This window comes from Streptomyces sp. NPDC059092 (assembly GCF_042756365.1).
Lineage (GTDB): Bacteria > Actinomycetota > Actinomycetes > Streptomycetales > Streptomycetaceae > Streptomyces.
This window is the reverse complement of record NZ_JBHZEJ010000002.1, coordinates 173,015-266,420: the sequence shown is the minus strand read 5'-3', so window position 1 is coordinate 266,420 and position 93,406 is coordinate 173,015. Positions and strand designations below refer to the sequence as shown.

80 protein-coding genes and 1 riboswitch (1 of these 81 only partly in view) are annotated in these 93,406 nt (G+C 71.6%); of the genes, 57 read left to right on the top strand and 23 right to left on the bottom strand.

The genetic code is table 11. The features are described 5' to 3' along the window. Positions 1-2,214: 2,214 nt before the first annotated feature. On the bottom strand, positions 2,215-2,841 hold the full coding sequence (locus tag ACFXPL_RS02615; protein ID WP_384911236.1) for a DUF4232 domain-containing protein: 627 nt from the start codon (positions 2,839-2,841) through the stop codon (positions 2,215-2,217). Between the two features lie 371 nt (positions 2,842-3,212). Between ACFXPL_RS02615 and ACFXPL_RS02610 the strand changes: the two genes are divergently transcribed. Further along, positions 3,213-4,712, top strand: a complete 1,500-nt coding sequence (locus ACFXPL_RS02610) for a S1 family peptidase (RefSeq protein WP_384911233.1) — start codon at positions 3,213-3,215, stop codon at positions 4,710-4,712. A 70-nt stretch (positions 4,713-4,782) separates the two neighbouring features. On the opposite strand, the gene ACFXPL_RS02605 is transcribed toward ACFXPL_RS02610, so the two are convergent. Then, a complete protein-coding gene (locus ACFXPL_RS02605; protein WP_384911231.1) occupies positions 4,783-6,483 on the bottom strand; it encodes an IclR family transcriptional regulator C-terminal domain-containing protein in 1,701 nt (566 codons plus the stop codon). A 153-nt stretch (positions 6,484-6,636) separates the two neighbouring features. Here ACFXPL_RS02605 and ACFXPL_RS02600 point away from each other — a divergent pair, with 153 nt between their 5' ends. The 3 genes from ACFXPL_RS02600 (at position 6,637) to ACFXPL_RS02590 (ending at position 10,686) form a co-directional block, all read left to right on the top strand. Next, complete coding sequence (locus tag ACFXPL_RS02600; RefSeq protein WP_384911228.1) at positions 6,637-7,923, top strand: 4-hydroxybenzoate 3-monooxygenase; 1,287 nt, start codon at positions 6,637-6,639, stop codon at positions 7,921-7,923. Positions 7,924-8,117: 194 nt separating this feature from the next. Then, on the top strand, positions 8,118-9,395 hold the full coding sequence (locus ACFXPL_RS02595; protein ID WP_384911225.1) for a sensor histidine kinase: 1,278 nt from the start codon (positions 8,118-8,120) through the stop codon (positions 9,393-9,395). Next, positions 9,388-10,686 (top strand): hypothetical protein, encoded by a 1,299-nt coding sequence (locus ACFXPL_RS02590; protein ID WP_384911222.1) that lies wholly within the window; start codon positions 9,388-9,390, stop codon positions 10,684-10,686. The genes ACFXPL_RS02595 and ACFXPL_RS02590 overlap by 8 nt, the downstream gene beginning before the upstream one ends. Here the strand turns inward: ACFXPL_RS02590 and ACFXPL_RS02585 are convergent. Further along, positions 10,653-11,345 carry a DNA-binding response regulator gene (locus ACFXPL_RS02585; protein WP_384911220.1) on the bottom strand — a complete coding sequence of 231 codons (693 nt, stop codon included), beginning with the start codon at positions 11,343-11,345 and terminating at the stop codon, positions 10,653-10,655. The genes ACFXPL_RS02590 and ACFXPL_RS02585 overlap by 34 nt on opposite strands. Before the next feature lie 78 nt (positions 11,346-11,423). Continuing rightward, positions 11,424-11,606, top strand: a riboswitch (cobalamin riboswitch). Between the two features lie 67 nt (positions 11,607-11,673). Between ACFXPL_RS02585 and ACFXPL_RS02580 the strand changes: the two genes are divergently transcribed. From ACFXPL_RS02580 to ACFXPL_RS02545, 8 genes are all read left to right on the top strand, one after another. Then, positions 11,674-12,741, top strand: a complete 1,068-nt coding sequence (locus ACFXPL_RS02580) for an ABC transporter substrate-binding protein (protein WP_384911217.1) — start codon at positions 11,674-11,676, stop codon at positions 12,739-12,741. A gap of 236 nt (positions 12,742-12,977) precedes the next feature. Further along, entirely contained in the window at positions 12,978-13,928 is a 951-nt protein-coding gene (locus ACFXPL_RS02575) for a FecCD family ABC transporter permease (protein ID WP_384911265.1), read from the top strand. Further along, the gene (locus tag ACFXPL_RS02570) at positions 13,925-14,779 is read left to right on the top strand and encodes an ABC transporter ATP-binding protein (RefSeq protein WP_384911214.1); all 855 of its coding nucleotides are present in this window, start codon (positions 13,925-13,927) and stop codon (positions 14,777-14,779) included. The genes ACFXPL_RS02575 and ACFXPL_RS02570 overlap by 4 nt, the downstream gene beginning before the upstream one ends. Before the next feature lie 34 nt (positions 14,780-14,813). Next, positions 14,814-15,398: a GNAT family N-acetyltransferase gene (locus ACFXPL_RS02565; RefSeq protein ID WP_384911211.1), complete on the top strand. Its 585-nt coding sequence runs from the start codon at positions 14,814-14,816 to the stop codon at positions 15,396-15,398. Between the two features lie 108 nt (positions 15,399-15,506). Then, positions 15,507-17,075: an ABC transporter substrate-binding protein gene (locus ACFXPL_RS02560; RefSeq protein WP_384911208.1), complete on the top strand. Its 1,569-nt coding sequence runs from the start codon at positions 15,507-15,509 to the stop codon at positions 17,073-17,075. Positions 17,076-17,088: 13 nt separating this feature from the next. Continuing rightward, positions 17,089-18,903 (top strand): ABC transporter permease subunit, encoded by a 1,815-nt coding sequence (locus ACFXPL_RS02555; protein ID WP_384911205.1) that lies wholly within the window; start codon positions 17,089-17,091, stop codon positions 18,901-18,903. Between the two features lie 101 nt (positions 18,904-19,004). Continuing rightward, a complete protein-coding gene (locus ACFXPL_RS02550; protein WP_384911202.1) occupies positions 19,005-20,327 on the top strand; it encodes an MDR family MFS transporter in 1,323 nt (440 codons plus the stop codon). 51 nt (positions 20,328-20,378) lie between these two features. Further along, entirely contained in the window at positions 20,379-21,185 is an 807-nt protein-coding gene (locus ACFXPL_RS02545) for a maleylpyruvate isomerase family mycothiol-dependent enzyme (RefSeq protein ID WP_384911200.1), read from the top strand. Positions 21,186-21,237: 52 nt separating this feature from the next. Here ACFXPL_RS02545 and ACFXPL_RS02540 read toward each other — a convergent pair whose 3' ends face one another. After that, positions 21,238-21,639, bottom strand: coding sequence for a hypothetical protein (locus ACFXPL_RS02540; RefSeq protein ID WP_384911197.1), 402 nt, complete (start codon positions 21,637-21,639; stop codon positions 21,238-21,240). Between the two features lie 178 nt (positions 21,640-21,817). On the opposite strand from ACFXPL_RS02540, the gene ACFXPL_RS02535 reads away from it, so the two are divergent. From ACFXPL_RS02535 to ACFXPL_RS02415, 25 genes are all read left to right on the top strand, one after another. After that, a complete protein-coding gene (locus ACFXPL_RS02535; protein ID WP_384911194.1) occupies positions 21,818-22,252 on the top strand; it encodes a response regulator in 435 nt (144 codons plus the stop codon). 56 nt (positions 22,253-22,308) lie between these two features. Continuing rightward, a complete protein-coding gene (gene nrtL, locus ACFXPL_RS02530; RefSeq protein ID WP_384911191.1) occupies positions 22,309-23,418 on the top strand; it encodes an ArgS-related anticodon-binding protein NrtL in 1,110 nt (369 codons plus the stop codon). A 58-nt stretch (positions 23,419-23,476) separates the two neighbouring features. After that, a complete protein-coding gene (lysA, locus tag ACFXPL_RS02525) occupies positions 23,477-24,871 on the top strand; it encodes a diaminopimelate decarboxylase (RefSeq protein ID WP_384911188.1) in 1,395 nt (464 codons plus the stop codon). A 135-nt stretch (positions 24,872-25,006) separates the two neighbouring features. Next, positions 25,007-26,305 carry a homoserine dehydrogenase gene (locus ACFXPL_RS02520; protein WP_384911262.1) on the top strand — a complete coding sequence of 433 codons (1,299 nt, stop codon included), beginning with the start codon at positions 25,007-25,009 and terminating at the stop codon, positions 26,303-26,305. A 7-nt stretch (positions 26,306-26,312) separates the two neighbouring features. Continuing rightward, positions 26,313-27,410, top strand: coding sequence for a threonine synthase (thrC, locus tag ACFXPL_RS02515; protein ID WP_384911185.1), 1,098 nt, complete (start codon positions 26,313-26,315; stop codon positions 27,408-27,410). Between the two features lie 409 nt (positions 27,411-27,819). After that, entirely contained in the window at positions 27,820-28,737 is a 918-nt protein-coding gene (thrB, locus tag ACFXPL_RS02510) for a homoserine kinase (RefSeq protein ID WP_384911183.1), read from the top strand. Positions 28,738-29,159: 422 nt separating this feature from the next. Further along, positions 29,160-31,223 (top strand): transcription termination factor Rho, encoded by a 2,064-nt coding sequence (gene rho, locus ACFXPL_RS02505; protein WP_384911180.1) that lies wholly within the window; start codon positions 29,160-29,162, stop codon positions 31,221-31,223. 415 nt (positions 31,224-31,638) lie between these two features. Continuing rightward, a complete protein-coding gene (locus ACFXPL_RS02500) occupies positions 31,639-32,739 on the top strand; it encodes an LCP family protein (protein ID WP_384911177.1) in 1,101 nt (366 codons plus the stop codon). A gap of 191 nt (positions 32,740-32,930) precedes the next feature. Then, entirely contained in the window at positions 32,931-33,155 is a 225-nt protein-coding gene (gene rpmE, locus ACFXPL_RS02495) for a 50S ribosomal protein L31 (protein WP_384911174.1), read from the top strand. Between the two features lie 186 nt (positions 33,156-33,341). Continuing rightward, positions 33,342-34,421, top strand: coding sequence for a peptide chain release factor 1 (prfA, locus tag ACFXPL_RS02490; protein WP_384911171.1), 1,080 nt, complete (start codon positions 33,342-33,344; stop codon positions 34,419-34,421). A 53-nt stretch (positions 34,422-34,474) separates the two neighbouring features. Then, positions 34,475-35,359: a peptide chain release factor N(5)-glutamine methyltransferase gene (prmC, locus tag ACFXPL_RS02485; RefSeq protein ID WP_384911168.1), complete on the top strand. Its 885-nt coding sequence runs from the start codon at positions 34,475-34,477 to the stop codon at positions 35,357-35,359. A 114-nt stretch (positions 35,360-35,473) separates the two neighbouring features. Next, on the top strand, positions 35,474-36,121 hold the full coding sequence (locus ACFXPL_RS02480; protein WP_384911165.1) for an L-threonylcarbamoyladenylate synthase: 648 nt from the start codon (positions 35,474-35,476) through the stop codon (positions 36,119-36,121). Then, positions 36,118-36,771, top strand: coding sequence for a protein-tyrosine-phosphatase (locus tag ACFXPL_RS02475; RefSeq protein ID WP_384911162.1), 654 nt, complete (start codon positions 36,118-36,120; stop codon positions 36,769-36,771). The genes ACFXPL_RS02480 and ACFXPL_RS02475 overlap by 4 nt, the downstream gene beginning before the upstream one ends. Positions 36,772-37,107: 336 nt before the next feature. Next, a complete protein-coding gene (glyA, locus tag ACFXPL_RS02470) occupies positions 37,108-38,313 on the top strand; it encodes a serine hydroxymethyltransferase (RefSeq protein ID WP_384911259.1) in 1,206 nt (401 codons plus the stop codon). A gap of 145 nt (positions 38,314-38,458) precedes the next feature. Further along, a complete protein-coding gene (locus ACFXPL_RS02465) occupies positions 38,459-39,838 on the top strand; it encodes an MraY family glycosyltransferase (RefSeq protein WP_384911159.1) in 1,380 nt (459 codons plus the stop codon). Between the two features lie 274 nt (positions 39,839-40,112). Continuing rightward, positions 40,113-40,550 carry a hypothetical protein gene (locus ACFXPL_RS02460; protein WP_384911156.1) on the top strand — a complete coding sequence of 146 codons (438 nt, stop codon included), beginning with the start codon at positions 40,113-40,115 and terminating at the stop codon, positions 40,548-40,550. Between the two features lie 225 nt (positions 40,551-40,775). After that, positions 40,776-41,597, top strand: coding sequence for a F0F1 ATP synthase subunit A (gene atpB, locus ACFXPL_RS02455; protein WP_384911153.1), 822 nt, complete (start codon positions 40,776-40,778; stop codon positions 41,595-41,597). Positions 41,598-41,674: 77 nt separating this feature from the next. Then, on the top strand, positions 41,675-41,908 hold the full coding sequence (gene atpE / locus ACFXPL_RS02450; RefSeq protein WP_329829493.1) for an ATP synthase F0 subunit C: 234 nt from the start codon (positions 41,675-41,677) through the stop codon (positions 41,906-41,908). Positions 41,909-41,951: 43 nt separating this feature from the next. Further along, positions 41,952-42,506 (top strand): F0F1 ATP synthase subunit B, encoded by a 555-nt coding sequence (locus ACFXPL_RS02445; RefSeq protein ID WP_384911150.1) that lies wholly within the window; start codon positions 41,952-41,954, stop codon positions 42,504-42,506. Positions 42,507-42,508: 2 nt separating this feature from the next. Continuing rightward, positions 42,509-43,324 carry a F0F1 ATP synthase subunit delta gene (locus ACFXPL_RS02440; protein ID WP_384911256.1) on the top strand — a complete coding sequence of 272 codons (816 nt, stop codon included), beginning with the start codon at positions 42,509-42,511 and terminating at the stop codon, positions 43,322-43,324. A 143-nt stretch (positions 43,325-43,467) separates the two neighbouring features. After that, positions 43,468-45,063 (top strand): F0F1 ATP synthase subunit alpha, encoded by a 1,596-nt coding sequence (gene atpA / locus ACFXPL_RS02435; protein WP_384911147.1) that lies wholly within the window; start codon positions 43,468-43,470, stop codon positions 45,061-45,063. A gap of 20 nt (positions 45,064-45,083) precedes the next feature. Then, a complete protein-coding gene (locus ACFXPL_RS02430) occupies positions 45,084-46,016 on the top strand; it encodes a F0F1 ATP synthase subunit gamma (protein WP_384911144.1) in 933 nt (310 codons plus the stop codon). Continuing rightward, the gene (gene atpD / locus ACFXPL_RS02425) at positions 46,016-47,470 is read left to right on the top strand and encodes a F0F1 ATP synthase subunit beta (protein WP_384911141.1); all 1,455 of its coding nucleotides are present in this window, start codon (positions 46,016-46,018) and stop codon (positions 47,468-47,470) included. Before ACFXPL_RS02430 ends, atpD begins: the two co-directional genes overlap by 1 nt. Positions 47,471-47,591: 121 nt before the next feature. After that, positions 47,592-47,966 (top strand): F0F1 ATP synthase subunit epsilon, encoded by a 375-nt coding sequence (locus ACFXPL_RS02420; RefSeq protein WP_329829498.1) that lies wholly within the window; start codon positions 47,592-47,594, stop codon positions 47,964-47,966. Between the two features lie 128 nt (positions 47,967-48,094). Continuing rightward, positions 48,095-48,541: a DUF2550 domain-containing protein gene (locus ACFXPL_RS02415; protein ID WP_384911137.1), complete on the top strand. Its 447-nt coding sequence runs from the start codon at positions 48,095-48,097 to the stop codon at positions 48,539-48,541. Positions 48,542-48,638: 97 nt separating this feature from the next. On the opposite strand, the gene ACFXPL_RS02410 is transcribed toward ACFXPL_RS02415, so the two are convergent. Further along, positions 48,639-50,498 carry a glycosyl hydrolase family 18 protein gene (locus tag ACFXPL_RS02410; protein ID WP_384911135.1) on the bottom strand — a complete coding sequence of 620 codons (1,860 nt, stop codon included), beginning with the start codon at positions 50,496-50,498 and terminating at the stop codon, positions 48,639-48,641. A 344-nt stretch (positions 50,499-50,842) separates the two neighbouring features. On the opposite strand from ACFXPL_RS02410, the gene ACFXPL_RS02405 reads away from it, so the two are divergent. Then, complete coding sequence (locus ACFXPL_RS02405; RefSeq protein WP_384911132.1) at positions 50,843-51,004, top strand: hypothetical protein; 162 nt, start codon at positions 50,843-50,845, stop codon at positions 51,002-51,004. A gap of 172 nt (positions 51,005-51,176) precedes the next feature. On the opposite strand, the gene ACFXPL_RS02400 is transcribed toward ACFXPL_RS02405, so the two are convergent. Beyond that, positions 51,177-51,749 (bottom strand): cob(I)yrinic acid a,c-diamide adenosyltransferase, encoded by a 573-nt coding sequence (locus tag ACFXPL_RS02400; RefSeq protein ID WP_384911129.1) that lies wholly within the window; start codon positions 51,747-51,749, stop codon positions 51,177-51,179. 250 nt (positions 51,750-51,999) lie between these two features. Between ACFXPL_RS02400 and ACFXPL_RS02395 the strand changes: the two genes are divergently transcribed. From ACFXPL_RS02395 to ACFXPL_RS02385, 3 genes are all read left to right on the top strand, one after another. Further along, complete coding sequence (locus ACFXPL_RS02395; RefSeq protein WP_384911126.1) at positions 52,000-52,848, top strand: 3-hydroxyacyl-CoA dehydrogenase family protein; 849 nt, start codon at positions 52,000-52,002, stop codon at positions 52,846-52,848. A gap of 178 nt (positions 52,849-53,026) precedes the next feature. Next, positions 53,027-53,350, top strand: coding sequence for an STAS domain-containing protein (locus ACFXPL_RS02390; protein WP_066956508.1), 324 nt, complete (start codon positions 53,027-53,029; stop codon positions 53,348-53,350). A 212-nt stretch (positions 53,351-53,562) separates the two neighbouring features. Next, positions 53,563-56,508: an ATP-binding protein gene (locus tag ACFXPL_RS02385; RefSeq protein ID WP_384911122.1), complete on the top strand. Its 2,946-nt coding sequence runs from the start codon at positions 53,563-53,565 to the stop codon at positions 56,506-56,508. 108 nt (positions 56,509-56,616) lie between these two features. On the opposite strand, the gene nucS is transcribed toward ACFXPL_RS02385, so the two are convergent. Further along, positions 56,617-57,288: an endonuclease NucS gene (nucS, locus tag ACFXPL_RS02380; RefSeq protein ID WP_384911120.1), complete on the bottom strand. Its 672-nt coding sequence runs from the start codon at positions 57,286-57,288 to the stop codon at positions 56,617-56,619. 214 nt (positions 57,289-57,502) lie between these two features. Between nucS and ACFXPL_RS02375 the strand changes: the two genes are divergently transcribed. Continuing rightward, a complete protein-coding gene (locus ACFXPL_RS02375) occupies positions 57,503-57,895 on the top strand; it encodes an SCO5389 family protein (protein ID WP_384911117.1) in 393 nt (130 codons plus the stop codon). Between the two features lie 148 nt (positions 57,896-58,043). Here ACFXPL_RS02375 and ACFXPL_RS02370 read toward each other — a convergent pair whose 3' ends face one another. Next, entirely contained in the window at positions 58,044-59,072 is a 1,029-nt protein-coding gene (locus ACFXPL_RS02370; protein ID WP_384911115.1) for an LLM class flavin-dependent oxidoreductase, read from the bottom strand. 210 nt (positions 59,073-59,282) lie between these two features. Between ACFXPL_RS02370 and ACFXPL_RS02365 the strand changes: the two genes are divergently transcribed. After that, positions 59,283-59,612 (top strand): ATP/GTP-binding protein, encoded by a 330-nt coding sequence (locus ACFXPL_RS02365; protein WP_384911112.1) that lies wholly within the window; start codon positions 59,283-59,285, stop codon positions 59,610-59,612. Between the two features lie 36 nt (positions 59,613-59,648). Here the strand turns inward: ACFXPL_RS02365 and ACFXPL_RS02360 are convergent, their stop codons facing one another. From ACFXPL_RS02360 to mce, 7 genes are all read right to left on the bottom strand, one after another. After that, a complete protein-coding gene (locus ACFXPL_RS02360) occupies positions 59,649-60,530 on the bottom strand; it encodes an ABC transporter permease subunit (RefSeq protein ID WP_384911110.1) in 882 nt (293 codons plus the stop codon). Then, positions 60,530-61,666 carry an ATP-binding cassette domain-containing protein gene (locus tag ACFXPL_RS02355; RefSeq protein WP_384911107.1) on the bottom strand — a complete coding sequence of 379 codons (1,137 nt, stop codon included), beginning with the start codon at positions 61,664-61,666 and terminating at the stop codon, positions 60,530-60,532. The genes ACFXPL_RS02360 and ACFXPL_RS02355 overlap by 1 nt, the downstream gene beginning before the upstream one ends. A gap of 326 nt (positions 61,667-61,992) precedes the next feature. Then, positions 61,993-62,772, bottom strand: a complete 780-nt coding sequence (locus ACFXPL_RS02350) for an ABC transporter permease subunit (protein ID WP_384911104.1) — start codon at positions 62,770-62,772, stop codon at positions 61,993-61,995. Positions 62,773-62,774: 2 nt separating this feature from the next. Next, entirely contained in the window at positions 62,775-63,695 is a 921-nt protein-coding gene (locus tag ACFXPL_RS02345; RefSeq protein WP_384911102.1) for an ABC transporter ATP-binding protein, read from the bottom strand. A 98-nt stretch (positions 63,696-63,793) separates the two neighbouring features. Beyond that, a complete protein-coding gene (locus ACFXPL_RS02340; protein WP_384911099.1) occupies positions 63,794-64,732 on the bottom strand; it encodes a cellulose-binding protein in 939 nt (312 codons plus the stop codon). Positions 64,733-64,866: 134 nt separating this feature from the next. Continuing rightward, entirely contained in the window at positions 64,867-68,589 is a 3,723-nt protein-coding gene (gene scy, locus ACFXPL_RS02335; RefSeq protein ID WP_384911096.1) for a polarized growth protein Scy, read from the bottom strand. 159 nt (positions 68,590-68,748) lie between these two features. Next, a complete protein-coding gene (gene mce, locus ACFXPL_RS02330; protein WP_384911093.1) occupies positions 68,749-69,177 on the bottom strand; it encodes a methylmalonyl-CoA epimerase in 429 nt (142 codons plus the stop codon). Positions 69,178-69,355: 178 nt separating this feature from the next. On the opposite strand from mce, the gene ACFXPL_RS02325 reads away from it, so the two are divergent. Beyond that, positions 69,356-70,576 (top strand): acetyl-CoA C-acetyltransferase, encoded by a 1,221-nt coding sequence (locus ACFXPL_RS02325; RefSeq protein WP_384911090.1) that lies wholly within the window; start codon positions 69,356-69,358, stop codon positions 70,574-70,576. Between the two features lie 60 nt (positions 70,577-70,636). Beyond that, positions 70,637-71,605 carry a methylmalonyl Co-A mutase-associated GTPase MeaB gene (meaB, locus tag ACFXPL_RS02320; RefSeq protein ID WP_384911087.1) on the top strand — a complete coding sequence of 323 codons (969 nt, stop codon included), beginning with the start codon at positions 70,637-70,639 and terminating at the stop codon, positions 71,603-71,605. Between the two features lie 117 nt (positions 71,606-71,722). Here the strand turns inward: meaB and ACFXPL_RS02315 are convergent, their stop codons facing one another. Then, the gene (locus ACFXPL_RS02315; RefSeq protein ID WP_384911084.1) at positions 71,723-72,448 is read right to left on the bottom strand and encodes a PepSY domain-containing protein; all 726 of its coding nucleotides are present in this window, start codon (positions 72,446-72,448) and stop codon (positions 71,723-71,725) included. 116 nt (positions 72,449-72,564) lie between these two features. Here ACFXPL_RS02315 and ACFXPL_RS02310 point away from each other — a divergent pair, with 116 nt between their 5' ends. Further along, positions 72,565-73,227: a response regulator transcription factor gene (locus tag ACFXPL_RS02310; protein ID WP_384911081.1), complete on the top strand. Its 663-nt coding sequence runs from the start codon at positions 72,565-72,567 to the stop codon at positions 73,225-73,227. Beyond that, complete coding sequence (locus ACFXPL_RS02305; protein WP_384911078.1) at positions 73,224-74,738, top strand: ATP-binding protein; 1,515 nt, start codon at positions 73,224-73,226, stop codon at positions 74,736-74,738. The genes ACFXPL_RS02310 and ACFXPL_RS02305 overlap by 4 nt, the downstream gene beginning before the upstream one ends. 42 nt (positions 74,739-74,780) lie before the next feature. Here the strand turns inward: ACFXPL_RS02305 and ACFXPL_RS02300 are convergent, their stop codons facing one another. The 4 genes from ACFXPL_RS02300 to ACFXPL_RS02285 all read right to left on the bottom strand — a co-directional run bounded on the left by ACFXPL_RS02300 (position 74,781) and on the right by ACFXPL_RS02285 (position 77,440). After that, a complete protein-coding gene (locus tag ACFXPL_RS02300; protein WP_384911076.1) occupies positions 74,781-75,257 on the bottom strand; it encodes a MarR family winged helix-turn-helix transcriptional regulator in 477 nt (158 codons plus the stop codon). A gap of 130 nt (positions 75,258-75,387) precedes the next feature. Further along, on the bottom strand, positions 75,388-76,140 hold the full coding sequence (locus tag ACFXPL_RS02295; protein WP_384911073.1) for an AIM24 family protein: 753 nt from the start codon (positions 76,138-76,140) through the stop codon (positions 75,388-75,390). 11 nt (positions 76,141-76,151) lie between these two features. Further along, complete coding sequence (locus tag ACFXPL_RS02290; RefSeq protein WP_384911070.1) at positions 76,152-76,802, bottom strand: AIM24 family protein; 651 nt, start codon at positions 76,800-76,802, stop codon at positions 76,152-76,154. After that, a complete protein-coding gene (locus ACFXPL_RS02285) occupies positions 76,802-77,440 on the bottom strand; it encodes an AIM24 family protein (RefSeq protein WP_384911067.1) in 639 nt (212 codons plus the stop codon). Before ACFXPL_RS02285 ends, ACFXPL_RS02290 begins: the two co-directional genes overlap by 1 nt. Positions 77,441-77,666: 226 nt before the next feature. Between ACFXPL_RS02285 and ACFXPL_RS02280 the strand changes: the two genes are divergently transcribed. From ACFXPL_RS02280 to ACFXPL_RS02265, 4 genes are all read left to right on the top strand, one after another. Next, the gene (locus ACFXPL_RS02280) at positions 77,667-78,011 is read left to right on the top strand and encodes a DUF3817 domain-containing protein (protein ID WP_384911064.1); all 345 of its coding nucleotides are present in this window, start codon (positions 77,667-77,669) and stop codon (positions 78,009-78,011) included. Next, positions 78,008-78,301: an MTH1187 family thiamine-binding protein gene (locus tag ACFXPL_RS02275; RefSeq protein ID WP_384911061.1), complete on the top strand. Its 294-nt coding sequence runs from the start codon at positions 78,008-78,010 to the stop codon at positions 78,299-78,301. Before ACFXPL_RS02280 ends, ACFXPL_RS02275 begins: the two co-directional genes overlap by 4 nt. Before the next feature lie 238 nt (positions 78,302-78,539). Beyond that, complete coding sequence (locus ACFXPL_RS02270) at positions 78,540-80,396, top strand: glycosyltransferase family 2 protein (RefSeq protein ID WP_384911058.1); 1,857 nt, start codon at positions 78,540-78,542, stop codon at positions 80,394-80,396. Positions 80,397-80,399: 3 nt separating this feature from the next. After that, positions 80,400-82,379, top strand: a complete 1,980-nt coding sequence (locus ACFXPL_RS02265) for a galactose oxidase-like domain-containing protein (RefSeq protein WP_384911055.1) — start codon at positions 80,400-80,402, stop codon at positions 82,377-82,379. Between the two features lie 154 nt (positions 82,380-82,533). Here ACFXPL_RS02265 and ACFXPL_RS02260 read toward each other — a convergent pair whose 3' ends face one another. The 3 genes from ACFXPL_RS02260 to ACFXPL_RS02250 all read right to left on the bottom strand — a co-directional run bounded on the left by ACFXPL_RS02260 (position 82,534) and on the right by ACFXPL_RS02250 (position 87,668). Next, positions 82,534-85,275, bottom strand: coding sequence for a hypothetical protein (locus ACFXPL_RS02260; protein ID WP_384911052.1), 2,742 nt, complete (start codon positions 85,273-85,275; stop codon positions 82,534-82,536). 204 nt (positions 85,276-85,479) lie between these two features. Next, positions 85,480-86,589, bottom strand: coding sequence for a glycoside hydrolase family 6 protein (locus ACFXPL_RS02255; protein WP_384911049.1), 1,110 nt, complete (start codon positions 86,587-86,589; stop codon positions 85,480-85,482). An 80-nt stretch (positions 86,590-86,669) separates the two neighbouring features. After that, positions 86,670-87,668 carry a DUF5937 family protein gene (locus ACFXPL_RS02250; protein WP_384911046.1) on the bottom strand — a complete coding sequence of 333 codons (999 nt, stop codon included), beginning with the start codon at positions 87,666-87,668 and terminating at the stop codon, positions 86,670-86,672. A 180-nt stretch (positions 87,669-87,848) separates the two neighbouring features. Here ACFXPL_RS02250 and ACFXPL_RS02245 point away from each other — a divergent pair, with 180 nt between their 5' ends. The 6 genes from ACFXPL_RS02245 to ACFXPL_RS02220 form a co-directional block, all read left to right on the top strand. After that, entirely contained in the window at positions 87,849-89,135 is a 1,287-nt protein-coding gene (locus ACFXPL_RS02245) for an MFS transporter (protein WP_384911043.1), read from the top strand. Between the two features lie 10 nt (positions 89,136-89,145). After that, positions 89,146-89,652, top strand: coding sequence for a MarR family winged helix-turn-helix transcriptional regulator (locus tag ACFXPL_RS02240; RefSeq protein WP_384911040.1), 507 nt, complete (start codon positions 89,146-89,148; stop codon positions 89,650-89,652). Between the two features lie 97 nt (positions 89,653-89,749). Next, a complete protein-coding gene (locus tag ACFXPL_RS02235) occupies positions 89,750-90,076 on the top strand; it encodes a DUF3817 domain-containing protein (protein ID WP_384911037.1) in 327 nt (108 codons plus the stop codon). A 182-nt stretch (positions 90,077-90,258) separates the two neighbouring features. Next, on the top strand, positions 90,259-91,959 hold the full coding sequence (locus ACFXPL_RS02230) for a methylmalonyl-CoA mutase (RefSeq protein WP_384911034.1): 1,701 nt from the start codon (positions 90,259-90,261) through the stop codon (positions 91,957-91,959). Positions 91,960-92,025: 66 nt separating this feature from the next. Beyond that, entirely contained in the window at positions 92,026-92,547 is a 522-nt protein-coding gene (locus ACFXPL_RS02225) for a MarR family winged helix-turn-helix transcriptional regulator (protein ID WP_384911032.1), read from the top strand. 16 nt (positions 92,548-92,563) lie between these two features. Continuing rightward, positions 92,564-93,406, top strand: partial view of an ABC transporter ATP-binding protein gene (locus ACFXPL_RS02220; protein ID WP_384911029.1) — the 5' portion only. It continues 81 nt past the right edge of the window; the window shows 843 of its 924 coding nt (coding positions 1-843); its start codon is at positions 92,564-92,566; its stop codon lies off the right edge, out of view.

The window sequence follows — 93,406 nt, the reverse complement described above, 5'->3', positions numbered from 1 at the left end:
TCTGGGGCGGGGTTGTGGGGGGGTTGCCGGTGGTGGGGCGGATAGCTCCCGCCACACCACGGGTGCGAGTTCAGGATCAAGAGCAGAAAGGACCGCCCGCCGGGCGGACGACATTGGCGCCCGCGCTGGGAGCTCCCGGCGGCCCGTAGGCGCCTGCGGGAACGAACACGGCTTTTACCTGGCGGGCGGCCGTCCCCCCTCTAAAAGCCTCCTGAGGCGGCACCGGGCCGCGCCTGTCCGAGGTGCGGATTTCTGCGTCATTGCGTCATCTGCGTCATTCGTGGCGCTGACCTGGTGTTTTGCATGACGCAGCGGTTGGGGTGTGCGTCATGGGTTCGTCATGGCATGACGCACATGACGCAGGGATGACGCAGGATCGGCCGTCTGCGTCATGGCCGTTCCCGCAGGTCTGGGGCCAGTTTGCCGTCCGTATGACGCACATGACGCAGCATCTCTTCTCTTAGGACAAGGAGGGGGTACTGAAGAAAGGTCCGCGTCGCAGGACAAGCAAGAGGAGCACCACGGGCGTGGCGTGCTCCTCTTGCTTGCCCTCGGGGCTGCCGGTTTGTCAGGGGCCGGGGGGGGCTCCACGCGGCCGGTCTGCGGCTGCTAGGCCTAGCAGCCGCCCCCGCTAGGCCTAGCACCTCTACTAGCGACACACGCGGGCTATGACCAGGGAACTAGCGGCTAGCGGAGGATCCCCGCCCCCACTCGAACACCCCAGCCGGCAAGAGACGGGGGCAGGTACTCGACGCTAGGCGCGCTCCCCTGAAGAGCCTCTTAGGGGGAGATCACCGGGCCGGTCTCTCTCCCCCCTAAGAGGCTCTTCAGGGGTCGGTCAACTCGTACCGGCGATACGGACCGCACCCGTCTGCGCCCACGCCCGAAACGGCCACACACGGCTAACCGGGTAGTGGGTACTGGGGCGCGCCCCACTAAGGCCGGAACACCCCAGTAGGCCCGCACAGGGCTCTACAGGCGATTTTCTACTGGGGACCCCACTACCCACTACCCAGTAGCTACGTCCCGCTGTGACCACGCACCGTAAGGAGAGGGAGGCGGCTGCCCCGGCGGGTAAAAGCCGTGTTCGCTTCCCGCAGGCGCCCGAGCCGGGAGCTCCCAGTGGCCGGTGGGCGCCAATGTCGTCCGCCCGGCGGGCGGTCCTTTCTGCTCTTGATCCTGAACTCGCACCCGTGGTGTGGCGGGAGCTATCCGCCACACCACGGGCATCCGCCACACATCCGAGCCCCTGACCTGCGACGTGGCGGCGTGGCGGACGTGGCGGATCCTCAGCGGGAGGGGAAGCGGGTAGCGTCAGCCATCCGCTACCGGGCCCCTGTCCGCTACCCCTGATCACGCCCCTGACCAGGGCGGTAGCGGCGGTAGCGGAAGTAGCGGACCTGGTAGGCGGAGGGACTGCCCGCCCTGGACCACGAACGGGCCCTGGAAGGGGATTCCGAAGAGAGTGCCACACCCCTTTACCCCCACTACCCTGCAGGTCAGGGGGCTTTACCTGCCCCTCTACCGGGGTAAAGGCCCCCCTCTACCCGGCGGCGGTCACGGGAGGCTGCGGACCGCCGGGCGCGATGGGCGTGCCGAGCGATCGAGTTGACCGGGACCCCTCTACCTCCGGTACGCGTCCCGAGCACAAGCGGAATCCGGAGTGGAGCACTTCAGGGAGGCAGAGACACCCCCTTCCCTCAGCGCTCAGGAGGGGTTTTCGCGGACTGGCCTGCCCGCCTCCCTGCCTCCCTGATCGTTGATCTACGCAGGTCAGGTACGGGGAGGCGCCCCAGGGAGGCACACAGGGAGAACTCCCCGCCTCCCTGACGACTCCCCGCCGCCTCCCCCGCGAAAACGGAACGCGCTTTGGGTCTCGCGCGGGGGGCGAACGCGCGCCGGCGCGGCGGCGGTCCGGTCGCTCGCGCCCGTGCGTGGTCAACGACCGGGCGAGGTCACTCGGGACCCCAGTTCGCACTATCTGCGATACAGCTGGGGGCCGAACACCGCCTGCGGTCAAGGAACTTGCTGGTCAGAGGCCATTCGCAAGCTCAATTCTGATTGTGCTCCGGAGCCGTGTGCGCAGGTTCGAATCCTGCCGGGGGCACTCGCCGGACCATGTACGGGAATCCGTAGGTGACCAGGGCGGATGCCGACAGGAGAGAGCGGGAGTCAGTCTCACTGACTCCCGCTCTTCTCGTTGTCCCGCAGCCGTCAGTCGGACTTCTGCCAGGGCGTCGTCCCGAGTTGACCCGTGTCCGTCAGGTCGAGGGGGCCGTCCGGCGTCTCCATGGTCTGGGGGCGTTCCCCGGCGGCCGGGGTGATCTCCAGATAGGTCCTCGACGTGTCGGGGGACATCATGCGCCAGCTCAGGCCCGACCGGGCCGACTCGCCGGGTTCCAGGGTCAGGGGAGCGGGGTCCGGGGCGGGTCCCGCCATGGGGATGGCGTCCGTGCCCCGGAAGACCTTGATGTCGTACGGATCGCGGTCCTCGTCCAGGACCCGGACGGAGGGGTAGCCGTTCAACTCGTACGGGCCCGTACCGCAGTTGGTCAGGGTTACGGTCATCGCGCGCAGCCCCATCGCGCCCTGGACCAGGCCGGGCGTGATCCGTACGCCCGACTCGGGGCAGGCCCCCGTGGGGCCGGTCGGCTCGGACGGTGCGGAGGTCGGCAGGGACCGGTCCGCGGGCGGTGCCGGCGCCGGCTCGGCGGGCTCCGGCGTCGCCGTCCTCGCGGGGTCGCGCTCGCGCTCCAGTTCCCGCTCCAGGCTGCTGCAACCGGTGGCCAGCACGACAGCCGCGGCGAGGGTCAGGACATGTCCGATGCGTATGACGGTCACGCGGTGATCATCCCATCTCTGCATGACGCGTAGTCCGTTCGCCGTATGTGCGACGGAGTCGAACGCTGCCTCTTTCGATTGCGGAATCGGGGCCCTCGAAAGTTTTCTCGACGATTGTTCCGTCGCTCAGGGGGCGATTGGTATAGCCGTATTTGAGGGGACGCGTCGGCTGATCGTAACCAGGCGAATTGGCGTCCTTCACAGGGTTATGCCCGGGAGATCCGGGTGGGGGCCCGTGCCGTAACGGAGGGGGTGAACTCGGTTGCGGGGAAGTTGTGTTGAACGCGGTTCGCGTCCCCTCCGTATACAGGGCCGAGCGTTCTTCGTCTGCTGCCGGCGAGCGGACTCCGTCCCCCACAGGAGGTCTTGAGTTGAGCCACAAACGCATACCCAAGCGGAAGATCGTATTCGCCGGGGGTGGCGCTGTAGCCATTGCGGCGGCCGCGATTCTGCTGCCGAACGCCAATGCCTCACAGGGCGGCGAGCCGGAGCCGACGCCCAAGAAGGTGACCGCGGCAGCCGCCGGGGACCTCGCCTCGCAGATCGCCGCCCAGTTGGGCGATGCTTTCGCCGGGTCGTACTACGACTCCGCGAAGCAGCAGATCGTCATCAACGTCGTCGGCGACAACAACAAGGTCGCGCTCCAGGCCAAGCGGGCCGGAGCCGTCGTCAGAAACGTCCAGAACAGTACGGCGCAGCTCAAGGCCGCCTCGCAGACGCTGAAGACGCAGGCCACGATCCCCGGCACGGCCTGGTCCGTCGACCCCAGGACGAACCAGATCCAGGTCACCGCGGACCGCACCGTGACCGGTGCCGAGTGGAACCGGATCGAGTCGACCGTGAAGTCGCTCGGCTCGGACGTGGCCCGGATCAAGCGGAGCGCCGGGGAGCTCAAGCCCCTGGCCGCGGGCGGCGACGCCATCTTCGGCGGGGGCGCGCGGTGCTCCCTGGGCTTCAACGTCGTGACGGCGGACGGCGCCCCCGGCTTCCTCACGGCCGGGCACTGCGGCGTCGCCGCGGCGGAGTGGGCGGATGCCCAGAACGGGCAGCCGATCGCCACCGTCCAGGACGCGACCTTCGCGGGCGGCGGCGACTTCGCCCTCGCCGCGTACGACGACCCCGCGACCGAGGCCCTCAGCACGGTCGACACGGGTGACGGCCAGATCGTGGAGATCGCCGCCGCCGCCGAGGCGGCCGTGGGCCAGGAAGTCATCCGGATGGGCAGCACCACCGGGCTGGCCGACGGTTCGGTCACCGGTCTCGACGCCACCGTCAACTACGGCAACGGTGACATCGTCAACGGTCTCATCCAGACCAATGTCTGCGCCGAGCCCGGCGACAGCGGCGGTCCGCTGTTCACCGCGGACGGCGGTGCCATCGGCCTGACCTCCGGCGGCAGCGGCGACTGCACCGTCGGCGGTGAGACCTTCTTCCAGCCTGTGACGACCGCGCTGGAGGCGGTCGGCGCCCAGATCGGTGCCGGGGACGGAGGCGCCGGCGACGGTGCCGCCGACGCCGGTGCGGGTGATGGTGCCGCCGACGCGGGCGCGGGCGATGGCGCCGGTGACGGCGCGGCTGACGCGGGTGCCGGTGACGGCGCGGCTGATGCCGGTGCGGGTGATGGTGCCGCTGACGCGGGTGCGGGTGACGGTGGACTCGATGCCGGCGCCGCCAATGCGGGTGCGGGTGATGGTGCCGCCGACGCGGGTGCCGGCGACGGTGCCGCTGATGCCGGTGCCGGCGACGGCGCGGCTGACGCCGGTGCGGGTGACGGTGCCGCTGATGCCGGTGCCGGTGATGCCGGCAACGGCAACCAGGGCAACGGAAACAACAACGGCAACAACAACAACGGGAACCGCAGCGGTCACTGACCCCGCGTCGCCCTCTCGGAAGGACCTCCCGGCCCGGCATTCCGCCGGTCGGCGGGGTCCTTCCGCCGTGTCACACCGTGGGTACGTGGGTGAAGCGGCCCGCCACGTCAAGGTCCGCCTCCACCCGCGCCGCCGTCGCGCGCAGCTCCGGCAGGACCTCCGTGAGGCACGCCTCGACATCGCGGCGGCTCGTGTGCATGGCGACGTTCACGGCCGCCACGACCGCGCCCGTACGGTCCACGACCGGTACCGCGATCGAGCGGAGCCCCTCCTCCAGCTCCTCGTCCACCAGGGCGTACCCCGTACGGCGTACGCCGCCCAGGAGCGCGGCCAGTTCGGTGGGGCGGGTGACCGTGTGCCGGGTGAGTGCCTTTGGTTCGGCACGCGCGAGCCGGGCGGTCAGTTCGTCGTACGAGAGCTCGTCCGTCAGCCCGGCCAGCAGGACCCGGCCCATGGACGTCGCGTACGCGGGAAAGCGGGTGCCGACGGTGATGTTGACGTTCATGATGCGCCGCGTGGCCACCCGCGCCGTGTACTGGACGTCATCGCCCACCAGTACCGCCAAGGACGCCGAGTCGTGCACCCGCCCCGCGAGCGCGGCGAGATGGGGTGCGGCGATCCGGGGGAGCGTCGTACGGGACAGGGCGGGGAAGCCGAGCGAGAGCACCCGCGGAGTGAGCCGGAACGTCCGGTCGGGCGCGGCGGTGACGTGGCCCAGGTGTTCCAGGGTGATCAGGGCGCGCCGGGCGGTGGCCCTGGCCAGGCCGGTGGCCTCGGCGACGGCGCTGAGCGTCAGCGCGTCCCTGTCCTCGCCGAACGCGGTCAGTACGGTCAGCCCACGGGCCAGGGACTCGATGAACTCCCGGCCCAGCTCCTGCTTGGACGCGCCGGTCCACGCGGCCAGCCCGGCGCGCGCCGACGCGGGACGCCGGCCGGTGGGGGGCTCCCCGGGCGGGCGGGCCAGTTCGCGCTCCATCTCGGCCACGGCCGCCCGCAGCCGGGGCAGCAGGGTCTCCCGGAGCGACGCGGCGCTGTGCCGGCTGGTGTGGCTGACGACGCTCGCGACACAGACCGGCTGCCCCGTCCGTCCCGCCCGACCCGGCGACGGGGTGTGGAGCGGTACGGAGAGGGCGATCAGCCCCGGTTCGACGCGCTGGTCGTCCAGCGCCCAGCCGTCGTCCCTGGCCCGCCGCGCCAGCTCCTCGAAGCCCCGGTCCTCGGGGTCGGTGGCCCGGCGCGCCCGCCACCGCTCCCACTCCTCCCCGGACCACCCGGCGGCGATCAGCGGCCCCGGCGCGGTGCGTTCGGCCGGCAGCAGGTCCCCGATGCGGAAGGCCAGCGACATGGCGCGCCGCCGCGTGCTCTGGTGGACGAAGCGGATGCCGTCGCCGTCCGGGACCGCCAGCGACACCGACTCGTCCAGCTCGTCCGCGAGCCGATCGGCGAGGGGGCCGAGCCGTCCCGGCAGCCGTGACGCGGACAGATAGGCGTTGCCCAGCTCCATGAGGCGCGGGGCGAGTACGGCGTCGTGGCCGGTCAGCCGTACGTACCCCATGCGGGCCAGCGTCGCGACGACCCGGTCGAGCGTGGCGCGGGCGAGGCCGGTGGTGCGGACCAGGGTGCCGATGCTCGCCCGGCCGTCGGCGTCGCTGAGCGCGCGCAGGACGCGGACGCCGCGCATCAGCGGTTTCACGGCCTCGGCGGGCGCCTCGCCGGGAGCAGGAGCAGGAGGGGGAGGGAGCGGGGACGGGGGAAGGGGGGTGGACGGCATCGGTTCGGGTCTCCGGTTCTTCCGAGCCCGGGCTTCGGGTTCGGTGGAACGGGGCGTTGACATGGGTCCCCGGCGAACGCAGACTCAGGCCCACGCGGACGATAGTTCACCAGGCGAACGCCGGTCAATGGCGACCATGGATCGGAGCGGCGGATGCACACCACGGTCGGCATCGTCGGAGGCGGCCCCGCCGGTCTCCTGCTGGCGCGTCTGCTGCACAACGCGCGCATCGACAGTGTGGTCCTGGAGAGCCGCGACCGTGCCTACGCCGAGCGGCGCCAGCGCGCCGGAATCCTGGAGCAGCCCACCGTGGACGCCCTGCGCGCTGCCGGGGCCGGGGCCCGGATGGACCGCGAGGGCCTGGTCCACGACGGCGTCGAGCTGCGCTTCGGCGGGCGGGCGCACCGTATCGACTTCCCGGCCCTCACCGGCGGCCGGAGGGTGATGGTGTACGCGCAGACCGAGGTGGTCAAGGACCTGATCGCCCTCCAGCTCGCCGGGGGCGGGCCCCTGCTGTTCGGCGCCGAGGCGCTCGCGGTGACGGGCGCCGACTCCGCCGCGCCCGCCGTCCGTTACCTGTACGAGGGCCGCGAGCAGACGCTGACCTGCGATTACGTCGTCGGCTGTGACGGCTTCCACGGCGTGACGCGCGCCGCAGTACCGGAGGGCGTGCGGACGACGTACGAGCGGACGTACCCGTACTCCTGGCTCGGCATCCTGGCCGACGCGCCGCCCGGGTACGACGAGCTGATCTACGCGCACTCCGAGCGCGGCTTCGCCCTGGCCAGCATGCGGTCCCCCACCGTCAGCCGGCTCTACCTCCAGGTGGAGAACGGCACCGACCCCGCCGACTGGCCCGACGCGCGGATCTGGGACGAGCTGGACGCCCGCCTCGCCCTCCGCCCGCAGCGCGGACAGCGCCCGCAGCGCGGGCGGCCGTTGGAGCGCGGCCCCGTCACCGCCAAGTCCGTTCTGCCCATGCGCAGTTCCGTCACCGAGCCGATGCGGTACGGCCGGGTGCTGCTGGCCGGGGACGCCGCGCACATCGTCCCGCCGACCGGCGCCAAGGGGCTCAACCTGGCGGCGGCCGACGTCATCGTCCTCGCGCGCGCCCTGGCCGAGGTGTACGGGACCGGCTCGACCGCCCTGCTCGACGCGTACTCCGACACCTGTCTGCGGCGGGTGTGGCGGGCTGAGCACTTCTCGTCCTTCATGACCACGACCCTGCACACCGATCCGGCGCAGTCCGCCTTCGAGACCCGCCTCCAGCTCGCGCAGCTCGACCGGATCGCGTCCTCGCCGCACGCCGCCGCCGAGCTGGCGGAGAACTACGCGGGGCTCCCCCTGACCGGCCCTCAGGCCGGCCCCGAGGACGATCCCTTGGCGGGCCTCGGGACGGATTCATCCGTACGCGTGAACCGACCTCGTACGGGCATCTGAGGGTAAACCCGCACGTACCCCTGCCCACCCCCATGAGGCAGGGGTGCGTGCGGCCACAACGACCGCTCCCCCCTGAGAACGGTCGAAACGTCAGGACCCTGACCGGAGAAACGGTATCGCCGGAGGCCTCCGGCGTGTGACGGTCAATCGACCGACAATCGGCACGGGAAATGTGACGGGTGAGACGCCGAGTGGTGCAAGAGGCGAATGAAACGCATGGGACGAACCCCCACCCCTTAGGGGGCCTTCCGGAGAAGAACCAGGACCCACCGCCCCCGCCGGACCCGCACGCCCCCGGTCCTGCCGAACGGGAATTCGTCGCCTTCGCGTTCCGGTACGCCCACCGGATCAGGGTCGTCGTGGTCTGCTCCGGCGCCCTGCTCGCCGTACCGGCCATGCCCGTCGGCTCCATGCCGGCCGCCGCGGCCGTCTCCGCCGGGGTCATCGTCTGGAGCGTGCTGCACTACCGGCTCGCACGGGCGGGCCGACACCCGCGCCGGACCCTCCTCGCCGACCTCGGGGTGCTGAGCGCGCTCTGCCTCACGCAGGCGCTGACCATTCCGGCCGCCCAGACCCGGTACGGCAGCACGTGGGTGCTGGTGGTCGTCAGCATCGTCGCCGTCGCCTACCAGCTCACCCACCCGGCACGGATCGCGCTGCCGCTGGCCGCGCTGCTCGCCGCCGTCGATCTGGCCGGCGCGGTGCTCGACCGTCCCGACGGCTGGACGTACGCGCTGCCCAACGTGGGCTGGCTCTTCGTCCAGACCCTGCTCTGCCAGGGGATGTACCGGCTCGTGCTGCGCGGCAGCAGGGCCGCCGACGCGGCGGGCGCGCGGGCCGCCGAGGCCCGGCGACGGCACGACGTCGCCCAGGCGCAGCGGTCGGCCGAGCGGGAACACCTCGCCACGCTGCACGACACCGCGTGCGCCACCCTGCTGATGGTCTCGGCGCACGGCGGCTCCCTCAGCCCGGACGTGGTCCGCACCCAGGCGGGCAAGGACCTGCGCAGGCTGGCGGCGGAGCGCGCGCCCGCCGGCGAGACGCATGAGACCGACGCGGCACACGAGGAGCACGAGGCGGGCCTGGCCGACCTGACGCGGGAACTGCTCGCCGAACTCGACGGCCACCCCCTCTCCGTACACGCCGCGTTCGGCCGTACGCCCGGCTCCCTGGGCCCGGTCCCGCGCCCCGTCGCCGTCGCACTGCGCGGCGCGCTGGGGGAGGCCCTGCGCAATGTGGCCCGGCACGCGGGTGTCCGGGCCGCGACGGTGACGGCGACCCGGGACGGCGACACCCTCACCGTCGTCGTACGCGACGAGGGCGCCGGCTTCGACCGGGCACGCGTTCCGGCACACCGCCGGGGGCTGGCCCGCTCGATCGCCGAGCGGATGGAGTCGGCGGGCGGCCGGGCCACGATCGTCTCCCGCCCCGGCGAGGGCACGACCGTACGGCTGGAGTGGCCCCGTGTCTGACCGACAGCCAGATGCCACGAGGAAAGCCGCGGTCGACCGCGTCGACGCCGATCCGCTGACCGACCGGATCGCCCGGGACATGCGCGCCGGGCTGCGCGTGGCCGGGCTGTTCATCCTCACCGCCGTGCACCTCGGGCTCGCCCTGCCCGCCCTGCTCGCCAGCCTGCGCGGCTACGACCAGCCCTGGGTCCAGCTCTTCGCGTTCACCCTGCTGACCCTCCTCATCATGGCGGACGCGCTGCTCGGCGCCGACGGGCGCGGCCGACCGCTCCCGTGGGTGGTGCTCGGCCTGACCTGCACCGTCGTGGCGTCGACCGTCGCCACCAGCCGGCTGCCCGTGGAGGAGTTCATCGGGACCCCGCACTGGACGTTCCTGGAGATCGGCTGGTTCGGGGTGCTGCTGCTCTTCGACGCCGGGCTGGGGCCGACGCTCGTCTTCATCGGCGGCCATCTCGCCGTCACCCTCGCGCAGTTGCTGCTCGCCGGGGTACCGACCCGGCAGGCGGCCTCCGGCATGGCCGTCAGCGCCCTGGCCATCTGCACCTTCCAGGTCGCCGCCGCGATGCTGGCCCGCTCGCTCGGGGAGTGCGCCGCCGCGGCGAGCGCCACGGGGCGCGAACAGGAGCGTGTCCGTACGGAGGCCGCCGTCGCCGCCCAGGTCCACGCCGACCAGCGGGCCCGCTACGCCGAACTCGGCCGCTCCGTGCTGCCGTTGCTGACCGGGCTCGCCGACGGTTCGCTCGCACCGGGGGACGGGACCGTACGGCGCCGCTCCGCCGTCGAGGCAGCCCGGCTGCGGCGGCTCTTCGCGGAGCGCGACCACGCGCACGATCCGCTGCTCCACGAACTACGCGCCGGTATCGACGTCGCCGAACGCCACGGCGTCGACGTCCAGCTCGCCGTGCGCGGGGCCTCGACCCCGGTGGACCGGCGGCTGCGCCGCGCGCTCACCGAGCCGGTGCTCGCCGCACTCGCGACCGCCGAGCGCAGCGCCCGCGCCACGGTCGTGCGCGGCGGCGGCCTGGTGCGGGTGAGCGTCATGACGGACAGTCCGCTCACGGCGCTCACGGCGCTGGCGGAGATCCCCGAGCAGGCCGAGTACGGGGTGCGGGTGCGTACCGTACGCAGCGAGGGGCGGCTGCTGGTCGAGGCGTCCTGCGTCCTCGACGCCCCGGCGGACGGCATGACCCCGGCCGCGAGCACCGTTTCGGGCGGCGGCGCCGGCGACGCGCTCGCCGCCGTCCCCGCCGCCCGGGGTCACAGCTCGTCCAGCGACGTCAGCCCGTCCTGAATGGCCCGCGCGACCAGGTTCGCCTTGGTCGTCGCGGGCCGGCCCGCGTTGGCGTACTTGATCCGTACCCGCTCCAGATAGGTGTTCACCGTACGGACCGAGAGGCCCAGGCTCGCCCCGACCATGGCCTTGGACTCCGACTGGAACCACTCCAGCAGCACCTCCACCTCGCGCGGGGTCAGCGCGGGCCGCCCCTTGCGCGCGTCGCTGCCGAACGCCCCGGCCAGCGCGGGCGGTGTGTAGGGGCGGCAGTCGGCCGCCGCCAGGGTCGCCGCCATGAGGTGCCGTTCGCCCTCGGCCTTCGTGAGGTAGGTGAACGCGCCCAGATCCAGGCAGGTCAGCGCGGTCTCCTGGCTGTCCTGCATGGTGTAGACGATCACCTGCCGCTCCCGCGCGACCAGCTGCCGCAGCTCGGGGTAGGCGGGCAGCCCTGCCGACCTGCCTGGGCCGAGCTGGAGGTCCAGCACCACCACATCCGCGTCCCGGCCGGGTCCGCTCGTCGCCACCGACAGGTCGGGCCCCTTGGCGGTCACCGTGATCGGCCGCTCCGAGGCCGCGTACCAGGACTCGATGCCCGCGAGGACCACCGGATGGTCGTCGATGAGGGCGACGTTCACGGGATCGCTCACCGGGTCGCTCACAGGCGCGGTTTCGGGCATCCCTCATTGTCCGTCGCGCCGGGCCGCCGCCGGGCGGAAAGCGCCGGAAAGTGCCGCAGTAGGGCGGAAAACCGCCTGTGATAGCTTGCCGAGGCCAGTCGAACCCATGTACGTGGGTCAGGGAATCCGGTGCGAATCCGGAGCTGACGCGCAGCGGTGAGGGCGACGGGCGGGGCATCGGCCACTGGACGGAAGTCCGGGAAGGCGCTCCCGTCCGGATGACCCCGAGTCCGAAGACCTGCTGGCGGCCTCCGTCCGCGTCCCGTGGCGGGGGAGCACCGTACGACCGGGCTCCGCGCATGGGCCCTCGACGCAGAGGAACGACTCCGTGCCGATCGCACGTCTTGCCCGCCCCACCGCTCTTCTCCTCGCCGTCGGCACCCTGCTGCTGACCGGCTGCGGCGGACAGGGAACGACCGCCCAGGACAGCGCTCCGGGGGCCGGGTCCGGGGATGCCGGGAGCGCCGGCCATCCCCGTACCGTCATCAACTGCGGTCAGAAGGTACGGATCGACGCGCCGCCCGCGCGGGCCGTCTCGCTCAACCAGGGCACCACGGAGATCATGCTCTCCCTCGGCCTCGGCGACCGGATGGCCGGCACCGCCACCTGGACCGACCCGCTGCCCGAGGGCCTGGAGAAGGAGAACGCCAAGGTCGAGCGGCTGGCCGACAACGGCCCCTCCTTCGAAAAGGTCCTGGACGCCGAGCCCGACTTCGTCGCCTCCTCCTTCGAATCCACCCTGGGCAAGGGCGGCGTGGCCACGCGCGCGCAGTTCGAGAAGCTGGGCGTGCCGACGTACGTCTCCCCGTCCGACTGCGCCAAGGACAACACCGGCGCCACCGACGGATCGCGCGCGAAGCCGCTGACCATGGAGGACATGTACGGCGAGATCCGCGATCTGGCCACGGTGTTCGACGTCGAGGACCGGGGCGCCACGCTCATCAAGAACCTGAAGGACCGGATGAGCAAGGCGGTCGCCGGGATCGACGCGAAGAAGGCGAAGGACACCACCTTCCTCTACTGGTTCGCCAACTCAGAAGCCCCCTACATGGGTGGCTGCTGCGGCGCGCCCGGCATCATCACGGGGGCCGTCGGCGCGAAGAACGTCTTCGACTCCACCCATGACGAGTGGCCCCAGATCAACTGGGAGACGGTCGCCGACCGGAACCCCGACTTCCTGGTCGTCGGCGACCTCTCGCGCAAGTCGCAGACGGCCGAGACGGCGGCGAAGAAGATCGAGTTCCTGGAGACCAACCCGGCCACCAGGAACATGGACGCGGTGAAGCACCAGCGGTACGTCCGGCTCAGCGGCCAGGCGCTCAACCCGAGCATCCGTACGGTGGAGGGCGTCGAGCGGGTGGCGGCGGCGCTGCGCGCGTACGCGCCCGCCAAGTGACCACCGCCGAGCGGGACACGCCCCCGGAGCCGGCCACGACGATCGAGCGGGACTCGGCACCGGAGTCGGCACCGGAGTCGGCACCGGAGTCGGCACCTGAGTCTGAGCCGCCGGCGCCCGCCGTGCCGGGCGCGGTCCCGCCCCCGGCCGGCCGGTTCCGCCGGGTCCGGACGGCGGCCTGGGCCCGCCCGGTCGGCTGGGCCTGCGCCCTCGCCGCGCTCGCGGTCTCCGTCGCCGTGGCGATCACCATCGGGCCCGCGGACATCCGCGTCGGCGACGTCTGGTCGGTCGTCGCCGCGCACCTGGGCTGGGGCGAGTCGCACCTCACCGCGATCCGCGACGGCATCGTCTGGAACCTGCGGCTGCCGCGCACCCTGCTCGCCGCCGTGTGCGGCGCCGGGCTCGCGGTGTGCGGCGCGATCATGCAGTCCCTGCTGCGCAACCCGCTCGCCGACCCCTTCGTCCTCGGGGTCTCCTCGGGGGCGTCCACCGGCGCGGTCCTGGTGGTCGTGCTCGGGGCCGGGGGAGGGGCGCTGTCCATCTCGGGCGGCGCGTTCCTCGGCGCGCTGTGCTCCTTCGCGATGGTGCTGGTGCTCAGTCACACGCTGGGCGGGACGACGGACCGGGTGGTGCTCTCCGGGGTCGCCGCGATGCAGCTCTTCTCCGCCCTCACCTCCTTCGTCGTGATGACCTCCGCCGACGCGGAGACCACGCGCGGGGTGCTGTTCTGGCTGCTCGGCTCGCTCAGCGGCGCCGACTGGACCGACGTCCAGGTCTGCGGCGCCGTCCTCGCGGTGGCGCTGCTGGTGTGCGGCGGGTACGCGCGCACGCTCGACGCGTTCGCCTTCGGGCAGGACGCCGCCGGGCACCTCGGCGTCTCCGTGGCCCGTACGCGCCTCGTCCTGCTCTGCGTCACCGCGCTGCTGACGGCCGCGCTGGTCTCCTCGGCCGGCGCGATCGGCTTCGTCGGGCTCGTCCTGCCGCACGCCGCCCGCGCCCTGGTCGGCCCGGGACACAGCAGGCTGCTGCCGGTCACCGCGGTGACCGGGGCGGTCTTCCTCGTGTGGGTCGACACCCTGGCCCGTACGGTGCTCGACCCGCAGGAGGTGCCGGTCGGCGTGGTGACCTCGCTCATCGGGGTACCGGCGTTCGTCCTGGTCCTCCACCGCACCCGGAGGACACGTTGACGACGACCGCACCGCCCGGCCTGACGGCCGACCGGGTCTCCCGTACCGCCGGGGGCCGGCTCATCCTCGACGGCGTCTCGATCACGCCCCCGCCCGGCGCCACGGTCGGGCTGCTCGGCCCGAACGGCTCGGGCAAGTCCACCCTGCTGCGGTTGCTCTCCGGTGTCCTCGCCCCCACCTCGGGCGTCGTCACCCTTGACGGCAGGACGCTCGGCGAGGTGGGCCGCAGGGCGGTCGCGCGCCGGGTCGCCGTGGTCGAGCAGCAGACCGACACGCAGGTCGAGCTGAGCGTCCGCGAGGTCGTACGTCTCGGCCGCGTCCCGCACCGCCGTGCCTGGTCGGCGCCGTCCGCCGAGGACGACGCCGCCGTACGGACGGCCCTGGACCGCACCGCGCTGACGGACCGCGCAGACCAGTCCTGGCACACCCTGTCCGGCGGCGAGCGGCAGCGCGTCCAGATCGCCCGCGCCCTCGCCCAGGATCCCCGCGAACTCCTCCTGGACGAGCCGACCAACCACCTCGACATCCAGCACCAACTGGAGCTGCTGAACCTGGTCGCCACGCTCCCGGTCACCACCGTCATCGCCCTGCACGACCTGAACCTCGCCGCGATGTACTGCGACGAGGTCGTGGTCCTGCGCCAGGGGCGCGCGGTGGCGGGCGGCGTCCCGGCCGATGTCATCACCGAGGATCTGATCGCGGACGTCTACGGCGTACGGGCGGCGGTCACCCGGGACGACGGCGGGGGACGGCCCCATGTGCGGTTCCTCGGCACGGTCCCCCGGGGCCGCGGCGGCTCCGGGCAGCCCGGAGCCTGGGTGACGGGCGCAGGGGCCCCGGAGCCCGGGTGACGAGCGGGAAAGGCTTACTGCATATGATGCGCAAGTGCCGAACTACCGCATTCGAACCGCGACCCCTCAGGACGCCGACGCCGCCCGCGTGGTGATGCTCGACACCGTTTACCACGACTTCCGTTCGGGGTATGTGCCGCGCTGGCACGGCGACATCATCGACATAGAGGCCGCCTACCTCGTCCCCGCGCGCCACACCCTGCTGGTCGCCGTGGAAGAGGGCGGAGTTGAGGGGGAGGGTGGTGCGGAGACGGTCGTCGCCACCGCGGCCCTCGACTCGCGAGGCCCGGCACACCCACCCAACCCCCTGTGGCTCGCGGAGCGTTACCCGTCCGGGGAGACCGCCCAGCTCCGCCGGGTCTACGTACGTCCCGCCCACCGCCGCCAGGGGCTCGCGCGCGAGCTCGTGCGGGAGCTGCTGGACTTCGCCGCGGCGGACGGCGGCTACTCCTCGGTCTATCTGCACACCGACCCGGCGGTCACCGGCGCAGAGCCGTTCTGGCGGTCGCTCGGGAAAGTGGTGTGCGACGAGCGGGAGGGCTCGGAGGGCGGCGCCGGGGCTCCCGGGCCCCCCGGTGGCGCGGGGAGCGTCGTCCACTTCGAAGTCCCCATGGTCTGACGCGAAGCCCCTCGACCGGCCTGGTGAAAACGATTGTCATGTAGCCTTTCGTTCGCCCTTGCCCGAGGGACCCGCACAAGGCCGCTCATCGCGTAGAGAACGAGGACCATGCGCCCTGCCCACCGCCGCCGCCCGGCCGCCGGTCTGCTGCTCGCTCCCCTGCTCGCCCCGCTGCTCACCGGCTGCTTCGCCGCCGACGGTGGCTCCTCCGGCGCGCCGGGCTCCGGCTCCGGGGCGTCCGACGGTGCGCGGCTGCGGATCGCGCTGGCCTTCCCGCCGTCCGAGAACCTCTCCCCGTACGGCGCCGACGCCACCCTCCTCAGCCGGCTCGGCGTCACCGAGGGGCTGACCCGGCTGGACGGCAACGGCGCGCCCGCGCCCGCCCTCGCCGAGTCCTGGCGCCGGGAGAACGGCCGCAGCTGGCTCTTCACCCTGCGCGACGCCACCTTCCAGGACGGGGCGCCCGTCACCGCCGACGCGGTCGCCGCCGCCCTCACCCACGCCACGGACGCCACCCCCGTACCCACCGCGCTCGCGGGCGTGAAGCTCACCGCCCAGGCCTCCGGCGACCGTACGGTCCGCGTCACGACCGCGACCGCCGACCCCGTACTGCCACTGCGGCTGGCCGGACCGAGCCTGGCCGTCCTCTCCCCGAAGGCGTACGGGAAGCCGTCGGAGGGGGCCGGCAGGAAGGGGGCCGCGAAGACCGGCACCCCCGACCCGGTCGGCCACGCCACCGGCCCGTTCACCCTCACCAAGGTCAACGGCTCCGCCTCCGCCACCCTCGACCGCTTCGACGACTACTGGGGCGGCCGGGCCCAGGCGTCCGGCATCGACGCCAAGTTCATCGCCGACGGCACCGCACGCGCCAACGCGCTGCGCACCGGCGAGGAGGACATCGCCGAGGCCGTACCGGTCTCGCAGGCCGCCTCCCTGCCGAAGGGCGTCGCACGCGAAGTGCCCACCGCCCGCACCACCAGCCTCTTCCTCAACACCCGCTCCGGCGTCTTCGCCGACCCGGAGATACGGGCCGCCGCCCGCCGGGCCATCGACACCTCCGTACTCGCCAAGAACGTCTACGAGGGATACGCCGACCCCGGCAAGGGCGTCTTCGGCCCCGCCCTGAACTGGGCGGAAGGCCTGCGCCAACAGCCCGTCGGGCGCGCGGAGCCGGCCACCGCCGCGCAGGTCAAGGGGGCCACCGTCACCCTCGCCACGTACGACAACCGGCCCGAGCTGCCCGAGGTCGCCCAGGTCCTCCAGCAGCAGCTGGAGAAGGCCGGCTTCACCGTCGAGCTGACCGTGCGGGAGTCCTCGCGGATCGAGAGCGACGCGCTGGCCGGGAAGTTCGACGCGTTCGTCGGCGCGCGCAACACCATGCTCGACACCGGCGACCCCGTCTCCGTCCTCGCCTCCGACTACACCTGCGACGGCACGTACAACCTGGCGCTGCTCTGCGACAAGGCCGTCGACCGGGCCGTCGCCGCCGCCGACACCGTCGCGGACCCGGAACAGCGGCGGCGCGCCGTGATGGCCGCCGAGGCGCGGATCCTCGGTACGGACGCGGTCGTCCCGCTCGTCCACCAGCGCAACGTCCTCGGCGTCGCCACCGCCGTACGGGGCGCACTGCTCGACCCGTACGAACGCGCCCTCGTCGCCCCCGGCACCCGACGCTGAGCGGACGACCTGCATGAACCACCCCCCGGCCGGACGCGCGCCCTTCACCGCGCCCCCCGGCCTCGCCGTCCTCTGGCGCGCCGTCCTCGCGGGCGGCCTGCTCTGCCTCATCGGCCTGCTGCCCTGGCTCTCGCGCACCGACCCCGCGCTGACCGTGCTCAAGGCGCGCTCCGCCGAACGTGACCCCACCCCCGAGGCCCTCGGCGCCGTACGGGACCAACTCGGCCTCGGCGCCGGACCCGGCCACCTCCTCGGACAGTGGCTCGGCGGGCTGACGCGCGGGGACGCGGGCGAGTCGTGGATCTCCGGATCCGCCGTACTGCCCGCCGTCGGCCAGGCGATGGGCGTCTCCCTGCTGCTGATGGCCGTCGCCATGACGGTCGCCGTCGCCACCGCCGGGGCCGTGTGCGCCCGTACGCTCCGGCGCGGCGCGCGGCGCACGCCCGGCGTGCCACGCGCCGGGGGAGCGGCGGCCATGCTCGCCGCGCTGCCCGAGTTCCTGACGGCGTCCGTCCTGGCCACCGTGGTCGGCGTACAGCTCGGCTGGCTGCCCGCGCTCGGCTGGTACGGACCCGCGTGGCTGGTGCTGCCCGCGCTCGCCCTCGGCCTGCCCGCCGGCGCGCTGCTCGGCCGGATCCTCGACGACGCGCTGCCCGGCGCCTTCAACGAACCGTGGGCGCTCGCGGCGGCTGCGCGCGGCATCCCGGGCCACCGGATCGCCCGGCAGGCGCTGCGCCGCTGCCTTCCCGGCCTCCTGCCCAACCTGGGCCTGTTCGTCGTCGGCCTCACCGGCGGCTCGGTCGCCGTGGAGCAGATCTTCGACATCCCGGGCCTCGGCCGGCTCACCCTCGAAGCCGCCATCGCCCAGGACCTGCCCGTACTCCAGGCGGGCACCCTCGCCCTGCTCCTGCTCGCCGCCGCCGCGGGCGGCCTCGCGCGCTCCACGGCGCACCTCATGCTCGGGGCCGTGCTGCGGGACGGCGCGCTCCAGTCCCCGCACCGGCCCACGCCCCCGCCGGGCCGCGCCCTGCCCCTGGCGTACGGCGCGCTCCTGCTCGGCGTCATCGGCGCCGGGCTCGTCCGCGACCCGCTGCGCCTGGACACCGCCGCGCGGCTCCAGGCACCGTCCTGGGCGCATCCGTTCGGGACGGACGCCCTCGGCCGCGACGTCCTGGCCCGGATCGGACACGGCGCGCTCACCACCCTCGCGCTCGCCCTGGCGGTCAGCGCCGCCGCGCTCCTCCTCGGCGTACTGCTCGGGCTCGTACCGAAGGTGTCGGGGGCGGCCGTCGACACCGTCAACGCCGTGCCGCCCGTCCTCGCCGGGCTCCTCGTCGCCGGGGCCGCGGGCAGCGGCCCGGCCACCCCGGCGCTCGCGGTGGCCGCGGTCGCCTGGGCGCCGCTGGCCGCGCACGCCTCCGCGCTGCTCCTCCAGGAACGCGCCACCACCCACCTCGCCGCCACCCGCGCGCTCGGCGCGGGCCCGCTCCACCTGCTCCGCCGCGAGCTGCTGCCCGCCGTCGTACCGCCGGTGGCCCGGCACGCGCTGGTCAGGCTGCCCGCCGTCGCGCTCGCCCTGGCCTCCCTCGGCTTCCTCGGGCTGGGCGCGCAGCCGCCGTCGCCCGAGTGGGGCCTGCTGCTCGCCGAGAACCTGCCGTACGCGGAGCGCGCGCCCTGGGCGGTGTTCGCGCCGGCCGCCGTACTGGCCCTGCTGGGCGCGCTCGCGGTGTCGGCGGCGGGCGGGACACGGGGCCGGCCGCGCACGCCCAGGACGACCGGGGCGGCCAGGACCGACGCCTTCGTGATCGCCGCCCCGAAGGAAGCCTGATGACCGGGTCGGGGGACAGAGGCCCTGGGCGCGGAGACGGGGACACGGGCGTGCGCGCGCCCCCGTCCGGCGCCGCACCTCAGCCCCAGGCCGAAGGCGCCGTGTCCCGGTCAGGCCCGCCGTCCGGCCCCTCGTCAGGCCCACTGCCCGGCCCCTCGTCCGGCCCGCCGCCCGGCCCCCGATTCGGCACCCGGCTCCGGTCCGGCTTCGGCGTGTGGGGCGGACTCGGCCCGCTCCTCCGCCTCCTGATCCTGACGCAGCTCGCCTTCAACGTCGGCTTCTTCGCCGTCCTCCCGTTCCTCTCCGACCACCTCGGCGGAGCCATCGGCATGGCGGGCTGGCTGGTCGGCCTCGTCCTGGGGCTGCGGACCTTCAGCCAGCAGGGGCTGTTCGTCGTCGGCGGCGCCCTGGCCGACCGGTACGGCGTACGGCCCGTGGTGCTGGCGGGGTGCGTGCTGCGTATCGCCGGGTTCACCTGGCTCGGCTTCGCCGAGCGGTCCTGGTCCGTCATCGGCGCCGTACTGCTCACCGGCTTCGCCGCCGCCCTGTTCTCACCCGCCGTCGAGTCCGAGGTGGCCCGCCAGGCCGTGGCCAGGGAGGAGACGGGCGGCGGCGACCGTACCGGCGTGCTGGCGCTGTTCACCATGGCCGGACAGGCGGGCGCCTTCGCCGGACCGCTGCTCGGCGCGCTGCTGCTGGAGGTGGACTTCCGTACGGTCTGCCTCGCCGGCTCCGTCATCTTCGTGCTCGTCCTCGCGGGCCACTGGTGGCTGCTGCCGCAGCACATACCCGGCCGTACGCCGACCAGGGGCCCCGGCGGCGTACGCGGCCTGCTCGGCAACCGGCGCTTCCTCGCGCTCTGCCTGGCGTACGGGACCTACCTCCTCGCGTACAACCAGCTCTACCTGGCCGTCCCGGCCGAGGTGGAGCGCGCGGCGGGCTCCCAGGCGCCGCTGGCCTGGCTCTTCGCGCTCTCCTCGCTGCTCGTCGTCACCGCGCAGCTCCCCGTCACCCGCTGGGCCGCCGGCCGGCTCGACCCGCGCCGCTCCATGACGGCCGGCCTGGTCCTGCTGTCGGCCGGCTTCGCCGTCGTCGCGGCGGCGCGCCCCGCCGCCCTGACGGGCGCCTGGGGACTGGCGCCGGTCGCGGGCTTCGTCGCCCTGCTCACCCTCGGCCAGATGCTGACGGCCCCGGCCGCCCGCGCCTGGGTCCCCGACCTCGCCGCCCCCGGGAGACTGGGCCTCTACGTCGGCGCGCTGTCGTCCGTCTCCGGCCTGATCGTCCTCGCCGGCAGCGCGGCCACGGGTTCCCTCCTCGACTCGGGCCTTCCGGTGGCCTTGCCGTGGCTGGTCCTCGCCGCGATCCCGCTGGCGGCCACGGCGCTGCTCCCGCGCCGCCGCCCCGCGAGCGGCGCACCCCGGTAGCGCGCGGTCGGCGCCGGGCGATTGTCAGTGGTGCCCCCTACCGTGGGCGCCATGACCGTTACGAGCGCCGAACACCTGCGATACGAACGCCTCTGCGCCGAGATCGTCACGCAGACCGCGCTGCTCACCGCCGACATCGCGGGCCAGGACCTGACCGTCCCCGTGGACTCCTGCCCGGGGTGGAACACGGGGCAGCTCCTGCGGCATCTGGGCGGGGCCCAGCGCTGGGCCGAGGAGATCGTCCGCACCCGGGCGACGGGGCCCCTTCCCGACGAGCACTTCCGGGACCTGTCCGCCTGCCAGGACGAGGACCCGGCCGTGGTCGGGCCCTGGCTCACCGAAGGGGCCGCCCGGCTCGCGGGGACGCTGCGGGCCGCGGGCCCCGGCACGGAACTGTGGACGCCGGTTCCCGGCGGATCCACGGACTTCTACGCCCGCCGGTTCACCCACGAGACCGTCGTCCACCGGGCCGACGCGACCCTCGCCGCCGGTGCGCCGTACATCCTCGACACCGAGGTCGCCCTCGACGCCTTCGACGAGTGGATGGAGCTGGGCTCGCTCCCGATGCACTTCGAGGCCCACCCGTGGACGCGCGAGCTGCTCGGCCCCGGCCGCACGCTCCACTTCCACGCCACCGACACCCCGCCCGAGGCGGCGGCGGAGTGGCTGGTCGACCTCACCGGCGAAGCTCTGGCCTGGCGCCGGGCCCATGAGGAGGCCGCCGTCGCCGTGCGCGGTCCGCTGACCGACCTCCTCCTGCTCGTCTACAAGCGGCGTCCGGCCGGGGGCGAGGACATCGAGATCCTCGGCGACCGCGCACTGCTCGACTTCTGGCTGGAACGCGTCAGCTTCGGCTGAGACGACGGCTTCGGCTGGACGACGGCCACGGCTACGGCTACGGCAGGGACGACTATCCCTGCGGATCCTGCGGACGGGACATCCTCAGCGCCAGCTCACGCAGCAGCTCCTCCGACGAGATGTCCGTACGCCCGGCGTCATGGACCCGGGCCAGCTCCGTGAAGACGAAGGTGAACGCCCCGATGAGCTGCATGATCGGGGGCAGCGCCGCCTCCGTCACCGAGTGCGCCGCCTCCAGCGGGGTGGCCTCCGAGGAGACCGTGAAGGACGGGAAGACCTCCGCGAGCAGCGAACCGATCTGCCCCGCCCCGCTGTCGCCGCCGGGCTCCGCGCCGGCCGCCGGCTCCTCGGCGGCCACCCCGCCGGGCTCCGCGTCGCGGTCGGCCGTGCGGATCCACTCCGCGGACTGCGTGAGAATGCCGATGGCCCTGAGGACGACTTCGTTCTGCTCCATGGACCAAGACTCTATGGGGGCGTAAGCGGGTTGATCACCGTTCCCGGTACGGCGCCCGCTCGGGCGCCGCGCCCGCGTCGTCCGAGCGGAGCACGAGGCGGGAACGAGGCGGGCGCGAGGCGGGGCGGAAGTCGGCAAAACCCGGACGCGGCACCGGCTTCGGACCTACTCTCAAGTTGTGTCTGGAGCGTCCGGCCGGGTGCTCGTTGTCGACGACAACAGGGTCATCAGGCAACTGATCAGGGTCAATCTCGAACTTGAGGGCTTCGAGGTCGTGACCGCGGCCGACGGTGCCGAATGCCTGGACGTGGTCCACCAGGCCGCCCCCGACGTCATCACCCTCGACGTGGTCATGCCACGCCTCGACGGCCTGCGCACCGCCGCCCGGCTGCGCGCCGACCCCCGTACCAGCAGGGTGCCCATCGCGATCGTCAGCGCCTGTACGCAGTACGAGATGGACACCGGCACCGCCGCCGGGGTGGACGGCTTCCTCGCCAAGCCCTTCGAACCGGCCGACCTCATACGCCTCGTACGCCGCCTGTGCCACCAGGAGGGCCCACCGTCCCTGGACGGCCGGCACGGCGCCGGACACGCGGGCCACACCCTGGGCTGACCGCATCGCGAAACCGGTTGGCGGGAAGCCCCCCTCCCTCCCCTAGGCTTGCCCCCGTGACCCCCGCAGAGCTCTCCCGAACCGTGCTGCACGCCGTGTGCCGCGCGGTCGAGGACGACGCCCTGCCGGGGCCCGTGCCCGAACGGGTCGCGGTCGACCGGCCCCGCCCCGGCGGCCGGGGGGACTACGCCACCAACGTCGCGCTCCGGCTCGCGGGCCCCGCCGGGCGCCCGCCCCGCGAGGTCGCCGAGATCCTGCGCACCGTCATCCTGCGCACCGCACCCGGATCCGGCATCGCCCACGTGGAGATCACCGGGCCCGGCTTCCTGAACTTCACCCTGGCCGCCGGCCGCCGCGAGGACGCCCGCGCCGGGCTGCTCCGTACGATCCGGCGCGCCGGGACGCGTTACGGGCACGGCGACGCCCTCGCCGGTACCACCGTCGCCCTGGCACCCGCCGAGGAGCCACGGGCCGCCCTGTGGACCCGTACGGCCGTGAAGCTGCTCCGTACCCAGGGCGCCGAGGCCGCCGTCGTCCCCGGCGCCGCCGAGGCGCTGCGCCCGGTCCCGGTCCCCGCGCCCGTCACCGCCGAAGACCTGTACGCGCGGCTCGGGCCCGACGCCGCCCACTGGGCGCTGCTGCGGCCCGCCGCGCACGACCGGCCGTACACCGACGGCGAGGCCGCCCGCACGCTGCTCGTCCAGCGCGAGAGCAACGGACTCTTCCTCACGCGCTACGCGCACGCCCGCACGCGCGCCACCGCGCGCGCCGCCGCACAGCTCTCCCTCACCCCGGCGGAGACCGGCGGGACGGACAGCACGGACGCGACGGACGTGACCGACGTGACGGACGCGACCGACGTGACCGACGGCACGGGCGCGACAATCGTCGAGGAGCCCGCCACCGCCCTCCTCACCCTCCTCGGCGACCACCCCGCCGTACTCGAAGCCGCCGCCCGGCTGCGCGCCCCCGACCGGCTCGCCCGCCACCTCGAACACACCGCGGACGCGTTCCTGCGCTTCCAGGAGACCTGCCGGCCGCTGCCCCTCGGCGACGAGAAACCCTCGGCCGCCCACCGGTCCCGGCTCGCGCTCGCCGAAGCCACCGGGACGGTGCTGGCCGGCGGCCTGTCCCTGCTCGGCGTCGATGCCCCGGAGCACCTGTGAACGGAGCATCCATGAACGTTCCGCACACCTCTGAGAAGAAGCCAAGAGAGCCACGCACATGAGCCGTTCCGCACACCCCGCAGGCCCCCGCCACGCCGACGTACTCACCGAGGGCCACTACACGGCCCCCGCCGCCGACCTCAACGCCCTGGACGCGAAGGTCTGGTCGCGTACGGTGCGCCGCGGCGACGACGGCGTGGTGAGCCTCGCGGGGATCGAAGTGACCAGGCTGGCCGAGGAGTTCGGCACGCCGGCGTACTTCCTCGACGAGGCCGACTTCCGTGCCCGCTGCCGCGCCTGGGCCGACGCCTTCGGCAAGGACGCGGACGTCTTCTACGCCGGCAAGGCATTCCTCTCCCGCGCCGTCGTGCGCTGGCTGCACGAGGAAGGGCTCAACCTCGACGTGTGCTCCGGCGGCGAGCTGGTCACCGCCCTCTCCGCCGGGATGCCCGCCGAACGCATCGCCTTCCACGGGAACAACAAGTCCACCGAGGAGATCGAGCGCGCCGTCACCGCCGGGGTCGGCCGGATCGTCCTCGACTCCTTCCAGGAGATCGTGCGGGTCGCCCACATCGCCCAGCGCCTCGGCAAGCGCCAGCCCGTGCAGATCCGGGTCACGGTCGGGGTGGAGGCGCACACGCACGAGTTCATCGCCACCGCCCACGAGGACCAGAAGTTCGGCATCGCCCTCGCCGACGGACAGGCCGCCGAGGCCGTCCGCAGGGCACTCAAGCTCGACGGCCTCGAACTGATCGGGGTCCACTCGCACATCGGCTCGCAGATCTTCGACATGGCCGGCTTCGAGGTCTCCGCCCGCCGCGTCGTCCAGCTCCTCGCCGAGGTGCGCGACGAGCACGGCGTGGAACTGCCGGAGATCGACCTCGGCGGCGGCCTCGGCATCGCGTACACCTCCGAGGACGACCCGCGCGAGCCGCACGACATCGCCAAGGCGCTCACCGACATCGTCACCCGTGAGTGTGAGTCCGCCGGGCTCCGTACGCCCCGCATCTCCGTCGAACCGGGGCGCGCCATCGTGGGCCCGACGGCCTTCACGCTGTACGAGGTCGGCACGATCAAGCCGCTCGAAGGGCTCCGCACGTATGTCAGTGTGGACGGTGGCATGTCCGACAACATCCGTACGGCTCTCTACGACGCCGAGTACAGCGTGGCGCTGGTCTCCCGCTCCTCCGACGCCGAGGCGATGCTGACCCGCGTCGTCGGCAAGCACTGCGAGAGCGGCGACATCGTCGTGCGGGACGCGTTCCTCCCCGCCGACCTGGCCCCCGGCGACCTGCTCGCGGTGCCCGCCACCGGCGCGTACTGCCGCTCGATGGCGAGCAACTACAACCACGCGCTCCGGCCGCCCGTCGTCGCCGTCAAGGACGGCGAGGCCCGGGTGATCGTCCGGCGTGAGACGGAGGAAGATCTCTTGCGTCTCGATGTCGGTCACTGAAATACATGTCTCGCAATCTGGACGAGGGGCAGAAACTCCCGTCCGGTGAGTGAGACTGGTTGGCAATCACGCTTCCGGCGGATCTCGACGGCCGGTCGCGTGCGATGACATTGGATGAAAGGCGTAGGTCGGATGATGCGTACGCGTCCGCTGAAGGTGGCGCTGCTGGGCTGTGGTGTGGTCGGCTCAGAGGTGGCGCGCATCATGACGACGCACGCCGACGACCTCGCCGCGCGGATCGGGGCCCCGGTGGAGCTGGCCGGGGTCGCCGTCCGGCGCCCTTCCAGAGGTCGCGCCGGCATCGACCCCTCGCTCATCACCACCGACGCGACCGCCCTGGTCAAACGGGGTGACATCGACGTGGTGGTCGAGGTCATCGGCGGCATCGAGCCCGCCCGTACGCTGATCACCACCGCCTTCGAGCACGGTGCCTCCGTCGTCTCCGCCAACAAGGCGCTGCTCGCCGAGGACGGCACGACGCTGTACGACGCCGCCGCCCGGCACGGCCGCGACCTGTACTTCGAGGCGGCGGTCGCGGGCGCCATCCCGCTGGTCAGGCCGTTGCGTGAGTCGCTGGCGGGGGACAAGGTCAACCGCGTCCTCGGCATCGTCAACGGCACGACCAACTTCATCCTCGACCGGATGGACAGCGCGGGCGCCGGCTACTCCGAGGCGCTCGACGAGGCCACCGCCCTCGGGTACGCCGAGGCGGACCCGACCGCCGACGTCGAGGGCTTCGACGCCGCCGCCAAGGCCGCCATCCTCGCCGGGATCGCCTTCCACACCCGCGTAGGCCTCGACGACGTGCACCGCGAGGGCATCACGGAGGTCACCTCCGCCGATCTCGCCTCCGCGAAGCGCATGGGCTGCACGGTCAAGCTCCTCGCGATCTGCGAGCGGGCCGCCGACGGCCGCTCCGTCACCGCCCGCGTCCACCCGGCCATGATCCCGCTCAGCCACCCGCTCGCCTCCGTGCGCGAGGCGTACAACGCGGTCTTCATCGAGGCCGAGGCGGCCGGGCAGCTCATGTTCTACGGCCCCGGCGCGGGCGGCTCCCCGACCGCCTCCGCCGTCCTCGGCGACCTCGTCGCCGTCTGCCGCAACAAGCTCGCCGGGGCCACCGGGCCCGGGGAGTCCGCGTACACCCAGCTTCCCGTCAGCCCCATGGGCGACGTGGTGACGCGCTACCACATCAGTCTCGACGTGGCCGACAAACCGGGTGTGCTCGCCCAGGTCGCGACGGTCTTCGCCGAGCACGGCGTGTCCATCGACACGGTCCGCCAGAAGGGCCGGCAGGACGGTGCGGGCGAGGCCGCCCTCGTCGTCGTCACCCACCGCGCGGCCGACGCGGCCCTCTCGGGGACCGTCGCGGCGCTGCGCAAGCTCGACACCGTGCGCGGTGTCGCCAGCATCATGCGTGTTGAAGGGGAGTAAGGGACCCATGACCAGCAATGGCCTGACCAGCAGGGACAGCCGTGAGGGCGTCCACCAGTGGCGCGGCATCATCGAGGAGTACCGGCACCGCCTCCCGGTGACCGAGAAGACGCCGGTCGTCACCCTCCGCGAGGGCGGTACGCCGCTCGTTCCGGCACAGGTGCTCTCCGAGCGCACGGGCTGTGAGGTACATCTCAAGGTCGAGGGCGCCAACCCCACCGGGTCCTTCAAGGACCGTGGCATGACCATGGCCATCACCCGGGCCAAGGAGGAAGGCGCCCAGGCGGTCATCTGCGCCTCCACCGGCAACACCTCGGCCTCGGCCGCCGCCTACGCCGTACGGGCCGGGATGGTCTGCGCCGTCCTGGTGCCCCAGGGCAAGATCGCCATCGGAAAGATGGGGCAGGCGCTGGTCCACGGCGCGAAGATCCTCCAGGTCGAGGGGAACTTCGACGACTGTCTGACGCTGGCCCGCTCGCTCTCCGACAACTACCCGGTGGCGCTGGTCAATTCGGTCAATCCGGTCCGTATCCAGGGCCAGAAGACCGCCGCGTTCGAGATCGTGGACGCGCTCGGCGACGCCCCGGACATCCACGTACTGCCGGTCGGCAACGCCGGCAACATCACGGCCTACTGGAAGGGCTACACCGAGTACGCCGCCGACGGCGTCGCGGGGCGCACGCCGCGCATGTGGGGCTTCCAGGCGTCGGGTTCCGCACCGATCGTGCGCGGCGAGATCGTCAAGGACCCGCACACCGTCGCCACCGCGATCCGGATCGGCAACCCGGCCTCCTGGCAGTACGCGCTGGACGCCCGTGACGAGTCCGGCGGCTTCATCGACGAGGTGACGGACCGTCAGATCCTCGCCGCCTACCGGCTGTTGGCCTCCCAGGAGGGCGTCTTCGTCGAGCCCGCCTCGGCCGCCTCCGTCGCCGGACTGCTCAAGGCGGCGGACGAGGGCAAGGTCGACCCCGGCCAGCGCATCGTGTGCACCGTCACCGGGAACGGCCTCAAGGACCCCGACTGGGCCGTCGCCGGGGCGCCCCAGCCGGTCACCGTGCCGGTCGACGCGGTCGCCGCGGCGGCCCGCCTCGGCCTCGTCTGACACCACCCCCCGCCCGGCCGGCGGAAGGCCGCGGAAACGAGTCCGGAAACGGGTCCGGGAGCGGTTCCGGGGACGGGTCAGGGGCGCGATGTACGCAGGATCGGCATCGGCGCACAGGCAGGCACGCGACACGCATCGTGCGCCTCCTGTGCGCCCTATGTCGCCACCGATCCATCCTTCGATAAGCTGTACCCAATCCGCCCCGCCGTATATGCCGTGGTGCTGCCGCTGTCGTGGCCCCGGGCGTTCCGCACGGCCTTCTCGAAACCTCCTCCCGCACCACCCGGAACCCCTCACAGCCACGCAGGTCCGCCGTAGATCCAGCAACTCGTCACTCCAGCAAGCCAGCAAGCCGGGCAAGCCCGGAGTCAAGCCCAGTACCGCAGTCACAAGGAGAGTCGTCAGAGCGATGGCCGGTCCCGCTTTCCGCGCCGCCGCCGTACGGGTGCGCACCCCCGCCACCAGCGCCAACCTCGGCCCCGGCTTCGACGCCCTGGGCCTGTCGCTGGGGCTCTACGACGACGTGGTGGTCCGGGTCGCCGACTCGGGACTGCACGTCGACATCGCGGGTGAGGGCGCCGAGACGCTTCCCCGCGACGAGAACCATCTGCTCGTACGGTCCCTCCGCACGGCCTTCGACCTGCTCGGCGGACAGCCGCGCGGTCTGGAGGTCGTCTGCGCCAACCGCATCCCGCACGGCCGTGGCCTGGGCTCCTCCTCGGCCGCCATCTGTGCCGGGATCGTGGCCGCCCGCGCCGTCACCATAGGCGGGGACGCGCGGCTCGACGACGCGGCGCTGCTGGAGCTGGCGACCGAGATCGAGGGCCACCCGGACAATGTCGCCGCCTGTCTGCTCGGCGGGTTCACGCTCGCCTGGATGGACGGGGGAGCGGCCCGCGCCATCAGGATGGACCCCGTCCGTTCCATCGTTCCGGTGGTTTTCGTACCCGCCAGGGCGGTCCTGACGGAGACGGCCCGCGGCCTGCTGCCGCGTACGGTCCCCCATGTGGACGCGGCGGCCAACGCCGGTCGTGCGGCCCTCCTCGTCGAGGCCATGACCCGGCGCCCCGAGCTGCTGCTGCCCGCCACGGAGGACCGCCTCCACCAGGACTACCGGGCACCCGCGATGCCCGAGAGCATCGCTCTGGTCAACCGACTGCGCGCGGACGGCGTCCCAGCGGTCGTGTCCGGCGCGGGCCCCACGGTGCTCGCGCTGGTCGAGGACGGCGCGGCCGACAAGGTCGCACGGCTCGCGGGGGAGGGATGGGCCGCCAACCGGCTCTCCCTCGACGCCGCGGGGGCGAGTGTTCTGCCGCTCGGCGCGTAGGGCTCGCAGAGCTCTTGGCGAGAACAGCCACAGGAGATTGCCGGTGAGTGAGAGGGGGAATGTTTGTTGGAGCCGGTAGTGTTAACCTCAAGTCTGCAACCGACGTCTTTCAGGCGCGGTGCTTCGTGTCCCACATCGGGACCGCCCTTCTTCCGGGAGCCTCCCCAACTGCCTGAGCAGCCTGCCTGAGCAGTTTTGAGCACGCACCGGAACCGGCACGACACCCCCCGTTTTTCCCAGCGGTGGGCCGAGCAGGGGGACCTCGGGCCGGACCCATCGCTTGTACGCACGTTTGCAGATTTCTCCGCCGTATACCCGGCGGGACCACCGCCCCGGCCCGGTCCACACGATGGGACCGCAGCCGGCAGCACAACCGGTCGCCGAGCCAGAAGGCCGACGTCCGCTCCAGGGAAGGACCCTTCGTGAGCGACACCACCGATCTGATGGGCGTGACTGCCGACAGCAGTGTCGACACCACCGCGCCCGCCGAAGGTGCTGCCACTGGCACCACCGCACGGCGCCGCCGCTCCGGCACCGGCCTTGACGGCATGGTCCTGGCCGAGCTGCAGCAGGTCGCGTCGGGCCTCGGCATCAGGGGCACCGCGCGGATGCGCAAGAGCCAGTTGATCGAGGTCATCAAGGAAGCGCAGGCCGGCGGCGGCTCGACGGCCAAGGCCGCCGGTGCCAACGGCAGCGCGGACGCAGAGACCAAGCCCAAGCGCAGGGCGACCTCCAAGGCCCGTACGGGCGAGGCCGCCGCGGCGGCCGAGGAGAAGGCGGGCCAGGCCGAGCAGGCCGTGACCCAGCAGCAGATCGACATCCCCGGCCAGCCCGCCAGCGACGACCAGCCCACGGGCGAGCGCCGTCGCCGCAGGGCCACCGCACAGGCCGGCAGCCCCGACACGAAGACGGAGACCGCGGCGGACGCCCCGGCCGACGTCAAGGTCGAGGAGCGGGCCGAGACGGCCGTGGCGGCCTCCGGCGCCCAGAGCGACGGCGACGGCCGGCGCGGCGACCGCCAGGACCGCGGCCAGCGCGGCGAGCGCGGCGACCGTGACCGCGACGGACGCCGTGACCGCCAGCGCGACCGCCGCGGCAAGGGCGACGACCAGCAGGGCGGCCAGCAGCAGGGCGGCGGCAACCGCCAGCAGCAGAGCGGCCGGGGCGACCGCGACAACCGCGGCGGCGGCCAGAGCCAGAACAACGGCCCCCAGAACAACGGCCCCCAGGACGACTTCGACGACGAGGCGGGCGGCCGGCGCGGCCGGCGCGGACGCTACCGCGACCGCCGTGGCCGCCGCGGACGCGACGAGTTCGGCCCCGGCGAGCCGCAGGTCGCCGACGACGATGTGCTGATCCCCGTCGCGGGCATCCTCGACATCCTCGACAACTATGCGTTCATCAGGACATCCGGCTACCTGCCGGGCCCGAACGACGTGTACGTCTCGCTCGCCCAGGTCCGCAAGAACGGCCTGCGCAAGGGCGACCACGTCACCGGAGCCGTCCGCCAGCCCAAGGACGGCGAGCGCCGCGAGAAGTTCAACGCGCTCGTCCGTCTCGACTCCGCCAACGGCATGGGGGCCGAATCCGGCCGCGGCCGCCCGGAGTTCCAGAAGCTGACCCCGCTCTACCCGCAGGACCGGCTCCGTCTGGAGACCGACCCGGGCGTGCTGACCACGCGGATCATCGACCTCGTCGCACCGATCGGCAAGGGCCAGCGCGGTCTGATCGTGGCCCCGCCGAAGACCGGCAAGACCATGATCCTCCAGGCCATCGCCAACGCGATCACGGTCAACAGCCCCGAGTGCCACCTGATGGTCGTCCTCGTCGACGAGCGGCCCGAAGAGGTCACCGACATGCAGCGGTCGGTCAAGGGCGAGGTCATCTCCTCGACCTTCGACCGTCCGGCCGAGGACCACACCACCGTCGCCGAACTGGCCATCGAGCGCGCCAAGCGCCTCGTGGAGCTGGGCCACGACGTGGTCGTCCTGCTCGACTCCATCACCCGTCTGGGCCGCGCGTACAACCTCGCGGCGCCCGCCTCCGGACGCATCCTGTCCGGTGGTGTCGACTCGACCGCGCTCTACCCGCCGAAGCGCTTCTTCGGCGCGGCGCGCAACATCGAGGACGGCGGCTCGCTGACCATCCTGGCCACCGCGCTCGTCGAGACCGGCTCGCGCATGGACGAGGTGATCTTCGAGGAGTTCAAGGGCACCGGCAACATGGAGCTCAAGCTCGACCGGAAGCTCTCCGACAAGCGCATCTTCCCGGCGGTCGACGTGGACGCGTCCTCCACCCGTAAGGAAGAGATCCTGCTCGGCAGCGACGAACTGGCCGTCGTCTGGAAGCTGCGCCGGGTGCTGCACGCGCTCGACCAGCAGCAGGCGATCGAGCTGCTCCTGGACAAGATGAAGAAGACCAAGTCCAACGCGGAGTTCCTGCTCCAGATCCAGAAGACGACGCCGGGCTCCAACGGCAACGACTGACCGGATCCCGCGGCGTCCCGCGGCACGAGAACCGCCCCGTCACTTCCGGTGACGGGGCGGTTCTCGTCGTACGGACCTTCCGGAGTCCGTACGACGACACCGGCGGGGAGCACCGGAGCCCCCTGGGAGTCGGCGGAGACCTCCGGAGACTAATCCCACACCCCCCGCACGGGCCCCTGGCCGCCCCATGGAGCCGTCCGCAGGCTGAAAGCGCAGGTGGAGAGCCGTACGGTGCGACGGGCGTCGCAGCGGGCCAGGAGCCGGTCCGTAACCCGTCCGCGCCGCTGTCCGGACATCTCCCCCGCATGCTGTGCAACCCTTCTTGGTGCTTCACTGTCTGTACAAGTGGCGACAAAGTGCGCCTCGTCATCACGGCAGGAGGTAGCGGGGCCCGCACGACGGACTGAGGGAGACCATGGGCGACGGGAACAGCAGCCGAATACGGGCCAGCGGCAAGCGCCGCAGGGAAAAGGGCGGGCGCCGCCGCGCGAGCGTCGTCGCCGCGTGGGCCGCGGCGGCCCTGGTCCTCGTCGGCGGCTCCGGGCTCGGGTACGTGTACTTCAAGCTCAACGGCAACCTGAACGGCGTCGACATCAACGCCCAGCTCGGCGGCGACCGCCCCGCCGACTCCGGCGACGGCTCCCAGAACATCCTCGTCCTCGGCTCGGACTCCCGCTCCGGCGCGAACGCCGCGTACGGCCACGACGGCGGTGGAGCCCGCTCGGACACCGCGATGATCGTCCACATCTACAAGGGCCACAAGAAGGCCAGCGTGGTCTCCGTGCCGCGGGACACGCTGATCGACCGCCCCGACTGCACCGGCCCCCACGGCGCCACCGAGGCGGGCCGGCGGCTCACCATGTTCAACACGGCGTACGAGGTCGGCGGCCCCGCCTGCGCGGTCAAGACCGTCGAACAGATGTCGGGCCTGCGGATGGACCACTACATCGAGGTCGACTTCACCGGCTTCAAGAAGCTCATCAACACCCTCGGCGGCGTGAAGATCACCACCACGCAGGCCATCGACGACCCGAAGAGCCACCTCAAGCTCGCCCCCGGCACGCACACCCTGAGCGGGGAGCAGTCCCTCGGCCTCGTACGGACCCGCCACAGCGTCGGCGACGGCAGCGACCTCGGCCGCATACAGGTCCAGCAGTCCTTCATCAAGGCGCTGATCGAGCAGGTCAAGAGCGTCGGCGTGTTCAGCAACCCGAAGAAGCTCTACGACCTCGCCGACACCGCCACCCGCACGATCACCCCGGACTCCCAGCTCGACAGCGTCAACAAGCTGGTCGGGTTCGCCGGCGGGCTCAAGGACCTCGGCGCCCAGGACGTCCACATGGTCACGCTCCCCGTCCGGTACGACCCGGCCGACCCGAACCGCGTCCTGCCCCTCCCGGCCGCCACCCAGCAGGTCTGGTCGGCCCTCAAGCAGGACAAGCCGATCCCCGCCTCCGCCACCCGGGACTCGGCGGGCGACAAGGGCTCCGCCCACAGCGTGGTCAACGCGGGCTGACGCGGCCGGGGGCTCTTCCGGGCGCCGGTGGAGGCGCCGGGAAGAGCCCCCGCGAGCCCCCGGAATACTTCCGGCCGCCCCCCGGTTTTGGGAGATACGGCCGGTCCTGGCAGACTGGTACGTCGGCCCCGGTTCACGTCCGCGCAATCAGCGCGTACGACCCGGCGCCCTCCCGAAACTAGGAGCACCCCTTGAAGCGCGACATCCACCCCACGTACGTCGAGACCCAGGTCAGCTGCACCTGCGGTGCGTCGTTCACCACCCGCAGCACCATCGAGTCGGGCACGATCCGTGCCGACCTGTGCTCCGAGTGCCACCCGTTCTACACGGGCAAGCAGAAGATCCTCGACACCGGTGGCCGTGTGGCCCGCTTCGAGGCCCGCTTCGGCAAGGCCGCCGGCTCCGCCAAGAAGTAGCGAGCCACCTGCGCCGGTCCTCGGCGCCCCGTACCCGCGGGGCGCCGGGACCGGCGCTTTGGCGTCCCGCAGCACCGCCGGCCCCCATCGCGGCAGCCTTCTTCCAGGCAGCATCTTCTGCACGGCAGCACCTTCTTTACGCACGCGTTCGTTACGCGCGTCACGCGAGAAACACGGAGCCCCCGAATGTTCGAGGCGGTCGAGGAACTGATCGGCGAGCACGCCGGTCTGGAGAAGCAGCTCGCCGACCCGTCGGTCCACGCCGACCAGGCCAACGCGCGCAAGCTCAACAAGCGTTACGCCGAGCTGACCCCGATCGTCGCCACGTACCGCTCCTGGAAGCAGACCGGCGAGGACATCGCCACGGCACGTGAGTTCGCCGCCGACGACCCCGACTTCGCCGCCGAGGCCAAGACGCTGGAGAAACAGCGCGACGAGCTGACCGAGAAGCTGCGCCTGCTCCTCGTGCCGCGCGACCCCAGCGACGACAAGGACGTCATCCTGGAGGTCAAGGCCGGCGCGGGAGGCGACGAGTCCGCGCTCTTCGCCGGCGACCTCCTCCGCATGTACCTGCGGTACGCGGAGCGCGTCGGCTGGAAGACCGAGATCATCGACGCCACCGAGTCCGAGCTGGGCGGCTACAAGGACGTCCAGGTCGCCGTCAAGACCAAGGGCGGCAACGGCGCCACCGAGCCCGGCCAGGGCGTCTGGGCGCGGCTCAAGTACGAGGGCGGCGTGCACCGCGTGCAGCGCGTGCCCTCCACCGAGTCGCAGGGCCGCATCCACACCTCGGCCGCCGGTGTGCTCGTCACGCCCGAGGCCGAGGAGGTCGACGTCGAGATCCACGCCAACGATCTCCGTATCGACGTCTACCGCTCCTCAGGCCCCGGCGGCCAGTCCGTCAACACCACCGACTCCGCCGTACGCATCACGCACCTGCCGACCGGAGTCGTCGCCTCCTGCCAGAACGAGAAGAGCCAGCTCCAGAACAAGGAGCAGGCCCTGCGTATCCTGCGGTCGCGGCTGCTCGCCGCCGCCCAGGAGGAGGCCGAGAAGAACGCGGCGGACGCCCGGCGCAGCCAGGTCCGCACCGTCGACCGGTCCGAGAAGATCCGTACGTACAACTTCCCGGAAAACCGGATCTCGGACCACCGTGTCGGTTTCAAGGCGTACAACTTGGACCAAGTGCTCGACGGAGACCTGGACGCCGTCATCCAGGCGTGCGTCGACGCCGACTCCGCCGCGAAGCTAGCAGCCGCCCAGTAAAAGACCTGTGGCCACCGCCCCGGTGACCGCACTCGCACTCCGGAGGAACCAGCGTGCAGCCACATTCTGGGGGGCCCAGCGACTCCCAGCGGCGCAGCCTGCTGCTCGCGGAGGTGGCCCAGGCCACCCAGCGGCTGGCCGACGCGGGCGTGCCCTCGCCGCGTTTCGACGCGGAAGAGCTCGCCGCGTACGTGCACGCCGTCAAACGGGGAGAGCTGCACCGCGTCAAGGACGCGGACTTCGACGCCCGCTACTGGGAGGCCGTCGCGCGCCGCGAGGCCCGCGAACCGCTCCAGCACATCACCGGACGCGCCTTCTTCCGCTACCTGGAGCTCCAGGTGGGCCCCGGCGTCTTCGTGCCCCGCCCGGAGACCGAGTCGGTCGTCGGCTGGGCGATAGACGCCGTACGCGCGATGGACGTCGTCGAGCCCGTCGTCGTCGACCTGTGCTCGGGCTCCGGCGCGATCGCGCTCGCCATGGCGCAGGAGGTGCCGCGCTCGCGCGTACACGCCGTGGAGCTGTCCGAGGACGCCCTGACCTGGACGCGGAAGAACGCCGAGGGGTCCAGGGTCACCGTGCACCAGGGAGACGCGCTGCGCGCCCTCCCCGAGCTGGACGGCCAGGTCGACCTGGTCATCTCCAACCCGCCGTACATCCCCCTGACCGAATGGGAGTACGTCGCCCCCGAGGCCCGTGACCACGACCCGGAGATGGCCCTCTTCTCCGGCGAGGACGGCCTCGACACGATCCGCGGCATCGAACGCACCGCGCACCGGCTGCTGCGGCCCGGCGGCCTCGTCGTCGTCGAGCACGCGGACACGCAGGGCGGGCAGGTCCCGTGGATCTTCAGCGAGGAGTCCGGCTGGGCGGACGCCGCGGACCACCCGGACCTGAACAAGCGCCCGCGCTTCGCCACGGCACGCAAGGCGATGCCGTGACCCCGTCCGCGACCGCCGTGCCCGCGCCTCGTGCCCCTCGTGCCCCTTCCATTCCTCACGACCCTTCCGCTTCGATGACCCAGACCGTGTACGCGCACGAGGAGGCTTCCTGAAATGGCCCGGCGATACGACTGCAACGACGCGACCGACCGCACCACGGGTCTGCGTGAGGCCGCGTCGGCCGTGCGCCGCGGTGAGCTGGTCGTGCTGCCCACCGACACCGTGTACGGGATCGGTGCGGACGCCTTCAGCTCCGAGGCCGTCGCCGATCTGCTGGACGCCAAGGGCCGGGGCCGCAACATGCCCACCCCCGTCCTGATCGGCTCCCCGAACACCCTGCACGGCCTCGTCACGGACTTCTCCGAACAGGCGTGGGAGCTGGTCGACGCGTTCTGGCCGGGTGCCCTCACCCTGGTCGCCAAGCACCAGCCGTCCCTCCAGTGGGACCTCGGGGACACCCGGGGCACCGTCGCGATCCGGATGCCGCTGCACCCCGTAGCGATCGAACTGCTCACCGAGGTCGGCCCCATGGCCGTCTCCAGCGCCAACCTCACGGGACACCCGGCCCCCGAGACCTGCGACGCGGCCCAGGAGATGCTGGGGGACTCCGTCTCCGTCTACCTCGACGGCGGCCCGACACCCGCCAACATCCCCTCCTCGATCGTCGACGTCACCGGCAAGGTCCCGGTGCTGCTGCGGGCCGGCGCCCTCGACGCGGAGGAGCTCCGCAAGGTGGTACCCGACCTCGAGGTGGCCAATTGACCGCCCCTGAGGGGCGTGGCATAGCGGAGACCTCGACCACCGGCACCACCTTCCGCATCCTCCACGTCAGTACCGGCAATGTCTGCCGCTCGCCCATCACCGAGCGGCTCAACCGGCATGCCCTGAACGACCGCCTGGGGGCGCGGCTGACCGGCGGCCTGATCGTGGAGAGCGCCGGCACCTGGGGGCACGAGGGCGCCCCCATGGAAGCCAACGCGGAGGCCGTCCTCGCCGACTTCGGTGCGGACGCCTCCGGCTTCGTGGGCCGCGAACTCCTCGACGAGCACGTCATCCGCGCCGACCTGGTCCTCACCGCGACCCGCGACCACCGGGCGCAGGTCATCTCGATGGGCCACTCGGCGGGCCTGCGCACATTCACGCTGAAGGAATTCACGCGCCTGGTGCGCGCCATAGACCCGGCGACGCTGCCCGACCCCCTGGACGAAGGCGTCGTGGAACGCGCCCGCGCCCTGGTCCGCGCGGCGGCGGCGCTCCGCGGCTGGCTGCTGGCACCGACGGCGGAGGCGGACGAGGTGTACGACCCGTACGGGGCGCCGATCACCTTCTTCCGCTCCATCGGCGAGGAGATCCACCAGGCACTCGACCCGGTGGTCACAGCCCTCACCGGCGTACCGGCGGGATCTTCTTAAGGCTCGGTTCGCCTCCGGGGCGCTTCAAGTCGGCGCCGACGGTCGACCGTGCTCGGTTCGCTCGTACCTCACGAACCTGCGCGCTCTCTCTCACGGCACCGACGCGCCCCTTCGGCTCACTCGCCGCAGGGTCGGGGAGGCGAACCGAGCCCCAAAAAACACGCCGGGCGGTCCGGGGCTTCGCGGCCTACATTGGAAGGCGTCACGCCCCACCGAGGCCCGGAGCCCGTCATGCCGGTCGTCACCGAACCCCACGCGGAGCCTCACGCGGGCCCGCGCACCACCCGCAGCGCGCCGGAAGCGGCGCTGGACGTCCTGCGGCGGCAGGATCCCGAGATGGCCGAGATCATTCTCGGTGAGGCGCGGCGCCAGGCCGACAGCCTGCAACTGATCGCCGCCGAGAACTTCACCTCGCCCGCCGTGCTCGCGGCCCTCGGTTCCCCGCTCGCCAACAAGTACGCGGAGGGCTATCCCGGCGCCCGCCACCATGGTGGCTGCGAGCTGGTGGACGCCGCCGAGCGGGTCGCCGTCGAGCGGGCCCGGGCGCTGTTCGGGGCCGAGCACGCCAACGTACAGCCGCACTCGGGCTCGTCCGCCGTGCTGGCGGCGTACGCGGCGCTGCTGCGGCCCGGGGACACGGTTCTCGCCATGGGGTTGTCGTACGGCGGGCACCTCACGCACGGTGCTCCCGTCAACTTCTCGGGACGGTGGTTCGACTTCGTGGGGTACGGGGTCGACGTGCGGACCGGGCTCATCGACTACGCGCAGGTGCGCCACCTGGCGCGGACACACCGCCCCAAGGCGCTGGTGTGCGGCTCGATCTCCTATCCGCGCCATGTCGACTACGCGGCCTTCAGAGAGATCGCCGACGATGTGGGCGCCTATCTGATCGCCGACGCGGCCCATCCCATCGGGCTGGTCGCGGGGGGAGCGGCGCCCAGCCCCGTGCCGTACGCGGACATCGTGTGTGCCACCACGCACAAGGTGCTGCGCGGACCGCGCGGCGGGATGATCCTGTGCGGCGCGGAGTACGCGGAGCGCGTGGACCGGGCCGTGTTCCCGTTCACGCAGGGCGGCGCCCAGATGCACACGATCGCCGCCAAGGCCGTCGCCTTCGGGGAGGCGGCCACGCCCGCGTACGCCACGTACGCCCATCAGGTGGTCTCCAACGCGCGGGCGCTGGCCGAGGCGCTCGCCGAGAAGGGTTTCGGGATCACCACGGACGGTACGGACACGCATCTGCTCACCGTCGATCCCGCGCCGCTCGGGGTGGACGGGAGAGCCGCGCGCGGGCGGCTCGCCGCGGCGGGCCTGGTGGTCGACACCTGCGCACTCCCGTACGAGGGAGGGCGTGGCGTACGGCTGGGGACGGCCGCCGTGACCACTCAGGGCATGCGTGAGGGCGAGATGGGCCGGATCGGGGCCATCATCGCCTCGGCGCTGCGCGAGGACGCTGAAGAGGCTCCTGGGGCCCGCGGCGCGCTCCGCGACACGGTGAAGGAGCTGGTGGGTCGTTTCCCGCCGTATGCGACCGTTTCCTGAATGGAACTTTCCGTACGGGGAACCCGTGCAACCGCTCCGTTCCACCCGTTGTCCTGGCTCATATAGCGACCGGGTTTCCGTCAAGGGGTCCGGCGCGGGCTAGTCTGTGGGGCTGAGATGGCCAGCGATTCCTGTGGGGCAGCCCGTGCGTGATTACCTGCTGACGCTCTGCGTGACGGCCGCGGTGACCTATCTGCTGACCGGGCCGGTGCGAAAGTTCGCCATCGCGACCGGAGCGATGCCGGAGATCCGCGCCCGCGACGTGCACCGCGAACCGACGCCGAGACTCGGCGGCATCGCCATGTTCTTCGGCCTGTGCGCCGGACTGCTCGTCGCCGACAACCTGCAGAACCTCAACGGGGTCTTCGAGCTGTCGAACGAGCCGCGCGCGCTGCTCTCCGGAGCCGCGCTGATCTGGCTGATCGGGGTTTTGGACGACAAGTTCGAGATCGATGCCCTGATCAAGCTCGGCGCGCAGATGATCGCCGCCGGCGTGATGGTCATGCAGGGTCTGACGATCCTGTGGATCCCGGTCCCCGGCGTCGGCACGGTCGCGCTGACCTCGTGGCAGGGCACCCTGCTGACCGTGGCGCTGGTGGTGATCACCATCAACGCGGTCAACTTCGTGGACGGTCTCGACGGTCTCGCGGCCGGCATGGTCTGCATCGCCGCTGCGGCGTTCTTCCTGTACACGTACCGGATCTGGTACGGGTACGGCATCGAGGCCGCGGCCCCGGCGACGCTCTTCGCGGCGATCCTGATGGGCATGTGCGTGGGCTTCCTGCCGCACAACATGCACCCGGCGCGGATCTTCATGGGCGACTCGGGATCGATGCTGATCGGCCTGGTGCTCGCGGCGGGCGCGATCTCGGTGACCGGCCAGGTCGACCCGGACGCGCTGAAGATCTTCGAGGGCTCCACCCGCCAGGCCACCCACGCGGCGCTGCCGGTCTTCATCCCGCTGCTGCTGCCGCTGACGATCATCGCGATCCCGTTCGCCGACCTGGTGCTGGCGGTCGTACGCCGTACCTGGAACGGCAAGTCGCCGTTCGCCGCCGACCGCGGCCACCTGCACCACCGGCTGCTGGAGATCGGCCACTCGCACAGCAGGTCGGTGCTGATCATGTACTTCTGGTCGGCGCTGATCGCCTTCGGCGTGGTCGCGTACTCGGTGCACTCGGCGTCGATGTGGATCCTGCTGGTCGTGGTGGCGCTGAGCGCGGTGGGTCTGGTGCTCCTGCTGCTGCCGCGCTTCACCCCGCGTGCGCCGCTGTGGGCGCAGGCGTTCGTGCCGCCGCGCTACCGGCGCCACAGGCGTACCGAGGCGGAGGCGCGGGAGGCGGTCGAGACCGGCGGGGACCCGGCCGTGGCCGGCGCGGGGGCGGGAGCCGCCCGCGCACACGGACAGGAGCACGAGCCGCCCGCGGAAGTTCGTACGCCCGTTCCTGCCGGCGTCAACGGAGCGACCGCCATCGGCGCTCGTTCGCGTCTACCCGATCGAAGGAAGGCCGGCTCACGGCAGTGACCGCGGGGCCGTATCGCCCGTCAGGTCCCTTTACCAGACAAGACGCGGCCTTGCCGTGCACACACGCGCGGCCTCACTCTCATGTGTGACAGTTAGCACACCCCCATGGTAAAGACCTCATCAAATAGTTTGTGATACTGTTCACGAGACCCGGCGACAGAGCCGAAGGACCGTAGTGCGACGGTCCGTTGGCCCGAGAAACTCATCCTCGGACCGGGCCTACGCTCGTCTGTGACGACACCACCTGCCCCACCCATTCAGCGGAGCTGCCGCCATGCCGTCCAACGACGTCCGGAACCTCCTTCACACCGCCGTGCCCACCGCGGCCGTCGGCGCCATCGCCGCGGCCGTCAGTGCCGTGGTCGCGGGCGGCAAGGGGGCGCTGGGAGCCGCTGTCGGCGCGCTGGTGGTGATCGTTTTCATGGGCATCGGGCTCGTGGTGCTCGAACGCACGGCCAAGTCGCTTCCGCACCTTTTCCAGGCGATGGGACTGATGCTCTACACGGCTCAGCTCCTGTTGCTGGTCATTTTTGTCGGTCTGTTCAAGAACACGACCTTGTTCGAACCGAAGGCGTTCGCCTTCACTCTCGTTGTGGCGACCCTCGTCTGGATCGCCGCACAGGCGCGTGCCCACATGAAGGCCAAGATCCTCTACGTCGAACCCGACTCCTCGACGGCCGACAAGGCCGAGAAGTCAGGGTCATCGGCGTGAGGGGTAGGGCCGGGATAAGTGCCCGTTCGGGATCCTGCTATCGTCCGGTGCCAACTGCGGCATTGCGGGCGCGGGCATCCGAGCTGACGCCTGTTCCTACGCGAGGCTCAACGCCCGACCGCCGTCCCCACATCCGTCACACCAGTCCAGTGCCGAACCGCGGCTGCGCGCCGCGCCGACACAACGAGGTTGCCGTACCTATGCGCCATGCTGAAGGAGCCCGCGGTGAGTGCTGACCCGACGCAGGTGCTCGCCTTCGAGACCGACTGCCACATCTTCGACGGTTGTGGCTTTCCGGCACCCGGCCTGCACTCGTTCCTGTTCCAGCCGATCTTCGGTGACGCGGACAGCAACGTGTACTTCAACAAGACGATGCTGCTGGCGCTGCTCGGCTCGATCATCATCGTCGGTTTCTTCTGGGCCGCTTTCCGCAAGCCGAAGGTCGTCCCGGGCAAGCTCCAGATGGTGGCCGAGGCCGGCTACGACTTCATCCGGCGCGGCGTCGTCTACGAGACGATCGGCAAGAAGGAAGGCGAGAAGTACGTTCCGCTCGTCGTCTCCCTCTTCTTCTTCGTCTGGATGATGAACCTCTGGTCCGTCATCCCGGTCGCCCAGTTCCCGGTGACGTCGATCATCGCGTACCCGGTTGGCCTGGCCGCCATCGTCTACATCACGTGGGTCTCCCTGACCTTCAAGCGACACGGCTTCGTCGGCGCCTTCAAGAACTTCACCGGCTACGACAAGTCGCTCGGCCCGGTCCTGGCCCTGTCGATGCCCATCGAGCTCTTCTCGAACCTGCTCGTCCGGCCGTTCACCCACGCGGTGCGACTGTTCGCCAACATGTTCGCGGGCCACACGCTGCTGCTGCTCTTCACGATCGCCAGTTGGTACCTGCTGAACGGGATCGGCATCGCCTACGCCGGTGTCTCGTTCGTGATGGTCATCGTGATGACCGCCTTCGAGCTGTTCATCCAGGCCGTCCAGGCCTATGTGTTCGTCCTCCTGACGTGCAGCTTCATCCAGGGCGCGCTCGCCGAGAGCCACTGAACGCCCACCCACTTCAGATCCCGCAGACGTCCGGTGGCCAACCCCCACCGGTCCGTGAAAGAGAAGGAAGAATCAGCATGGCTGCCACTGAGACCCTTGCCGCCGTCACCGGCTCCCTCAGCTCCGTCGGTTACGGTCTTGCCGCCATCGGCCCCGGCGTCGGCGTCGGCATCATCTTCGGTAACGGTACGCAGGCCCTGGCCCGTCAGCCCGAGGCCGCCGGCCTCATCCGCGCCAACCAGATCCTCGGTTTCGCGTTCTGTGAGGCGCTGGCCCTCATCGGCCTGGTCATGCCCTTCGTCTACCCGTAAGACGAACCGCGACCACCAGTTTTATTAGACGAAAGGCACTGATGTGAACCCTCTGGTTCAGCTCGCGGCCGGAGAAGCGGAAAACCCGCTGATCCCGCCGATCCCCGAGCTCGTCATCGGCCTGATCGCCTTTGTCATCGTCCTCGGCTTCCTCGCCAAGAAGCTCCTCCCGAACATCAACAAGGTTCTGGACGAGCGTCGCGAGGCCATCGAGGGCGGGATCGAGCAGGCGGAGGCCGCCAAGACCGAGGCCCAGAGCGTCCTGGAGCAGTACAAGGCCCAGCTCGCCGAAGCCCGGCACGAGGCCGCCCGGCTCCGCCAGGAGGCGACCGAGCAGGGCACCGCCATCATCCAGGAGATGAAGGCGGAAGGTCAGCGGCAGCGGGAAGAGATCATCGCCGCCGGGCACGCCCAGATCGAGGCGGACCGCAAGGCCGCGGCCAGCGCGCTCCGTCAGGACGTGGGCAAGCTCGCCACCGACCTGGCCGGCAAGCTCGTCGGCGAGTCCCTTGAGGACAGCGCCCGGCAGAGCCGCACCATCGACCGCTTCCTCGACGAGCTTGAGGACGGCGCTTCGAAGGCCGAGGCCACCCGATGACGGTGCGCGGAGCGAGCCGCGAGGCACAGTCCGCCGCCCGTGAGCGTCTCGACGCGCTGACCGACTCCACGTCGGTCGACGCCGCGAAGCTCGCGGACGAGCTGGCCGCGGTCACCGCGCTGCTCCAGCGCGAGGTGTCGCTGCGCCGGGTCCTGACCGACCCGGCGCGGACCGCCGAGTCCAAGGCCGAGCTGGCCGGATCGCTGCTGCGCGGCCAGGTGAGCGGTTCCACCGCCGACCTGGTCACCGGTATGGTCCGTAGCCGCTGGTCGCAGCCGCGTGACCTGGTCGACTCGATCGAGGAGCTCGCCTCCGTCGCCGAGCTGACCGACGCGCAGCGGGCCGGCGGTCTGGACGACGTCGAGGACGAGCTGTTCCGGTTCGGCCGGATCGTCGAGTCCAGCCCCGCGCTGCGATCCGCGCTCACCGACCGGGCGGCGACGGTCCCCGCCAAGACCGCGCTGCTGCACAGCCTGCTCGGCGGCCGGGCCAATCCGGCCACCGAACGCCTGGTAGTGCGTCTTGTGACCCAGCCCCGGGGACGTAGCCTGGAAGCGGGTCTCCAGACCCTCTCCCGGCTCGCCGCGGCTCGCCGGGACCGCATGGTCGCCGTCGTCACCTCGGCGGTGCCGCTCACCGAGGGCCAGAAGCAGCGCCTCGGCGCGGCCCTGGCCAAGCTGTACGGCCACCCGATGCATCTGAACCTCGACGTGGACCCCGAGGTCCTCGGCGGAGTGTCGGTACGCGTCGGTGACGAGGTCGTCAACGGCACGGTCGCGGAGCGTCTCGAAGAGGCGACCCGGCGGCTGGCCGGCTGACGCCGGCAAAAGATTCAGAGCAGGACCAGCGGCCCGGTTGGGCCGTGCAGAGAATTGCAGAAGATTCCTGGGGGTCGCCCCCAGAGGCAAGAACGCAGACCCCCAAGAAACTTCGGGCCCAACAAGGAGAGCAGGGAACCCAGATGGCGGAGCTCACGATCCGGCCGGAGGAGATCCGGGACGCACTGGAGAACTTTGTCCAGTCGTACAAGCCGGACGCGGCCTCGCGCGAGGAGGTCGGTACGGTCAGCGTGGCCGGCGACGGTATCGCCAAGATCGAGGGACTGCCCTCGGCCATGGCGAACGAGCTGCTGAAGTTCGAGGACGGCACCCTCGGTCTCGCCCTCAACCTTGAGGAGCGTGAGATCGGCGCGATCGTCCTCGGCGAGTTCAGCGGTGTCGAGGAGGGACAGCCGGTCACCCGTACCGGCGAGGTCCTGTCGGTGGCGGTCGGCGAGGGATACCTCGGCCGCGTCGTCGACCCCCTCGGCAACCCGATCGACGGTCTCGGCGAGATCGCGACCGAGGGCCGCCGCGCCCTCGAACTGCAGGCCCCCGGCGTCATGGTCCGCAAGTCGGTCCACGAGCCGATGCAGACCGGCTACAAGGCTGTCGACGCCATGGTGCCGATCGGCCGCGGCCAGCGTCAGCTCATCATCGGCGACCGCCAGACCGGCAAGACCGCCCTGGCCGTCGACACGATCATCAACCAGCGTGACAACTGGCGCTCCGGCGACACGAAGAAGCAGGTCCGCTGCATCTACGTCGCCATCGGCCAGAAGGGCTCCACCATCGCGTCCGTACGCGGTGCGCTGGAGGAGGCCGGTGCGCTGGAGTACACGACCATCGTCGCGGCCCCCGCGTCCGACCCGGCCGGCTTCAAGTACCTGGCGCCGTACACCGGTTCGGCCATCGGCCAGCACTGGATGTACGAGGGCAAGCACGTCCTCATCATCTTCGACGACCTCTCGAAGCAGGCCGACGCCTACCGTGCCGTGTCCCTGCTGCTGCGCCGCCCGCCGGGCCGTGAGGCGTACCCGGGTGACGTCTTCTACCTGCACTCGCGTCTGCTGGAGCGCTGCGCCAAGCTCTCCGACGAGCTGGGCGCCGGTTCGATGACGGGTCTGCCGATCGTCGAGACGAAGGCCAACGACGTCTCCGCGTTCATCCCGACCAACGTCATCTCCATCACCGACGGCCAGTGCTTCCTGGAGTCCGACCTGTTCAACGCCGGCCAGCGGCCCGCGCTGAACGTCGGTATCTCGGTCTCCCGTGTCGGTGGCTCCGCCCAGCACAAGGCCATGAAGCAGGTCTCGGGCCGGCTCCGCGTGGACCTCGCCCAGTACCGTGAGCTGGAGGCGTTCGCGTCCTTCGGTTCCGACCTGGACGCGGCGTCCAAGGCCTCGCTGGAGCGCGGCAAGCGCATGGTCGAGCTGCTGAAGCAGCCCCAGTACGCGCCGTACCCGATGGAGGAGCAGGTCGTCTCCGTCTGGGCCGGCACCACCGGCAGGATGGACGACGTACCGGTCGAGGACATCCGCCGCTTCGAGAGCGAGCTGCTGGAGCACCTGCGCCGCGAGCGCAAGGAGCTGCTGACCAGCATCGCCGAGGGCGGCAAGATGTCCGACGACACGCTGCAGTCGGTCGGGGACGCCATCGCCGCCTTCAAGCGGCAGTTCGAGACGTCGGACGGGCAGCTCCTCGGGGACGACGCGCCGGCCGTCAACGCCTCCAAGTGACGACGGAAGGGACCTGACTCATGGGAGCCCAGCTCCGGGTCTACAAGCGTCGCATCAAATCCGTCACCGCGACCAAGAAGATCACCAAGGCGATGGAGATGATCGCCGCCTCGCGCATCGTCAAGGCGCAGCGCCAGGTGGCGGCCTCGACGCCGTACGCGACCGAGCTCACCCGCGCGGTGACCGCGGTGGCGACCGGCTCCACGACCAAGCACCCCCTGACGACCGAGGTCGAGCGGCCCACCCGGGCCGCGGTCCTGCTCATCACGAGCGACCGCGGACTGGCCGGCGGCTACTCCTCGAACGCGATCAAGGCGGCCGAGCGTCTGACGAGCCGGCTCAGCAGTGAGCGCAAGGACGTCGTGACCTACATCGTGGGTCGCAAGGGAGTCGCGTACTACGGCTTCCGTGAGCGTCCGGTCGAGGACTCGTGGACGGGCTTCACGGACAACCCCACCTACGCCGACGCGAAGGCGGTGGCCGCCCCGCTCATCGAGGCGATCACCAAGGACACCGCGCACGGTGGTGTGGACGAGATCCACATCGTCTTCACCGAGTTCATCTCGATGATGACGCAGACCCCGATCGAGAACCGGCTGCTGCCGCTGGCGCTCACCCCGAGCACCGCGGAGGAGTCCGCCGAGGTCCTCAAGCGGGGGGGCGAGGTCCTTCCGCTGTTCGACTTCGAGCCGTCGGCGGAGGACGTCCTCGACGCCCTGCTGCCGCGCTACGTCGAGAGCCGTATCTACAACTCGCTGCTCCAGGCCGCCGCTTCCAAGCACGCTGCCACCCGCCGCGCGATGAAGTCGGCGACCGACAACGCCGGGGATCTCATCAAGAGCCTTTCCCGGCTTGCCAACGCGGCCCGCCAGGCCGAAATCACCCAGGAAATCAGCGAGATCGTCGGTGGCGCGAGCGCCCTGGCCGACGCGACCGCGGGGAGTGAAAATTAATGACGACCACAGTTGAGGCGGCCACCCCGGGAAGCACGGCCGCGGGCCGCGTATCCCGGGTCATCGGCCCGGTCGTCGACGTGGAGTTCCCCGTCGACGCGATGCCGGAGATCTACAACGCTCTGCACGTCGAGGTGGCCGACCCGGCCGAGGACGGCAAGCTCAAGACGCTGACCCTCGAAGTCGCCCAGCACCTGGGCGAGGGCATGGTGCGCGCGGTCTCGATGCAGCCCACCGACGGTCTGGTCCGCCAGGCCCCGGTGACCGACACGGGCAACGGCATCACCGTGCCCGTCGGTGACATCACCAAGGGCAAGGTGTTCAACACCCTCGGCGAGATCCTGAACGACCCGGCGGCCGAGGCGCAGGTCACCGAGCGCTGGCCGATCCACCGCAAGGCCCCGGCCTTCGACCAGCTTGAGTCGAAGACCGAGATGTTCGAGACCGGCCTGAAGGTCGTCGACCTGCTGACCCCGTACGTCAAGGGCGGCAAGATCGGTCTGTTCGGTGGTGCGGGCGTCGGCAAGACGGTCCTCATCCAGGAAATGATCATGCGTGTGGCCAAGCTGCACGACGGTGTCTCGGTGTTCGCCGGTGTCGGTGAGCGCACGCGTGAGGGCAACGACCTCATCGACGAGATGACCGAGTCGGGCGTGCTGGACAAGACCGCGCTGGTCTTCGGCCAGATGGACGAGCCGCCGGGCACGCGTCTGCGGGTGGCGCTCTCCGCGCTGACCATGGCGGAGTACTTCCGCGATGTGCAGAAGCAGGACGTGCTGCTCTTCATCGACAACATCTTCCGCTTCACCCAGGCCGGTTCCGAGGTCTCCACGCTGCTCGGCCGTATGCCGTCCGCGGTGGGGTACCAGCCGACCCTGGCGGACGAGATGGGTGTGCTCCAGGAGCGCATCACGTCGACCCGTGGCCACTCGATCACCTCGATGCAGGCGATCTACGTGCCCGCGGACGACCTGACCGACCCGGCCCCGGCCACGACCTTCGCGCACCTCGACGCGACGACCGTGCTGTCGCGTCCGATCTCGGAGAAGGGCATCTACCCGGCGGTGGACCCGCTGGACTCGACGTCCCGCATCCTGGACCCGCGGTACATCTCGCAGGACCACTACGACGCGGCCAGCCGCGTCAAGGGGATCCTGCAGAAGAACAAGGACCTCCAGGACATCATCGCGATCCTCGGCATCGACGAGCTGAGCGAAGAGGACAAGCTGGTCGTCCAGCGCGCCCGTCGCGTCGAGCGCTTCCTGTCGCAGAACACCCACGCCGCCAAGCAGTTCACCGGCCTGGACGGTTCGGACGTGCCGCTCGACGAGTCGATCGCCGCGTTCAACGCGATCTGTGACGGGGAGTACGACCACTTCCCCGAGCAGGCGTTCTTCATGTGCGGTGGCCTGGACGACCTGAAGGCCAAGGCCAAGGAACTCGGCGTCTCCTGAGCCTCCGGTTCAGGGAGGGGGGCGGGTTTGTCCCGCCCCCCTCCGATGCCCTCATCGACACCCCATAGAATTGAAGCCAACACCCGGCGATACCGCCGGGTGGTGACCCGAGGAGCCACCCATGGCTGCTGAGCTGCATGTCGAGCTGGTCGCCGCGGACCGCAGTGTCTGGTCCGGCGAGGCCACGCTGGTCGTCGCGCGTACCACGTCCGGCGACATCGGCGTCATGCCCGGTCACCAGCCGCTGCTCGGTGTGCTGGAGTCGGGCCCGGTGACCATTCGTACGAGTGACGGCGGAACGGTCGTGGCGGCTGTCCACGGCGGTTTCCTGTCGTTCGCCGACAACAAGCTCTCGCTGCTCGCGGAGATCGCCGAGCTTGCGGACGAGATCGACACCCAGCGCGCCGAGCACGCGCTGGAGCGCGCGAAGTCGGGTGAGGACGACGCCGCCGAGCGTCGCGCCGCCGTCCGGCTGCGTGCGGTGGCGGCGCGTTAGCGCGGCGTCGCAACGGATTCACCCTCAGCCGCGGCTCGTTCCGGACCCCTCCGGACCGGGTCGCGGCTGAGGCGATGCGGATGCGGTTCCTGTTCCGGTGACTGGATGAGGCGAGGAGGTCGGTGTTGATGGTCCTCGCTCTGCTTGTCTGCGGACTGGTCGTCGTACTGGTTGCGGTGGGGCTCTTCGTCTTCGGCCTGCGCCGGCGGCTGATCCAGCGCTCCGGTGGCACGTTCGACTGCAGTCTGCGGTGGAACGTCCCCGAGGAGCCGGACCTCTCCGGCAAGGGCTGGGTGTACGGGGTCGCCCGCTACAACAGCGACCGGATCAACTGGTTCCGGGTCTTCTCGTACGCGCCCCGCCCCCGCCGTACGCTGGAACGCTCCGCGATCGAGGTCCTGGCCCGCCGCGCGCCCGAGGGCGAGGAGGAGCTGGCGCTCCTCTCCGACGCGGTGATCCTGGGCTGTACGCACCACGGCGTCAAGCTGGAGCTGGCGATGAGCGACGACGCGCTCACGGGCTTCCTGGCCTGGCTGGAGGCGGCGCCGCCGGGACAGCGCGTGAACGTCGCCTGAGCGCGTAGTCCCCATCGGCGCGGAGGACCGGCGCACACGAGAGGGGCGGCACCGCGTCCGCGGTACCGCCCCTTCCGTATCACCTGCGACCGAGCGCCTAACCGAGCCCGCTGCTGATCGCCGTCACCAGCTCCCCGTTGGCGGTGTCACCGGTGAAGTCCCAGAAGAACGCGCCGCCCAGGCTCTGCTGGTTGGCCCACGCCATCTTGGACGCGATGGTCGCCGGGGTGTCGTAGCTCCACCAGTTGGTGCCGCAGTGCGCGTACGCCGTGCCACCGACCGTGCCGGTGGCCGGGCAGGTGTTCTTGAGGACCTTGTAGTCCTCGATGCCCGCCTCGTACGTGCCGGGCGCGGCCCCGGTCGCCGTACCGCCGGGGGCGGACTGGGTGACGCCGGTCCAGCCGCGTCCGTAGAAGCCGATGCCGAGGAGCAGCTTCTTGGCCGGCACCCCCTGCGCCTTGAACTTGGCGATCGCCTCGGCGGAGTTGAAGCCCGCCTTCGGGATGCCCGGGTACGAGGTGAGCGGGGAGTGCGGGGCCGTCGGGCCCTGGGCGGAGAAGGCGCCGAAGAAGTCGTACGTCATGACGTTGAACCAGTCCATGTACTGCGCGGCGCCCGCGTAGTCCACGCTGTCGATCTTGCCGCCGGCCGAGGCGTCCGCCGTGACGGCCGCCGTGACCAGGTTGTTCGCGCCGAACTTGGCGCGCATCGCCTGCATCATGTTCTTGAACACGGCCGGGCCGCTGGTGTCGCAGGACAGGCCGCACGCGTTCGGGTACTCCCAGTCCAGGTCGATGCCGTCGAAGACATCGGCCCAGCGCGGGTCCTCCACCAGGTCGTAACAGGACTGCGCGAAGGCGGCCGGGTTCTGCATGGCCTGGCCGAAGCCGCCGGACCAGGTCCAGCCGCCGAAGGACCACAGCACCTTGATGTTCGGGTTCTTGGCCTTGAGCTTGCGCAGCTGGTTGAAGTTGCCGCGCAGCGGCTGGTCCCAGGTGTCGGCCACGCCGTCGACGGACTGGTCGGCGGTGTACGCCCGGTCGGTCGCGGCGTAGCTGTCGCCCATGGTGCACTTGCCACCGGTGACATTGCCGAACGAGTAGTTGATGTGGGTGATCTTCGACGCGGACCCGGAGGTCACCAGGTTCTTGACGTGGTAGTTCCGGCCGTAGACGCCCCACTCGGTGAAGTAGCCGAGCTTGACCTTGGCGCCCGTACCGGGGCCCGGGTCGGTGGAGCCGGTCGTACGGACCGCGCGGGCGCCGCTGACCGGGCCCGTCTGGTCGGCGGTGTCACGCGCCTGGACGGTGTACGAGTAGTCCGTGCCCGCGCTCAGGCCGGTGTTCGTGTACGTCGTGCCGGTGACGGTGGCGACCTTCGTACCGCCGCGCAGCACGTCGTAGTTCTTGATTCCCTTGTCGTCGGTGGCCGCGCTCCAGCTCAGCTTGACCGAGGTGTTGGTGATGTCGCTCGCGGTGGGGGTGCCGGGCGCGGAGGGCGGGTTGTCGCCGGGCACGCTCGGACCGCCGTCGCAGGAGGCGCCGTTGAGCTTGCAGCCGGAGGGCGCGCCGGCGCCGCTGCCGTTGAAGCCGAAGCTGATCGAGGCGCCGGCGGCGAGTGCGCCGTTCCAGGACTTGTTCTTCGCGGTCCAGTGGTTGCCCGAGCCGGTGACGTCCGCGTCCCAGCCCGAGGTGACGGCGGTGCCGGAGGGGAAGTCCCACTCCACCGTCCAGGAGGCGAGGGCGGTGGTACCGGTGTTCTTCACCGTCCACTTGCCCTCGAAGCCCGTGCCCCAGTCGGAGACCTTGGTGTACGTGGCGGTGGCGGAGGTGGCCGCCTGGGCGGGGGTGGCGAGGCCGACGAGTGCGGCGAGGGGGAGCAGCAGGGCGGTCAGGGCCGCGACGGTCCGGGATCCGTGTCTCTGTCTGCGGGGGTGGGGGGAGGTCGGGGTGGTCAAGGCGCGCTCCTCGGGTGAGTACCGGAGTACGTACCGGCGTTGCGTGCACGCTGCGAGGCTCACCGCAGTGTGTGTGCGGTGAGAGTAGGAAGGTCTGGACCAATCGTCAATAGGTCCAGACCAAAGCCGGAGGCCCGGCCGGCGCCGTTCCGGGCCGCCGCCCGGCCGCACCGGCCGCGGCGCCGCGAACTCCGCGATCAGCGGTCACCGCTCGCCGCGAGCTCCGCGATCAGCGGTCACCGCTTTATCCGGCACGGCCGGTTGAGCGCCCGCCTTCCCACACCGGCGGAGCCCGCCGTACATCGAAGGGCGCGGTCACCTCTCGTCACTGACGACGACGCGGGGTGCGTGCCGCGCCGAGGCCCCCGCGCTACGGCGCCGCCCGCGCCCGCCGCGAGACCGGGCTGTGGCTGCGTACCCTTCTCGGCGCCGTGGTCGCCGTCGGGCTGCTCCAGCTCGCGATCGGGTACGTGGGGTGGGCGACGCGAACGACACCGGATCCCTGACCGCCTGGCAGCTCACCGCGGTGCGGGCCACCGGGATCCACGGCGTGATCGCCCGGCGTACGCGCTCCGGCCGAAGAGACCGCCGAGGGAGCGCCCCGGAACCGCCGTTCCCACCCGGGTGGGGCGTCCCGCGCGTCTGACGGAGCGCTGAACCGCCTTTCCCGCGCGGCCGTCAGCGTTCGCCGCCCGGGACCCAGAGCACGTCCCCGACCTCCTTGTTGGCCGCGCGGGCCAGGATGAACAGGAGGTCGGAGAGGCGGTTCAGATACGTCGCCGTCAGCGCGTTCATCACCTCGCCGTGCACCTCCAGCGCCGCCCACGTCGAGCGCTCGGCCCGCCGGACGACCGTGCAGGCCTGGTGCAGCAGCGCCGCGCCGGGGGTGCCGCCGGGGAGGATGAAGCTGCGGAGCTTCTCCAGGTCCTCCAGGAAGTGGTCGCAGTCCGCCTCCAGTTTGTCGACGTACGCCTGCTCGACGCGCAGTGGCGGAAATTCGGGCTCCGCCACGACGGGGGTGGAGAGATCGGCGCCCACGTCGAAGAGGTCGTTCTGGACGCGGACCAGGACCTTCACGATCTCCGCGGGCAGCTGCCCCAGGGCGATCGCGGTGCCGATGACCGCGTTGGCCTCGTTGGCGTCGGCGTAGGCGGCGATCCGCGGATCGGTCTTGGCGGTACGGCTCATGTCGCCGAGCGCCGTCGTGCCCTGGTCGCCGGTACGGGTGTAGATGCGCGTCAGATTGACCATACGGCCACCCTAATGAGCCACCGCCCCGGTCCGGCGGTCAAGTGGGCCGCGCGCGCCGTGTGATGGGGTGTGAGGGGCGGGTGGGGGCGCGCGGGCGGGGCGCGGGGGTGTGATGTCCGTCATGTGAGACGTGACGCGCATCTCTTCACCGTTACACGGCGCGCCGTGACCGCTAACCTCCGGCAGAGGCAGCAGAAGTAAACATGCGTTAAATCTGAACAGAAGCCGATCGGGAAACGTGGGGTGCGTTGTGGCCAGGAAGCTCGCTGTCATCGGGGCCGGACTGATGGGGTCCGGAATCGCGCAGGTCTCGGCCCACGCGGGCTGGGACGTCGTGCTGCGTGATGTCACCGACGCGGCCCTGGCCAGGGGTGTGGACGGCATCAGGGCCTCGTACGGCAAGTTCGTCGCCAAGGGCAGGCTCGAAGAGGCCGACGCCGACGCGGCGCTCGCCCGGATCACCACGACGACCGACCTGGACGCCGTGGCCGACGCGGACATCGTCGTCGAGGCCGTCTTCGAACAGCTCGACGTCAAGCACGAGATCTTCCGTACGCTCGACAAGCTCGTACGGGAGGACGCCGTCCTCGCCTCCAACACCTCGGCCATCCCGATCACCAAGATCGCGGCGGTCACCGGGCGCCCGGAGCGCGTCGTCGGTACGCACTTCTTCTCGCCGGTGCCGATGATGCGCCTGTGCGAACTGGTGCGCGGCTACAAGACCAGCGACGAAACCCTCGCCACCGCAAGGGAGTTCGCCGAGTCGGTCGGTAAGACCTGCGTCGTCGTCAACCGCGACGTGGCGGGCTTCGTGACCACCCGGCTCATCTCCGCGCTCGTCGTGGAGGCCGTGGAGCTGTACGAGTCGGGCGTCGCGTCCGCCGAGGACATCGACATCGCCTGCAAGCTGGGGTTCGGCCACGCCATGGGCCCGCTCGCCACCGCCGACCTCACCGGTATCGACATCCTGCTGCACGCCGCGAGCAACATCTACGCCGAGACCCAGGACGAGAAGTTCGCGCCGCCGGAGCTGATGCGCCGGATGGTGGACGCGGGTGACATCGGCCGCAAGAGCGGGCAGGGGTTCTACAAGCACTGAGGTGCGGCCGGCGCCCCACGCGGCGTCGGCCCGCGTCGGCCGTTTCCCTCACCCCACGGGGTGAATTCGATATCGGTTCGCCAACAGACGGCAACTTCTCAGGCCGTCCGGCAGTCAGTTGTTTGAGGACAAGAACAGAACAGGCCGGAGCACACGGAAGCACTCTCGGGGAGAGCATATGCACATCAGGGGCGACCACGCCGAGCTGGTCGTCGGGGGCCGCCTCGACGTACGCAGCGCGGCGGACGCCCGTACGGTCCTGCACTCGGCCGTCGACGACGGAGCCGGCGATCTGGTGCTGGACCTGACCGAACTGGACTCCTGGGACGCCACCGGACTCGGCGTCATCATGGGAGCCCACCGACGTGCCGGGCGGTGCGGCCGGAGGCTTGTGCTGAGGGGTGTCCCCCCGCAGATGCAACGTCTGCTGGTGGCCACCCGGCTGCACCGCATCCTCGCCATCGAGGGCGGCATCGCAGCAGAATCGCTCCCTCGGGTCTGACCTGGCCCGACCCGGCCACCTCGCACAATCCTCACGAGACCGTGATGTCCCGGACGAGGTGTCACCCCGGCTGTTCGTAGATACTGTGCGGAGGTTCAGGGTCCGGCCGTCCGCGAATCGGCGGACCCTGAGGAGCAGGCACCGGACCGGAAGCGGCGGATGGGCGTGTGAGGCCGGGGCAACGGCACGCCACGATCTGGGAGCTTTTCACCATGGACCCGATAAGCCGGGGGCCGGAGGAGCACGGCCGGCGCGACGACGACGCGCGCGGAGACGACGCGCGTCCCGAAGGCCGGTACGACGACGCGCGCCAGGACGGCCGGTACGACACGGGCCTTGACGACGGATACGACGCACGCTCCGACAGCGGGTACGACGCACGCCCCGTCGAGGGATACGAACCACGCCCCGACGACGGATACGACGTCGAACCCGCCGTGGTGAGTGTTCACGAGGGCGAATCCGCCGGGGAGGGCGGCGAGGCCGCACCGCCTCGCCCGCCCCGTGTGTCGATCACGCCCGGCGTGCCGGCCCCCGCCCCGGCGCGCTCCGCCCTCCCGGCCGTCGCCCACATCAAGGGCGCGGGCCCCATCACCCCCGCGCAGCCCGTCCGTACGGTCCAGCTCGTCTCGGGTGACCTCCTGCTGACCGTCAACCCCGTCGACGGCAGCGAGATCGAACTCCGCCCGCCGGGACGGGAACACACCGCGCCCGCCCGGCTCACCGCGCAGGAGCGCGCCGCCGTCCAGCGTGCCGGGCGCCCGCCCGTACCGGCGGGGCCCGCCGCGCCCGCCCTCCCGCTGCTGGAGCGTCGCGAGGAGCGCGCGAAACTGGCGGAGCTGCTGGGGCGCGGCCGTTCCGTACGCCTCAGCGGGCCCGCGGGCTCCGGGCGCACCGCCCTGATCGAGGCCGTGGCCGCGGACTGCGCGGACCTCGCGCCCGACGGCGTCGTCCGGCTCTCCGGATACCGCCGCACCGCCACCGAGCTGCTGTACGAGCTGTACGCGGCCGTCCACCGCTCGCCGCTGGTCCGACCCGACCGGGCCGAACTCCTCGACCGGGTCCGCGACATCGGCGCGGTCGTCGTCCTGGACGACCTGGAACTGGGCGGCGAGGCGCTGGACGAACTCCTCACCGCCACACCGGAATGCGCCTACCTGTGCGCCGCGACCCCCGACACCGCCGTCCCCTCGCCGGACGCGCGGCTCGAAGAGGTCACCCTCGGCGGTCTGGGCCGCGGTTCCTCGCTGGAACTCCTGGAGCATGTCGTCGAACGGCCGCTCACCGACGAGGAGGCCAACTGGGCGGGCGACCTCTGGTTCGAGTCCGAGGGGCTGCCGCTGCGCTTCGTCCAGGCCGGCGCGCTGCTGCGCCGGCGCGACCAGGCGCGCGCCGGCGCCAACTCCTCCAACGAGTCCGACGAGTTCGAGCCCTTCGTGCGCCCCTTCGAGCGCACGCCGGAGCGCGCGTCCGGGACCCCCGGCGCATCCGGCGCCGAGGGCGCGCCGGCCGCCGTACCGGCCGTCCCCGGCGGCTACGACATCCCCCTGCCCACCCTCGGCGAGGGCGCCGCGCCCGCCGCCCCGCTCGCCGCCCGGCTGAGCGAGGCCGCACGCGCCACCCTGCGCTTCGCCGTCGCGCTCGGCGGCGAGGTTCCGCACCAGGCGCACCTGCCCGCGCTGGTGGGCGACACCCACGCGGACGCCGCCCTCGGCGAGCTGATGAGCTGCGGACTGCTCACCCCGGTCGGCGGGCGCTACCGGCTCGCGCCCGGAGTGGCCGCGCAACTGGAGGCGGAGGGGTACGGCGACGACGCCGTGGCCCACGCCCACACCGCCGCCCAGCACTACGCCTGGTGGTCCGGGCATCCCTCGGTCACCCCCGAGCGCGCCGCCACCGAGGCGGACGCCATCCTCGCGGCGATGGCCCCGCTGGTGCCCGGCACGGAGGCGGGCCACCCCAGCGCCGCCGTGCTGCTGGCCCGCAGCGCCGCGCCCGCGTTCCTCGCGGGGCTGCACTGGGGCGCCTGGGAGCGGGCCCTACGGGCCGGCTCCGAGGCCGCCAGAATGGCCGGGGAGGTCGCGGAAGAGGCGTACTTCCACCATGAGCTGGGCGTCCTCGCGCTCTGTGTCGGCAACCTGGACCGGGCCCGCGCCGAGCTGGAGGCGTCGATCGGGATGCGCGGCGCCCTCGCCGACAGGGTCGGCACGGTCGCGGGACGCCGGGCGCTCGCCCTGGTCACCGACCGGGAGGCCGCCCTGGCGGGACCGAAGCCGCTGGGCTCGGAGGCGCCGACCGTACGGTACGCGGAGCCGCTCGCGCGGGCGGCCGGACTGCCCGAACTGCCGGGGCTGTCCAAGCCGTCGCACCCGGGGTCCGGGGCCGCCGCCGGTCGCGGGGCCGGTTCGGGGGCAGGCCCCGGCAGCGCTGCCGCGTCCGCGTCCGGCTCCGTTTCCGGCTCCGGCGAGAACATGGCGCTGGTTACCCGGCGCGACACCCCCGTCGTGCCGCCCGGCTCCGGCCCCCGGCCGGCCCACGCCGCGTCCCGATCGGCGGCCCCCGGCCACTCCGCGCGCCGCCCGGCGCTGGGCGGTGCCCGCCGCAACCTGGTCGCCGCAGGCGCGGGCGCCGTACTCGCGGCCGTGCTCGGTACGGTCGTGACCCTCGGCGCGACCTCGGACGGCGACCCCCTGCCGCCCGACAAGGTCCGTACGGAACAGTCCACGGACCCGGACGACAGCAACGGCGACGACGGCCTGCCCGCCGAGCAGCCGGTCGACACCTCGACGTACAACCCGGGCGGCGTCCCGGCCGGACCCGATTCCCCGAGCCCCACGGGCCCCACGGAGAGCGGCGATCCCTCCGGCTCCTCCTCGCCCTCGGGCACGCCGTCCGACGGCACCAGCTCGTCCCCGGGCGGCTCCCCGTCCGCCTCGGAGGAACAGCCGACGGACCCCTCGGAGGAGCCGCCGGAACCGTCCACGGGCCCCTCGGGCCCGCCGTCGCCCTCGACGTCCCCCGACCCGTCCGCGGAGGAGCCCTCCGAGGAGCCGTCGGACTCGGACTCACCTCCGCCGTCGACCCCGCAGACCACGGTGAGCGGCCCGGACCCGAGCCTGAGCGAGGAGCGGACGGCCGAGCCGAGCGTCATCGCGTGACGGCGTGACGGCGTGACGGGCTGACGGCCTGACGGCCCGACGGAAGAGAGGTCCGGCGGGGCGCGCACACCGCGCCCCGCCGGACCTCGTACAGTCCGCTCCGTCACGTCAGAACAGGCGCAGCTTGTCGTCCTCGATGCCGCGCATGCCGTTGTAGTCCAGCACCACGCATCCGATGCCCCGGTCCGTCGCCAGCACCCGCGCCTGCGGCTTGATCTCCTGCGCCGCGAACACACCCCTCACCGGCGCCAGATGCGGGTCGCGGTTGAGCAGTTCCAGGTAGCGGGTGAGCTGCTCCACGCCGTCGATCTCGCCGCGCCGCTTGATCTCCACGGCGACCGTGCCGCCGTCGGCGTCCCGGCACAGGATGTCCACCGGGCCGATCGCCGTCGGGTACTCGCGGCGGATGAGGCTGTACCCCTCGCCCAGCGTCTCGATGCGGTCGGCGAGCAGTTCCTGGAGGTGCGCTTCCACGCCGTCCTTGATGAGACCGGGGTCGACACCCAGTTCATGGGACGAGTCGTGGAGGACTTCCTCCATCGTGATGATCAATTTCTCGCCCGCTTTGTTGATGACCGTCCAGACGCCGGTGTCCTCGTCCGCACCCTCCTTCAACGTGCAGGGCGGCGACATCCAGTTGAGCGGTTTGTACGCCCGGTCGTCGGCGTGGATGGACACACTGCCGTCAGCCTTGACCAGGATGAGACGGGGGGCGGAGGGCAGGTGGGCGGTGAGCCGGCCCGCGTAGTCGACGGAGCAGCGGGCAATGACGAGACGCATGGTCGGCACGCTACTCGACTGCCACCGCCGCGCGCGATTCGCCCTGGAAGCCCCCGTTCGTTATTGGCCGGTTGTGGTCCCATAATCCTGGTGCCCTCCCGTCGGCGCGCCTAACGTGGATGCGGGAGGTCGCCGGTCGTGCACGCTGCGTCGTCGTCGCCTCCTTCCCTGCCCGTAAGGCCCCGTTCCCCGCGGGGTCGCGAGAGGAGAACCCATGTCGCTCGACGTCTCACCGGCGCTGTTGGATCAGGCCGAGCGAGGCGAGGTCGACGAAGCGGAATTCGTCGACTGCGTCCGGACCTCCCTGCCCTACGCATGGGAGATGATCAGTTCTCTGGTGGCTCAGCTGAAGGTGGACGGTGGACAGTTCGCCGACAACCAGACGCCCCCGCCGGACGAGCAGGCACGTGGTCAACTGCTGCGCGCGCTCGCGAGTGATGCGATTCGCGGTGCGCTCCAGCGTCACTTCGGAGTGCGGCTCGCATTCCAGAACTGCCACCGCGTCGCGGTGTTCCCGTTGGACCCCTCGGTCGACGAGCGGCTGACCCGCTTCACCTCGGTGAGGGCCCAGTTGCTCAACCAGTCTCCTGTGCTCCGGGACTGCTGACGGTTTCGGCTGCCGCTCCCGCGTCGTGGGTGGTACCACGGCGCCGGAGCGGCAGCGTCCCCGAAGGGCCCGTACGTACAGACCCGCGTGCATGGCCCCGTACGTACAGACCCGCGCGTAACAGACCTGCGCGTAACAGACCGGTCGCTCAGGCCAGCAGGGGCAGTACCTCCGCCCCCAGACGCCGTACGTTCTCCTCCGTCGCCGCCAGATCGCCGGTGCCCTCCACGAGCAGCGCGAAGCGCGTGATGCCCGTGCGCTCCGCCGTGGCCGCGAGCCGGTCCGCCGCCAGCCTCGGCGGCCCCACCGGGTGCAGGGCGCAGAGCAGTTCCGTGTACGCCACCGGGTCGCGCATCGAGCGCGACCGGCCGTCGACCGTCACATGCGCGCCGAGTCCCTGGCGCAGCCAGCCGGGCATCGCCTTGACCAGGGATTCCGTGGCGGCGGTGCGGCTGTCCGCGATCTGCGCCACGCCGGCCGACACATGCGGAGCGTGCTCGATCTCCGCGGGCGCCAGCCCCGCCGCGCGCGCGTGCGTACGCCACAGCGCGACCATCTCCGCCTTCTCCTCGTCGCCGCAGTGCATGCCCAGCAGCATCGGCAGCCCGTGCCGGGCGGCCAGCCGCACGCTCCGGGGTGAGGTACAGGCCATGATCGTCTCGGGTCGGCCGCCGGGGTACGTCAGCTCGTCGGCACGGGGGACGACCGGGACCTCACGGAAGGCGTACCGGTCGCCGGAGGCCGCCACCCGCGTCCCGCGCAGCCAGCGCAGCAGCAGCTCCAGCGCCTCCGGGAAGTCACGCTCGTAGGCGCTCAGGCCCGCCCCGAAGACCTCCAGGTCGACCCAGGGGCCGCCCCGTCCCACCCCGAGAGTGAACCGCCCGCCGGAGACGAGATGGAGCAGCGCGGCCTGTTCGCCGAGCGCCACCGGATGGACGTTCGGCAACACGCTGACCGCCGTACCCACCCGGATGTGTCGCGTACGGCCGAGCAGCAGCGCGGCCAGGGTCACGGCCGACGGGCAGACGCCGTACGGCACGAAGTGGTGCTCGGCCAGCCAGACCGCGTCGAGCCCCGACTCCTCGGCCAGCTCCGTGGTCCGCACCGCCCGGTGCAGCGCTTCCCCCTGTCCCTGGCCCGGGAACTGGGCGGCCAGTACAAAAGCTCCAACACGCATCGCCTTCTGCCTCCTTGCGGCCGACGCGACTCCCCCTACTGGCAACAACGTCTGACACGTGCCAAAGGCACGGCCGGACGTAAAACTCGTGCGATTGTCCGGTGAGTCCCTCCGTGGAGGCGGGGTGCGCACGCCTCTGAGGGGCGTCTGCCCGGTGGTGCGCGCCGTAGGCTGGAACCGGTCCGTGCTGTCTGCCCCGTGAGGTGTTCCGTGTCCCCGCGTCGCAACCGCCCCCGAGGCGGCGAGAACCCGACCGACCGATCCGCCGACGCCGGCGACCGGTACGGCGGCTTCCAGCGATCGGAAACATGGCAGGGCGAGAACTGGTCAGTTCGACACGTGGCGGGGGCAAGTGCCGCCGGTAAGCGGTACCGCTGCCCGGGATGCGACCAGGAGATCCCCTCCGCGGCGGCCCATGTGGTGGCGTGGCCGGAGTACGGCGGGGTGGACGACCGGCGGCACTGGCACCAGTCCTGCTGGAAGGCGAAGGACCGCCGCACCTCGCGGGTGCAGCGGTCCCGTAACGCGCCGCGGTACTGAGCCCGGCGCCCCGCGCCCTGTGCGCCGGGCCGCGCGTCACACGTCGCGCCGCTCCAGGGAGAAGTACGCGGCGGCCATCGCGATCGCGGTCATCCCGGCGATGAGCCACAGCACCGACCAGCCGTGGGGGCCCGCATCGTTGAAGGCGTCTCCGTAGAGCTGGACGAGCTGGCTCGGGATCGAGTACGCCAGCAGGAACTCCTGGACGCCGCGGAGCGGTTTGGCGAACATGAACATCGCGAGGACGAGCGGCAGCAGGACCAGGCCGATCATCACGGTGATCGCTCCCGCCGAGTGCCTGACCAGCGCGCCGATCGCCATCGCGAGCAGCCCGAGCATCGCCAGGTAGAGGCTGACGCCGACGGTCGCGCGGATCCAGTCGGAGGCGGTGGGCGCGGCGGCGTCGAGGATCGCGGTCTGGAGCGCGGCGACGATCATCGTGGTCACGGTCGAGACGGTGAAGACCACGGCGGAGAAGACGATCGACTTCGCGGCCAGCACCCGGCCCCGGCTGGGGCACGCGGTGAGCGTGGTGCGGACCATGCCCGTGCCGTACTCCGAGGTGACGGTCAGTACCCCGAGCGTGATCACGCAGAGCGAGCCCAGCAGCACCCCGAAGAAGCCGAGGGCGAGCAGGGTGGTGCCGCTGGGCTCGGGACTCAGGTCGCCGCCGTCCCGGGTGCCGACGACGAGCAGCGCCACGAGCAGCCCGACGCCGACGATCAGCAGGACCATCACGCCGAGGGACCACATCGTGGACCGTACGGAGCGCAGCTTCGTCCACTCGGAGGCCAGGGCGTCCGCGAGGTGGGCCCGCCGGGTCGGGATCGGTGAGGCGTACGGCACAGGCTGGTGCGGAGCCTGGCCCTGGTGCGGGACCGGTGACGGGTGAGGAGGCTGCTGGAACGGGGTCGTCATCAGGCGTCCTCGGTGCGGTCACGCTTCGTCGGCCCCGCGGCGGGTGCCGGGGTGTCCTGCTGGTACGGGTCGGCCCCGGGCGGCGGCGGGGCGTACCAGCCCTGCTGCGGCACCTCAGGGGCCACGGGCGGCGTGGACCCCTGCGGGGCGGCCACGTACCCCTGCGGAGGCCCGTGGCCGGGCGGCTGGGGCGGCGGGGTGAAGCCGGCGAGGGCGTCGGCCGTGGAGCGGTAGTCGACCGCGGTCTGCGTCATCCGCATGTACGCCTCCTCCAGCGACGCCTGGTGCGGGGACAGCTCCCAGAGCCGCACGTCCGCGCCGTGCGCCAGTTCGCTGATCCGGGGGAGCGGCAGGCCGGTGACCCGCAGCGCGCCGTCAGGTTCGGAGAGCACCTGGCCGCCCGCCCCGGCCAGCGCCGCGCTCAGCTTCTCCCGCAGCTCCGGCTCGTCCCCCGAGGTACGGACCCGGGCGAAATCAGCCGAATTGGCCGAGATGAAGTCCTTGATGCTCATGTCGGAGAGGAGCCGGCCGCGGCCGATCACGATGAGGTGGTCGGCGGTCACCGCCATCTCGCTCATGAGGTGTGAGGAGACGAAGACCGTACGTCCCTCGCTCGCGAGCTGCTTCATCAGATTGCGCACCCAGTGGATGCCCTCGGGGTCGAGACCGTTGACCGGCTCGTCGAAGAGCAGCACCTGCGGGTCCCCGAGGAGTGCCGCCGCGATGCCCAGCCGCTGCCCCATGCCGAGCGAGAAGCCCTTGAAACGCTGCTTGGCGACCCCCTGGAGGCCGACGACACCGAGGACCTCGTCCACCCTGGCGGCCGGGATGCCGGAGAGCTGGGCGAGCGAGAGGAGGTGGTTGCGTGCGCTGCGCCCGCCGTGGACGGCCTGGGCGTCGAGGAGCGCGCCGACCTGGCGCGGGGCGTTCGGGAGCTGCCGGAAGGGGTGGCCGCCGACCAGGACATGACCGCTGGTGGGCCGGTCGAGACCGAGGATCATCCGCATCGTCGTGGATTTGCCGGAGCCGTTGGGGCCCAGGAACCCGGTGACGTGGCCGGGCCTCACCTGGAAGGAAAGGTTGTACACGGCCGCCTTGGCGCCGTAGCGCTTCGTCAGGCCGACTGCCTCGATCATTCTCCAGCCCCATCGACAGGTCAGGTCGTCGGGGCAGTGGCCGGTCCGGGCCCAATGCCCCCGTTAGAGTTAGGAGGATATCCAGGCGTTGACGGTTCCGGCCAAGTCGCTCCCCGCGGTGCGTCGGGGGTACGGGGCCGAGCCGCGCCCCTCGCACGCCGGAGCCCGCCTCCGTACGCGCCGGTGCCCGGCCTCCGTACGCGCCTGGAGCGCGCGGTCACCGTACGCGCCGGAGCCCGGCCTCGTACGCGCCGGAGCCCGCCTCCGTACGCGCCGGAGCCCGGCCTCGTACGCGCCGGAGCCCGGAGCCCGGGTCCCGTACGCGCCTACGCGTCGCGCTTCTTCAGTACGGCGTATCCGCCCCCGAGCGCGGCCACCACCCACAGCGCCATGATCCCCAGCCCCTCCCAGGGGCCGTACGGCGCCGGGGTCGAGTTCAGGGCGCCGGACACCACCTGGGTGATCTGGCGTCCCGCCTGGTCGGGGAAGTAGCGGGCGACGTCCTTGGCTCCCGGGACGGCCGCCAGGATCTGTGAGACGAGGAAGAAGAACGGCATCAGGATGCCGAGCGAGAGGATCGAGCTGCGCAGCATCGCGGTGACGCCCATCGAGAACAGCGCGATCAGCGTCATGTAGAGGCCGCTGCCGATCACCGCGCGCAGCACGTTGGGCTCGCCGATGTTCGTACCGTGGTCGCCGAGCAGCGCCTGGCCGAGGAAGAACGCCAGGAAGCCGGTGATCAGCCCGACCACCAGCGCCAGCACCCCGGCCACCAGGATCTTGCTGAAGAGGAACGTGGCGCGCTGCGGCACGGCCGCCAGCGAGCCCCGGATCATGCCCGAGCTGTACTCGGAGCCGACCACCAGCACTCCGAAGACCACCATCGCGAGCTGCCCGAGGACCATCCCCGAGAAGCTGGTGTACGTCGGGTCGAAGGTCGCCCGGTCCATGTCCGAGAGCGTGCCGAACTGGGAGCTCACCACCGCCGAGAGCGCCCCGCCCAGGGCCACCGTCACGACCAGCGCGCTGACCAGCGTCCAGGTCGTGGAGGAGACCGTACGGATCTTGGTCCACTCGGAGCGGAGGACCGCCGGTACCGATGCCATGGTCAGATCCCCTCGCCGGTCCTGCGGGCGTGGTACTCGACCGACTCCGCCGTCATCTGCATGAACGCTTCTTCGAGGGAGGCGCGCTGGGCGCTCAGCTCGTGCAGCACGATCCCGTGGCGCGCGGCCAGCTCGCCCAGCTCCTCCGTGGTCGCCCCGTCGATCTCCAGCACGCCGTCCGCCGCGTCGACCGCCGTGAAACCCGCCCCGTGCAGCGCGTCCTTCAACTGCTCACGCTGCGGGGAACGCAGGCGCGCGTAACTCCGGGAATTCGCGTGGATGAAGTCGGCCATCGATGTGTTCGCGAGCAGTCTGCCCTGCCCGATCACGATCAAGTGATCGGCGGTCAGGGCCATTTCACTCATGAGATGACTGGATACGAAGATCGTGCGGCCTTCGTGTGCGAGTGCCTTCATAAGATTGCGGATCCAGTGGATTCCCTCGGGGTCCAGACCATTCACCGGTTCGTCGAACATCAAGATCTCCGGATCACCGAGCAGCGCCGCCGCGATACCGAGCCGCTGCCCCATCCCGAGGGAGAATCCCTTCGACTTCTTCCGCGCCACCGCCGTCAGTCCGACCAGGTCGAGGACGTCGGCGACCCGACTCTCCGGGATCCGGTTGCTCTGCGCCAGACAGAGGAGGTTGTTGTAGGCGGTGCGGCCGCCGTGCATGGCCTTGGCCTCCAGCAGCGCCCCGATGTGCTTGAGCGGTTCGGGGAGGTCCCGGTAGTGCCGTCCGTCGATCCGGACGGAGCCGCCGTTCGGATGGTCCAGATCGAGCATCATCCGCATCGTGGTCGACTTGCCCGCCCCGTTGGGACCGAGGAAGCCCGTCACCACGCCGGGCCGCACCTGGAAGGAGAGGTGATCGACCGCCACCTTGCGGCCGTAGCGTTTGGTGAGCCCCTCTACCTCGATCATGCGGCCAACCTAAGCGCGCACAAAGCCCCCCGCCACCGGAGTGACAGGGGGCTGCGCGATCGTTACCCGATCGATCGGCCGACCGGGACCGTGGTGGATCAGCGGGACTGCTGCGCCGGGACCCCGCGGGAGATCGGCTCGTCGTCCGCCGGGGAGCCGGCGGCGGCCACCGCGGCACCCGTCAGCGTCGCCAGCATCTCGCGGACGTTGGTGAGCTGGGCGTTGATCGAGTCGCGGCGGTTCGTGAGCGCCGCCAGCTCGCGCTCCGACTCGCTGCGGATCCGGTCGGCCTTGGCGTTCGCGTCCGCCACGATGTCCTCGGACTGACGCTGAGCCGTCTCGACCGTCTGACGGGCCCTGCGCTCCGCGTCCGTACGCAGCTTCTCGGCCTCCAGACGAAGCTGCTCGGCGCGGTGCTCGATCTCCGCCAGGCGCTTCTCGGCCTTCGCCTGACGGGACGCCAGGTCGCGCTCCGACTGCTCCCGCCGCTTGGCGAGGTTCGTCTCGAAGTCCGTGGCGGCCTGGGCGGCCTTGGCACGGGTCTCCTCGAAGAGCGCGTCGGCCTCCTCGCGCTTGGACTGCGCGTCCTTCTGTGCGTCCGAACGCAGCGTCGACGCGTCGCCCTTCGCCTTGTCGACGATACGGACGCCCTCGTCCTCGGCCTTCGCCTTGCGCTCGACGGCGAACGCCTCGGCGTCGTTACGCACCTGCTGGGCCGCCGACTCGGCGAGCTCACGGTGCTGCTCCGACGCGCGACGGGCCTCCTCGCGCAGGTCCTTCGCCTCCTCCTCGGCGAGGCGGAGGATCTTCTCGACGCGGGCGCCGAGGCCGGCGTACGACGGCTCGGCGTCGGTTACCTGGGCCTGGGCGTTCTGCGTCTCAAGGTGGAGTTCCTCGATGCGCTTTTCCAGAGCGGTGATGCGGGCCAGTGCACTGTCACGGTCGGCGACGAGTTTGGTAATGCGGTCGTCCACCTGACCGCGGTCGTAACCACGCCGCACGAGCTCGAAGCCGAATGGGGAGGAAGTGTCGCTCATGGGGTTCCTGTCGAATGAGACCGGTGAGGTGATAGGGGGAATCCTAGGGGCCTAAGCGGCGTGTCATCGAGTTGATGCAGCTTTGATATGGAGAATGTCCAGCCTTTTGAGTGGCAAGTCGCCGCCCTGAGGCACTAACTGTCGGAGGACTTGCTACTCGAACGGGTGGTTCCGGCCGCTGCGCCCGCCTTGACGGGATTGTCCTTCCCGCCGCCTGACGGTGCCTCGAACGACTCCAACGCCTCCAGTACGTCCTGGACACGGGAGATCTCCGCCTGGATGTCCTCGCGCCTGCGCACCAGGACGTCCAGCTCGTGCTTGCCCTCGTCGACCATCTGTTTCGCCTCCGCGGCCGCCTCGGCACGCAGTTGCTCGGCCTCCCTGACCAGGGTGGCCTTCTTCTGCTCGGCCTCCTTGAGCAGCCCATCCGCCTTGCGCACCGCCGAGATCCGGACCGAACTCGCCTCCGAATTGGCGTCCGCGACCAGCTCCTTGGCCTTCTCCTCGGCCTCGGTGCGCTGCTCGTCGGCGGCCTTCATCAGCTTGTCGACGCGCTCGCCCGCCGTCCTGAGCTGCTCGGACGTCTCGCGCCGCGCCCGCTCGTGGAGCTGCTCGATCTCGTTCTCGACGCGCCTGCGCAGCTCCTCGCCGCGCTCCCGTACAGCCGTCGCGTCCCGGCGCGCCCCCACCAGCAGCTCGTTCGCGTCCGAACGGGCCTGCTCCACCAGGGAGTTCCCGTCCACCGTCGCGTCCGAGGTGATCCGGGCCGCCTCCTTGCGGGCCGCGCCCACCAGCGTGTCGGCCTGCTTCTCGGCCTCGGTGGCGGAGCGCAGCCCCTCCTCCTGGGCCTTGTTGACGAGCTGGTCCGCCTGCTCGGCGGCGTCGGAACGGCGCTTCGCCGCGTCCTTGCGCGCCTCGTCCAGGAGCCAGTCCGTCTCCTCCTGCGCCTCGTTCCTGACCCGCTCGGCGGTGGCCTCGCTCTCCCGCTTGAGCTGCTCGGCGTCGGCCCGCACGCGTTCCGCCGCCTGCTGCGCGGAGCCCACCGTCTCCGCGGCCTCCGCGCGCATCCGCTCGGACTCGCCCGCGGCCTCGTTGATGAGCCGGTCGGCCTGCGCGGCGGCGTCGCCGCGCATCCGGTTGGCGTCCTCGCGGGCCTCGGCCCGGCTGCGGGACGCGTCCTGCTCCGCCGACGTCAGCGCGTCCGACGCCTCCGTCCGTACCCGCTGCGCGTACTCGGCGGTGTCGGAGCGCAGCCGCTCCGCCTCCCCGATCGCGTCGTTGACCGTGCGTTCGGCGAGCGCCTGGGCGGCCTCCGACTCCGCCTGGACGCGGGTACGGAGCTGGTTCGTCTCCGTGGTGGCCCGCTCGCGCTCGGCGCGCGCCTCCGCCCGTACCCGCTCGGCCTCCTCGCGCGTCTCGGCCTGGAGCTGGTCCGCGGCCTGCTCGGCGGCGACCCGCTGCGCCAGGATCTCCTGCTCGGCCTGGTCGTGCAGCCCCGCGACCGCGTCCCGTACCTGCTGGGCGGTCTGCTCGGCGGCGGCCACCAGCTCCGTCGCGCGGTAGTCGGCCTCGCCGACCAGCCGCTGTGCCTCGGTCTGCGCGTCCTCGACGCGTTTACGGGCCGACGCGAGCAGCTCCTCGCTCTGCTCGCGGGCGCGCTCGCGCTCCTGCTCCGCCTCGGCCCGGGCGCCCGTCAGGGTCTCCTCGGCCTCGCGGCGCCGGCGGGTCGCCTCCTCCTGCGCGGCGGCCAGCGCCTCGGCGGCCTCGGTGCCGACCCGGTCGGCGGCGGCGCCCGCCTCCGTCCTGATCCGGTCGGCGGTCTCCTGCGCCTCGGTCTTGAGCCGCTCCGCCTCCGTGGCGGCCTCCGTACGCAGCCGTACCGCCGCGTTCTCCGCCTCCGCGCGGGACCCCGCGGCGTCCTGGGCCGCCTCCGTGCGCAGCCGCTCGGCCTCCTCCTCGGCCTGCGCCTGGAGCGTACGGCTGCGTTCCGCGGTCTCCGTGCGCAGCCGCTCGGCCTCCTCGGCCGCCTCGCGGCGGATCCGCTCGCCCTCGGTGCGCGCCTCGGTCAGCGCCTCCTCGGCGGACGCGAAGCGCGCCTCCGCCTCCGTGTGCAGCCGGGTCAGCTCGCCGGCCGCCTCCGCCTTGCGGGCCTCGACGCCCCGCTCGGCCTCCTCGCGCAGCTCGGTGGCGGCCTGCTCGGCGGCGACCCGCATCACCTCGGCGAGGTCCTCGCCCTCCTCGCGGAGCCGCTCGGCCTCGGCGCGGGTGCGCTCCAGGGTCTCCTCGGCCTGCCGGCGCAGCGTCGTGGCGCGCTCGATGGCCTCGGTGCGTACCCGCTCGCTCTCGGCCGTCGCGCTGTTGCGCAGCTCGTCGGCGTCGGCCTTCGCCTTCGTCAGCAGTTCCTCGGCGGACCTGGCCGCCTCCTCGATCTGCTGGACGGCCTCCCTGCGGGCCTCGCCGCGGATCCGCTCGCCCTCCGCGACCGCCTCGGCCCTGAGCTGTTCGGCCTCGCCGCGCAGCCGGCGCGCCTCCTCCTGGAGCTCGACCGTCTTGGCGCGGTACTCCTTCGTGTCGTCCTTGGCCGCGCCCTTGAGCTGGTCGGCCTGCTCGGCGGCCTCTCCGCGCAGCCGGTCCGCCTCGGCCTCGGCCTCGTGGCGGATCCGGTCGGCCTCCTCGCTCGCCGAGCGGGTGGTGGCCTGGGCGTCGTCGGACGCCTTCGTCAGGACCTCCTCGGCGGTACGGGCCGCCTTGGCGAGCTGGGCCGCGGTGTCCTCGGCGGCGACCGCGCGGGCCTTCTCCGCGGCCTCCGCGACCAGCTTCTCGCCCTCGGCCCGGGCGTCGGCGAGGGCCTGCTCGGCCTCCGCCTTGGTGGCCTCGGCCTCCTTGGTGGCCTCGTTGACCAGCCGGGCGATCTCCGACTTGGCCGTACGGGTGCGCTGCTCGTTCTGCGACTCGGCGCCCGCGAGCCGCTTGGTGGCGGTCTCCTTCGCCTCCGTGACGACCTTCTCGGCCTCGGCCCTGGCCTCCCGCATCCGGTCGTCGGCGGCCTGCATCCGCTGCTCGGCGGCGCGGCTCAGCTCGGTGGCCTGCTGGCGGGCCTGGTCGGCCTCGGCGGTGGTGGAGGTACGGAGGTGTTCGGCGTGGCTGGTGGCCTCCTGGGCCTGCGACGAGGCGGCGTTCAGCATCCGCTCGGCGTCCCTGCGGGCCCGCAGCAGCAGTGACTCGGCCTCGGACCTGGCCGTCTCGGTCTCGGAACCCAGCCGGCGCCGTGCCTCGTCGGTGACCCGCGCGGCCTCGGCGCGCGCGGCGGCGAGCGACTGCTCGGCCTCGGCGCGCGACTCGTCCATCAGCCGCCTGGCCTGGGCCTCCGTACGGGCACGGAGCTGTTCGGCCCAGGCGACGTTCTCGTTGACGTGGGACTCGACGGTCTGCCGGCGCTCCGCGAGCTCCTGGTCGAGCCGCTGGCGGCGCTGGACGGCCTCGGTGTGCAGCTCGGCCTGGAGCCGCGCCTGGTGCTCGGCGTGCTCCTGGAGGATGCGCTGCGTCTGGGCGCGCGCGTCGCGCAGCTCGCGCTCGGCGTCCTGGCGCAGCTGTTCGGCCTGCATCTGGGCGTTCCGCAGATGCTGTTCGGCCTGGTAGCCGAGGTCGCCGCTGTCGTACGAGGAAGAAGGACGGGTCGCCAGAGCGCGCCGTGCCTCGTGGAGCTTGGCGCGCAACACCTCGACCTGGTAACCGAGGTCCTCGGCGTGCTGGACGGCCTTCTCCCGCGCGGTCTTCAGCCGGTCCATCTCGGCTTCGAACCGCGAGAGGTGGTCGTCCTCAGCTCGGTGGCTCTGCTGGCTTTCGTAGCCCCGCACTGCGCGGTCCCATCCGTCCCCTGGTCGCAACTGCCCTATTGGGCACCGTTCTCGGCGAACGGACCCCCGGGGGAATGGTGACAGATCAACGGCAGGGGCGCGGCCCCGGCCCGGCCCCGGCCCGGAAGCGCCACTCTACCGGGCCGGGAATCCTTAAGGTCAGTGCTCCGGGCGGGAGGTGACCAGTTCGGTGAGTACGCCGTGGCAGTCCTTGGGGTGGAGGAACGTGATGCGGGACCCCATCGAGCCGGTGCGCGGCTCGTCGTAGAGGACCCGTACCCCCTTGTCCCGTACGGCCTGGGCGTCCCCGTCCACGTCGGCGGTGCCGAACGCGATGTGATGGACGCCCTCCCCGTTCCTGGCCAGCCACTTGCCGACGGCGGAATCCTCCCGGGTGGGTTCGAGGAGCTGGAGATACGAGGCCCCGCCGTCGGACGTCTCGTTGATCTTGAGCATGGCCTCGCGGACGCCCTGCTCCTCGTTGACCTCGGTGTGGAACACCTCGAAGCCGTACGTGGCCCGGTAGAACTCGACGGTCGCATCAAGGTCGAGACAGGCGATTCCGATGTGGTCGATTCTCGTCAGCATGCTGACAGTGCAGCGGTAGGGAGGTGATTACGCAACGTGCGCGCCGTCACACGTGCCGCCGGGTGACCCGGACCCTTACCGCTCAGTACATTTGAAGTGAACCGTCGTTCACACGGCGGTCCGCCCACCGTCCACTCCTCATGCCGCACGCAGCCGCACGCAAAGGGGATCGCGTCCCATGTCTGGAACGAACACCACCACCTCCGTGATCGTCGCCGGCGCCCGTACCCCCATGGGTCGGCTCCTCGGTTCACTCACCCCCTTCTCCGGCGCCGACCTGGGGGGCTTCGCCATCAAGGCCGCCCTGGAGCGGGCCGGCATCGGCGGCGACCAGGTGCAGTACGTGATCATGGGCCAGGTGCTCCAGGCGGGCGCGGGCCAGATCCCGGCCCGCCAGGCGGCCGTCAAGGGCGGCATCCCGATGAACGTCCCCGCGCTCACCGTCAACAAGGTCTGCCTCTCCGGACTCGACGCGATCGCCCTGGCGGACCAGCTCATCCGCGCGGGTGAGTTCGACATCGTCGTCGCCGGTGGCCAGGAATCGATGACGAACGCCCCACACCTGCTGCCCAAGTCCCGCGCGGGCCACAAGTACGGCGCGATCGAGATGCTGGACTCCATGGCGTACGACGGGCTGACCGACTCCTTCGAGTCCATCGCCATGGGCGCCTCCACGGAGAAGCACAACGCGCGCCTGGGCATCGCACGCCCCCCGCAGGACGAGTTCGGCGCCCTCTCCCACCAGCGGGCCGCCGCCGCCCAGAAGAACGGGATCTTCGAGGCGGAGATCACTCCCGTCGAGATCCCGCAGCGCAAGGGCGACCCGGTGCTCTTCGCGCAGGACGAGGGGATCCGCCCCGGGACCACCGTGGAGTCGCTGGCCCGGCTGCGCCCCGCGTTCGCCGCGGACGGCACGATCACGGCGGGCACCTCCTCGCAGATCTCCGACGGCGCGGCGGCGGTCGTCGTCATGAGCAGGGCGAAGGCCGAGGAGCTGGGCCTGGAGTGGCTGGCCGAGATCGGCGCGCACGGCAATGTGGCGGGCCCGGACAACTCCCTCCAGTCCCAGCCCTCGAACGCGATTCTGCACGCCCTGGAGAAGGACGGCCTCGACATCGACGAGCTGGACCTCATCGAGATCAACGAGGCGTTCGCGGCGGTCGCCGTGCAGTCGATGAAGGACCTCGGAGTGTCCCCGGAAAGGGTGAACGTGAACGGGGGCGCGATCGCTCTCGGCCACCCGATCGGGATGTCCGGCGCCCGGCTGGTGCTCCATCTCGCGCTGGAGCTGAAGCGGCGCGGCGGCGGGACGGGGGCCGCGGCGCTCTGCGGGGGCGGCGGCCAGGGGGACGCGCTGATCGTCCGCGTGCCCGGACACGGATCCGTGCCCCGACACTGATCCGCGCCCGGACACTGACGGGAATCAGCCATATATGAGAGCGACAGGAACGGAGTTGTGATGCAGGACGTCCCCGGGCTGGTGGCTCAGGCGCGTGAGGGCCGGCCGCGGGCCGTTGCCCGGCTGATCTCCCTGGTCGAGGGGGCGTCCCCGCAGCTCCGTGAGGTGATGGCGGCGCTCGCTCCGCTCGCGGGCAGCGCGTACGTCGTCGGCCTGACCGGATCGCCCGGTGTCGGCAAGTCGACCTCGACCTCGGCGCTGGTCTCCGCGTACCGCCGGGCGGGCCGGCGGGTCGCCGTACTGGCCGTCGACCCCTCGTCCCCCTTCTCCGGCGGCGCGCTCCTCGGCGACCGGGTGCGGATGTCCGAGCACGCCTCCGACCCGGGCGTCTACATCCGCTCGATGGCGACCCGCGGCCACCTCGGCGGCCTCGCCTGGGCGGCCCCGCAGGCGATCCGGGTGCTGGACGCGGCCGGGTGCGACGTGATCATCGTGGAGACCGTCGGGGTCGGCCAGTCCGAGGTCGAGATCGCCTCCCAGGCCGACACCTCGGTGGTGCTGCTCGCGCCCGGCATGGGCGACGGCATCCAGGCGGCCAAGGCGGGGATCCTGGAGATCGGCGACGTGTACGTGGTCAACAAGGCGGACCGCGACGGCGCCGACGCCACGGCCCGCGAGCTGAACCACATGCTCGGCCTCGGCGAGTCCCGTGGCCCCGGCGACTGGCGCCCGCCGATCGTGAAGACGGTCGCCGCGCGGGGCGAGGGCATCGACGAGGTGGTGGAGGCGCTGGAGAAGCACCGCGCCTGGATGGAGGAGCACGGCGTCCTCGCCGAGCGCCGGGCCCGCCGCGCGGCCCACGAGGTGGAGACCATCGCCGTCACGACCCTGCGCAGGCGCATCGGGAACCTGCACGGCGACCGCCGCCTGGACGCGCTTGCCGAGCGCATCGTGGCGGGGGAGCTGGACCCGTACACGGCGGCGGACGAACTGGTCGCGGGCATCACGTCCGGCCCGTCCGGCGTCTGAACGGGAGCCGGGCGGGCCGTCGTTCCCGGCCCGCCCGGCTCCCCTTGCCACGTTCTCCCGTCCTGGCGTCTCCCGCTGCCGCCTTCTCCTGTCGCCTTCTCCTGTGGGCGGCGGCCGTCAGTCGTCGTCGCCGTCGTCGTCGCGGTCCACCGTCACCGCGCCGGTCCTCGCGTGGACGTTCAGTTCGTGCGTACGACCGTCCTTGCCACGTACGTCGACCTCCCAGGGCCCGCCCCGGTCGTCGTCCAGCTCGGCGGAGGTCACCGTTCCGGGTACGGAGGCGAGGGCGGCGGACATCGCACGCTGGGCGTCGACCGTGGCCGCGCGCAGGGCCGCACGGTCGTCGGCGTCGTCATCGTCGACGCCGTCGTCGTCCGGGACCACCCGGACCGTGCCGCCGGCCGCGTCGACCCGCAGCTCCACCCAGCGGTTGTCCTTGCCGAGCAGATCGATCTCCCAGCGGTCGGCCGCATGGTCGTCCTGCTCCACGGAGGAGACCGCCCCCGGGTGCGCCGCGAGCGCCACCGCGACGGCCTGGGCCGCCGAGAGACCGGCCCGGGGCGCGCTCGGCGTGGCGGTCGGCGTCGGGGCGGTCGTCCGCGGCGGGGCCGGCGTGACCGTGGTGTCGTCGCCCGTGTCGTCGTCCCGGCCGCCCCGGTCGTCGCCGCTGTCGTCCGGCGCGCCGGACGAGGCCGTCGGTGTCGCGGTGACCACGGGCACCACCGGCGCCGCGTCCTTGCCGTCCTGCCCGTGGTCGCTGCTCAGCGCGAGGGCGGCCGTGTAGGTGCCGCCGCCGATCAGGGCCGCCGCGGTGATCGCTGCGATGACGAAGTTGCGCTTCATGAGGTGGGCCTCCCGAGTCGGTCCGTGTCGAACACCTTCAATCTGCCGTACCGAAGCTGAAGCCAGGCTGAAGTCGGCTGAAGTGATCTTCAGGTTCCGTTTGCGAAGCTGTGCGCATGCGCCTGTTGATCGTGGAGGACGAGAAGCGGCTCGCGGTGTCGCTCGCCAAGGGTCTGACCGCCGAAGGGTTCGCCGTCGATGTCGTCCACGACGGCCTCGAAGGGCTGCACCGCGCGGGCGAGGGGGTGTACGACCTGGTCGTCCTCGACATCATGCTGCCCGGCATGAACGGTTACCGGGTCTGCGCCGCCCTGCGCGCCGCCGGCCATGACGTACCGATCCTGATGCTCACCGCGAAGGACGGCGAGTACGACGAGGCGGAGGGGCTCGACACGGGCGCCGACGACTATCTGACCAAGCCGTTCTCGTACGTCGTCCTCGTCGCCCGGGTCAAGGCCCTGCTGCGCCGTCGCGGTTCGTCCGGCGCCTCGCCCGTCCTGCGCATCGGCGGACTCACCGTCGACACCGCCGCCCGGCGCGTCTTCCGCGACGGTACGGAAGTGGCGCTCACGGCAAAGGAGTTCGCCGTACTGGAGCAACTGGCGGTACGGGCCGGGCAGGTCGTCGGCAAGCCGGAGATCCTGGAGCACGTCTGGGACTTCGCCTACGAGGGCGACCCCAACATCATCGAGGTCTACGTCAGCGCGCTGCGCCGCAAGATCGGCGCCGCGTCCATCCAGACGGTGCGCGGCGCCGGCTACCGGCTGGTCGCGCTGTGAGGGGCCGCTTCTCGTCCGTACGGGCCAAGGCGTCGCTCGGGGCGACGGCCGTCGTCGCGGTGGCGCTGGTCGCCGCCGGAATCGCGGTCCTGCTCTCGCTGCGCGTCAACCTCACCGGCCAGGCGGACCGAGAGGCGGACCGGGCGGCGCGCGAGGTCGCCCTGGAGATCGCCGCCCAGGCCCCCGACCGGACCCCGTACGCGAAGCTGGAACTGCCGGACGCCGAGGACCATCCGGTGCAGGTCACCGACGAGGACGGGCGGCTGCTCGCCCTCAGCGAGGGCCTGGAGCGGATCAGCGGCTCCGGGGTCGCCACGGTCGGCGCGGTCGGCGCGGCGCGGAACACGGCCTCGGAGCCGACGGCCACCGCCCGTACGGGCGACGATGACGACGACGGCGGCGGCGATGACGACAGCGGTGGGAAGGACCGCGGCGGGAAGGGCGACGGCGGGGACGACGATCCCGCCGTCGGGGAGATCGACGACACCACCGAGTACAGCGACGGGAGCGCGACGGCCGACGGCCATGCGGGCGAGTACCGCTTCGCCACCGTCGAGGCCACCGACCGCACCGGCAGGACGGTCCTCGTCCACGCGGGCGCGAGCCTCGCCGACCGGCAGAGCGCGGTCAACACGACGGCCGTCGCGATGCTGCTGGGCCTGCCGGTCCTGCTGCTGATCGTCGGGGGAGTGACCTGGCTGGTCACCCGGCGCGCGCTCCGGCCGGTGGAGGGCATCCGGAGTGAGATGGCGGCCATCACCGCCTCCGAGGACCTGTCCCGGCGGGTACCGGAGCCGGCCACGCACGACGAGGTGGCCCGGCTGGCCAGGACCACCAACGAGACGCTGACCGCGCTGGAGGCCGCCGTCGAACGGCAGCGCCGCTTCGTCGCGGACGCCTCGCACGAACTGCGCAGCCCCATCGCCTCGTTGCGCACCCAGCTCGAAGTGGGCCACGCCCACCCGGGGCTGCTGGACGTGCCGGGCGCGGTCGCGGACACCGTACGGCTCCAGCAGCTCGCCGGGGACCTGCTGATGCTGGCCCGGCTGGACGCGGGGGAGCGGCCCGGGCTGACCAGGACCGATCTGGGCGCGCTGGTCCGCGAGGAGGTCTCGCAGCGGGCGACGGACCACATCCCGGTCGCGGTGCGCGCCCGGGAGGGGTTCGACGTGCTCGGTTCGCGCGGTCAGCTCGCGCGGGTGCTCGGCAACCTCCTCGACAACGCGCAGCGGCACGCGGCCGGTTCGGTCGAGGCGTCGGTGCGCCGGGTGGGCGCGTGGGTGGTGCTCGCGGTCGCCGACGACGGGACCGGGGTGCCGGAGGCGGAGCGCGAGCGGATCTTCGAGCGGTTCGTACGGCTCGACGACGCCCGCAGCCGTGACGACGGCGGGGCGGGCCTGGGACTGGCCATCGCGCGCGATGTGGCGGAGCGCCACGACGGCACCCTCACGGTCGGCGGGACCCCGTCCGGCGGCGCCCTGTTCGAACTGCGGCTGCCGGCGGTGGTGTGACGCGCAAGCAGCTTGCGGACGGGCCGGCCGGCGGTGCCGCGGTCAGATCTTGCCGCGCCGTCCGCGAAGCTGCTCGGCGACCGGGGTCAGTGATGCCCGCAGCTCCGCGAGCGCCTCGGGCGAGAGCAGATCGATGAAGTGCCGCCGTACGGACTCGACATGGTGCGGGGCGACCCGCTGCATCGTCTCCATGCCCTGGTCGGTCAGGACCGCGAAGAGACCGCGCCGGTCCGACTCGCAGTTCTCCCTGCGCACCAGGCCCGCGGTCTCCATCCGGGTGATCTGGTGCGAGAGACGGCTCTTGGACTGGAGCGTCATGGCGGCGAGATCGCTCATCCGCATGCGCCGCTCCGCCGACTCCGAGAGATTGACCAGGATCTCGTAGTCGTTCATGGTCAGCCCGAACGGCTGGAGGTCCTTCTCCAACTGGTGCGTCAGCAGCTTGCTGACATCCAGGTGGGTGCGCCACGCGCACTGCTCCGCATCGCTCAGCCAGCGGGTGGCCGTCTCGGTGTCCATGTAATCGATTCTACCTAAGAAGTTGAATTCTGGACGAAATATAGGTGGGGTGGTACGTGTGACGCCCGGCACGCGCGCGCTCCCCGGGGAAAGGCGCACGCGTTCGACGTCACACTCCGCAGACTACCGCTCACAGCCCGAAGCGGCGCTGGAGATCACCAAGTCCGCCCTGTCCGGACGAGGGACCCCCGCCGCCCGGCACCCCCGCCTCCGGCGTGACCGCGCCCGTCGGCTGCTCGGCCATCAGCATCTCCGTCGACTGCAGCAGCACCGTACCGGCGCCGACGAACTCGAATTGGTGCTCCTCGCCCGAGACGCCCCCGATCCCCGTCAGCGACCGGAGGCCACCGAGCACACCGGACATATAGCCATGATCGTAATGGTGGCAGGGTGAAGGGCAGTCCGCCCAGCCGACCAGCGCCTGCGGGTCCACCCGGAGCGGCGGCTCCATGAAGACCACCGGCCCGTTGGACGCCGCGACGAACTTACCCGTCCCGATCAAGGTCAGGAACCCCGGCACGATCGACTGCTTCAGCGCCAGCGAGGGCTGGAACGCCAGCAGGTTTCCCGACCGGATCGTCAGATTGCCGTCCTCCAGGTCGAAGGAGTTGACGTCGAAGGCCCGGTCGGCGAGCAGCATCTTCCCGCTGCCCTCCGCGACCACCCAGTCCGCCGCGTGCAGCGGTGAGTGGAAGCTGCTGCGCACCAGCGGCTCGAAGCGGCCGTGACCGATCCCGTCGAAGTTGATCTGCCCGTAGTAGGCGATCATCCTGCCCTTCTGGAGGAACCACTGACTCCCCTTCAACTCCACACAGAAGGTGTACGCGTTGACGTTGTCGTCGCTCGGCAGCGTCACCGGATCGTGGATCACCGGCGCGCTCATGACTCCTCCGCTCACAGCTTCTCCTCCGACGCCTGGACGTACACCGCACCGCTGCCGCTCAGCTCCAACTGGAACGCCTCACCCGAGCCGCGCCCCACCATGTCCCGCCAGCCGAGCGCCGTCGAGAGCTTGTTCCGTACGTCGCCGTGGTGGGCGACGTACGCCTGGGGGTCCACATGGATGTCCCGCCCCGGGGAGATCGGCACCTCGATCACCCCGCCGTGCGCCATCACCGCGACCGCGCCGTGGCCCTTGAGGGTGGTCGTGAAGAGCCCCTGGCCGGTCACCTGGCCGCGCACCATGCCCATCACGCCGCCCTGCGAGCCCATGAACATCGTGCCCTGCTGGAGGGTGCCGTCGAAGGCGAGGAGCCGGTCCGCCTCCACATAGAGGGTGTCGCCCGCCAGATTGATCACCTGGATGTGGTGTCCGCCGTGCCCGAACATGACCGTGCCGCTGCCCTCGACCGTCATCAGAGGCGTCGCCTCGTTGGCCACCCGCCGGCCGATCATGGACATCAGTCCGCCCTGGCCGCCCTGGATGTTCGGGGTGAAGCTGACCTCGCCCCGGTACGCGAGCATGGCGCCGCGCTGGCTGAACAGTTTCTGGCCGGGCGCCACCGTCGCCTCGACCATCTTCGAGTTGATCTCGCGGAACGGCATCAGACATCACCCCCGATCGTGTTCCGCTCGCTCGGCTGCACGTAGACCAGGCCATCACCCTCGAAGCGGATCTGGAAGGACTCGCCCGAGCCCTCGCCCATGAACGTTCTGAAGTTCACGCCGGACTGGAACTTCTGCTGGAGGTTGCCCTGGTGCGCGATGTACGCGCCGGGGTCGACGTACAGCGGGTACTGCGGCGCCACCCGGAGGACCACCGCCTCACCGTCCGACATGACCGCCGCCTGCCCCGTGCCCTCGACCGTGGTCGTGAACAAGCCGTTTCCGGTCGCGCCGCCCCGCAGCCCGGTGAAGGCCGTGCCCGTCCGCAGCCCGGCGTCCGCGCAGAGCAGATTGCTCGCCTCGACATAGAGCTTGTCGCCGTGCAGCGAGACGAGGTTGATCTCGCTCGCCCGGTCGGCGAAGTAACACGTCCCCTGGCCTTTGACCTCCATCACGGTCATCTGCTCGCCGGTGAGACGGCGCGTCACCATCCCGCGCAGTCCGTCACCGCCCCCGGTCATCTTCTTGAAGGTCATCCGCCCGTCGTACGCGACCATCGAGCCGTTCTTCGCTTTGACGGCGTCGCCGGTCAGGTCGACGGCGAGCACCTTGCTGCCTTGCAGTCGGAACTGAGCCACGTCTCGACGGTATCCGGCGCCGCCGACAGGGAACAGGGGCCACGACCCCGACACGTCCCGGAACATCCCCGGATCCCGGCCCCCGACCCGGACCCTGATAACGGTCGGGTCAAGTGGTGCTGCCACAATGAGCACGTGCTTGTGCGCGCTTTCACAAGATCGCGTGCGTGAAGCCGCGTGTTGCCCTGCCCTCACGTTGCCCCCCGATGACGAAGGTGCCTGCCCCGTGGACATCAAGACCGCCTCCTCCCTCCACCGCCTCCGCCTGGTCTCCGCCCCGGAGGCCGTGTCCTTCCTCCTGCTCCTCGTCTGCTCGGTCCTCAAGCGGACGACGGAGTTCAACGCGGTCCCCGTGATGGGCGCCGTCCACGGCCTGCTCTTCGTCCTGTACGTGCTCTTCTGGCTGGACGCCTGGAACCGCACCAAGTGGTCCTTCGGTACGGCCGCCCTCTACTTCGTGCTCTCCGTCCTTCCCGCCGGCGGCTTCTTCGCCGAACGCAAGCTCAAGCGCGCCGCCGACGACGAGGTCATCGCCTCCCGCGCCCGCCGCGAAGGCGCGGTGAACGCGTGATCGTCGCCTTCTCCGTCTCGCCCCTCGGCGTCGGGGAGGACGTCGGCGAGTACGTCGCCGACGCCGTCCGCGTCGTCCGCGAATCCGGACTGCCGAACCGCACGGACGCCATGTTCACCTCGATCGAGGGGGAGTGGGACGAGGTGATGGACGTGGTCAAGCGTGCCGTCGCCGCCGTCGAGGCCCGTGCCGGGCGCGTCTCGCTCGTCCTCAAGGCCGACATCAGGCCCGGCGTCACCGACGGCCTGACCTCGAAGGTCGAGACGGTGGAACGCCACCTCTCCGCCTGACCCGGACGGCGGGCCCCGTGCGGCCCCGCACGCTCCGTACGGGTCCCGTGCCCGACGCCGCTCGGGGTCCGCGCTCGACTCCGTACGGGTCCGCGCCGACTCCGTACGGGGCACGCACCCGACTCCGTACGGGCGAAACCTCGAAGGTAAAGCCCCTCGCACGGGCGCCTCCAGTCGACACGCCGGTCAATGTCCCCTTCTGTGGGGATATCGACCCCGCGAGAACGCTGGAGGCACCGTGCGCCCGGAGGGCTTCGAGTACGACTACGACATCCACAGTTGTCTGGCCGGTCCTCTCATGGAACCGGACCGGACGGCCACCTACCGGGTGCGGTACCGGAGCCTGCTCTCGCGGGAACCCCGCCGAATACGTGCCGTCCTGCTGATGGCCTCGGCGCCGCTCCTCTCCGGGGCCCTGCTCGTCTACCTGGTCTGGCCCACCCACCGCACCGAGCGTGAGGGCGGCGACCGCTGGCTCATCGCCTTCGATCACGTGATGCTCGGCTCGATCGGGCTCATCGCCCTCTTCATGCTGGTCAACGTGGTCTCCGTGGCCCACGCCACGATGGTCGCCCAGGACCCGGTTCCGGTACCCGCCGAGACGGGCACCCGCGTCGCGTTCCTCACCACGTACGTCCCCGGCAAGGAACCGCTCGCCATGGTGCGGGACACGCTCGAAGGCGCCGTACGGCTGCGCCACAGCGGCCCGCTCGACATCTGGCTGCTCGACGAGGGCGACAGCCCCGCCGCCCGCGCGCTCTGCGCGGAGCTGGGCGTACGCCACTTCACCCGCCTCGGGGTGCCCGAGTGGAACCGTACGCGCGGCGTCCACAAGGCCAGGACCAAGCACGGCAACTACAACGCCTGGCTCGCGATGCACGGCGACGACTACGACTTCTTCGCCTCCGTCGACACCGACCACATACCGCTCCCCAACTTCCTGGAGAGGATGCTCGGTTACTTCCGCGACCCGGACGTCGCCTTCGTCGTCGGCCCCCAGGTGTACGGCAACTACACCTCGCCGGTCACCAAGGCGGCAGAGTCCCAGCAGTTCCTCTTCCACGCGCTGATCCAGCGGGCCGGCAACCGCTACCGCGCGCCCATGTTCGTCGGCACCAACAACGTCGTACGGATCACCGCCCTCATACAGGCCGGCGGACTGTACGACTCGATCACCGAGGACATGGCCACCGGTTTCGAGCTGCACCGCCGTCAGAACCCGCTCACCGGCCGGTTCTGGCGCTCCGTCTACACGCCCGACGTGCTGGCCGTCGGCGAGGGGCCGGTCTCCTGGACGGACTTCTTCACCCAGCAGCTCCGCTGGTCCAGGGGGACGTACGAAACCCTCTTCAAGCAGTACTGGAAGGCGCCCTTCCGGGTGCCGCCCGGACGGCTCTTCAGCTACACGATGATGCTCGTCTACTACCCGATGACCGCGGTCAACTGGTTCCTGGGCATCCTGAGCTGCGTCCTCTTCCTCTGGCTCGGCGCCTCCGGCACCCAGGTCTCGTCCTCGGTCCTGCTGATGCTCTACAGCGACGCGGCCGCCCTCCAGATAGGGCTCTACCTCTGGAACCGGCGCCACAACGTCTCGCCGCACGAGCCCGAGGGCTCGGGCGGGCTCGCGGGGATGGCGATGTCCGCGCTCTCCGCGCCGATCTACCTCAAGTCCCTGAGCTCGGCGGTGCTGCGCACCCGTGGCCGCTTCGTCGTCACCCCCAAGGGCGGGGAGGCCAGCCCCGACCGGCTGCTGACGTTCCGGCTGCACCTCTTCTGGGCCGCTGTACTGATCTGCTCGCTCATCGCGTCCGCGTTCCTCGGCCACTCCCATGTGGCGATGCGCACCTGGGCCGTCCTGGCGCTCGCGATCGCGCTGGCCCCGGTCGCGGTCTGGGGCTGGACACTCCGGCAGGAGCGCGCCGAGCGGAGCGCGGCACTCGTCCCCGTGGCAACCGGGCCGCGTCCCGCGACGCGGCCCGCGATCCCGCCGAAGCCGGCGTTCCCGCCGAAGCCGGCGGCACCGCCCCAACCTGTGGCGCCGGCGGAGCTGGTGGACCGCGCGACGCCCGTGTCGACGACGAGCGGAAGGCACTGACAGATGTCCGAGCAGTACCGGCCCCGGCGCCGGCCGTCGAACAAGCTCAGGAAGAGTCTGATGGGCGGGGGAGCGGTGGTGCTGCTCGTGGGCCTCAACGCCCCCGCCGCCGTCTCCTTCGCCCAGGAGAAGTACCACGCGTACAAGATCTCCCAACCCGGCTACAAGCGGCAGTACGGCTCCTGGAACACCCTCGCCGTGCCCCAGGAGTACCGTACGAACGCGATCCACGCGGCCCTGCTGCACACCGGCAAGGTGCTGATCATCGCGGGCTCCGGCAACAACCAGAAGAAGTTCGACGAGGGCTCGTTCGACACGATCCTGTGGAACCCGGCCGACAACTCGTTCAGGAAGATTCCCACCCCCGAGGACTTCTTCTGCTCGGGCCACTCCCAGCTTCCCGACGGCCGGCTGCTCGTCGCGGGCGGCACGGCGCGCTACGAGGTGCTCGACGGCAAGATCGAGCGCGCGGGCGGCAGGATGCGGGTCAAGAACGAGAACCCGGACAAGGCGCACACGTTCAAGAAAGGGACACGCTTCCGCTCCCCGTCGGGCGTCGAGTACCTCAGCAGGTTCGATGTCACCGTCCCCAAGGCGAAGCGCGAGTTCAAGGTCGCGTACGCGTCCAGCGGCCGGATGCTGCCCTGGAGGACCAAGGTCACGGCCGGTGAGGCGCGCGTCTTCGTGGAGGCGGCGCGCAAGGGCCCGCAGGCGCTGACGACGCAGGCTGCGCAGTACGAGATCGTCGGTCTCAAGGGCAAGGACGCGGACAACCTCTACGGCCTCGCCCAGAAGATCACCACGGAGAAGCAGGACTTCCAGGGCATCAGGGCCGCGTACGAGTTCGACCCCAGGGCCGAGAAGTACCTCCCCGTCGACCCGATGAAGGAGGCCCGCTGGTACCCCACGCTTGTCACCCTGGAGGACGGCAAGGTGCTCGCCGTCTCCGGCCTGGACGACGTGGGCGCCGTACTCACCGGCGACAACGAGCTGTACGACCCGAAGACCAAGACGTGGTCCAAGGGCCCCACCCGCTACTTCCCGACCTATCCCGCGCTCTTCCTCACCAAGGGCGGCAAGCTCTTCTACTCCGGCTCCAACGCCGGGTACGGCCCCGCCGACCAGGGCCGCAAGCCGGGGCTGTGGGACGTGAAGACCAACACGTTCACCGGGATCGGCGGGCTCACCGACCTCGACCAGACCGAGACCTCGGCCTCCCTGCTGCTGCCGCCCGTCCAGGACCAGCGGGTGATGCTGCTGGGCGGCGGCGGGGTCGGCGAGTCCTCCAAGGCCACCGCCCGTACGGCCGTCGTCGACCTGAAGAGGGACAATCCGGCTTTCGAGGAGGGCCCGAGGCTGCCGCAGGGCACCCGGTACCTGAGCAGTGTGCTGCTGCCGGACGACTCGGTGTTCACCACCGGCGGCTCCTCCGACTACCGGGGCCGCAGCGCCAGCGACGTCCTGAAGGCGCAGTTCTACGACCCGAAGTCCAACACCTTCCGCCGCGCCGCCGACCCGACCGTGGGCCGCAACTACCACTCCGAGGCGCTGCTGCTGCCGGACGGCCGGGTGGTGACCTTCGGCTCCGACCCGCTCTTCGACGACGCGGACAACACCAAACTCGGCACGTTCGAACAGCGGGTGGAGATCTACACCCCGCCCTACCTCCACGGCGACAAGGCCCAGGAGAAGCGCCCGAAGCTGGGCGCGGGCCCGCAGCGGGTCGGCGCGAACGGCCGGGCCACGTTCCGTACGGACCACCCCGAGGCGATCGCCAAGGCGCGGCTGATGCGCCCGAGCGCGGTCACGCACACGACGGACGTCGAGCAGCGCTCGGTCGACCTCACGATGAAGAAGGGCAAGGGCTCGCTGACGGTGGAGGTCCCGAAGGACCGTGCCCTGGTGCCGCCCGGCTGGTACATGCTGTTCGTCACGGACGCGGCGGGCATCCCGTCCGAGGCGAAATGGCTCCAGGTGGAGTAGCCGCCACCGGCCGTGGGGCGCGTACGCGGGGAACAGGCACCCCCGCGTAGGCGCCCCCGCGCGCTCCAGCCCCTCCGCGTGCTCCAGCCCTCCGCGTGCCCCAGCCTCTGCGCGAGTCCAGCCTCTCCGCGCGCCCCAGACCCTCCGGGCGGGGCTACCCCGCCCCTCCGCGCTGCTCCGGCGCCGGGCACCACGTGCTCTGGCTCAGCGTCCCCCACCGCCCGCAGAAGCCGACCTGCGCGGGCCGCTTCACCCCGTCGACCCGCTGCACCGATATGATCTTGTCCAGCGGAATCTGACGGTCCACCACCCCGCCGAAGTCGATCCGCCCGCTCTCCCCGTCCAGCGCCGCCGTCCCGTGGATGCTGCTGAGCGCGTGCCACACCGTCAGCGAGGAGAGCGGCAGCCGCGATGCCGCGTCCTGGAGCTGCCCCACCGCCTTGAGGTACAGGTTGACCGCGTCGAAGGCCAGCGAGGCATGGCCGTCCAGCGACGTGTTCGCCAACTGCTCGCACTCCGTGGGGAACAGCTTCCGCAAGGTGCTGTAGAGGTCGCTCTTCGTCTTGCAGGAGGTGGACCCCAGGGTGAAGTCCATGAAGTCGAAGGGCACTTTGGGGTACGCGGTCCGCCGGACCGGGTCCGCCGCCATCCGCGCCACGTCGTCGCCTCCGAGCAGGAACGGCGGGTTCGAACCGCACGCCGCGTTCACCCCGGCCAGCAGCGTCTCGAAATCCTCCGGCCGTCCGGTGAAGAACACCAGCCCTTCGTACCCGCACGCGTGCTCCCCCACGGTCCGCGGCCCCGGATACCCGGAGACCGCGGGCGGTGAGGGCGACGGCTTGAACCCCTGCTGCTCGACATCGAAGCCGGCGCCGTCGAAGCTCCCCGCCGCGTCGGCCCGCAGATTCTCGCTGTACTCGTCGGTCGGATCCGCCGAGTAGACGATCCGCACACTGCGCCGCGGAATCGTCTTCTCCCCGGCCAGGTGCGCGCCGTACGCCGCGGCGACCGTCGCCTGGCGCCGGTTCTGCGGCGACACCTGGTAGTACATGGGCGAGTGGTCGTCGAGGGTGTCCGCCGACAGCGACGTCGCCACCATCGGCAGGCCGATCCGGGTCAGCTCCTCTATCGTCGTGATGGTCGCCGTGCGGCTCTGGTCGAGCCCCGTGACACCGACGATGGACGGGTCGCTCCGCATCATCCGCTCCACCGTGCCGACGACCTCGGGGCCGAACCGCATCCCGGTGCCCGCGCTCGCCGGAAAGATCCGCAGCACCGGATCGGTGGCCCCGCGCTTGTCCAGCTGACGCCGCTGCGCGCTCGCCGCGCCCTGCAGCGCCTCCCGTACGTAGGTGAGCGAGCTGGGCTGCCCGGAGCTGCTGAGCAGGGCGGAGAGATGGATCAGCGTCACCACCGGCCGTTCCCCGAACGCCCGGTGGATCTTGTCCGCCTCGTCGTTCTGGCGGGCGATCGTGCTCAGCGTCTCCTTGAGCGCCGGGTCCTTGGAACCGAAGGCGTAACCGTTCGGCGCGACCCCGACACACTCCCCGGTCGACCGCCGCTCCAGCGTCGCCGCGTCGGGGTCCGACCGGCTCAGCCCGCAGTGCCGCTCCCGCCACTTCAGCGCGGGCGCCGGGTCGAAGGCCCGGGCGAACCCGCCCGCGAGCAGGGCGACCACGACCACCCCCGCCAGGGCCGTCACCCGGCGCCGCGCCCATCCCGGCGGCGGATCCACCGTGAGCCGCCGGACCAGGTCGACCCGGTTCTTCTGCTGCTGGTACGTGGGCGCTTCCAGGGCCAGCGGCGCGGGCACGTCGATCGGCAGATACCAGACGGCCGCGGAACGGCTCCGCCCGGCGGCCTCGAAATGGTGGCGCCAGATTCCGTACAGATCTTCCGACAGCGGTCCCTGTCCGCGCAGTTCGTGCCCGAGGAGTTCGCCGTCGAGCCCCGTTCCGGTGCAGAGGACGGCCAGCGGATCGAAAACCCCGGTCTCGTTGCGTACGTCCACCAGCGAACGGATCAGCGTCGTCCCGTGGTTGGCATCGTTCACGTCCGTCAGAAACGCCACGCAATAGGCGGTACGGCGCGCGGCCCTGCGCCGCCGGAATCGGCGCCGGTACGCCACGCGGAGATCTTCCAGAAAGGCGTTGATCATCAACTTCCCGACCTGCTCGGGGTTTTCCCGGCCCCGCCGGGGTCGCGTCAGCCGCATGGCGAACCCGGGGAATGTCCCCGGATCGCGAGGCGCCATGTACGGCTGTCGCAGGAGCCACCGGTACTCGGCTCCCACGCCGCGCCAGGCGCGGAACCAGGCGAGCGGAAAGAGGTGGAGCCCGAGGACGAGAGCCCACCAGGGAATGTTTCCCTGTATCGAGACCTCGGTGTCCGGGCTGCGCAGCACACCGAACAGCCGCCGGCGCCGGAACTCCCGTTCACGCAGCCTGCGCAGCAGTTCCCGGTCCTGCTGAGGATCCGGCTCCCGCGCCGGATAGTCGGATTCCAGAAGCCAGTTGACCAGCCCGAACCGCCGGAACCGTACCCGCTCGTCGCGCCCGTTCCGTACCGAGGAGAACTCCTGCGCGAGCGCCACCAGAGCCCTCCGGTACACCTCGACCGGCTGCCATTCGGCGGGCAGGGGGTCCGATTCCTGGGCGACTTCGTCCCGGATCACGGACATGGAGATGAACTCGTGCGGGATCCGGTGGGGCGTGGCCCCGCCGAGGGAATCCTTGATGCCGTCGGTCAGCTCCGTCAGGTCGTCACCGACCAGACAGACCACGGGAATTCCGTTACGGTCGGCGAGTTCCGTGGGTAACTCGCCTTTTCCCGGCCTGCGTACAAGCGTGGCCAGCAGCTCGAAGACCTTGTTCGCGTTCTCGAATACGGGTGTCATGATCTCCCCGTTGAAACCGTGTTCGAATGACGCTCGACTGGTGTAACGATGCCCCAGCAGAGGAATTCGACACGTTACCGCTCACTGAACGCGGAAGCGGTCGCACTGCACACAACCTCCACCCGTAGGGGTGGTCCTGACGTGAATCCCCGGCGGCTTCCGGGCCCGTGGGGACCGGACGCGTCGGGTCCGCGTCCGGCGGCCTCAGCCCTTCGCCGCCCGCGCCAGGCCCAGCGCGTACTCCGGCCACCAGATGCCCGCCGCCGGGCCGCCGCGGCAGGGGCCGTCCGATTCGCCGGGGCGTTTGATCCACAGGAACGCGTCGACCAGTTCGTTGCCGGTGTTCGTGGTGGGCGGGGTGCCCAGCGCACGGCCCGGGGGGTTGCACCAGGCCTGGTCACGGTTGCCGGGGAGGGGGCCCGCGCCGTTTCTGCTGGTGTCCACCGTGAAGTGGGTCTCGCCGAGCACGCCGGCGAGCCGGGTGCCGTAGGCCTTGACCGTGTCGTTCGACTGGAAGTTGGACACGTTGAGCGAGAAGCCGTCCGCCGCGCCGATGCCCGCCCGCTGGAGCGGGCCCGCGATCTTGGCCGGGTCGGAGATCCAGTCCGGGTTGCCGGCGTCCAGGTAGACGCGGGTGTGCGGCTGCTTCTTCAGGCGGCCGACCGCGTGGGAGAGGAGCTCGTACCGTTCGGTGCGGTGCTCGTCGGGGGTGCAGCCGTCCGCGAGGTGCGGGAGCGCGTCCGGCTCCAGGACGACGATGGCCTTGGCATCGCCGATCGCGCTCGCGAAGGTGTCGATCCAGTCGCGGTAGGACGGCCCGTCGGGGGCGCCGCCCGCCGAGTAGAGCCCGCAGTCGCGGTGCGGGATGTTGTACGCGACGAAGACCGCGGTCCGCTTGTCGGCGGTCGCGCCCCGTACCGCCCGGCGGATCTGCGGCTCGGGGTTGTCGCCGGCCGGCCAGACGGCGACCGCGCGGTCCGCGATCCGCTTGAGGAGCTTCGCGTCGGCCGAACGCCCCTGCTTCTCCCACTGTTCGACCTGCCGGACCGCGTCGCTGTCCGGGTCGATCCAGAACGGCGACGCCGCCGTCGGGGCCGCCTCGCCCTGCACCACCGGGGCCGCCGTCCGGGCGGTGGCAGCGGCGGGCGCGTCGGTCCCGGACCTGGGAGGAGTACAGCTCACCGCCGTGGCGAGCGCGAGCAGGACCGCGACGAGGCTCGGCGCCGTGGCACGCGTACGGGGCCGGGGCGACGGCGACGGCGACAGCCGTGGCGACGGCGATGGCGGTGACGGGTGCGGTCTGCGGCCGGACATCCAGCCCCCTCGGAAAGTCGACTGGGCGACGAACTGGGCGACGATGGGAATGGCAAGACCGGCATATCGTTACATAACGTTCAGTCGGTTGTGCTCTGCGACACCGACAGTGCGATACCGAGCGGCGTCCGCTCGTACAGCACCTGGTGCCCGTACCGCCGCGACGTCAGCAGCCCCGCCCCGCGCAGCGCCGAGAGATGCGCCGACACCGACGACGGGGCCAGCCCCAGCAGCCGCGCCAGCGCCGTCGTCCCGGCCGGTTCGTCCAGCGCGCACAGCACGTCCGCCCGTGCCCGGCCCAGCAGCCGGGCCAGCGCCTCGGGCGTACGGTCCGAAGGCCGCGTCCACAGGCCGCCGATGCCGCGCGCCGGGTAGATCACGGCCGGCTGCCACGGCGGCAGATAGCCGCTGACGACGCGCGGCCAGGAGAACACACTCGGCATCAGGACCAGTCCGTCGCCGCCGAGGACCCGCGTGTGGCTCCCGTTCGTCCCCGTGATCGTCAGTGTGGAGCCGTCCGTCCAGGCGAGCTGCGGACTCAGCTCCTCCAGCAGCCCGTGCAGCCCCTTCTCCGCCAACCGCCGCGAGTGGTACGCCACATCGGCCTCCAGCAGGGTGCGCAACCGGGGCCAGTCGGGCTCGACCAGCTCGTGCCACGCCCGCTCCAGCAGCCCGGCCAGCCTCTCCAGGGCCCGCGCCGGATCCGCCGCCATCGCCCGGCCCGCGGGGCTCGCCGAGGCGCCCGGGGTGTCGGCGAGCGCCAGTGTGATGTCGGACCTGACCAGCTCCGGGTCGGTGGCGCGGACGGCGGTGATCTCCTCCTCGAAGGAGGGGAGCGGGACCGACGGTGGCCGGGAGAGGAAGTCCGGGTTGTGGCCGTGCTCGGGCATCAGGAGGTGGAGCGGCGCGAGGTTGATCGCCGCGGCGGGGCTCCGGATCCGGCGCAGCCACGGCAGGTGGTAACCGTGCCGCTCGGGGCGCGCGAGGGTGCGTACCGCCTCCTGCGTCTCCCAGAGCGGCGAGACGGCGAACCGGCAGCGGAGCAGGTCGCTCTCGTCGAAGTGGAGCTGGAAGGGCATGGCGCGGGCGGCTCCCTGGTACCGATGGGCGAAAGACGGATGGGCGAAAGGCAGATGGGCGAAAGCCCGATGAGTGGAAGACGGGTGGGCGGAAGAAGGAAGGGCGGAAGAAGGAAGGTCGGAGATTCGGGCTCGCCCGAATGTCTGTGGCCGGATCGCCTACCCCGCCAGTCTGCCTCCATGCCCAAGAACACCTCCCGCGGGTACGGCTCCCTCTTCGCCGTCCGCGAGTTCCGGTTCGTCTTCGCCGCGCACCTCCTCTCGCTGCTCGGCGTGGTCGTCAGCGAGATCGCGTTGACCTTCCTCGTCTACGAACTCACCGGCTCCCCGCTGCTCAGCGCCCTCACCTTCGCCCTCGGCCTGCTCCCCTACCTCGTCGGCGGGACCCTCCTCTCCGGGGTCGCCGACCGCTACCCCGCCCGGCGGGTGCTGGTGATCTGCGATCTGCTCTGCGCCCTGTGCGTCGGGGTGATGGTGCTGCCCGGTACGCCGATCGCCGGGCTGCTGGCCCTGCGCTGCGTCGTCGCCGCGATCGCGCCCGTCTTCACCGGGACCAGGACGGCCGCGCTGGCCGACATCCTCGGCGAGGGCGACCTGTACGTACTCGGCCGCTCCCTGCTGCGGATCGTCTCGCAGAGCGCGCAGCTCGTCGGCTTCGGGGTGGGCGGGGTACTGCTCGCCGTCATCCCCGCGCGGGGAGCGATCTGTGTCACCGCCGGCACGTTCCTCTGTTCGGCCGTGCTGCTGCGCCTCGGGACCCGTGACCGGCCCGCCCGCACCTCCGGCCGGGGCGGCGCGCTGCTGAGGGATTCGCTCGGCGGGGTCCGGCTGCTCCTCGGCGACCGGCGGGTACGAGGGCTGCTGCTGCTCTTCTGGATGCCCGCGATGTTCGTCGTCGCACCCGAGGCCCTGATGGCCCCGTACGCCGACGGCCTCGGCCTCGGACCGGCCACCCTGGGGCTGCTGATGTGCGCGATGCCCGTGGGGCACATCGTCGCGGAGCTGTACGTCGGTACGGCGCTCTCCCCGCGGGCCCGCTCCCGCCTCGTCCTGCCGGTCGCCGCCCTCGGTGTGCTGCCGCTGCTGATGTACGCGGCCGAACCCGGCCTCGGCTGGGCGCTGGTCGCGCTCGTCCTCGCCGGGGCGGGGGCCGCGTACGTCATCGGCCTCGACCAGTGGTTCGTCGCGGCGGTCCCCGAGGAGCTGCGTGGCCGCGCGATGACGCTGCTCACGGCCGGTCTGATGACGATCCAGGGGTTCGGCATGGCCGCCGCGGGACTGGCCGCCGAGTTCCTGCCCGTACACCAGGTCGTCGCCGGGGCGGGCGCGATCGGCACGCTCTGCTGCCTCGTCCTGGTGCGCGAGGTCCACCGCACCGGGCCGCACGGACGGGAGGAGCAGGCGCCGGGGACGGGCCGTACGACCGAAGTGCGAGACGCGGCTGACCCGCAAGTAACCAGTGGGTAAGGTCGGAGCCGTGTCCAAGCCGCTCAGCCTGTCCTTCGACCCCATCGCCCGCGCCGACGAACTCTGGAAGCAGCGCTGGGGGCCCGTCCCCTCCATGGGGGCCATCACCTCGATCATGCGCGCGCACCAGATTCTGCTCGCCGGGGTGGACGCCGTCGTCAAGCCGTACGGCCTCACCTTCGCCCGGTACGAGGCGCTGGTGCTGCTCACCTTCTCCAAGGCCGGCGAACTGCCGATGTCCAAGATCGGCGAGCGGCTGATGGTCCATCCGACCTCCGTCACCAACACCGTGGACCGGCTGGTGACCTCCGGACTGGTCGACAAACGGCCCAACCCCAACGACGGACGCGGCACACTCGCCTCCATCACCGACAAGGGCCGCGAGGTGGTGGAGGCCGCCACCCGCGACCTGATGGAGATGGACTTCGGGCTCGGGGTCTACGACGCGCGGGAGTGCGCCGAGATCTTCGCGATGCTGCGCCCGCTGCGGGTGGCCGCCCAGGACTTCGAGGACTGAGCCCGCCCCCTCCGACCCGCTCCGGGCCCAGGGGGTCGGGGCGGGGGAGGGGAGGGGCGGGCGAAGACCGCCCTTTGTGCCCGGTTAGGCTCAGCCCATGAAGTCGAATGTGCTGTCCCGCTACCGGGTGATGGCGTACGTCACCGCCGTATGGCTGCTGGTCTTCACCGTGGCGATCATCCTCAAGTACGGGTTCGATACCGGCAACACGATGGTGATCTCGCAGATCCACGGTGTGCTCTTCATCATCTACGTGGTCTTCGCCTTCGACCTGGGCTCCAAGGCGAAGTGGTCCTTCGGGAAGCTGCTGTGGGTGCTCGCCGCCGGCTGCATCCCGGTCGCGTCGTTCTTCGTCGAGCCGAAGATCACCCGCGAGATCCAGCCGCTGCTCACGGACCGTGCCCCGGAAACCGCGAAGGCGTAGGGCCGTAGGGCCGTCGTCGCCGTAGGGCCGTGAGGCTGTAGAGCTTTCTCCCCCCGCCCGCCCGTGCGTACCTCCTGCCGCCGCCCGCGCCTTCCGCGGGCGGCTGTTTCGTCCCGCCGTGCCACCCGGTCGTGTCGCTCCGGCCATCGACATTTACTTGGACGTCCTAGTAAATTGGTCCTATGAACGCTGACGCCATCGAGGAGGGCCGCCGGCGCTGGCAGGCCCGGTACGACAAGGCCCGCAAGCGCGACGCGGACTTCACCACGCTCTCCGGGGACCCCGTGGAGCCGGTCTACGGGCCCCGGCCCGGCGACACCTACGAAGGCTTCGAGCGGATCGGCTGGCCCGGGGAGTACCCGTACACCCGTGGCCTGCACCCGACCGGGTACCGCGGCCGGACCTGGACCATCCGCCAGTTCGCCGGCTTCGGCAACGCCCGGCAGACCAACGAGCGCTACAAGATGATCCTGGCGGCGGGCGGCGGCGGGCTCTCCGTCGCCTTCGACATGCCCACGCTCATGGGCCGCGACTCCGACGACCCCCGCTCGCTCGGCGAGGTCGGCCACTGCGGGGTCGCCATCGACTCGGCCGCCGACATGGAGATCCTTTTCGCGGACATCCCGCTCGGCGACGTCACCACCTCGATGACGATCAGCGGCCCCGCGGTCCCCGTCTTCTGCATGTACCTGGTCGCGGCGGAGCGCCAGGGCATCGACCCGGGCGTTCTCAACGGCACCCTCCAGACCGACATCTTCAAGGAGTACATCGCCCAGAAGGAGTGGCTGTTCCAGCCCGAGCCGCATCTGCGGCTGATCGGCGACCTGATGGAGCACTGCGCCACCGCCATCCCCGCGTACAAGCCGCTCTCCGTCTCCGGCTACCACATCCGTGAGGCGGGTGCGACGGCCGCGCAGGAGCTGGCGTACACCCTCGCGGACGGCTTCGGCTACGTGGAGCTGGGGCTCAGCCGGGGCATGGACGTGGACACCTTCGCGTCCGGGCTCTCCTTCTTCTTCGACGCCCATCTCGACTTCTTCGAGGAGATCGCCAAGTTCCGCGCGGCCCGGCGGATCTGGGCGCGCTGGATGAAGGAGGTGTACGGGGCGCGCACCGACAAGGCCCAGTGGCTGCGCTTCCACACCCAGACCGCGGGCGTCTCGCTGACCGCGCAGCAGCCGTACAACAACGTCGTACGGACGGCGGCCCAGGCGCTGGCGGCCGTCCTCGGCGGGACGAACTCGCTGCACACCAACGCGCTCGACGAGACCCTCGCCCTGCCGAGCGAACAGGCCGCCGAGATCGCGCTGCGCACGCAGCAGGTGCTGATGGAGGAGACCGGTGTCGTCAACGTGGCGGACCCGCTCGGCGGCTCCTGGTACGTCGAGCAGCTCACCGACCGGATCGAGGCCGACGCCGAGAAGATCTTCGAGCAGATCAAGGAGCGCGGCCTGCGCGCCCATCCGGACGGGCGTCACCCGATCGGGCCCGTCACCTCGGGCATTCTGCGCGGCATAGAGGACGGCTGGTTCACCGGCGAGATCGCCGAATCCGCGTTCCTGTACCAGCGGGCGCTGGAGAAGGGCGACAAGCGCGTCGTGGGCGTCAACGTCCACCACGGCTCGGTCACCGGCGATCTGGAGATCCTGCGGGTCAGCCACGAGGTCGAGCGGGACCAGGTCCAGGTCCTGGCGGAGCGCAGGGCCGCGCGCGACGACGCACGGGTGCGTACGGCGCTGGAGGCCATGCTGACGGCGGCCCGCGACGGCTCGAACATGATCGCCCCGATGCTGGAGGCGGTACGGGCGGAGGCGACGCTCGGCGAGATCTGCGGCGCACTGCGGGACGAGTGGGGGACGTACACGGAACCGCCCGGCTTCTGATCCTCCGGGTACAGCCGCTCACTCGTCCGGGTGAATTAGCTCGGAGTGAGAGCTAAAATCGGTGGTATGGCCACCGAGGAGTTCCCCGACTCGCTCGCGGACGCGCTGGCAGGCGTACAGCGCACGATCCGGCGTCGGCTGCGCGGCGGTCTGACCGCCGCGCCGCTGCGCGGGACCCAGGTCGAGCTGTTGCGGCTGGTCGCGGCACGCCCCGGGATCCGGGTGTCGGACGCCGCCGAGGAGCTGTGGCTCGCGGGCAACTCGGTCTCCACCCTGGTCAACCAGCTCGTGCTGGCCGGCTGCCTGCGCCGGGAGACCGACCCGGGCGACCGGCGCTCCACGCTGCTGTCGCCCACCCCGGCCGGTGAGGCCCGGCTGAGCGACTGGCGGGCACGCAGGTCCGCCCTCGTACGCGAGCAGGTGGCGCGGCTGTCGGACGAGGACCGCGAGGCCCTGGCGGCGGCGCTGCCGGCGCTGCGCAGACTCGCACACCACCTCCACGAGGAACCCCGGAACCCACCGGAGGCCCCGGAACCCCCACGAACCCCAGGGTTCCCGGGGGCCTCGGAGCTGCTGGAAGCACCATGAGGAAAGGGGAGGGCGCATGACCCGCACCCCCGAATCCACCCCGGAACCCGCCTCCGGATCCACCGGCCGACCCACCGGCGGGTACACCGGCCGATCCGACGCCGTACCCGCCGTACGGTGCGGCGGGCTCACCTACTCCTTCGGCGAGACCAAGGCCGTCGCCGACCTCGACCTCGCGGTCGGCGCGGGCGAGGTCTTCGGACTGCTCGGGCCGAACGGCGCGGGCAAGACCACCGCGATCCGCTGCATCACCACCCTCCTGCCCGTCCCGGCGGGCATGGTCCGGGTCTTCGGCCACGACGCGGCGAAGGAGAAGATGGCCGTCCGCCGGCTGCTGGGGTACGTACCGCAGCAGCTCTCCGCCGACGCCGCGCTCACGGGCCGCGAGAACGTGACGCTGTTCGCCCGCGTCTTCGACGTACCGCGCCGCGAACGGGCCGAGCGCGTCGCGCAGGCGCTCGCGGCCGTCGGCCTGACCGGCTCCGCCGACCGGATGACCAAGACGTACTCCGGCGGCATGATCCGCCGCCTCGAACTCGCGCAGGCCCTGGTCAGCGCGCCCCGGCTGCTCATGCTGGACGAGCCGACGATCGGCCTCGACCCGATCGCCCGCACCAGCGTGTGGGAGCACATCAACGCCGTACGGCAGGCCACGGGCATGACCGTCCTCGTCACCACGCACTACATGGACGAGGCCGACCAGTACTGCGACCGCGTCGCGCTGATGCACCGCGGGCGAGTCCACGCCCTCGGCACGCCCGACGAGCTGCGGAGCGAGCTGCGCGCCCGCCGCGTGGCCGAGGGCACCGCGGGCCCGGGGGACCCCGTACCGACGCTGGAGGACGTCTTCAGGGACGTC

Coding starts and splice junctions, on each gene's coding strand:
- ACFXPL_RS02300 (WP_384911076.1), bottom strand. CDS start 75,257: ATGGACACCGAGACGGCCACCCGCTGGCTGAGCGATGCGGAGCAGTGC.
- meaB (WP_384911087.1), top strand. CDS start 70,637: ATGCAGGACGTCCCCGGGCTGGTGGCTCAGGCGCGTGAGGGCCGGCCG.
- thrB (WP_384911183.1), top strand. CDS start 27,820: ATGGCCGGTCCCGCTTTCCGCGCCGCCGCCGTACGGGTGCGCACCCCC.
- ACFXPL_RS02390 (WP_066956508.1), top strand. CDS start 53,027: ATGCACATCAGGGGCGACCACGCCGAGCTGGTCGTCGGGGGCCGCCTC.
- ACFXPL_RS02265 (WP_384911055.1), top strand. CDS start 80,400: ATGTCCGAGCAGTACCGGCCCCGGCGCCGGCCGTCGAACAAGCTCAGG.
- ACFXPL_RS02295 (WP_384911073.1), bottom strand. CDS start 76,140: ATGAGCGCGCCGGTGATCCACGATCCGGTGACGCTGCCGAGCGACGAC.
- ACFXPL_RS02350 (WP_384911104.1), bottom strand. CDS start 62,772: ATGGCATCGGTACCGGCGGTCCTCCGCTCCGAGTGGACCAAGATCCGT.
- ACFXPL_RS02325 (WP_384911090.1), top strand. CDS start 69,356: ATGTCTGGAACGAACACCACCACCTCCGTGATCGTCGCCGGCGCCCGT.
- ACFXPL_RS02555 (WP_384911205.1), top strand. CDS start 17,089: ATGAACCACCCCCCGGCCGGACGCGCGCCCTTCACCGCGCCCCCCGGC.
- ACFXPL_RS02230 (WP_384911034.1), top strand. CDS start 90,259: ATGAACGCTGACGCCATCGAGGAGGGCCGCCGGCGCTGGCAGGCCCGG.
- ACFXPL_RS02605 (WP_384911231.1), bottom strand. CDS start 6,483: ATGCCGTCCACCCCCCTTCCCCCGTCCCCGCTCCCTCCCCCTCCTGCT.
- ACFXPL_RS02460 (WP_384911156.1), top strand. CDS start 40,113: ATGCCGTCCAACGACGTCCGGAACCTCCTTCACACCGCCGTGCCCACC.
- ACFXPL_RS02235 (WP_384911037.1), top strand. CDS start 89,750: ATGAAGTCGAATGTGCTGTCCCGCTACCGGGTGATGGCGTACGTCACC.
- ACFXPL_RS02385 (WP_384911122.1), top strand. CDS start 53,563: ATGGACCCGATAAGCCGGGGGCCGGAGGAGCACGGCCGGCGCGACGAC.
- ACFXPL_RS02600 (WP_384911228.1), top strand. CDS start 6,637: ATGCACACCACGGTCGGCATCGTCGGAGGCGGCCCCGCCGGTCTCCTG.
- atpA (WP_384911147.1), top strand. CDS start 43,468: ATGGCGGAGCTCACGATCCGGCCGGAGGAGATCCGGGACGCACTGGAG.
- ACFXPL_RS02260 (WP_384911052.1), bottom strand. CDS start 85,275: ATGACACCCGTATTCGAGAACGCGAACAAGGTCTTCGAGCTGCTGGCC.
- ACFXPL_RS02520 (WP_384911262.1), top strand. CDS start 25,007: ATGCGTACGCGTCCGCTGAAGGTGGCGCTGCTGGGCTGTGGTGTGGTC.
- ACFXPL_RS02340 (WP_384911099.1), bottom strand. CDS start 64,732: ATGAGCGACACTTCCTCCCCATTCGGCTTCGAGCTCGTGCGGCGTGGT.
- ACFXPL_RS02430 (WP_384911144.1), top strand. CDS start 45,084: ATGGGAGCCCAGCTCCGGGTCTACAAGCGTCGCATCAAATCCGTCACC.
- ACFXPL_RS02545 (WP_384911200.1), top strand. CDS start 20,379: ATGACCGTTACGAGCGCCGAACACCTGCGATACGAACGCCTCTGCGCC.
- ACFXPL_RS02345 (WP_384911102.1), bottom strand. CDS start 63,695: ATGATCGAGGTAGAGGGGCTCACCAAACGCTACGGCCGCAAGGTGGCG.
- ACFXPL_RS02375 (WP_384911117.1), top strand. CDS start 57,503: ATGTCGCTCGACGTCTCACCGGCGCTGTTGGATCAGGCCGAGCGAGGC.
- ACFXPL_RS02585 (WP_384911220.1), bottom strand. CDS start 11,345: ATGCCCGAAACCGCGCCTGTGAGCGACCCGGTGAGCGATCCCGTGAAC.
- ACFXPL_RS02420 (WP_329829498.1), top strand. CDS start 47,592: ATGGCTGCTGAGCTGCATGTCGAGCTGGTCGCCGCGGACCGCAGTGTC.
- ACFXPL_RS02225 (WP_384911032.1), top strand. CDS start 92,026: ATGGCCACCGAGGAGTTCCCCGACTCGCTCGCGGACGCGCTGGCAGGC.
- glyA (WP_384911259.1), top strand. CDS start 37,108: ATGGCCGAGATCATTCTCGGTGAGGCGCGGCGCCAGGCCGACAGCCTG.
- ACFXPL_RS02355 (WP_384911107.1), bottom strand. CDS start 61,666: ATGATCGAGGCAGTCGGCCTGACGAAGCGCTACGGCGCCAAGGCGGCC.
- ACFXPL_RS02480 (WP_384911165.1), top strand. CDS start 35,474: ATGGCCCGGCGATACGACTGCAACGACGCGACCGACCGCACCACGGGT.
- ACFXPL_RS02315 (WP_384911084.1), bottom strand. CDS start 72,448: ATGAAGCGCAACTTCGTCATCGCAGCGATCACCGCGGCGGCCCTGATC.
- nucS (WP_384911120.1), bottom strand. CDS start 57,288: ATGCGTCTCGTCATTGCCCGCTGCTCCGTCGACTACGCGGGCCGGCTC.
- ACFXPL_RS02360 (WP_384911110.1), bottom strand. CDS start 60,530: ATGACGACCCCGTTCCAGCAGCCTCCTCACCCGTCACCGGTCCCGCAC.
- atpE (WP_329829493.1), top strand. CDS start 41,675: ATGGCTGCCACTGAGACCCTTGCCGCCGTCACCGGCTCCCTCAGCTCC.
- ACFXPL_RS02415 (WP_384911137.1), top strand. CDS start 48,095: ATGGTCCTCGCTCTGCTTGTCTGCGGACTGGTCGTCGTACTGGTTGCG.
- ACFXPL_RS02310 (WP_384911081.1), top strand. CDS start 72,565: ATGCGCCTGTTGATCGTGGAGGACGAGAAGCGGCTCGCGGTGTCGCTC.
- ACFXPL_RS02400 (WP_384911129.1), bottom strand. CDS start 51,749: ATGGTCAATCTGACGCGCATCTACACCCGTACCGGCGACCAGGGCACG.
- lysA (WP_384911188.1), top strand. CDS start 23,477: ATGAGCCGTTCCGCACACCCCGCAGGCCCCCGCCACGCCGACGTACTC.
- ACFXPL_RS02540 (WP_384911197.1), bottom strand. CDS start 21,639: ATGGAGCAGAACGAAGTCGTCCTCAGGGCCATCGGCATTCTCACGCAG.
- ACFXPL_RS02560 (WP_384911208.1), top strand. CDS start 15,507: ATGCGCCCTGCCCACCGCCGCCGCCCGGCCGCCGGTCTGCTGCTCGCT.
- ACFXPL_RS02370 (WP_384911115.1), bottom strand. CDS start 59,072: ATGCGTGTTGGAGCTTTTGTACTGGCCGCCCAGTTCCCGGGCCAGGGA.
- ACFXPL_RS02500 (WP_384911177.1), top strand. CDS start 31,639: ATGGGCGACGGGAACAGCAGCCGAATACGGGCCAGCGGCAAGCGCCGC.
- ACFXPL_RS02290 (WP_384911070.1), bottom strand. CDS start 76,802: ATGCCGTTCCGCGAGATCAACTCGAAGATGGTCGAGGCGACGGTGGCG.
- atpD (WP_384911141.1), top strand. CDS start 46,016: ATGACGACCACAGTTGAGGCGGCCACCCCGGGAAGCACGGCCGCGGGC.
- ACFXPL_RS02245 (WP_384911043.1), top strand. CDS start 87,849: ATGCCCAAGAACACCTCCCGCGGGTACGGCTCCCTCTTCGCCGTCCGC.
- ACFXPL_RS02255 (WP_384911049.1), bottom strand. CDS start 86,589: ATGTCCGGCCGCAGACCGCACCCGTCACCGCCATCGCCGTCGCCACGG.
- thrC (WP_384911185.1), top strand. CDS start 26,313: ATGACCAGCAATGGCCTGACCAGCAGGGACAGCCGTGAGGGCGTCCAC.
- ACFXPL_RS02250 (WP_384911046.1), bottom strand. CDS start 87,668: ATGCCCTTCCAGCTCCACTTCGACGAGAGCGACCTGCTCCGCTGCCGG.
- prfA (WP_384911171.1), top strand. CDS start 33,342: ATGTTCGAGGCGGTCGAGGAACTGATCGGCGAGCACGCCGGTCTGGAG.
- mce (WP_384911093.1), bottom strand. CDS start 69,177: ATGCTGACGAGAATCGACCACATCGGAATCGCCTGTCTCGACCTTGAT.